Below are 115,343 nucleotides of genomic sequence, written 5' to 3'. Positions count from 1 at the left end.
CCCCCAGAATTGCTGCGACTTTACAAGAAGCAGCAGATGTTTGAACGGAAGATAGTCTACGGGGTTGAAGCATTTGACCCGGAGATGAGCGAAATGTCTAACGAGCAACTCGGAGTTATGCTCGATGCGTTGAAGATTTCGATCGACATTTGTCACCAAGGTCGGTTTTTACCCGTAGCGAAGACTGAAACTGAGCCGCCGGCGGTTTTAGTGGCAATGGTAGATCCCGACAACCTCAACGCCATAGAAGATTTGCGGCGGATTTTACAGCCTCACGGCTTGGCTTTGCAGCGGCGAGTGATTACGCCGGACGACTACCAGGACATTACTTCTGCTTATCAAGACGAACAAGTTAAGAGGGAAGCTAAAAAAGCTGAAATCGAAAAACAGAGAAAGATGGATTTGGGGGAGGGAGATTTTGGCGAGCTCTCGCTAGAAGAGGAGAGTAGCGACCAAGAAGACCTCGCTAACACCTTGGACGATGCAGAGGCGGCCCCGGTAATTAAGGCAGTCAATATCATTTTGGCTAAAGCTTTGTCGGAAAAGGTGTCTGACATCCACGTAGAACCTCAAGAAGAGTTCATGCGGATTCGGATGCGGAAAGACGGGGTGCTGCAAGAGTATTTCCGGTTTCCCAAGCAGGTAGTAGCATCGATTACCGCTCGTTTCAAGATTATTGCCAACCTGGATATTGCCGAACGCCGACAAGCTCAAGACGGCCGTATCCGCCGGGTATTTGAGGGACGCACGGTGGATTTCCGGGTGAACAGCTTGCCTTCGCGGTACGGCGAAAAAATCGTGCTGCGGATTTTGGACAGTTCCAGCACTCAGTTGGGTTTGGGTTTGTTAATCTCCGACGAGGAAACTCTGGCTTTAGTGCGAGAGAGTGCTAGCCGTCCGTTCGGACTGATTTTGGTGACGGGGCCGACGGGTTCGGGCAAGTCAACTACTCTGTATTCGATTCTGGCGGAACGGAACGATCCGGGGGTTAATATCAGTACGGCGGAAGACCCGATCGAATATGCTTTGCCAGGAATTACCCAATGTCAAGTAATTCGGGAAAAAGACTTGACTTTTTCCAACATTCTGCGGGCATTTTTGCGGCAAGACCCTGACGTGATGCTGGTGGGGGAAACGCGGGACAAGGAAACGGCCAAAACGGCTCTGGAAGCTGCTTTGACGGGACACTTGGTGCTGACGACGCTGCACACGAACGACGCGGCCGGGGCAGTCGCCCGTTTGGCCGAAATGGGCGTAGAACCGTTCATGGTTTCGGCCGCGTTGTTGGGCGTGTTGGCTCAGCGTCTGATGCGGCGCGTTTGCGACAAATGCTGCATTCCTTACCAGCCTACTGCAGCAGAACTCGGCAAGTACGGTCTGTCGGCTTCTCAAGAAATCGATCTAACTGTTTACAAAGCCAACACTATACCGGTGGAGGAAAGGAAGGAACTGGCAGAACGCGAGCAACTTTGTCGGAAGTGCGGCGGCCTAGGCTACAAAGGACGGGTAGGGGTTTACGAGTTCCTGAAAAATACTGAGCGGCTTCAAACCCTGATCACTCAAGGAGCTCCCACAGAGCAAATTAAGGAAGCAGCAGTAGAAGAAGGGATGAAAACGTTGTTGGCTTACAGCTTGCAGTTGGTGCGGGAAGGCGCGACTACCTTTGAAGAAGTCGAGCGGGTGACGTTTACAGACTCGGGGCTGGAGGCTGAACTGAAGGCCAAACGCAAGCAGGGACTTACCTGCAAAACTTGTCAGGCGGAATTGAAGCCGGAGATGCTGGATTGTCCGTACTGCTTGACGCCGCGCTTTTTGGATTGATTCAGCAGTTAACTGTTGACTGTTAACGGTTGACTGTTAACTGAGCTAGATTGGTCAATAACTATCAATTCGATCGAGGAGAGGTATCTATGGGTCTGATGATTGAAGACGTACTGGAGTCCCTGGTAGAGCAAGGGGGTTCGGACATACACATCCAAGCGGGCGCGCCTATATTCTTCCGAGTCAGCGGTAAACTAACTCCTCAGACTCAATACGGCGACATTCTGTCTGCTGAGGAAGTGCAGATCCTGATTTTCCAAATGCTCAACAATATGCAGCGCAAGCAGTTGGAAATGGAGTGGGAACTCGACTGCGCTTACGGCGTTCGGGGATTGGCTCGGTTTCGCGTCAATGTGTACCGGGAGCGGGGTGCTTGGGCTGCTTGTATGCGGGCTCTGGCTTCTAAGATTCCTAATGCAGATGCTTTAGGCGTGCCGCAGGTTTTGCGGGATATGACGGAAAGACCCAGGGGTATGCTGTTGGTGACGGGACAAACGGGTTCCGGGAAAACTACTACGATGGCGGCTTTGTTGGATCTGGTCAACCGGACGCGGGCGGAACACATTCTAACAGTTGAAGATCCGATCGAATACGTGTTTCCTAATATCAAGAGTTTGTTTCACCAGCGCCAAAAGGGCGAAGATACTAAGAGCTTTGCTAATGCCCTGAAAGCTGCTTTGCGCGAAGATCCTGATGTAATTCTCGTGGGGGAAATGCGCGACTTGGAAACGATCGGTCTGGCAATTTCGGCGGCAGAAACGGGTCACATGGTGATGGGAACGCTGCACACTAATTCGGCGGCTGCAACGATCGATCGGATTTTGGACGTGTTCCCGCCCATTCAACAACCCCAGGTTCGCGCCCAGGTATCTAACTCTTTGGTGGGAATTTGCAGCCAAAATTTGGTAGTGAAAGTTGGGGGCGGCCGCTGCTGCGCTATGGAAATCATGGTGAATACTCCAGCTATGGCTAACTTGATCCGGGAGGGCAAAACTCCCATGATTTACTCCCAAATTCAAATGGGGGCGAAATTGGGCATGAGGACGATGGAAATGGCCCTCGCTGAACTTTACAAGAGCGGTAAAGTCACTTGGGAAGCGGCAATGAGCAAGGCTTCTAAGGCTGACGAACTCGAACGCTTGATCGGCCCGGCACCTGTTGGTGGCGCCCCGGTAAAAGCTCATTAATTCCGTCAGCAGTCATTAGTCTGGAGTCCGTAGAAAGAACTGATGACTGATGACTGATGAGTCATAACTTTTAATAAATTTTCAGAGGTGAGCTGTGGCTACCAACGTTATCCGCGAAAAACCGAAAGGTGGCTTTGATTTCAGTAAGATTCAGGAGCAAATTGAATATAACCTTACCAGCCTTACTGTTAAGGATTTGGCTATTTTTGCTCGTCAGTTTGCGGCTATGTTTAATGCAGGGGTGGCGATCGTTAGATGCCTTTCCGTGCTGCACGAGCAGTGTTCTAATGCTAAGCTGAAACGAGCGCTCAGGAGCATGAATGCTGACGTGCAGGAGGGGATAAACTTGGCAGAGGCGATGGCTAAGTTTCCTGATGTTTTTGACCAACTGTTTATCAGTATGGTGGCGGCGGGAGAAGTCGGCGGGGTGCTAGATGAAACCCTAGACCGTCTGGCGGTGATGATGGAAAAAAATCACAAGACGGAGGCTGAAATTAATTCGGCGATGTCTTATCCGAAGACGGTGTTGTTTGTGGCGATCGTGATTTTTTTCGCAATGACCATATTCTTGCTGCCAACTTTCGCTAAGATATTTAAGGATATTGGTGCAGATTTGCCGACTTTTACGCTGATAATGTTGGGAATTAGTGCATTTTGTACGGCTTGGCCTCCGATCCAACAGGTGACAGTTATTGGGGTAATTATAGCGCTCAAAATTGCCTTTGATATGTACTATAAAACTCCAATGGGCCACCTACAAATTGATAGGATTGCCATGAAATTGCCTGTTTTTGGAGATTTGATCGAAAAATCGGCTGTGGCTCGGTTTTGCGTGATATTTGGGTCACTAACGCGATCGGGCGTGCCGATTCTCAATTCTTTGGAAATTGTGCGAGATGTGGCGGGGAATCAGGCGATATCTAATGCGATCGAATATGCGAGACAGGAAATTCAAAGCGGTGGCATGATCAGTATTGCTTTGCAAGAACAAGCTGTTTTTCCGTCTTTGGCCATTCAAATGATGGCAATTGGCGAGGAGACAGGGGAACTTGACAAGATGCTGATGAAAGTTGGCGCTTTCTACGAAACGGAAGTGGAAGAAGCAGTAAAAGGACTTACCAGTATGCTAGAACCTCTGATGATTGTGGTCGTCGGTGGTATCGTAGGTTCGATTTTGCTGTCGATGTATCTGCCGATGTTCGCAGTGTTCCAGAAGCTGGGCTAATTAGTTAAGCTGTCGCGCATTTAAATTGTATATTCTCCGCGGGCTCATAGGCCCACCCCACAAGACGGGGAATTGTTTTTTAACAGACAATTTAAATGTAGAACAGCTTATTAGTTATTAGTTAGTAGCAATTAACGCATGACCAATGACTATTCCAATCCTTCCCAGGCTCTGCCTGGGAAGGCCTTTGGAGGAGGCACAGCCTCTATTCAAAGGAGAAAAGGATTTGGAGGCTCTGCCTCCAAATCTTCATTACCAGGGTCTTCCCATTGGTGACAACTTACGAAAATGTCACAAAAGTCAAGTAGGAGAGGCAGACAGGTTTAACTGCTGCCTAATCCTGGCTTTACGCTCCAGGGTAAACGCCTCTTAATTTGAACCCACAATATGCTACAGTTAAATCCGAATAATTCAATGTAGTTATTGTAGTTTATGGGTGCTATCAATGGCAAAAAGTTTTACTCAAACTTTAAATCACCAACCAAAACAAACAGATTCATTGCCTGCGGTGAATATATTAAAGCCCAGTTTTTTAGAAAATTTTGCCAATTTGAACTACCCCATAATAGAAAGAATAAAAAAAGTTACTCAGAGATATTACAGGGTAATCGCATCTTAATTAACGTATAATGGTGAGGAAAATTTTTAAAACATTTGACAGCATCATTCAAGCGCATCTCGTAAACTAACGAATGAAAATTGAGTGTGATGCTGATAGCCAGCTAAGCACGCTCGCTGGGGTTCCACCTAGTTGATTTATTTCCATCACGTGCTCTGGCCTAGGGCGTGTTTTAAAACTATAACTACAACAGAATGCAGGCGATCGTAATCATGGCTGTATAATTGGCAGCCAGCTTCTCATATCCCATAGCGATCCGACTCCATTGCTTGAGTCGGTTGATAAGCTGTTCTACATTTAAATTGTCTGTTAAAAAACAATTCCCCGTCTTGTGGGGTGGGCCTATGAGCCTGCGGAGAATATAAAATTTAAATGCGCGACAGCTTAGCACGTTCAACAATGTTCCGTCGGCGGTAGATTTCACGGCAGCCTTTTTCCATCTGCCTGAGTGAGGGATACCTGCCGGAGGTCCATTCCCAGTTTAACTGCTTGTTGGTCGCCGATCCGGTCTCCACCGCACCCCTGCCTCTGGCGGGTGCATTTTCTGTCATTTGTCAAGTATAATTTATACCAAATTAGATGCGATTACCCTGCACTAATAACCAATAAATATGGTTCACTTTAACGTTGCCTTTCAACACTTTAACTCCTTTACCGACATTACCCTATCCCTGGCGAAAACTTTACACCAAATGGGAATTCCTATTTCGGTCGAACCTTCAACCATAGCCTCTCATCTCAGCCGCAATTCCACAGCAGAAGAAAACGACCTGCTAGAGAAGTGGATGAACACCACACCCTCAGATTTATTTCAGATAAAATGGTCTCATTACTGGAAACCTTATTTTTTAAAAGAACTTAACGGACATCTCAACTTAGAACTTTTTGCTATCAATTACGAATTCGCCAAAAATCATGATGATTATGATTACTGGATTTACGATGCTGTTAACACTTCATCTCACAAACTAGCCGTCAGCCAATATTCTAAAAACGTTTTAATAAAAGCTGGATGTCCGGCGACCAACGTATCAGTCATGCCTCTAGGTTTCAATCCTTTAATCTCGCAACTCTATTTTCCCCGATCCCCAAAAAAACCAAAAGATGTAAAACATATTCTGCACATGACCAATTCTTTTGATTTCTATAGATTTGGCACGGATCTGGCCATTCAAGCTTTTTGGGAAGAGTTTCAAGATGATTCTAACGTAGAGTTAATAATCAAAGATGGGGGCAAAAATCCAGATGTTATCGTGGAACATCTCGCCAATATTGAAAAGCAGCTCGGCAAATTAAAGGCAAAAATTCTGATTATCCCTAAATTTTATAATAAAGCAGAACTAGCTAATTTATACTTGTCAGCCGATGCTTTTTTAGCTCCCTTTCGCGGCGAGGGTTTTGCAATTAAAATTTTGGATGCCTTTGCGGCGGGTTTACCCGTCGCTATGACTATGTACGGCGGTCCGACTGAGTACGCCAAGAGTGATAACTGCTATCCCATTGCTTACGATCTAATGCCCGTAGGAAAGTGTTACGATACTCAGTCTCTAAAAATCCGAAATTCTCCTCATTGGGCCGAGCCAAATCTTCAGTCTGTTCGCGAACAGTTGCGAAAAATTGTTGAAGACCCGATGCGTTTTGAGGTAGCTCACAAAGCTAAAGAGACGGGGGATTTATTTAGTTGGGAAGCAGCCGCTCAAAAATTGCTAAGATTAATGCGAGAGTTGTTTTAGGAGCAGAAATTATGGGACTCGAACGCAAAATGTTTAGGGGAATGTTTTCACCTGGGGAAGTGGTACGATTGAAACAGCCTTGTTTTACTCCCGGGCGATTGTTTGAGCCAGGAAAATATAATGCTGATGAGTTGCCGGATATCGCTTTTGAGATGGGTTTGGTAGACCATTTGCCACCAGTCAAAGCCAAGAGTTCAGAAAATCTCAATGTTCAGAACCTGCCAGCTAAAAACCTTGAGGACTAAACTCCCGTTGGCAGTAAGGACTTCAGTCCTAAAAATCCCTGTTTGTAGTAAGGACTTTAGTGCTGACAATTAAAACAAATAATCAAAGACTCAAGTCCTGACTGCAAAAAAGATAAAGCCAATTCAACCATTTTGCTCTATCTTGGCAATTAACTCTTTCAAAACTTGACTGGCTTTATCGTTCTCAATCTGACAAGTTCCGGCATTCTGGTGTCCACCGCCGCCATATCTTAACATTAGCTCCCCAATATTAGTTTTAGAAGTTTTGTTAAAGATTGACTTGCCAACTGCGAAAACAGTATTTTGTTGTTTCAGTCCCCAAAGTACGTGAATCGATATATTGCACTGAGGGAACAAAGCATAAATTACAAAACGATTGCCCGCATAAATCACCTCTTCGTTACGCAAATCCAAAACAACTAAATTATTATAAACTTTGGCGCATCGCTGTATTTGCTCTTTAAATTTTTCTTCTTGCTCGAAGTAGAGGTCTACTCTTTCTTTTACATCAGGAAGCTGCAAAATTTCATCGATGGTATGATTTTTGCAGTAATCGATTAACTGCATCATTAACTGATAATTAGAAACCGTAAACTCTTTAAACCTTCCCAAGCCGGTGCGGGCGTCCATTATGAAGTTTAACAGCACCCATTCTTGCGGATGCAGAACCTCTTCTCGGGCAAATTGAGCGGAATCTGATTTGTCAACGGCCGCCATCATCGCCTCAGAAATATCAGGAAACTTTGCTTGGCCTCCATAATATTTGTACAGTACCCTAGCTGCTGAAGCTGCATAGGGATCGATGATGTGGTTAATTTTGATTTTCTCGTGTCTAAGAGTTTCGCTGAAATGGTGATCGAAAGCTAGATGAACTCCGTCAACATAGGGTAAATTGGTGCTAATATCGTTATTTGTTATTTCGATTTTTCCATCCTGCATATCTTTAGGATGCACGAATTTAATCTCGTCGATCATATCGAGTTCTTTGAGCAAAACGGCACAGACAAGACCGTCAAAATCGCTGCGGGTGACTAATCTGTATTTTTTAGTGAGTGGCATATGCTTCTGTGATAGGGAGGAACTGATCACCAGCTAATATAACGTATTACCCGATCGCTTTCCAATATGAACACAGACCCTTACGCTTGGATAGAGAAGGCCCTGGACACAGTTCGCCGTGCCGATTGGTATCGATCGCCACAATCGATCGAAACTTCCCCTGGGCCGGTGGTACAATTAGCAGGCCGTCGGCTGATTAACTTTGCCAGCAACGATTATCTGGGACTTGCTGGCCATGACAGGTTAATTCAAGCTGCTATGGCTGCAACTAAGGAATTTGGTACGGGTGCGACGGGTTCGAGGTTGGTCAGCGGACACCGCGATTTGCACCGACAGCTAGAACAAGCTATTGCTAATTTAAAACAAACTGAAGATGCTTTAGTATTCAGTTCGGGATATTTAGCGAATCTAGGGGCGATCGCATCCGTTGTCGGCAAGCGCGATTTGATATTATCTGACAAGTACAACCATTCGAGCCTGAAAAACGGAGCCACACTCAGCGGTGCAACTGCCCTAGAGTACAGTCACTGCAATCTTGAGGATTTAAAGGCCAAGCTAGAGCAAAATCGCGCCAGATACCGCAAGTGTTTAATTATTACCGATAGCGTCTTTAGCATGGATGGGGACTTGTGTCCGCTGCCGCAGTTGTTGGCTGTGGCCGAAACCTTTAACTGCATGTTATTAGTAGATGAAGCTCACGCTACAGGAGTTTTCGGTGCTAGCGGTGCCGGTTGTGCAGAACATTTCGGGTGTACGGGAACACCGCTGATTCAAGTGGGGACACTCAGCAAAGCTTTGGGAAGTTTGGGCGGTTACGTTGCGGGCTCTGCTGCTTTAATTGATTTTCTGCGTAATCGAGCTGCGAGTTGGATTTATACTACAGCATTGACGCCTGCTGACGCGGCGGCTGCTTTGGAAGCTGTCAGAATTGTCCAGCAAGAACCAGAACGCCGACTTCGGTTGCGACAAAATATCGAAACTTTCAAATATTGCGCGATTACCAATCACCAATTACCAATTAGCAATTCCCTATCCCCAATTTTCACTCTTCCGTTAAAAGATGCAGCGGCAGCTTTAATAGTAGGGAGCAAACTCAAGGAGATGGGTATTTTTGCTCCGGCGATTCGGCCTCCGACTGTCAGCGTGAGTCGGATTCGGATTTCGCTGATGGCAACTCACGAACTCGCACACCTTCAGCATTTGGTAGAGGCGCTGGAGGAAGTTTTGAGTTTTGACTAAATTTTGGGTGCGCCACAAGTACCTAGCCCTTTGAGTAAATGTTGGGAGATATAGTCATTTCAAATAAGTATGAGACACTCTTTCTGCACAATAAGCACGAATAACTTCATCAAGAGATGTGCCAGGAGACGCATACATTTTAGCTCTCTTTAATGCACTAAAATCATGCTCAATATCATTTAAGTCAGGAGAGTATTTTGGTAAAAAAAGTATCTGATGGCCTGCTTCCTCCACCAGGAGCCTAATTGCTGTCTTACGATGAATCGGTGCATTATCCATGATTAATATTGATGGTATTGTTAAAGATGGCAATAAATATAAAGCTAACCACCCTTCAAAACTTTCTGCATTCAAGCTCCCTGTAAAGACCATAGGTGCAATCAAGTCCTTGTTGCCTTTTCTTCTTCCTGCTACTAAATTTTCTCTTTTTCCGCGTTTTCCTTGTCTCTCCCCATATACTTTTCTCCCTTTTTTTGACCACGCATAAACACAAGCATGAAACTCTTCAAACCCTGACTCATCAATAAATACAAGGCTTTTACTCCCATGAACTTTAATTAAAGTTCTCAGTGTTTGGTAGTATTGTATTCTTTCTTCTCTATTCCTTTCTCTATAACGAAATTCTTTTTTTTTATCGTAATTTTCATTTTCTTTAAGGCATAGCATATGGCACTCGCTCTCACCCCGAATTTCCTTGCTCTTTCTATTAATCTTGCTTCGGGATTTTCTTCTACATCTTTTCTGAGCATTTCCCAGTCTATCTTTCGCTCACGGTGTTCTACCTTAGTGGCTCGAAGGTCTTCCCTCCCTAGCCATCTGTATATTGTTGCTCTTCCTACTTTAAACAGGGCGGCGGCTTTGGTTATACCCCCTCCATTTTCCACATAATCCACTACTCTTTTTCTTAAATCTAGACTGTATGCCATTTTTCGGCTCCGAGTTAACAATTTTTCTTGATTTTACATCATCTTGCATTTGTCTCACATTTATTTGAAATGACTATAAGGAGAATTTCTACTTCAGCCTTCTGCAGCTCTAGCGTTCTGCCTTTTTTTTATTGTCAAGATATCCCTATTGACTTATGGCCAATCTTATACAGTAGTGTGGTCGATCGGTCAACAACTGTAAATTTTTTGTAAATTTAGATACTTTTTGGAATTTAGCGCTATATTAGAGAAGTAGCAGGTACACCAAATTTAATATAAGGAACGTCCACCATGAACACAAATCGTCAAAACGTAAAAAAACTAGCAGAAACCCACCGCGCTAACATTCACAAGCAACTGATGCACCGCATAGAAGTAGCGAGATCCAGTGGCAATCAAGATTTGGTTCGGGTGCTTGAAGAGGAAATGAGACAGCTTTAAAGAAGTTGCAACTAGAATTTGCCCGTAGTTTGGTTTAGAGGGTTGTGCGAGAAATGTAGAATTCCGGCAACCGCTACCTGTGAAGTTTTGACTCCTCTCTTAGTTGGTAGGAAAAACCCCGGTTTCTTGAAGAAACCGGGGTTTTTTTATGGAGAAGGAAGAAGGAATAGGGAACACTCCTGCACGCATAAACTCTATCTGTAGAGTGCGCCTCGTCCCAAAAAGTCTGTACTAATAGCTGATTGAACCATTCATTTTTTGCGTAAGTTCTGAAGTCAGAACGAAGAAGGAAGAGGGAATAACAAGACTTACGCTGCATTCCTTCTATTTTGACACTATCTGTAGTAGTAAGGTGCGCCGAGGCCCACTGTACTAATTAACTACAGGATTTACGCAACAGGCACATGGTGAGGGGGCGATCGCCCCCTCACGCATCACTTTAAGCAGTCCGGGGCACTGACAAGCGGACAGTCGCGACTAACAACCAAACTCAATCCAGCACGAATAACGTACACTCATGTGTGTGCTATTCGTTGGAAAATTGAGCAATTTCGTAGGCAAATCAAGCAACTAACCGGCAGATAATATTGGCAGTGCAGTCAAGATAACCTTCAAATAAATCATATTGCTTGCGCTTAAATTGTGTGGGTGAGGCGCTCAAAAATCGATCGGATAAAACAGGTCAAATAATATATAAAATTAAACACAGGGGGTGCATCTCACTTTTGCGAATGTGTCAAAAAAGAGTTAAAATGAAAAAGCTAGTAAAATCGTCAAATAAAGATGAGGTAAATAAAATGACACCCTCAGACCAACAACAACTAAAAGCCCACTTAAAAGCGGTAGCAAAAATTCTTTACAGAAATACAGAGCCAACCGAGTTAAAAAGTTTTGAAAGTATAGAAAAATCAGTCCGTCAGAAAATGTTATCAGAAGTTGGTCCAGAAATAGGTAACTTTTTTTTTCAGCAGTATCAGGAATTCAAACAGGAAAACCCCGAAAAATAAAATCAATAATCGGCTCGCTCGACATTACAGATAATCAGGCAAAATATTTTGGCTTAAAAGCTTACAGTCAATTGAGTCCACTGATGGAAAATTGCTGTCTTTTAATCACTGCTAACGAATCTTATCAAAGCGCCGAAAAAGATTTGGAAAAATTTACGGGGATCAAAATTTCTCACAGTACATTACAAAGATTAGTCAAGCGACAAGAATTTGAATTGCCTACATCTAAACAAGGAGTCAAAGAAATTACATTGGATGGCGGGAAAGTTAGACTACGCAACGCAACCAAGGGCGAGAGCTGTTACTGGAAAGACTATAAAGCCGTGTGTTTAGATAATATTTATGCGGGAGCGTTTTTCAAAATAATCAAGATTTAATTGATTGGACTAATAGCCAAAATTACTACATCCTATGTATTGCCTCGGAGATGGCCATGCCGGAATTTGGAACATATTTAAAGAAATTGGAGACAATGAACAAAGACAAGAAATTTTAGATTGGTATCATCTCAAAGAAAATCTCTACAAGGTAGGGGGTTCAATAAAACGATTGAAATTAGCCGAAAATATGTTATGGCAAGGCAAAGTTGATGAAGTTAGAAATTTATTTAAAGACTTTAAAAGTCAAGCATTTAAAACGTTTTGCAATTATTTAGAGACCCATCGCTGCCGAATAGTGAATTACCAATACTACAAAGAAGAGTCCATAAGTTCGATTGGTTCGGGAACAGTTGAATCAACAATTAAACGCATTGGATTAAGGGTGAAAATATCGGGAGCGCAATGGAATATTGAGAACGTTTCCTCAATCCTGGCTCTTCGCTGTGCTTATCTCAACGGTCAACTTTCAATTTGATGTATGTGCCAAAGTGAGATGCACCCAACACAGGCTGCTATCAAATTATTTAATATAGCAACTAAAAATTCCCGATATTCTGATGTTTATTGTCTAATTTTAGGGTGTTGGTACAGGGAGTTGTGGCATTTGCGTAAGTCCTACCCAATTTCTATGTCATGCCTGAAATCCCTAAACACCCAACGACTTTGCCGAAGCCTCAGCGGCATGGCTAAAAGAACGCGAAATTAGCAAAAGTCAGAAGTCAGAAATAAAATGTAATATTGAAGATGGATAGAGATGGATTTTTATGGTTGACTGGGAAATGCAGCTTTGCCAAAATTTAAGACTAGCAAAAAGGCTTAACGGAAAAAAGTTAAAAGCTATAAAGCTGAACATCAGGGTGGCGACAGCAAAATCCCCAAAATAATAGATAAAAGTGATGGCGACAAACATCCGACACCAGCAGGAAAACGGCTACCACTCAGAACCAACTCAGCCTTCCCTAAGAGAAAATCTCCCGAGGCGATCGCTCATGCGCCTGCCCCGAAGCCTGAGTGCCGTGGAAACATCGGGCTTTGGTCTCACCGGTCACGCCAATTGGTTTACCATCGCCACAGCGATCCAAGCAGCGATTGGACCTAGCGCCATCTTCGTCTGGTTGCCCGGTATCCTGATGGGCATAATGCTCAATCTACAGGTAAAACGCATCGGTGAGTATTTCCCAGACATGGCTGGGGGAACGCCCAACTATACCGCCCGAATGCTGAAAAATTATCCGGGTCTGGGAAGTTATGCAGCGATCGGCTACTTTTTAAGCTGGGTAGCAACACTGCCAATTTCTGCGATCGTGCTGACGCAGCTCATCAAAGTCAACCTCAATAGTTTAGGTTTTAGCTGTCCTGAAACTTTACTAAATATTACCTTCACGCTCTTACCCTTCATTTTGACATTCAGCGGCACCCGCGCCTTAAGTATTCTCCACGCCTTTTTCGTGTTGCCGACAGTCGGCGTACTATCCGTTTTTTCCATCCAGGGTCTATTCTGGTTAGCTTTTTCGTCAAACAGTCCCGGCTTTTTCCCCACCATTTGGCCGGAATTCACCTTTATTGACTGGGCTAAATGGTTTTACTTTGCTACCTACATCTTCTACTGCTGTGACTCCGCCGCCAGTTTCGTAGCCGATAGCCGCAACCCTACTAAAACCTTGCAGTTTCTCAAAATTTCCGCACTGGGGATGCTGCCTGTGATTTTAGGAGGTTCCTGGGTACTGATGCGCTTGGCTACCGCTCCCGATCTGAAAGATGACGTATTCTTGAATGTATTAGCTGCCTGTCAGGTATTATGGGGGCCCTGGGTTCCCACCCTTGTCACTTTTCTAGTAGTCGCAAGCTGTCTTCTGAGTTGCGCGACAATTGTTTCCAACTGCCCCCGGATGCTGTACCAACTTGCCGTAGATGGGCATATTTCGCCAACATTCGCAGTTGTATCCCGACGGGGTGTATTTGGATTTGGGCTGGTCTTTGTTTTGGTTCTGAGTTTAATCTGCCTAGCTTGGGGAAATGTGCCTCGGCTTGTGGCGATTACTAATGTTGGCTTAGTTCTCTGCCTGATGATGTTCCATCTCTCACTGTGGCTGCGGCGGGATCGGCCAGAAGTTCGCTGGCCTTGGTGGTCGCTGGGCTTTTTCGCAGTAGATGCGGTGGTTCTAGTCGTAGGAGGCTTAGCTTGGGGTTGGCAAAACTTTATCATTGGGTTGTTTTTTCCCCTTGGCGTTTTAGCAGTGGATGCAGGGATAAGTCGCATTGCCTTTGCCCCTTTCCATCCCTCGTGGTGGATTCGGCTTTACCGCAACAGAAGCAAGAGCAAAATGCCAGATTTTGTGGCGTTTCAGGTTGTAATTTTGATCTTGCTGATTGTGAGCGCCGTCGCTGTAGGCTGGATGTTTGGCTTCAAATTATATGCTAACTCTACTGTTGGCTTGAATTTATTCGTAGTGCTACTGGTGACAGTTGCTTTTATTGGGGTGGCAGTTGCCTGTTGGACGAGCTTACCCCAAGTCGTCTCAATGGACGAGGCACGAGAGGGCGCAGAACAGCTATTTACTATTGCCCTGGATGCTATTGTAGTGCTGGATGAAAATGGTGTAATTCGTCAGACTAATCCCGCTGCTGAAAGCGTCTTCGGAATAGGGGCTCGTGGGCTAATTGGGTCTCACCTAAACAAATTACTACCCGGATTAGGGGTTCAGCCAGAGCAGTGGCTCAGTCGCAGCGAACAAACTTTCAATTTGTCCGATGGTAGGTCGCGCATTCTGGAAGTTGCCATCTCCGATCGATTCTCTCAAGACGCTTCCCTTTCCAATCAGGATCTTCAACAATATGTTGCGATCGTCCGCGATATCACCGATCGCAAGCAAGCCCAGGAAGCCCTGCAAAAAGCTAATGAAGAACTAGAAATCAAAGTCGAGGAGCGTACATCTGAGCTCACCCATAGTGTGGAGCAACTGCAGAATGAAATTGAAGAGCGCCAGCGGATCGAAGAAAATCTCAGAGCGATGCAAAATCAGATTATCGTCCAAGAAAAACTCGCTTCCCTGGGCAGTTTAACAGCAGGAATTGCCCACGAAATCAGAAATCCCTTAAACTTTGTCAACAATTTTTCCGAAGTTTCTGCTGAATTAACCGAAGAAATTTTGCAAGAAATTGAAAATCAAACAGAACGCTTAGCTCCCGATAGCAGGGAGTATATTACTGAGCTATTAACCGATCTAAAAGCCAATCTCCAAAAAATTAATCAACACGGTCAAAGAGCCGACAGAATCGTCGGCAATATGCTTTTGCATTCTCGCGGACAAAGGGGTCATTGGGAAGCCACAAATATCAATAGTTTATTGGAAGAATATGTCAATCTAGCCTATCACGGGATGCGAGCAAAGGAGGCTGCTTTCAACATGATTATAGCAAGCGATTACGATAATAATATTGGCCAAGTAGAAGTCGTGCCACAAGACATCTCCAGGGTTTTTCTGAACATTATTAACAATGCTTGCTATGCAGCCCATAAAAAGAAACAAGAAATCGGAGAAAAATTTTCACCCCAGCTTGATGTCAGAACTCGCAATCTGGAATCGGCGATTGAAATTCGCATTCGCGATAACGGCCAAGGTATAGAACCAGAGATTTTTGATAAGATTTTCAATCCTTTTTTTACTACAAAGCCTGCGGGGGAAGGTACTGGTCTAGGTCTATCTATGAGTCACGATATTATCATCCAGCAGCATCGCGGAGACATTAAAGTGGAAACAGAAGTAGGAAGTTACACAGAGTTTATTATCACGTTGCCGAAAAAAACAGCCTAATTTAAGGAGTAAAAAAAATGAAAGTAATGGTTGTAGACGATGAGGAAGATGTTCAGTCTTTGTTCAAGCAAAAATTTAGAAAAGAAATCAAAGCAGGGAAAATAGAATTTCATTTTGCACTGTCGGCAAAGGCTGCATTGGACTACTTAGAAAGCCATAAAAACCAGTCCATTGTCTTGATTTTATCGGATATTAATATGCCAGGGATGAATGGGTTAGAACTGCTCAGAATTACCAAAGAAAAATTTCCCGATCTAAAAATTTTTATGATTACCGCTTATGCAGATGAAACAAATTACCAAACCGCAATGGCTTATGGCTCGGATGACTATATTACCAAGCCCGTTAATTTTGACGAATTAAAAGAAAAAATATTCACAATCTGAAGGAGCCACAATTAGCTGAGTAATAAAAATTAAATAACTTGCACTCACCAACATAAGTAAGATAGAAATATGCCAATTAAAATCCTATTTGTGGATGACGAGCTTGATTTAGAATTCCTGATTTGCCAAAAATTTAAAAAAAATATCCGTACAGAAGGATGGCAGTTGTTTTTTGCCCATAATGGCGTAGAGGCGCTGGAACAATTGAAAGAACACCCGGATATAGATATGGTAGTGACCGACCTTAATATGCCTGAAATGGATGGCCTGACTTTACTATCTAGACTTAATCAAATAGACCTACCCCTGAAAACAATAGTTATATCAGCCTATGGCGACATGAAAAATATCAGAAATGCGATGAACTTAGGTGCCTTTGACTTTTTAACCAAGCCGATAGATTTTCAGGATTTAGAAATTACCATCAAAAAAACGCTGCGCGATGTGCAACAGCTAAAAGAAAACCAGTATTTGCGGCAATCAGAAGCTTGGGCTAGAGAACAAGCTCAGGATTTACAACAAATTCTGCAAGAGCTAAAAAAGACCCAAGCTCAACTAATTCAGACTGCAAAAATGTCTTCTTTGGGTCAACTGGTTGCGGGGATTGCCCATGAAATTAACAACCCCGCCAACTTTATCTACGGCAATATTAGCCACGTCAGGGATTATATCCAAAAGCTACTGAACCTGCTACATCTCTATCAGCAGCAGTACACTCCTCCCAGTGTTGAGATTCAAACTGAAATCGAAGCCATAGATTTAGACTTTATGATAGCAGATTTATCCCAAATTCTGGCTTCGATGAAATGTGGTGTTGACCGCATTCACAAGATTGTTTTGTCTTTACGCAACTTTTCTAGGCTGGATGAAGCTAACATAAAGTCTGTTGATATTCACGAAGGGATCAAAAGCAGCCTCCTGATGTTGGATAATCGACTTCAACCAACGAGAGCGCGTCCAGAAATTCAAGTGTTTGAGGAGTACAGCAATCTGCCTTTAGTGGAATGCTATGCTGGAGAACTCAACCAGGTGTTTATTAACATTTTTTATAATGCGATTGATGCTTTAAATGAGTACAATAAACAACAGTCACTAGATGACATCTTCGCTCCCCAACTAGCCATTACTATTCGCACTGTTCTGCTAGAGGAAAACTCCCGTGTCGTCATTCAAATTCGGGACAATGGGCGGGGAATGACCGCAGACGTGAAAGACCGCATTTATGAACCTTTTTTTACTACTAAGCCTGTAGGTCAGGGTACTGGTTTGGGTCTCTATATCAGCTACCAAATTATAGTGGAGAAGCATGGGGGCGCATTGAAGTGTGTTTCAGAGGTGGGGGAGGGAGCGGAGTTCTGGATTGAAATTCCAATCAGACAAACTAAGGCTTAACTTGAGTTGAGCTAATAAATCGGCCTCTACCCAACGAGAGAGCCTATTACAGCCGTCCGGTTTGCAATTGTATAAATCAGCCTTTTCATTACTCATGCCATAATCTATAATAAAACTTAAAGTATATAAATATTATTCTGGTAAGTTAATTAATCAAAGGAGAAAAAATGTCGGAAACAACCGAAAGGGTTCGCAATATACCAGCAAAAATACTTTTTGTAGATGACGAGCCAGATTTAGAATGTTTAATTTCCCAGAAATTTAGAAAAAAGATCCGCACAGGAGAATACCAAGTTTTTTTTGCACATAATGGCGTAGAAGCGCTTTCAAAGTTGCTAGAACAGCCGGATATAGATATTGTACTGACAGATATTAATATGCCAGTCATGGATGGCATGGCTTTGCTAGCGAAACTTAACGAGCTAGTTACTATGGTCAAAACAGTAGTTATATCTGCTTATGGCGACTTGGGAAATATTAGAAAGGCGATGAACGGTGGGGCCTTTGATTTTTTGACTAAGCCTATAGATTTTCAGGATTTAGAAATTACTATTAACAAAACATTGCAGCACGTGCAAGAACTAAAAGAAAACGAACGCTCGCGCCAAGAAAGAGAGGAGAAATTGCGACAATCAGAAGTGCGAGAGCGAGAAAAAGCTATCCAACTAGAACTCGCAATGCAAAATTTACAGCGCACCCAAGCTCAGCTTATTCAGACTGAGAAAATGTCTAGCTTAGGACAGTTAGTTGCTGGTGTTGCCCACGAAATTAATAATCCTGTTAATTTTATTTATGGCAATTTAACTTATGTCAATGAGTACAGTCAGAAGCTATTGGATTTAATCAACCTTTACGAACAGTACGATGCCAACAATCACCCGGAAATCGAAGCTTTAATTAAAAACATAGAGCTAGATTTTATCAGAGAAGATCTGCCTAAAATGCTATCTTCGATGAAAGTAGGGGCTGAACGTATCCGTCAGATTGTGCTGACGTTGCGGAACTTCTCGCGCCTTGACGAAGCTGAGATGAAACCCGTTAACATTCACGATGGCATCGACAGCAGTATAGTCATTTTGCAGAGTCGGCTCAAGCCTAAGCCGGAGTGTCCACCTATTCAAATTATTCAAGAATACGGAGATTTGCCAAAAATAGAATGTTATGCCGGTCAGTTGAATCAGGTATTTATGAATTTGCTGAGCAATGCAATTGATTCCTTGAATCAGTATGATAAAAAACGCAGCCCGGAGCAAATTAAAAACGACCCTAGTACGATTACGATTCGTACTTCTATGCTGAATCACGATTGGGTAAGAATCAGTGTGAAAGACAATGGGCTGGGGATAACAAGCGAGGTAAGAACCCATCTATTTAGTCCTTTCTTCACAACTAAACCTGTGGGTCAAGGCACTGGGTTGGGATTATCTATTAGCTATCAGATTGTGGTGGAGAAGCACGGCGGAGATTTGAAGTGTTTATCACAGCCAACAGAGCGGGGTGCAGAATTTGTGATTGAGATTCCCATTAGGCAGAATAATCGGGGAGAGATGAAGGAAAATTAAGGGGAATAAAATTGGCTCAAAGAACGCGAAATCCGTACAAGTCAAGCTTATTCGTTGTGCGAATTGATGTGCGGAAATTTACACCTTTGGTAACGGTAGCCTCCGGCATGGCACTCAGCGGGAGTGAAAGTAAATACCAGATTTTATGTCGGTTGTTAACTTGTCAGTAACCCGGACTGGTTAAGGTGAGGGCGTGAGCAGGCCTTCACCTTAACCAGTTGCGTAAGTCTTGAACTAATAATTAATGACTAAGGACTAATGATTATCTTCCTCCGACTACAACATTTTTAATCCGCAGATGGGGGCCGCCGACACTTACGGGCAAACCGCTCTGGCCGCCTTTACCGCAACCGCCGTAGGCATAAACCGAGTCGTTTCCTATAGACTCAATATCCTTTAACGTCTGAAATACATTGCCGCTTAAAGTGACATCGCTGACCGGTTCGGCCAATTTTCCGTCGCGGATCATGAACCCTTGAGCAGCCGCAAAGGTAAACATTTCACCGTTGGTTTGTCCTCCCAACATCCGCACTGCATAAACTCCTTCGTCAATGTCGGCAACCATTTCGTCAAAAGAATGTTCGCCAGACTCGATCGCAGTATTAGTCATCCGCACCAAAGGCATAAAAGTAGCGCTCAGAGCCCGGGCATTTCCCGTCGGACTTTCGCCCATTTTGCCCGCAGTCTCGCGATTGTGCATCCGAGTCGTTAAAACTCCATTTTTAATTAAATGCTTGCACTGAGCCGGCACGCCTTCGTCGTCGTATTTCAAAGTTCCCGGCAATCCCGGCACTGTTGCGTCGTCAATTACATTTAATTGTTCGATCGCCACAGGCTTGCCCAAAGTCAACAATTCCTGCATTTTCGGGTTTTCGTAAATGCCGTCTGCTTCCGACAAATGCCCGAAAGCTTCGTGAATAAAAACCCCCGACAAATAAGGGTCTAAAATCACCGGATACTGACCGCCTTTCACCGATTTTGCCTCTAGTTGTCCTACAGCTCGAACGGCCGCACTCTTAACACGATCTTCAATATTTGTCAAGACATCGTAATCCGATCGCGAGTGAATCGACTCAAACCCTTGGCGGACGACACCGCCCTCGCCGCGGGCGATCGCTCCGAAACGCCCGGTCACGTCCAAGCGCTCTTGAGCGATGCAAGTGCCTTGAGAATTCACAAAATAAGTAACCCCGAATCTGTCGCTGTAACCGGCCATTGTCGTCTGAATTCGCGGGTCGTAATCTAACAGCAACTGGTTGTAAGATTCGAGCAATTTCCGCTTTTGTGCTAGAGTAATAGAGCGCGGGTCGCGGCCCAATTCCACCGCTACATAATCTTGAATCGGGGTGACATCTGCTAGTAGAGTTTTTTCGCTGCCAACCAAACGAGACTGCACTACAGCTTCTTCAATGCGGTCTTTTAACTCAGCTAAACCGTTAAAAGTTACAAAACTCCAGCCGCCTTTGTGACAGGCGCGGATGCCGCCGGCGAGACTAAAACTGCGGTTGACAGCATCTAACTGAGGGCCGCGAAAACTAATCGCAGTTGACTCGCTTTGTTCGAGGCGAACTTCCAGATAATCCACGCGATCGCGGTAAGGTGCGATCGCTTCCATCAACTGTTCTTGCATCAAATTGCCCCTATGAATGATTAGCCGTAGCGCTGAAAAAAATTATTCCTAACCCTATTTTAGCTAATAACTCCCGTATTTCGGGTGGGCGTGCCGCACCGCTGCGGTGCGGCACGCCCACCCTACCCGATAAATGGCGAGTCAGTCGATTTTAGATTTTAGATTTTAGATTTTAGATCGATCCGTCCTAAGCCTGCTTTCGGAATGAATCCGGGGGCTTATAACCGCATTACTTTCGGTCAGTCGATTTGAGATTTAAAACTTTGTCCGCAGAATGGATGGTTAGAGGCAAGCCGATCGCCGACATTCGGCGCGCGTCCTAGAACACAACAAACTCGCGCCCGCTTGCAAAAAGCCCGGTATGCCGAAAATCTTGCATTTGCCTAGAGAAACCAAACTAAACTAAATCTATCTAAAGATCTAAAAAATATACCTTAACCGCCGACAGATGGAATACTTTAAGGTGAAAAAATTCCAAATTTCACCGTATTTAGCAGCAATTTCGGCATCAATAGCAATTTTGGTCGGAGTTAGCATTTTAGATCGATCGGAACAGCGGCGGTTTTTTGAGTACAACCGCGCTACCACCCTCGATCGGCTCAGCACAGTCCGTTCTAAGCTGGAAGGCTCTTTGAATGCCCGCCTGTATTTGATGCGGGGTTTGGGGGCTTACCTTTCCAACAACCCAAACATCACCGAAGCCGAGTTTGCAGCGACGGCGAGAATTCTGGTGGCACAGCAAGCCGGCATTCGCGCCATAACTTTAGTTAAAGGCACGACGGTGGCTTACATTTATCCGCGGGAGGGAAATGAAGGGGCGATCGGGGTTGACTTGACGGCGCTACCCGAACAGCGGCAAATGGTCAAAGAGGTCATCCAAACCAGAAAAACTTTACTTGCCGGGCCAGTGAAATTATTGGAGGGGGACGAGACGTTCATCAGCCGATCGCCGATTTTTCTCACACCCTCCGGCGCCGAGCCCGAAACAGGAGTTTATTGGGGCTTGACAGGCTTGATCCTCGACAAAAATTCCCTAATTGAGGAAGCAGGACTCAACGACTCCTCAGCGAAGCTGCAATACGCTTTGCGGGGCAAAGACGGGAAGGGAACATCCGGCTCTGTGTTTTTCGGTGACGGGTCAATTTTCGATCGCAATCCCGTGCTGCTGGAAGTGACTTTGCCCAACGGTTCCTGGCAGTTGGCAGCAATTCCGGCGGGAGGATGGGCTGCGAATTCCCCGTTTCGGGGGTGGCTGCTTTTTGGAGGCGACTTGCTGGCACTTTTGACTGGGGTCGCAGTTTTTAGCTGGGTGTACGGCCGTGCGAAACTGCGATCGAGCGAAGTTAAGTACCGGCAATTAGTTGAGAATGCTAACAGCATGATTGTGCAGTTAGACAGTGAAGGCAAGATTACTTTTTTTAACGAGTTTGCTGAAACTTTTTTCGGTTATGCAGAAGCAGAAATCATCGGCAAAAGTGCGATCGGCACAATTATACCGAAAACAGATTTCTCCGAAAGTGACCTCGCGGCAATAATTCGAGACTGTTTGGCACAGCCGGAAAAATACTTCCAACACGAAAAGGAAAACATCCGCAGCAATGGAGAAAGGGTGTGGATAGCGTGGACAAATAAACCTTTACTAGATGCGAATGGAAATTTGGCAGGACTGCTTTGTATCGGGACGGATATTAGCGATCGCAAACAAGCTGAAATCGCCCTCCAAGCTTCGGAATCGGAACTTCGAGCTTTGTTCGCTGCCATGAACGACGTAATTTTGGTGATTGATATTGAGGGACGCTACCTGAAAATTGCCCCGACAAATCCCGGACTTTTATACAAACCGTCGGCAGAACTTGTCGGCAAAAAAGTCAGCGAATTATTCGAGCCAGAAATTGCAGATTTTTGTCAGGAGCAAATTCGCACCGCCCTTGCTACAAATCAAACCTGTACTTTTGAATATAACCTGGAACTTGCCAGCCTACACAAGTGGTTTGCCGCGACCATTTCGCCAATGAAAGAAAACGCGGTTCTGTGGGTGGCCCGCGACATTACGGAGCGCAAGCAAGCTGAAAATTGGTTGACAGGTCAAAAACAAATTTTAGAAATGATTGCTAAGGGCGCAACTCTTGGCGCTACTTTAAATACTTTAGTTGAAATTATCGAACAGCAATCTAGAGATGTCATGGGTTCGATATTGCTTCTCGCTCCAGACGGCGAACATTTACTGCATGGAGCCGCGCCCAGTTTGCCCGAGAGTTACAATGCTGCTATTCATGGCAGAGCCATCGGCCCGGATGCAGGCTCCTGCGGGACTGCTGCCTTTACCCGCCAACAGGTGATCGTTACAGATATTGCCAGCGATCCTTTGTGGGAAAATTATCGCGATTTAGCATTGAGTTTTGGACTGAGATCTTGCTTGTCTACTCCTATTTTCTCATCTCAGGGTCAAGTTTTGGGAACTTTTGGAATGTATTATTCCCAACCGCGGTACCCCAAAAAAATCGACCTGCAATTGATAGAAGCCGCGATGAATTTAGCAGGAATTGCGATCGAACGCAAACAGGCAGAAGAAAGTCTCAAACAGCTCAATCAAGAACTAGAAAGTAGAGTCAAACAGAGAACTGCTCAATTGATGCAAACTGAAGAACGCTGGCAGTTAGCACTCAAAGGGAACAATGACGGAATTTGGGACTGGAACTTGCAAACAGGGGAACTATTTCTGTCCGATAGATTTAAGGAAATCACCGGATACGACGAACACAGCCCCGTTGTCGATTACTTTGACGAATTGAACAAGAGCACGCATCCCGACGATTTAGCCTTAGTAATGCAAGCTCTCCAAAACCATTTAAACAAGAAAACGCCGCATTACATCATCGAATACCGCTGCTGGTGCTATAACAGCGTCTACAAATGGATATTGAGCCGGGGACAAGCTTTGTGGGACGCATCTGGAAAAGCAGTCCGAATGGTTGGTTCAATTACTGACATTACGGAGCGCAAACAAGCAGAGGAAGCACTGCGGGAAAGCGAGGCAAAATTTCAAAAGCTGTCGGCTAATTTGCCGGGAATAATTTATCAATTTTTGTTGCGTTCAGATGGATATTCCAGTTTTCCTTATATCAGTGCTGCTTGCCGAGAACTATTTGAGTTAGAACCAGAAGATGTTCTGCAAAATGCGGCTCTGATCGGAAATTTGATTCATCCCGACGATCTCCAAAATCATGACGAATCTGTTGCTATTTCTGCCCAGGCTTTGCAACCTTGGCAGTGGGAAGGACGGTTCGTGCTACCTTCAGGCAAGATTCGCTGGTTTCAGATCAATTCGCGTCCTGAAGCTAAGGAAAACGGCGATATTCTTTGGGACGGCATCGCCGTTGATGTTACGGATCGCAAAGAATCTGAATTAGCTTTGCAAGAAAGCCAGCAGTTCATTAAAAAAGTAGCCGAGGCTACTCCCGGTATTTTGTATCTCTACGACTTGGAAGAACAGCGGAATATCTACACTAATAATTCACTGCTTATGATTTTGGGCTATACGTTTGACGACCTTACAGCGATGGATTCGCCACTCATGCCTCAGTTAGTACACCCGGACGATTTGCCGAAAATTCTCAAATATCACGCCAGCTTTGTAGGAATTGAAGATGGCGAAACTAGAGAAATTGAGTACCGGGTACGGGCAGCAGACGGTCAAATTTTATGGCTGCAAAGTCGGGATACTATTTTTAGTAGGAATGCGGACGGTCAGGCTAAGATAATAATTGGAGTTTCCCAGGATATTACGACTCGCAAGCAAGCAGAGGAAGCACTGCGGCAAAGCGAGGTACGAGAAAGAGAAAAAGCTCGAGATTTAGAGTCAGCGCTGCTGGAATTGCGCTCTACTCAAACTCAGCTCATTCAAACAGAAAAAATGTCTTCTTTGGGGCAATTAGTGGCTGGCATAGCTCACGAAATTAATAATCCAGTTAACTTCATTCACGCTAACATTGATTATCTCAACCAGTATACAAAACAGTTGCTGGATCTGGTGAGTCTTTACGAACATGAGTATCCCGAACCTAGTTCAAAAATTGTGGATCGCATTCAAGAGATAGATTTGGATTTCATGGCTGAGGATTTAAGAAAACTTGTGGGTTCAATGCAGGTAGGAACCGAGCGCATCCGGCAAATTGTGTTGTCCCTCAGAAATTTCTCGCGGCTGGACGAATCCGCAATGAAGCCGGTCGATATTCACGCGGGAATTGAAAGCACTTTGTTAATTTTGCAGCACCGCTTGAAGAGTCGGGACAGCCGCCCGGAAATTGCAATAATTAAGGAGTTTGGAAAACTGCCACTGGTGGAGTGCTATGCGAGCCAACTGAATCAGGTGTTTATGAATATTCTTGCTAATGCAATTGATGCTATTGAAGAACGATATCACAAGTTATCGCTTCCACAATCAGAGACAAATAGTGGACGGATTGCTATTTCCACGGGTGTAACCCTCCAGAACACTGTTAGGGTAGAAATTTCGGACAACGGTACGGGCATTTCCGAGGGGATAGTCGATCGAATTTTTAACCCGTTTTTTACTACAAAAGCTGTGGGGAAAGGTACGGGGTTGGGAATGTCTATCGCGCACTCGATTGTGGTGGAAAAGCACAAGGGGAAGATAGAGTGTATTTCTTCCATAGGATGCGGAACGACTTTTAAGATTGAGATTCCGATCGACAAAGTGTATAAATAGTAGGGGCGTCAGTCGATTTTAGATTTTAGATTTTAGATTTTAGATTGACTCCGCAGTGGTAGGGTGGGTCAGTCGATTTGAGATTTTAGATTTGAGATTTTAGATTGACTCCACAGTGGTAGGGTGCATCAGCATTTCTTGATTTTCAGGCGCAGCGCCGGGAGCCAGAGGCTGACTCACCCTACAAGTTAAGGACTAAAATAGACGGAAGCTGCGAATGAAGCGGTGCTGCATCAAACCTTTAATTGTATAAAAATTGACATGATGGGATTAATCCTGGAAGCGCTGCAAGCAATGGGACACAATGTCCGCTGGATGTCTTGGAATTTGTTTTTGGCTTTAGTACCGCTGGGGCTGAGTTTTTGGCTGTTCCGCAAACCTCGATCGCGCTGGCTGCTGTGGGGTACGGGCATTCTCCTGGGCGCTACTTTTTTGCCCAGTACGCGCCATTTTTTAGGCTATCTGAAGCATATTGTGCAAGATGTGGGCAAAACTTACGTTTTGGGGGCGATCGCGATTACACTGGCACTGATGGCTTTAGACATCTGGGTACTGCGGCAGCGCGGAGTTCGCTCTCTCCGCTGGTGGGGCGGTTTTTTCTGGTTGATCGCATTTTTACCCAATGCGCCCTACGTTTTAACTGATATCATTCACCTGATCGAACAGATTAAAGAGGGGAACTCGGTGTGGACTGTGACTTTAGCTTTGATCCCGCAGTATCTGGCGTTTATGCTGGTCGGCTTTGGGGCTTACGTGCTGTCGGTGATGAATTTGGGTTACTATTTGAAGCAACAGGGTTTGAGTAAATTTATCCTGGCAACGGAGATAACTATACACGCACTTTCGGCGCTTGGCATTTATTTAGGGCGATTTATCCGCTTCAACAGTTGGGACATTCTTACTAACCCCGATGCGCTGGTTAACACCGTAATGAACGATTTGATTGGCAAGCGTCCGGTTTTAGTAATGGCTGTAACTTTTGTAGTAATTGCTGTTTTGTATTGGGTAATGAAACAAGTAATTTTAGGAATTAGCCAGCGATTTTACAGCAGTAAATTGCAGTCGGAGTTGTCCGGCGAAAGCGCGACTTCTTCTGATGCCATCGATTTGAGATTTTAGATTTGAGATTCAAGAATTGACTCCACAGATGAATCTAAGAACTTGAAGTAACCTCCAAACTTTTTTTGTCTCCACCGCTTAAGTCGGAAAACACGTTTCCGTCTGTGGGTGAGATTAATTTTTTCGCGAAACTCCCAAATAAATTACTGCCGCATTTTGTCACAAGACTTGATATGTTAGAAGAGTCTAAGTAGTTTTGTAAACAGCAAAGATGAATCGATTTGACCGTCAGTTGTGGGAGAGGTTTATTGCGATCGCTCAACCTTACTTTTATCCTTTAGAGCCTGGGGGCGGCAGAATCTTTTTAGGATTAGTGGCGCTGTTGTTGATATTTCTGTTCGCTGCGATGTTTGTGTTCGTCAGCGCTGTATGTTTGGGTGCTCAAGTCTTTTTTCCAGAGGCTTTTAACGCGGTTGCGGCTGGCTTAGCTACTTTGATCAAAGGAATTATCTACTCACCGACAATTGCGATCGTTGGTTTAATGCTAATCCTCCCGATGGCTGCTTTTGTCTTTTTCAGAAGCAAGTTGATACCGCGCTGCAAGCAGTGGATAATGTTAGCTCTGCTGCTATTTTTGTCGCTGTCAGTTAGCGGGATTAACGTAGTAATTAGCTACATTGGTAACTTTTTCACGACGGCACTTGCTGAAAAAGATCAGACTACTTTTTGGCGGTTTATGTGGGTCTATGCTGGAGTTTTTATCATCGGTACTCCGATAGTGGTGATTTACCGCTATACCCAAGATAAACTGGGACTGTATTGGCGAGAGTGGATGACTGATAGTTTCCTGGATAGATATTTTGAAAACCGCGCTCATTACGAAATAAATTCTCAAAAGGAAATCGACAATCCCGACCAGCGAATTGCTGAAGATATCAAATCTTTCACTAGCACGAGTTTGGATTTTTTGCTGCTGATTTTGGGAGCGATTATTGATGTTATTTCTTTTACAGGTATTTTGTGGTCTATTTCTAAAGGTCTTTCGATAGGACTAATCTTTTATGCTGTCTTTGGGACGGCAGTAATGGTAATTATTGGCAAAAAATTGATAGTTTTGAACTTCAATCAGCTCCGCAAAGAAGCTGACTTTCGCTATGGCTTGGTTCACATTAGGGACAATTCAGAATCAATTGCTTTTTATCGGGGAGAAGCACAGGAATCTGTTCAAGTAAAAAACCGATTTTTAGCAGCAGTTCGGAACTTTAATTTGCTAATTGGCTGGCAGCGGAATCTGCAATATTTTACACTTAGCTATAAATATGCGACTTATATTATTCCATCTTTGTTTCTGGCTTCTATCTACTTTGGAGGTCAGATAAAATACGGCGATATTACTCAAGCTGAATTTGCTTTCCGTCAGGTTTTAGAAGCATTTTCTTTGGTCGTATATAATATTGAAAGCTTGAGTGCTTTTGCAGCGGGAATTAATCGTCTCGCCACGTTTAATGAGTCTTTAATAAATGAAAAAAATGCTGTTCAAATCGACGAATTCAGAACAATCGATACAGTTATAAATTCGCAGTTGACGCTGGAACACGTTACGTTAGATACTCCGAAGTATCAAAACACTTTGATTAGGGATTTGTCGGTAGCTGTGTCGCCAGGAGAAGGACTGTTAATTGTCGGGCAAAGCGGTACTGGGAAAAGTTCTTTGCTGCGGGCAATTGCGGGTTTGTGGGAATCGGGAACGGGGCGTTTGGCGCGGCCGAAATTGGAGGAAATGCTGTTTTTGCCGCAGCGTCCTTATATGATTTTGGGTAGTTTGCGATCGCAACTTTTGTATCCCAATACTAGCAGCGAGGTTGATGAGGAAAAATTGCGCCGCGTTTTGGCATCAGTAAATTTAGCAGATTTGCCGGACAGATTGGGCGGTTTTGATGCGGATTTAGATTGGGCTGAGATTTTGTCGCTGGGAGAACAGCAACGTTTAGCTTTTGCTAGATTGTTGTTGACGGAACCGAAATACGCTATTTTGGATGAGGCGACAAGTGCTTTGGATTTGAAGAACGAGCAACATTTATACGAGCAGTTGCAAGCCACTAAAACTACGTTTGTGAGTGTCGGCCACCGATTGAGTTTAGTAAAATATCACCAGCAGGTTTTGGAACTTTTGGGCGATGGGAGTTGGCGGCTGCTTTCTGCCCGAGAATACCGCGCTAGTGCGACAATTTTTGGCTGATACAGCGCTGCTTTCAAAAATTGTAAATTTAGCGGGTTTTTGGTTCGCGGTGGGTGGTGGTGCGGTTGGAGATTTAGGGTTTGGTGCTATAAATTAAGCGCCGCGCCTCCACTCTACAATAGGTTTTACGGGTAGGGAAATAGCAACAGTTAATGCCGCTCGACTCCCCGTTCCTCATACCATCTTAGATTAAAGAATTAAAGAATTGAAGAATTGAAGAATTGAAGAATTGAAGAATTGGAAATGGCTGATTGTGCATGAGTTTGGAGCTTGCCTACAGTTGCATTTTTTTTACTTGTATCGCAATCGATAATAGGGTATAAATATCTAAAAATGCCCAAACAACAACAAAAAGCAAGCTGAACGTTTTTAGCTTCGATTCAATTGCTCGCCTGCGAGAACTCACACAATATAATAGAAGATAGATTTTTAGTAGAGGCGAGATTCCTACCTTGACTACTCCGATTCCTCAAAACTTTGTGCAAACGATCGCCAAACAGCGCGGTGTCACAGATGCCGAGTTAGAAACTGTGTTTATGGCTCTCGACGGTCAATCTACAGCGACGATCGCCACAAAGCTTGGCATTAGCGACATCGCCGTTCGCAAAAGACTAGGCGAAGTTTACAAAAAGTTTCAGATCGGGGGGAACGGCCCTGGAAAGCTTTCGGAATTGAGGCATCAGTTGCTGTTTTCATACCACACCGATCGGGGAACGAGCGATTTTAGTCGAGGTAAAGGCTCTCTATTGAAGATGGGGATTGGACAGCGACAGGAAGATTGGGGCCAAGCACCGGATGTTTCGGTTTTTTACGGACGGACTGAAGAATTAACTACTTTAAAGCAGTGGATTGTATCAGATAATTGTCGCCTGGTAGCGCTGCTGGGTTTGGCTGGTAGCGGCAAAACAACTCTGTCGGTGCAGTTGGCAAAACAGGTACAGAATGAGTTTGATTTTGTGATTTGGCGATCGCTGCGATCGACACCCGCACCATCGGACTTCCTAGGAAGCTTAATTCAACTTTTTTCTAACCAACAAAAACCCGATGTGCCGTTAGGGGAACCCGCCCCTACGGGGGCTACGCCAACGAAGAGGATCGACCTCAACAGCAAAATTTCTCGCTTGGTCGAGTATCTGCGAAAACACCGCTGTCTGGTAATTTTAGACGATTTTGAAGCGGTTCTCAGACCTGCAGAATTAGCCGGACACTACCGGGAAGGCTATGAAGGATATCGAGATTTAATCGTGCGGCTGTGTGAGGTCAATCACAATAGCTGTTTACTGCTAGTTAGTTCGGAAGAGCCTACGGAACTGGCTTTGCTGGCGGGAGAAAAAGTGCGGTCTTTAAAACCTGCTATTTCCGAGGAAATAGCGCGGGAAATTTTCCAAGAAAAAGGTTTGTCGGCTCAAGAGCGAGAGTGGGAAATCTTGTTATCCCGGTACGGAGGCAATCTGTTAGCATTAAAGATTGTAGCGACAACAATTAACGAGTTTTTCGAGGGGAATGTTTTAAAGCTTTTGGAAGCAACGGCTTTATTTATTGAAGAACATATCAGCAATTTGCTCGCGCAGCAGTTCGAGCGAATGTCGAGTTCTGAACAAGAGATTGCCTACTGGATTGCTATTGCTCAAAGCCCGATTTCCCTGGCGACTTTACGAGAGGAGATGTTGGTCAATTCATCGCTTTCAGATTTGCTAAAAAATCTAGATTCTCTGGGTCGTCGCTCGCTGATTGACAAACTCAGTGAGGGCGGGGAAACTGTTTTTATGCTTCAGCCTTTGATCGTGCAATATGTGACGGACAGATTAGTCGATCGGATTCGAGCGGAGGTTTTGGAGACGGTTAAGACCCAAGGAATAGAAAGCATGGGGCTGTTGAAAACTCACAAATTGAGCATCAACATTGCTAAACGGAAAGGGGATAAAGGCGAACCAAGTAGCTCTATTTTAGCATTAGTAAAAAATCGGTTGCAAGTTTTGTTTGCGAAGACGACAGGCTTTGAAGAACCGCTAAATATCTTGAAGAAAGTGGCCTCTGAACTCGATGATAAATCGATTCTTGAGGTGGGATATGCTAGGGAGAATCTGGCGCAGATTATTTCAGAAATTCAGCGCTAAGAAAAAGGCGATCGCCCTTTGACAAAAGCGATCGCCCAATTTTCAACACAAACAGAGTTCGATAAAATTATTTGACAATGCCAAAAACCGATGCAGATTCAGACCCTGTAATTTTGTCCAAAGCCGGCGCTTTTTGAGCTTGGGCAATTTTGGGAACCAAAAGTTGATTCGCATAAATCCGAGGATTTTGTTGAGCAATTTGGATGTAAGATTGGCGGACTTCTGCGTTGACTGCGACAGTCTTGGCGTCGTAGACTTGCATCGCCATCTTGGGATAAAAACCAATGCCGACAATCGGTATCAAAAAGCAAAATGCGATCGCCACTTCCCGAGGTTTAGCATCAATAAACGGTGCATCACCAGGCAAAACGCAACTATTACCGAAACAAACCGCTTCATCCAGATTGTTTCTCTGATTCTGCAAATTGAGATCCTCAAGGTCGCAAGCAGCCAGTCTCCCACAGTTGTAAAATAACTGTCGCAGCATCGAGAGCAAATAAATCGGCGTCAAAATCAGTCCTACTGCCGCCAGGAACACTGTCACCGCCCGGAAAGAACCGCTGTACATATCGCTAGTTGCGACGCCCACAAACACGGACAATTCGCTAGCAAAACCGCTCATTCCGGGGAGTGCCAAAGAAGCCATCGCGCCTGCGGTAAACAAAGCAAACACTTTCGGCATGACTTTTCCAATCTCGCCCATCTCGTCCATGATCATTGTATGGGTGCGATCGTAAGTAACGCCAGCCAGGAAAAACAATACTGAGGCGATTAAACCGTGGGAAATCATTTGCAACAGCGCCCCGTTGATTCCCAAATCCGTGAAGGAAGCAATACCCAACAACACGAATCCCATGTGAGAAATCGACGAATTCGCTAGGCGGCGCTTCATGTTCGATTGGCCGAAGGAATTCAGCGCGCCGTAGATAATATTGACTACGCCGAGCACCGCCATAATCGGTGCAAAGTAAACGTGTGCTTGGGGAAGAAGTTCCAAATTCAGCCGAATCAGTCCGTATCCGCCCATTTTCAGCAATACGCCGGCCAGAATCATCGACACGGGAGAAGATGCTTCGCCGTGGGCATCAGGCAGCCAAGTGTGGAAGGGGAAAATCGCCAGTTTCACACCGAAGGCAATCAGCAATCCCGCATAAAGCAGTAATTCTAAACCCAGTGGGTAGTCCTTCAAGCCTAGTTCTACCATGTCGAAGGTGGGGGTGCCTCCGCCGTAGAATGCCATTGCTAAGGCAGCTATCAAAATAAAGATGGAAGCGCCTGCGGTGTAAATCAAGAATTTGGTAGCTGCGTAGCGGCGGTTTTGTCCGCCCCAAATCGAGATTAGCAGGTACACCGGAATTAGTTCTAGTTCCCAGACAATGAACAGCAGCATGATGTCTTGGGCGACGAAAACTCCTATTTGTGCGGAGTACATCACCAGCATCAGGAAGTAGAAGAGTCGTGGCTTGCGATCGACTTCCCAGGCTGCAAAGATTGATAGCGTCGTCACCAATCCCGCCAACAGTACCAGCGGAACTGACAGTCCGTCAACGGAAACAGACCAGTTGAAGCCTAAAGAAGGTATCCAGGAATATTGTTCTACGATTTGGAAACTAGAGATACTCGGATCGTAATGAGTCCAAAACACCCAGCACATTAATACAAAATCTGCAATACCTACGCCTAGGGCATACCAGCGGACGGTTTTGCCGTCTGTATCCGGCAGAAAAGGGATGGCGAGGGAAGCTAGGAGGGGTAGGATGACAATTGCGGTCAGCCAAGGAAATTGATCCGCTATCATAGTGAGAATAAATACTTAGTTGGAAGTTACCAAAATTATAATACTAAATTTAATTAAAACTTAAGATTTATTCATAAATATTTTTTATATCGAGATAAAGGCGTAAAAGCATATCACGAATTGTTACACACGTCAATTAATTTTCGATTTTTGATTTTTGATTGTCGATTCAGGACTTACGAACAACTAAATATAGAGTTTTGTAGGCGCAATCTACCTGTGGTTGCGCCTGTTCTGGTAGATGGTTGGGTAAGTCCTGTGTCTTAATGGCGATCGTAAATTAGCTTTCAATCAGCGTTCAATCTGGCTCAACTCCCAATTCGCGCAACTTAGCCGCCAATCGTTGTGCCCTTTGGCTTTCCTGGTCAGCCCTTTGCCTTTCCTGGTCAGCCCTTTGCCTTTCTTGCTCAGCCCTTTGCCTTTCTTGCTCAGCCCTTTGCCTTTCCTGGTCAGCTTGTTCTGAACTCCACAGCAACAAATTACCTAAATTATCCCACCAGCGCAGCCAGTTCATGGTTTGTCCCAACCTTTCCCCCGACCAAATCCCCAGATATAGTTCCAGTTGTGGAATCAACACCCGCCCCTGCTCATTGGCTGAATGTAAAACATACCGCCCATCTTGCAAATAGCGCACTTCTAAAATACCTTCGTAGGGGTCATAAGTGACATAAGTAGGTACTTGAATAATCTGTTCGTAAAAGTGGAGTTTGCCATAGGGCGGAGTTGCTCTGACCGATAGTTCTCCTCCCTCTGCTTCCGAGAGAAACTCCATCACGATCGCCACATTAGCACCATCAGTATGAGGAGTATAACTACGGCGGATTACCCCCTCTGCTAGAGGATGCACTTGCGGCACATAAAACCAGTCTGGAGCTTTGACAACAATCTTTTTATTGACTGTGGCGACTAACCCCAAATTAGAGGCAATCAGCATTTCTGGCTGGATACATCCTGCGGCTCCCAGTGCATCGGTGAGAGCAGCGGCGAGAGAAGGTTGTTGAATATTTTCCACCGGATCGTCGGGTAATACGAAGTTAGCTGGTAGGGGTTCCCAGGTGACGGTTAGTTTGGGTTTGATAGACGGGGCTTCGAGTACCATTGTATTAACCCTCAACCAGAAATGCGTGTGTAAATTGATCTATGTTAACTCAAGTTGCTAGTTATTGTAAAAACAAAGAAGGTTAAAAACTGATACAAGTATTCAGAGCGTTCTAGATAAAGTCAAGAGCCGATCGCCAAAAGATGCAATTAAAGAGCGATCGACTAATTGCGAGATCCATTTTTCCGGTATACCAGATTCTCCGTAAAAAGCCCCCGCCAACTGTCCGTAAACCGCACCAGTCGTATCCGCGTCGTCGCCCAAATTCACAGCCAACAAACAGCCTTCAGCAAAAGAAGAACTGTTGTAAAACGCCCAAAGTACCGCCTCCAAAGACTTGACAACATAACCCGTACCCTTAATTTCAGGAGGTTGTCGCAATTTAAAAGAACCCGCCGCAATCTCATCAATCTCTGCCACCAGCGGATTTGCTCCCCAATAGCCAGAAATCGGACAATATCTTTCCGAAAGCAACACATCTTTAGCAACCCCATTCACAGCCCCCGCAATTAAAGCACCAAAATAGCGGCAAGCATCCACACAAGTAGCAGCACCGTGAGTAGTTCGAGAACTTTCTGCTGATTTTTCTATGACTTCCAAAGGATTATTCGCATAAAACAAAGGCACGGGAGCCAAGCGCATAATCGAACCATTTCCAGCAGCCCAAGCATCCGTAGAACCGCAGTAAGGTTTTCTTGTATCTTCAAACTGCCAAAGTGCTTGTTGAACCGTATTGCCAATATCAAAACATTCACCCGTACTGCTCAAATGTCCGTCTGTACTCCACCGCAGATATGTTTCTAATTGATGGACTGGATCGAAACCCTGTTTCTCAATCAAACTTTGGGCCAAACAAAGCGCCATCGAAGTATCATCAGTCCACTCGCCCGGTTGCAGTCGAAACGGGCCGCCGCCAACCATATCGTTAATAGGCGCAAAACTTCCGGGGCGACAGAACTCTAAAGTTGTTCCCAAAGCATCGCCAACTGCTAAACCGAGAAGACTGCCGCGATAACGTTCTATTTGCTGCATAACCTAATTGAAAATTAATAATTAGTAAGCACGTTGTTATTGAATAATCATAGCTTGTCAAAACTATTTCTTTCTTCTGCTCTCTATTCTCTTTCTCTGTGTCCTCTGCGCCCTCTGCGGTTAATAAAAAAAATCTTGTTCACAAACGAAGCTGAGCCAAAAGACCGATCGAGCTAATATTGAGGTTAACCTGTCCCTACCAGAGATCAAACTGTCCCATGACACCCGATGCCTCCGCCGCAGCCGCTGCTGCCGCCCCTCAATCAACACCCGAAGTCAGCTTAGAGTTGCAAGTCCGACTCAAGACAGAAGATGGACAGCTACTGTTGCTACTCCCCCCAGAAACCAACAGCGAACCCGCAACAGCCTCCGCCTCGACTTGGACTGAACTTTGGCAGCAGCTAAAAGTCAGGCTGAATGCAGGAGAACGCTTTTGGCAACCAAACGCAGAAGTACAATTGATGGGGAACGATCGACTTTTAGATATCCGCCAACTGCAAGAGATTGCCGAGGCCCTCTCCGAAGTGGAACTGCAACTCAAACGAGTCCACACCAGCCGCCGCCAAACCGCCGTTGCCGCAGCTACAGCAGGCTATTGTGTAGAACAGCAGCCTCCGGTTTCTTCCCTGAATAAAGCCGCCGCCGAAAAACCGCAATCGCTGGCGGAACCTTTATATTTGCAGATGACAGTGCGATCGGGCGTAGAAATTCGCCATCCCGGCACCGTCGTACTTTTGGGAGACGTAAATCCCGGCGGCTCAGTCATCGCCGGAGGCGATATCCTAGTTTGGGGCCGTTTGCGGGGAGTCGTGCACGCCGGTGCCGGTGGCAACACCAAAAGCGTGATTATGACCTTGCAGATGGAACCGATGGTGATTAGGATTGCTAAGTATGTTGCCAGAGGCCCAGAAACCTCACCCGCTCAGTTTTTCCCGGAAGTCGCCTATGTGACGCCTCAAGGGATTCGGATCGGTAGAGCCTCTGATTTTGACAAATCGCAGTTAGTCGGGGGTAATGAGTAATCGGTAATTGGGAATTGGTGATTGGGAATTGGTAATGGGTAATTTGTAATACGATTTCTCTTGAAGCCTGCACTTGATAATTTTTCCCTTGGCTAAATCAGCCACTAAAGGACGATTTAAAAATTAAGTGCAAATTCATAGATAATTAGTATTACAATGAGAGATTTGAGTGTTGAGTTAATTCACTGAATAACAGATTGCTGCAAAATCACCAAAGAATAATTGCTAATTATCAACCAACAATAAAACCAATTACTAATTACCCATTACCCATTACCAATTCCCCATCACCAATCACCAATTCCCAATAAATCTAAAATCGCTTATGGCTCGCATTATTGTTGTTACATCAGGGAAAGGCGGGGTAGGAAAAACCACCTCCACAGCCAATCTCGGCATGGCTTTAGCTAAGCGGGGACGCACCGTTGCTGTAATTGATGCCGATTTCGGTCTCAGAAATTTAGACTTGCTGCTGGGCTTAGAAAATCGCATTGTTTACACGGCATTAGAAGTTCTCGCTGGAGAGTGCCGGTTAGAGCAAGCTTTGGTGAAAGACAAGCGGCAGCCGCGCTTGGTGCTGTTGCCGGCTGCCCAAACTCGGATGAAAGATGCCATCAGCGCCGAGCAAATGAAGCAGCTTGTGGGTATGTTGACAGCAAAATACGACTATATTTTGATCGACTCTCCTGCTGGAATTGAACAAGGCTTTCAAAATGCGATCGCCCCGGCTCAAGAAGGTATCATTGTCACCACTCCAGAAATCGCTGCTGTCCGCGATGCCGATCGAGTCATCGGGCTGCTGGAAGCCAACAACGTCAAGAAAATCAACCTGATCGTCAACCGGATCAGACCCGCAATGGTGCTGGCAAATGATATGATGTCGGTGCAAGACGTGCGGGAAATCCTCGCCATTGCGCTGTTAGGCGTCGTTCCCGACGACGAGCGCGTCATCGTTTCCACCAACCGAGGCGAACCATTAGTATTGTCGGAAACTGCCTCTTTAGCTGGAACTGCCTTTGACAATATTGCCCGCCGCTTAGAAGGCGAAAAAGTTGAATTTCTCGATCTAAATCCCCGTCCCGAAAACTTCTTTACTCGCCTCCGCAAGTTCTTAAATACTAAAATTATGTGATGTGCTGATTGGCGATCGATCTTTAACAGCAGCGACCGCATCACAAAAACTAGCCCAAATTTTCCCCCAGTTACACCAGTTGCCAAAAAGAATGAAACTGTAGACCAACTCCAAACCTGACGGGAATCACTGATTCCCCAATCGAAAATCGAAAATCGAAAATCGAAAATGGTATGACCTTTTCTATGCCTAACCCTTGACAAACCCGCTAGACCCATGATATACACACTTCTCGAACGACTTTTCCCGCGCACCCCTGACAACAGCCGCGACGAGGTAAAACGTCGCCTCAAACTGGTTCTAGCCCACGACCGCTCAGAACTCAGCCCAGAAATGGTTGAGTCAATGCGCCGAGAAATTCTAGAGGTGGTATCTCGCTACGTGGAAATCGATACCACCGGGTCTGAGTTCTCGCTCGAGAGCGACCAGCGGGCCACAGCACTGATTGCAAATCTTCCGATCCGGCGAGTCAGGCTAGAACATCCACCGGAGAATTTGCCCAAGAATTTGCCCGCGAATCGGCCCGAGAATCGACCAGAATATGTACCGGAGTATGTAGTCGAAACTCTGCCCGACACGAGAGATTAACCGGGGAACATCTGCAGCTTTGTAAAAATATTTTTTTTGTTTGAATGCGAGCCTTTATATGGTTTCCGATAGCATCGGAATTATGTAGTGCTGTCCCCGCTGGCGAAGTCGATTGCGAGCGGGGACAGCACTATCGATGATAATATATAATTCCGATGGTACCGGATTTGATATTACTCGCGATCGCGCGACAGCGCTACAAAAACAAAACTCAGATGCTCCCTCAAAAACTATTCTCGTTTCTATCAAAAATGTTTCAATATCAAAACAAATCACCGGATTAACGATCGCTCTACGATTCATACCGTGTCCGATCAATTAAACGCACGCACTGCAAACCGTTTTTGTTATAGTAATCGACCGGATACGAGATCGCTTGTGGTTCATTTTCCTGCTTCAAAACGCTCTCACCAAAATCACATTGCAGTTGCTTTGGCGAGAAATCGCGGCTGGAATATTTCCCTGTTTCATCTGTTGCAACAATCCCTCTCGACTCGCACCCAAAACAATCACATCGCTTCGATCGTGTTTGGCATAACTCAACACTGCCGCCGACACAGAATCAGCACATACAGAAGTCGTCAAGATAGAGGCATTCACTTGAGGCTTGAGAAACTGAGCGGCAAGTTTCAAGACTTCCTCAGTTGGTTCAAAATCAGCACGGTCGTCGGCTTGGCGCTCCTGAGAACCATCGTACACATGAAATAATCTGACTTGTGCGGTTTTGCTCAGAGAAATCAATCCAGGTAGCAACCGAACTGCTTGCTGGGCATTGGGTCCGCCTGCCATTGGTACCAACCACCGCTCAAATATTGCTCGATCAGTTAACTTCACCAACACCACTTCACAAACAGCTTGTCGAATCATAGTATCGACAACTCGACTAAAAACCCGCCCCGGTGTTTTAGTGCTGCCTTTCCACCCCATGAAGACGAGATCGATATGTCGCTCTTCGATCGTTTCGAGAATGGCACTTGACAAATCATGCGCCACTAGAATCTGGGTATGGATCGGAACTCGCCACGCTTGACATAGACGGATTGCCTGCTTTAGTAGCTTTTGACTCTCAGCCGTTGTTACTGGAGTTTCTGCAAGCACATGATGTCTTGGCACAACAATCACCTGCAAACATTCAATTTCATAGTTGCGATCGCGGGCAATTGCCACTGCCATTTCTAACAGCGTCAGGGATGTTTTTGGATTGCTCAACGGCACGAGGATGCGCCCTTGTCCCGTTTCTGGCGATTTGGTTTGGTGAATTATCCGAGCTCGTTCTACCTTGGGTTGAGCGAGACTTTCGTTGTTGAGATAAGCTGCTTCAACGCGAATGATATCGCTGCGGGTAATAATACCGACCAATCGCCGTCCTTCTACGACTGGTAAGCTATTGAGATTGTGTCTGTCGAGCAAATGCAGCACATAGGCAAGCGTATCTTCTGGATCGATGCGAACGGGATCTGGTGTCATCAGATCGCTGACAAGATTCTCACCATTCAATCCTCGTGCAGAAAAGTTGGCAATATCCTTTTGAGTTAAAATGCCGACAAGCTTGCCGCTTTCGACCACCGGAAACGTGCGGTGGGAAGACTGAGAAAACGCCTGTAACGCTTCTTCGAGCCGAATTCGACTAGAAAGCGTTTCTACTTTAGGCTGCATCACATCCAATGCAGTTAGATCTGTCCAAGGATCTTGAGCGCTCGTTTCTTTCGTCAGGTGAATGCCTTTAAAGGCGAGTAAGCGATCGTAAAGCGAACCCTCATCGAGCAATTCTGCAATCAGGTAAGAAGTCACAGATACGATCATCAGCGGCAACACTAAATTAAAGTCAGTCGTCATCTCAAACACCAGGATTACCGCAGTAATCGGAGTGCGAGCAACCGCACAGAAAAATGCCGCCATCCCAACCCGTGCATAAGTGGTTGCCAGACTTAAACCCAAAACTTGGTGTTCTGCGACTCCTACGAGGTATCCTAACGCTGCACCGAGTACCATGCTGGGAATCAGCAACCCGCCCGGTGCGCCAGAACCGTAGGTGACGACAATCAGAAAAAACTGGATGCAAAAGACGATCGCCACGAGTTGCCAGTCTGCATTTCCGGTTAAGAGCAGTTCTTTGAGTCCGGCATTGTCTCGAAATATATCTGGTAAGGCAGCGAGTGCAATTCCCGCAATCAGCCCAGCAAATCCGATTCGCCAGGGTAAGCCGACATGGAGAAAGCGGCGGTACAACGTCAAACTTGTAAGGATTGAGCGATTAAACAGCACACCAAGTCCGCCTGCTAGAATTCCCAGCAGCAGGTAAAAGGGAATCTCACCCGCAGAAAAGCTGGTATTAAAGACAACAAGATGCAGATCTAAATCGAGATTGTGCGAACCACTGATCCGAGCGACAACCGACCCGATGAACGAAGCCAGGATCGCTGTTCCCAAGGTGATTCCAGAAACGTCTTGCAACAGTTCTTCGACCACAAATAAAACACCTGCGATCGGCGCATTAAACGCGGCTGCAAGTCCCGCTCCGGCACCTGCTGCGAGGATCTGACGGCGATGATCGGGTGAAGTTGGGAACCATCGACTCAGTTGACTCGCTAACGCTGCCCCAATCTGTACCGTGGGTCCTTCTCGTCCGAGGGGCATTCCTGCAGCGAGTACGAGGGTGGCGCTGACCAACTTCACGAGGGCAATTCGCAAATTCAAAGGCATCGGAACGTTTGCGAGTACCGCCTTCACTTCGCTCATGCCGCTCCCGCTGGCGGCGGGAGCCATGCGATCGACTATCAATCCAGACAAGAATCCGCCTAGGACTCCGATCGACGGCAGCGCAATATATGCCGGGATTAAATGCGTTGCCTGCTGCCGCCAGCCGCCGAGCCAACCAACTCCTTGTGCCAACAACAGCGCAGCCAGTCCTGACACTAGCCCAATCAGGCAGGCTTCAAAAATTGCCAATCGCTTGGGACGCAACAGCAGATGCGAAAAGCGACTCCAGAGAAGTTTTCCGATGCGTATCATTTTGCCTTTGGTGAAAGTGCAGACGTTGAAGATCCGGTTAAAGCAGCGGTTTGGGGGATGCTGGATTGAGACCTGCAGGCTGCTCGGTGGGCGATCGCCAAAGCTGTTGTGGGTGATGCCTAAACCAGTAGTCTATCGCAATGCCACCGGCGAACAACAGCAGCAATAAATATAGTTCTGTTCGCCCAAAAAGAGGGTTTGAGCGATCGGCGGGAGCGAATTTTCTCTCTTTGTCATCAAATTCGTCTTTCATATTTTTATATCATTTCCGGTTACACCGGAATGATGTTGACAGTTGACAGTTGACTGTTGACGCCGTGAACTGTCAACTGTCAACAGTCAACTGTCAAGTCGAATTTACTATTCCGATACTAACGGATGTGATATTATACACTAAATGATAAAAATTCTCCCATTCTGACTGAAGCGGCTCCGCTCTTCATTCTTAACGAGCCTAGCCTCTACAAGTTTATGAAATGCTTTCTTGTAACTGAAGTTCTAACGGTCGGTCAGAGCGAATTTTCAAACCAGGTAAATCGTATTTTACTAAAGTTTTTTCGCCGGTTTCAGCAGTTGCTAACGGCCAGAGTACCCAACGACTACCCGGGCAAAGAGTGCTTAAAGTTGCAGAGTTTTGAGTCAGCCAAATTATCGGCAGTTTCGGCCGATTATCGATCGCATCTTCCCCAGCATTAACCGCCGCTAAAGTTTCCAAAACTACCCGGTTCCCCGATACGAGTCCAGTCCCGGCAGTCCAAAGTTTGACGTTTAACAGGCGCTTGCTAGCATAGAAGTAAAGAGACGCAGCTACTGTCACGGCTCGTTCAAATTCTTCTGGCTGCCAGCCCTGGGCGCTGTCGAGAGCAATAATAATTTCTTGACCGCCGGCTGCAACTTCTAACTCTCTCACCCGCAATTCTCCGTAGCGGGCGCTGGTGCGCCAGTGAATCAGGCGGGTGGGGTCTCCGTGGCGGTAAGGTCTCAGGTTGCGGGTGAGACCTTCGGTGGCAGTTTGCGATCGACTGCGATTGTAAAATTGCGGGCTGTCTTCTTGACCGATGCGATCGATCAAAGGACAAGTGCTCAACGGCAAAACTTGTGGATACACAACCGCCACTGCTTTGACTGGGCGGCTGCGCCGGCACCAAAACAACCCTAAAGGTGCCGCCGTCCTCAAGTTTACCTCTTGCCACCGATAGACGCCGCGCTGCCGGACTTCTAGATAGTATGTATCCCTGTATATACTGTTAGGCTCTATGACTTCGATCGGGCGGACAACCGGTTCTCCCAATACAAACGGCAAGATGTCTACCACTTGCAACAGAGTCTTAGGTTGGCGGGCGCGATTTTCGATTTCTAGTTCGACGGTGATTCGATCGCCCGCACTCACCGGTTCGATGGGGCGGCGGCGGACTTCCAGGGAACGGAGCGATTTTGCTGGCAAAACCGCCGCTACTCCCAACAGCGCCAAACCCCCACCGCTGAGTACGTACAGCCACCCAGACATTGTATTAGTCGCCGACCCAAAAAAGAAAACCGTCATCCCCGACAGCAGCCAACCCGCGTAGGCAGGGGTAACAGCGCGATTTTCGAGCCAGTCGGCGATTTTGTGACCGATGTTCATAGAAGTTTAAATTGTTAATTACTCGATCGCCCCATCAAGCCTAATTGTAAAATATTCTCAGCATTTAACACCGAATTAGCTGCGAGCGATTAGATTAGAAATCGGGCATTTTTTCGCAATAAATCTACATTGACCCCGCCCAAAAACGGATACCCTGCCACGTACACTCAGTCAGGGTCGATCGCCAAATTTTAGACTCTAGTTCCTGCTCCCAGATTAATCTGTGGAGTAAATCTAAAATCTAAAATCTAAAATCTAAAATAGACTGACTGGAGACCAAAAAATGAACCCATTAAACAATCCTACACCCCTTCAACCAGAGGCTCAAGCCCGCCGGCGAACACCGCCGCCGCCGCCGCCCTTGGCTGCAACACCCGCGCCTCCTGCACCCGCGCCTGCTGCGCCCCCAGCCCAGCAGCAGCGGCCAGTCGAGACACCCGTCAGCACGATCGAACAAATGGTCAGAGATGCCCATAGCGCCTCGGCTTCCGACATTCACATTCGAGTCGGCCAAGTACCTCGATTTCGGATTCGGGGCGTGATGCAAGTAGCAACTAACCACCCCAAAGTAACGCCAGAAATTTTTGAACATTACCTAGCCGAAATTCTCACCCCCGAACAGCGAAAACAGTTTGCAACTACCAAGGAATTAGACTCAGCAATTTTTTACCCTGGCTTCGTGCGGTGTCGGCTAAACTGTTTTGAGTCCCTCACCGGCGGTGCCATAGTATTGCGGTTGATCAGTTTGGAAATACCTACTATCGATTCCTTGAGGTTGCCAGAAGTTTTCAAAAATATCATTTTGCGATCGCAGGGATTAATATTGGTTACTGGGCCTACCGGTTCGGGGAAATCGACAACCGTAGCTGCGATGATCGACCACCTCAATCAGATGGAGCAAAAGCACGTAGTTACAATTGAAGACCCGATCGAATTCATTCACCCTTCTAAAAAATGCTTGGTCAGCCAGCGGGAAGTCGGCTTGCATACCCACGAGTTTCAGCAGGCTTTGCGGGCTGTTTTGCGGGAAGATCCAGATGTAATTCTCATCGGGGAAATGCGCGATCGCGTTACCATCAATACAGCATTGCAAGCAGCTCAAACCGGTCACTTAGTATTGGGAACTCTCCACACTCGCAGCGCCATTAACGCTATTAATCGGTTGTTGAACCTGTACCCGCCCGAGGAACAACAGGCGATGCGGATTCAAATTTGCGATTCTTTAGTAGCGGTAATTGCCCAACTTTTGCTGCCTACAGTTGACAACCGCCGGGTAGCAGTTCACGATATTTTGGTGAATACACCTGCCATGCACGATTACTTGATGAAAGGTGCTGATGATGAAGCTTTCCGATTAATGGAACACGATACTTACGAAGGAATGCAGATTATCAACCAGGGTCTTTACAAACTGGTGCTTGAAGGCAGAGTGACGATCGAAGAAGCAGCAAAAATTTCTCCCGAGGCCAGCGATTTAGACCGTCGCTTGCGGACAGGAGGCTACGATGTTGCCGACGCTCGTGGCTTTGAAGGCAGCAAAAAAGAACGCACCGTTCGCGCCTAGTCGCAGCACACATACAGGGGTAGGCACAGCAGGACTACCCCACCCATCAAGTAACAATATTTTCAGCAGACGGAAATATTCGATCGATGCTTTTGTGCGTATTTTTACTTAAATTTTAACTATGTTTAGTAACAAAAAATACATTTTACTTAAAAAGTAAAATGCTATAATCAATGTTGAGTCTATTGTTAAGTTTTTTTAAACGCAGACCCTACTTTACATAAACTTTAAAATTGCGTGAAAACTCGTAGGTTATTGCAAAGAAATAGTAAAGATATGTTCGGAGTATTGGCAGCACTCAGCAATTTAAGTATATAGTTGTAGTGACAAATTTTCGACAGAGAACATTCTGACTTTGCCGATATTTGCCGATCGTAAAAGCAAGCAGGTTACAAAAGCGCTTAATAAAACTACAAGCAGAGCCGATCGCGTGTCTTTCCAATTAAGTAGCTTGCCGTCCAAAAAATCCTACAACCAAGCAGACTTTTAAAGATTCTGTCCCTCGAAAATTTGTTTAACAACGCGCTTATCAGCAACGGTATTTCTAGAATTTAAAGGAGCCAAAAAAGTGAAGAGTGCATTTAACCAAAGAGAAGTGTTTGAAGGTGCCAGCAAAGCGGAAATAATCGAGCGCATCCAGCAGCTAGTTCCCCCCGGTTCCCCGGAACCCCAAGATCCACAAATCCTCGCGGCATTACAAACTCTCACCGCACAGCTAATCGCAGCCTATCAAGCGGACGGACAATTAGAAAGCGAACCTTTTAGCGACGTGCGGGGTCGCACCATTCATCTATACGCATCCGCAGTCAGTAGCAAAATCAAAGGAAAAAGCATCCTCATTACCGGTGGAGAAGGATGTGTCGGTCGTTTCTTAATCGAAAAACTCCTTGAATTAGGCGCAACGAAAATCATTTCCGCAGACAACGCCCGATGTCAAAACCCCGAAGAAAATCTCCCGCTTTTTACCAGACAAGGTGGAGTAACTTTCTATGCCGCCGACATTCGCAACTTCGAGGCGCTGAAACACATATTTGAGGTAGAAAAACCAGAAATTGTTTTTCACCTAGCAGCCCAACGCCAACCCGGACTAGCTGAAATCAAAATTCGAGAAACAGTTACAACCAGTCTATTAGGATGTAAACACGTCATCCAACTCTGCGAAGAATACGGCGTAGAACACTGCATCTTCTCTTCTACAGGCAAAACATCTCGATATTTTACAACCGAAGTTTACGCCGCCTCGAAGAAGTTTGCCGAATGGCAATTTGCCAAAGCAGCTCAAGAAGGAGATGTCACTTACGGGATGGTTCGCTTTACTCATATGTTGGAAAATAGCTTGTTCTGCGAGCAAATGTCCAAAAAAGTAGAGCAAGGTAAAACAGTCAACGTTCACGCTCCCCACCGCTACGTAACTGCTCAAAATCTTTTTGAAGCCGTACATTTATTGCTGAATTCTCTGATTGTGTCCGTTCCCGGAAAACTGAAATTTGTTGCTGTAAGTAATCTCGGTTGGCCGACAGAAACCTTGGAAGTAGCTCTTTATAAAATTCTTGAATCCGGCAAAAATCTGCCGATTTATTTTCAAGGACTTTTGCCGGGATACGAAGAACCTTTTTTCCTGGGACAGTTTGACTGGAAAAAACCTACAGACATTCACCTCCTAATCAATGTGTTGGAAGATCCTTTTAGAAGTGTTAACGATGCTGGCGACATGGTGAGTGTAGAATTAGCTCCTTTTTCTTTGCGCGTGTTAGATAAACAAGTGTCGAAGCTGGAAAGCCTAATCATCGATCCAGATTTCCCCGAAGTGCAAATCAAGCACGCTCTTGTGGCAGCGGAAAAAGAAGTGATTGCTTCCTCTTTTGCGTGGAGTGCCCCTGAAGACTTGTTGAAGATTTTGCAGTGGGGAATCAATCCCAAGAAATTGCAAGGTTACGGAACGGAAATCGCTGACTATAGCGAGATTATCGAACTCCTCCTGCAAGGAATCTGCGGGCGGCTTAACCAAGAAGTCTTGCACAGTGCTGGAGTTAGGGCAGATGAGTTTGATGACTTAGTTGAGAGTCTTTCTACCCTGGATTCTATTCAAGCAGAAGTGGGGTATTTGCGATCGGTGTCGAGATATCTCAGAGAATTTGCACCCCCCGCACAGTTCACAACCAAAAAATCTGAACCTGTTGCTATCCCCGATGCAGCGTAGCTTGAACATAGTTTTGAGTTGGGAGATTGCTTCCTGAGTGCCCACCCACAGGGGATGAATGAGTTATATCAATTCCGGTTGCACGAGCGAAATGATTGTTGACTGTTTACTGTTGACTGGGGGTCGAAAAACTCAATGGTTGAGTGTTAACTGTTGACTCGATTTTATTATTCCGATGCAACCGGATTTGACGTTAAACATCGACTAAGTGTTTAGTTGATTCAAAATAGAACACCTAGAAACCCGGTTTCTTTTAGAAACCGGGTTTCTCCAGTCTGAGCTTGTTTGAGGTTTAATTAAATTGAGTGACTTAACATTGTCAGAATTGACATGATATGATATTATTTTTAACCGCACAACCGCAATCAAATTAATTGGTAGTGAGGACGCTAGTCCTAGTAGTTTTAGGAGAACTTAAGTCCTCACAACAAATGTGAGAATGGTGATTTTTTGCGGGGATGATATAATGATAGTTTAGAGAGCGTGGCACAGTGAGTTAACAAAGGTGCAATAAGATTAAATAAACTCAATGAACGCAAAAAATAAAATTAAATTAAGGTACTAGAATTGTGGAAATTAATCAGCTACTCTTCCTATTGATTGATGTTGTGCTATTGGCGATCGCCCTGATCCTTCTAATTCCCGTTTCAGTTCTATTTCTAGAATGCAGTGCAGCTTTATTCTCCGGCCAGGGCGACACAGCGGAAACTAAAGCGCCCCGCCCCAAAGTAGCCGTTTTAATTCCTGCCTACAACGAAGCAGCAGGAATTGCCGCCACCATCTCCACCATATTGCCGCAGCTAACACCTCAAGACCGCCTGTTAGTGATTGCTGACAACTGCACGGATCAGACGGCAGAAATCGCCCGCAACTGCGGTGCAAGTGCGATCGAGCGCCAAGACACACAACGCAAGGGCAAAGGATACGCACTGGATTTCGGCTTGCAGTCGATCGAATCAGACCCCCCCGAAGTAGTCATCATGGTTGACGCAGACTGCATCTGTCAGCCAGACTCTATAGAAAAATTAGCCCGGGTTGCAGTTGCCGAACAAAGACCAGTGCAAGCAACTTATCTCATGGAACAGCCACCAAATCCTACTCCTAAAGATTCCATTTCTGCTTTAGCATTTCTTGTGAAAAACTTAGTCCGTCCCAGCGGATTAAAAAAGTTAGGATTCCCATCATTACTAACAGGTACTGGCATGGCTTTTCCCTGGTCGATAATTCGATCGGTTTCCCTAGCAAGCAGCAATATTGTTGAAGATATGCAGATGAGTTTGGATTTGGCGATCGCCGGACATCCAACAGTATTCTGCCCCGAAGCCAACGTCACCGGGTGTTTGCCGCAGCAGCAGCAAGCAGCTAAAAGTCAAAGAACCAGATGGGAACACGGTCACATACAGACATTGTTAACTCAAACTCCCCGGCTGACAGCAGCTTCTGTCGAGCAAAAACGTTTTGACTTATTGGCGATCGCCCTCGACTTATCCGTCCCTCCCCTATCGCTTTTAGTCGCTATCTGGCTAGCCGCTTTTGCAGCATCCATACTAGCAGCAATTTTGGGAACATCCCCAATTCCAGCCGTCTTGTTAGCAGTACAAGGATTGCTGATTTTAGTTTCCATTGTCAGCGCTTGGGCAAAATTCGGGCGTGCCGATATTTCTGGCTCAACTCTCTTATCTGTACCTTTTTACATCCTTTGGAAAATCCCTTTGTATCTAGGTTTTCTCCTGAAGCGGCAAACCAAATGGGTGCGAACAGAACGCGATGTTTAGTATTCGGTAGGGTGCATCATCCAGATACTTGATCTCAGTCAAAATCTCGTTTCTGACGCACCTTACGATGAATAAACTTATAGGCAAAAAACTATATATTTAGTATTTGTATGGTGCCTAAGCCAAATACTTGAAGCCATTAAAATCTCTCGTTCATGACGCACCTGACCCTAAATAAACGGCTGCGGAAAAAACTCGATTCACGAAAGAAGATTCCGGTGAGTAGTAAGAATGGGTTGACATATATGAGCGATCGGGAGCATCTCAGTTTTGGTTTTATAGTGCGAGCCTCCCCGCTCGCTTCGTTCTGCAACCTTCGCTGTGCGGGGACGCTCCGACGAATAAAAAAAATGCTTTTTGCAAAACTGAGATGCTCTCAATAGACCTCCTGCGAAAGTATCAAGCGATTGCCTGTTGTGATGATAAATACAGCTCATAATTGTAAATTCCTGCAATTAAATTAATCCTTAACCCAAATCTCCGTCTTCGATTTCTATATCTCGACGAGAGAAGCCTGAATATCTTTAATCTTCTATGAAGATGCTCAACAACAATTCTTTCTTTTGCTAAGATCTTATTGAATTGCTTTTGCTCTTTACTTAAAGGCTTTTTCTTAGTCTTTTTGATGGGAGTTCGGCTGTGAGGATGAATCTTGTCAATCCCCTGATATCCCTTATCTGCTAATAGTTCTGTCTTTTTTCCGAGGTCTATCTGACTTTCTTTCCAGATTCTAAAATCGTGTACCTTCCCTTGACTGACTGCGATACAGATAATTTCTTTCGTTTTTTGATTTACCAATACTTGTGATTTCACTGTATGGCACTTTTGCTTGCCACTGTAATATCTCTTCTGTTTTTTTTTTGGTCTTTCTACCTCATGTTCTGCAACATCCACCGCTAGTAATTCTGTCTCTGAATCTATCTCTTTTGCTTTTTTCTTACCGCCCACATTAAATAATCCTGACTTAATTAATATATTTTCAACCTTTCTGATATTTCTGAGCACATTTGTTTCATCCAATCCCCAGCTTACTCCTATATGAAAATGAGTGCGATACTCCCGCCAGTACTCTAAGGTCATTAACACTTGATCCTCAATGCTTAATTTACTAGGTCTGCCGCTCTTTTTTGCTAAAACTTTTTCCGCCGCCACTACTTTTACCATTTGCTCAAATGTTGCTGGAGTGACACCACATAAACGTTTGAACTCTGTAGGCTCTAGATTCTTAACTTGTTTGTAACTCATTTTAGATTAGTTGAATTTCTATCTATTTTACAACTCTCTCAGACTTTCGCAGGAGGTCTAATTAGGGCTTGCTGAATAAGTCCAAAAAACTCAAAAAAGTTCCATCGCGCTATTGCTAGCCTACGCTCAACTTAAGTTTTTCTTTTAGTTGTAATACCAGGATATAACTTTTGATAATCGTTGCCTTCTTTCCAGTTGTTATTAATAAAAATTGACACACAAAAAGCCACAATAACCGCAATAACCCAGCCACAAGGTTCATAACTAAAAAAGCAATTGCAATCGTTGTTTGGGATGTATTATCGAGTTTAGCCATCACTCGATCGAGATTAAATCTTCTTTTTGCTTGACCAAATTTTCCTTCTATAGCTTGACGAGCTTTCTCATCTTCTTGAGCTTGCTTTTTTGTTGCTTTACTCACATGGGCTGGTCGTCTTCCCAAGGGCGGACCACTCATCCTAATTCCTCTTTCTTTACACCATGCTCTATTCGATAGAGTGCGATAAATTTGGTCAACGTGAACTGATTCTGGGTAATGTCCTGTGAATTCTTTAAATGCTTCTACTTGGGCTATTAAGTCTCCTGATTCATTGAAGTTATCCCAACTAATTCGATCTAAAAATATATACCCGTCACAACTGCTCGCTGAGATTTTGGCTCCAAACTCTGTGGCTTTTCCTGCTTTTCCTCTAACTATGGGACGAACATGGGGTTGGGTTAAACTTACTATTCTATCGTCAATTCTATTTGTTTTGTGTTGGTACATCCAGGATTGTTGGCGGTAAACTTCCTGACAGACTAGCAGCAGTTTATATTGTCGCTTACTCAAGTTCTCCAAAAGAGAGCCTAACTCGATTAATTTCTCAATATGAGCTAGGTTTCTTTTGATATATTGCAGTTGCTTTTTAATGGCTGTTCTTTTTTGCTCTGCGTCGGTCGGCGCTGCTTGGCAATCGCTAGGTAATCTTTACGAGCTTTTTTGCGGTAGGTTCTGGGTTTTTTCAGGCATTGGTCTTTGATTGACTCGTAGAGGATATCTACGATTTTTTCGGTTTGCATTCTTGTTCGATTGAGAATTCCTATGTCAGTTGGATAGGTGATATCTGCGCTAGCACAACTTGCATCTAATAATAATTTTCCCTGATTTTCACTCTCATTTAGTTCTGCTGGTTTTTTTTTGCTTGATTCAGGTTGAGGTGTCGGGGATTCTCGGAGATTCTTCACCATCTTTTGGTTCACTTTATTGACGAGATTGACGCTGATTCTTTGTCGAAAATGAACCAATAGGGAGGCATCAAATGGAATCTCATTGCTATAGAATGAGAGACCGATAAAGTATTGTAGATAAGGGTTTTCTCGAATTTGTTCTACAGTTTCGCGATCGCTAGTTCCCAATTTCTCTTTGATGATTAATGCCCCCAATGCTATCCTAAATGATTTAGCGGGTGCCCCTATAGATGAGGCAAAATTTTCAGCATATTCTGCTTCAAATTCTGACCACGGTATCAATTGGGCCATCATTACCCAACGGTTGTCTGAGGCTAATTTTCCTCCATGAGGAAATTCAAAGCTTTCTGGTGGGGTGCCGTCTGGGTCAACTTTTCGGTACACAACTGTTAACGGTGGTGCAAGGGTTCTGTACTATTTTACCTGTATTTGTTGCACTCACCACCCACGCTCGGGCGATCGCAGCCCTCATGTGGTGAACCTTTCAGCACTTATTCAGCAAGCCCTAATTAATATTGAAAAGCAAGTTGATGTTATTAAAGTAGGGTTATTGCAAGTTAGACGACATATTATTGAAGTTTCTGGTATAGAGTTTGAGCAGGATGAGGAAGAGGAAGAGTATGAGAAGCTGAGTGATGAGGAAATCGAATATTTGCTAGATATTTTAAAAGATCCAGATATTCATGAAGAAGATGCTGAACTGGTTTTAATTCTACTCCGAGATCATGGAAGTGATGTTCTAGAGCGAATGAGAAGTTTTCTAGAACGTTTCCCAAGCCTTAGCAAAACTGTTTATACTTACTGCCGATATTTAAATGATAAAACAGAGCTATCTAACCTGGTTCAAGAATTTCTTACTACCTCTAGAAATACCACAGAAAATCAATTATTTTGGCTGGCTAAAATGACAGAAGATTATCTTATGAACTCTCATAATTATGGTGACATAATTGACTTGTTATATAATCATCCTCACGCCACAAGCTTGACACAAGCAAAAGTACTTGAGATCCCAGACCATCGGTTTGGATTACCTGAACTCAGGTCTGAACATCTTCGTGTTGGAAAGTCAGATTGGTTATCTTGGTCAGCAGCAGTAGGCTGTCGTAAACAGACTAAAATCAGTAGGAATCATATTTTGGGGTATTTCTCCAATGCTAGCCCAATGAACAAGCTGATATATGATTGCATTTCTGCACTCTAAATAATCCTGTATAACAATTCTCGTGCAACAGACTCACGAACGTCGCTGGTTATGAGTTCCAGGTTATTAGTAGCCGCTGAATCGGAATGTTATTTCGCCAGCGCAACAAACACAAAAAGTCTGAAGCTGGAAAATTCCAACTTCAGACTTTTACTAACTCCCCGGGTAGGATTTGAACCTACGACCAATCGGTTACACTTATCCCAACGTTTCCGAAGGGGGCGGACTATTTCATCATCCCTACAAATCATTTGTGCGATCTGTCGTCGGATGTCGGGCGCTGTGAGATTTATTGGTTAGGCTCCTCATCTCTAGTCTCTGCACCTTTCCGGCTACTTGCGATCGCAACCGCTGCCTTTCGCCAGACTTGGCTCAAGATTGTCGCCACCCGAAGTGCTGCGGTTTCCTTGAATTCACCCGATTTTTCAGTACCCGTTACCGGATAGAGCTGCTATGTCACTAGGGCTTTTGGTTGATGCCAAAGGCTTGCATTCATTACAGCCGACCGCTCTGCCACTGAGCTACCGAGGATTGGGGGTTTTTGTTACCCACAATTACTAACAATATCTGAACTTACTCGATTTGGCAAGGCCTTTGATAAACTTTTTTTTTTGTCAGACAGCGAGCGGGTTTCAGCAGCTAATGCAGCCCCATTCTCAACTTGGCGAGGCGCTGCTGAGATTCCGGATCGAGGGAACTGGCGAGAAAGCGACTGGAATTTTGTTTGCGGGATTTGTGCCGGCGCTCGCTGCGGCGGGCGGTGGATTCTACGTCAGCCGCTAGTTGTTCGGCGGACATCCATTCGGCACCGTAGCCAACTACGGTCAATTGCTGCGCTCGGTCTGAGGTGGCGACAATCATGCGGCCTTTGCCTTTGACCGATCGCAACTCGTAGCGCAAACTAGCACAAGATTTTTCAATATAAGTATCTGCTGTCTGACCGAAGTCAGTGTAGTGCACCGATAAATTTTTAGTAATAATTTCTTTAACGCCGGGAGTATCTCGATAGTGCGCGTCAAACACCAGTCGAGCCTCAAAATCTTGAACGGCGCTGTAGTTAACTAAAACCTCAATCAACTCGCGGCGAGCTGTTTCGAGTTCGTCGCGATCGCGCTTCTCTCGGAGTCGAGGCCAAAGTCCAATTATGTTATAGCCGTCTACAAGTAAAACTGCTTGTGATACATAGAGTGACATGGTTCAAGGCTGAAGATCTCCAGCACGTATAGGACATTATTTGCATTGTTCATCAAAGCTTTTGTTCAATAATATTACCTATTGATGTGTAATTGCTAGGTTACATAGCAATAATTAAACCCCCCAGAGCCAGCTTTACCTGAGTTTTGGGGGGTTCGATTAACCTATAAATTTTCCGGCTTATTCGGCAGATTCGAGCGATACGGGCGATGGCTTACGCCCCGCTTCGCTACGTACAACTGTCGGCAGGGATATTTTCTCAACAGCAGGAGTACAACCGAGCCACTGCACCGACAACTGGGCAAACTGCTGCGGGGGGCCGCTCACGCAAAAACGAGTCGGTAGCGCAGTACCAGCATTCCGCAGCCCCAAAAGCTCCAATTCTCTGGCAGCAGCAGCCACCACCCGTACCGCAGGATCGATCGAAGTCACCCCAGCAGGCAAAAGCGATCGAAGCACAGGAGCCAACAGGGGATAATGAGTGCAGCCGTAAATCAGCGTATCGATGCGCTGCTGAATCAAAGGAGCCAAATATTCCCGAGCCACCTCACAAGTATAAGGGTCGTGAATCCGGTTTTGCTCCACCAGCGGCACAAAAGCCGGACAGCTAACCTGCCACACCAGGCAAGAATCGTCCATCTCCAAAATCGCATTTCGATAAGCATTGCTAGCAGCCGTAGCAGGAGTTGCGATGACCCCGATCCGCTTGCCTTGCTGCACCGCAGCCTGCGCCCCCGGCAGAATTACTCCCAGCACCGGGATATCAAATTCAGCCTGCACCATCTCCATCGCCAAAGCAGAACTGGTGTTGCAGGCCATAATCACCATTTTCACATCCTGTTCCACCAACCAAGCCATAATTTCGCGGACAAACTCCACAATTTCTGACGGCGTGCGAGTGCCGTAAGGCAGCCTCGCCGTATCTCCAAAATAAAGTATCGATTCGTTGGGCAATTGTCGGTACAACTGGGTCAAAACAGTCAAACCGCCCACGCCGCTGTCAAAAATACCGATTCTTTGTTGTCCAGGGTCTGTTGTCATTTGTTAATAGTTAGTTATCTGTTGGCAGTTGGCAGTTGGCAGTTGGCAGTTGGCAGTTGGCAGTTGGCAGTTGTCATTTGTCATTTGTTAATCGTTTGCTGTGGCTAATAACAGATAACCAATAACATTAATCAACAGTCAACAGTCAACTGCCCACTGCCCATTATCTTTGTTGAAGATAAAGTAAAATGCCGCGAGCGATCGAAGCCGCCATTTGACTGCGGTAAGCTGGGTCAGAAAGCTTAGCAGCATCTTCAGCACCCGTGACAAAACCCACCTCCACCAAAACAGAAGGCATAGAAGTCTTCCTCAAAACGTAAAATCTCGCCTGCCGCACTCGGCGGTCAGTCGCCCCCGTCCCCTGCAAAATACTGCCGTGAATCACCCTGGCCAAATCTTCCCCGTTATTGAAATAATAAGTCTCAATCCCACTGATATCCGGCCGACTCATATTAATCGCATTAGCGTGAATGCTGACAAACAAAGTAGCATTCACCCGTTCCGCCAAAGAAACTCTGGGTTCCAGGTCGATTTCGCTGTCATCAGTCCGAGTCATCACCGCCTGCACCCCCTGCTGTTCCAGCAGCCTCGCCACCTGAAAAGAGATATCCAAAACAATCTCCTTCTCCTGAATGCCTTGAATCCCGACTGCCCCCGGATCGCGGCCACCGTGGCCAGGATCGATCGCTACTACGGCGCGGCGGTTAGAAGCTTGGGGCAAATCCTCGGTTCCGAAAGTCCTTCTCGGCAAAGGCTGCACATTGGGAGTGCGAGTCAAAGGCTGCTGCGCGCTAGCATTCGATCGTAACTGCAAAGACAGCAACTGCGGGTTCGGTCTCGTCACCCTGCCTACCTCTACCCCCGACCGCGGCTGCACCCAAATCACCACAGTCTCCGCATCTTCTTGGCTGGCAGTAAACGATACAGGACTGTTGGCATCGAGCTGAGGAATTTCGCCTGTCAGGACACTAGAGGCGATCCTGATCCAGTAAGCTCTCGACCCCTGATCCCACCCGCTGGTGTAGGAGACTTGGCGGTCAGTTCTGACCACGAGTTGCGTGCCGTTACTGGCTAAATCAATGGACTGAACTCTCGCTAAATTTCCTTGAGCTTGTCTGGCCGGAGGAGCTACAGTCAGGCTGCGGGCAACCGAGGGCTGTCTTACACTTCCAGGCAATAGCACAACCCCGCCCAAATTGCTCACAGACGCCCGCCACTGAGTATTAGAATTCTTCATCCGCAAAGTCACGCGGGTAACGGGCGGGTCTGTTGGCAGTTGCCGGACTTCAATCTTGTCAACCCCGTGCTTGCCGTTCGTTTGAGGCTGTTGGCTGCTTAGGCCCGGAGCTAAGCTAGCTCCTTCAATATCGAGGGTGGCGATGTCCCCGGCCCGACTTTGTTCAAAATTAATTTGGGGGCGACCGCCCGCAGTGCGGACTAAAAAACCGTCCGCCGTCACCTGAACGTTCTGAACTACAGTCGCCTCGGCCGACTGGGCTTGGGATGCTGAAGGTTCAATCGATAACCTTTCTCCCCCTGGCTCTGAAATCGGATTTTGAGTTTCTCCCCGCACCGGCGTTGGCAAATCCACTGTCCACTCGCTCGGAGAAATACCCCGGAATTTTACTTGCTGAGGGTCTATAGTAAACCCGTCTTTGATCTCGACCACAATTCTGGTGGTATCGTCGTCAAACTGCCCTACCCGCACCGATTCGATCGCCCCTGAGAGCGGTTTGCTGACCGAGGGACGACCCAGACTCGTCCCCGGCAAGTCGATTACCAACCGCATCGGGTTGAAAATCAGTTGAGCCTTGGGTTGTACTCCCCCCTCTGTTGTAATGTAAAGCCGGTTCTCTGAAGCATCAAACCGCCAAGATTGCAGTCTAGCTGCTTCGGCGGCTCCGGCGAGCAAAAATACACTTAAGAAACTCGGTAGTAGCCAGTGGAATTTCACGACAGTTTTTTCCTCGTTTGCGTTACTGCCAAAAGCTGGAAGGGCGCTGCTTGCCCGATCGGCTTTCAGCAGTTAGCCGCCAGCAGACCGGGGGCACCGGGGCCGTCAGTTGTTGGCTAAATTGACTTTTTTATGCGTTAACAGGCTCCACAATGCCAGATCCCGGCATTTTTGAACTTTCCCGTATACTTGGGGGCGATCGGTTATAAGCTGACTGAAAGATTGTTGGCACAAGGTAAGGTATTTATTTTTAGGAGCAAGAAACAAGGTGTTTCTTGAAGCTAGAAGGTACAAGTTAGAATCTAGAATTTTACCGTTTTTCAAGAGAGGGGTTTCATAGATCTTTAATATTCGCGAAGCTTGTTACGGCAACGGTTATAATCCGCTTTACATTTGCGTTTTGTTCTAACTTTTCCTAAACTACCTCGAACACTTAACAACTTACCTCGGGAACAATCCGGAGTTCCAAGATTTAGGTAACTTTTCAAGGCTACCAAATGTTAGTCCCAGACCAACTGACATATTCTTTGAGAAAAGCTTTTTTGCTACTTTTTTCCTAACAGATTGACAGTTGAATACAACTACATATCGCCCCTGCTCTCTTTTTTTCGGGATTTTTTAGTCAGGGATTTTCAGTGCTGCTTGAAACTTAGTAGGGCGATCGCGAGCGCGCCCGCCAATTTGACACTATGATAGTTAGTCCATGTTTTCAGCAGTCACCCGAGAGTTTTGTGTGTTACTTGGGCCGGCAATGCTTTGTCCTTGAGACTCTTTTTGAGTGGACTATAGAGACCCAGAGCATTGGTTGGTTGACCTGAGAAAAAGTTTTGACCGTAGATATAGTTATCGCAGTTGTAAAGTTTGTTGGACAGCAAAGACAATCGATCGGCTTCTGGGTAAAACCTGTGATTTGGTTTAATGACTTGCCTTTCGACTAACTGCATAACTTGGATGTGTACTACCAGTTAGAGAAGATACACTATCTTGGTGATTGTGTCAATCTCTGACATTCTAAAAAAAGGGGCAATCAATAACAGTAGATACATGACATCACAGAAAGACGAAGACTTACTTTCGAGCAGGAGTCGTCCACAGCCAACAAGTGCTTTAGGTTGGTTCAAGCCTCTAGATAGCGGCTGGGGAGTCAATCTCGAACCTCAAATCGACTGACTCTCAAGATAGGGAAGTTTTGTAAGATCGCAACCGCCCTGACGGTGAGGACGTTCTTAATTTTTGAAACCTAAGCGCTCGATTGCGCCTTCTTGCAGGACTTCTTTTTACCCGCTCCGCTTCGCCCCTATAGCCTTCAACATCTGCTATACCATACCACCGATGCGATCGAGTTCTAGCAAATTTATTTTTGAGCGGGATCGATACCTGCAAGTTATTTTTTTCCATTAGCAACGCACCGCCCTGTGTCTAATCAACAGCGCTGCAATTTGCTCTTGCCCGCAGGTACAAAATTCTGCTTCATCCAGTTCAAAATTGCTTGATTTACTTGTTCGGGACATTCATCCTGGGGACAGTGGCCGGCATTATCTAATTCAACTAGCTCTACACAATTGGGATTGCATTCGACAAATTGGTGGGGTCGGGCGAACCGAGGGGGAACCATCCGGTCTTGTTTGCCCCAAATTAACAGCATCGGGATTGTTAAATTTCGCATTACTGTCTTGACACTGGGGCCAAACTGTGAACTTCCTACAGCTTTAAATAAAGCGCAGAAGGCGCGGGCCGCTCCCCGATCGCCCGCAGGCCCTGCTAGAATTTCCACTAATTCGTCGGTAACAGCTTCGGGGTTGGAGTAGGCAAAGGAAACCCAGCGACGGACAAAGGAAGGCTTGCGGGCCAAATAAAACAAAGGCCTGAGTACGATCGGAGAAACAAACAAACTTTCAACCGCTTCGATCGCCGGAAGCAGCCATCCGGGCACCGCCTCGGCTCGCACAGAGGGGTCTGGGAGGCCGATCATCACCGTGCCGGCCACCATGTCCGGGTGAGCAGCGGCTACGGCCAGACAAATTAGCGAGCCGATCGAGTTTCCTGCCAAGACGACCGGCTCTCGGATAAAAGTCACCCAAAAATCATAAACTTGATCGACCCACAAAGACACAGAGTAATTGACCGGAGCTTTTTGGGAAGCGCCAAAACCCAACAAATCCAAGGCGTAAACGGTTTGGTTTTCGGCGAGTTGGGCGAGATTTTGTCGCCAGTGACCGATCGAAGCTCCAAACCCGTGCAGTAAAATAATCGGCGTTCCCGATGCGCGCGCGGCCATTGGTTCGGGCGCAGAATCTTGAAATTCCAGCGCGTCTTGATTTCGTACCCCATCGGGCCGCAAATAAGTGTAGCGAGTTTGCCAACCCCGCCACATCCAGTCTCGTTGAGTTCCCACCCGTTGGTGCCACAGCAGAGAATTTGTCAATTTTGCCTCAGCTCGCAACATAAATTTACACTTGCTTATACCTATTCTACAAGGCAAATCAGGCGACTTGGGGGACTTGCCAGACCGGGCGAGATGGGCTGTGGAAAGCGGTTTTACCTCATCCTTAAGCTTTTACCCTGAATTTTTGACGGTTTTGTCATCAATCGGGCAAGGGGGCGGGCGATCGTGTGTGAAGTTAAAATAAAACTAGGCAGAAACTCAGCCAGACTGAGTAGAATAGCAAGTATTGTAAGAATTCATTTACGATCGTCCAAATATTCCCCAAGGCTTTAGCGGAGGGGAGACAGGGCCCGGTAGTACGTCCGGTAAGGGTAACACCTTATAAAACAGTTCGATCGTCAATCGTGAAATATTGACAGATCGAACCTGTAACTATCAAGAACCTTCGCTATTAAACTACTGCTTGTAAAACCATTCATGCCTGTGATTGAAAGAAGACAAAATCGCAACCTACCCCAGATCAACGAAAATATTCGATACCCCAAAATCCGGGTAATCGATACCGACGGCGCGCAACTAGGGATATTGACGCCTGCAGAAGCGCTGCGCCTCGCAGAAGAAAAAGAACTCGATCTCGTACTTGTCAGCGACAAAGCTGACCCGCCCGTATGCCGGGTAATGGACTATGGGAAGTACAAATTCGAGCAGGAAAAGAAAGCGCGAGAAGCAAAGCGGAAGCAGCACACTGCCGATGTTAAAGAAGTGAAGATGCGCTACAAAATTGAAGAACACGACTACCAAGTGCGTCTTAAACTAGCAGACCGCTTTATCAAATCAGGGGACAAAGTAAAAGCCACGATCATGTTCAGAGGTCGGGAAATCCAACACAGCAACCTAGCAGAGGACTTGCTTAAGCGCATGGCCACAGATTTGCAGGAAATCGCAGAAGTGCAGCAAGCCCCCAAAAAAGAAGGACGCAGTATGATGATGCTGCTGTCGCCGAAAAAAGTATAAATAGATAGTCATTAGTGAGCAGTCATCAGTCATAAACTGGTGACTGATAGCTGATGACTTCCGAAGTTAGTCAGGAATAAGCTACCACACAGGGAAATCAACGCTGCATGGAAAATTTTCAAATCAGCGGTTCGGCGGGAGTAAGACAAGGGGTGCTGCGATCGCTCAACCTGCGATCGGAAGAAGTAGAGCGAACCGTACTGATGTTCCTCGTCTACACTCTAACCTCCGTCGGGCTGATCTGGCTGGAACTCAGCACAGTAGGTCTTTTTCTAGATGAATTTGGTGCAGACAAAATGCCCTGGATTTACATAGCCAGCGCGTTTATCGGTTCTAGCTTGGGATTTGTCTACTCGTGGCTGCAAAAAATCCTGCCGCTAAGGCGCACCGTAGTGGTTGTTCTGGGAATGATGTCGATACCGCTATTTTTGTTTCGATTCGGCATCGGCTACGAAAATATTAAGATAGCTGGCATCAGCATCGCTTTTATTACTATTTTTTTGATGTGGCTGTGGGTAGAAGCTTGCTATGTCCTCAACGACCTTAATACTTCTATCACTTCCAACCAACTGTTTAATATTAGAGAAATCAAGCGCACCTATCCGCTAGTCAGTAGCGGCTATCTAGTAGCTGGAGTAGTCAGCGGATTTTCTCTGCCTGTTTTGCTGTACGTAGTCGGACTCAAAAACGTTACCCTCATATCGGGGTTGATGGTGGCGACAGGCTCGGTGTTGCTCTACTACCTCACGGAAAAATACAGCCAAGCATTCCCGGAAACGGCTCACTGGACGGATGACGACGAAGACGACGACCAAGAAGAATTTACCGCCCGCAAAGTTACAGGCCCGCTGCAAAAATACGCCGTACCTCTAGTCAGTTTCTTCATCCTCGCAGAAGTCGTCTACGTGCTGGTAGATTTCCAATTCTACAGCCAGCTAGAATACCAAAACCCGGGGGACGGAGCTAGCTGGATCGCTAGCTTCCTGGGCATTTATGAAGGGATACAAGGCCTGTTTCAAGTGGCGACTCAGTGGTTCGCTTCGAGCCGGTTGGTGGAAAGAATCGGTGTATTCGTGACGGCGATGATTTTGCCGGCGGGCATCGCTATACTCGGGGTGCTGACGGTAGGAGCATCTCTGGGCCAGCTAGTATCTGTGTTTATCGGGCTGATACTGCTGAGATTTTTAGACGAACTTCTGCACTACACGCTTTTGGAAACCGTTAGCCCGGTTTTATTTCAACCGATTCCCGACAATATTCGATCGGGAATTCAAACTTTGGTCAACGGTGTGGGGGAACCTTTGTCCTGCGGAGCAACAGGAGTAGGCATCCTGATTATGCTGTGGGTGACAGGCAAGATACTCCCCCAGCAAGACGAAAATGTATTTCACGACCAGCAAAGCTTGATATTTATTGGCGCGATCGTCATATTGGCACTGTTGTGGGTGTTTGTCGTATGGCTGATCCGCTCTCAATACGTGGGTTTGTTGGTTAAAAGTGCGGAGCGGGGGCGCTTGGGCGTCACAGACGTTGACCTCAAAGCTCTCAAGCGCGCAGTGGTGGAAACTCTACAAAAGCCGGGGGGCGAAGATGAAAAGCGCTCTTGCATAGAACTCCTGACGCAAATTGACCCCAAAAATGTCGGAGAAGTTTTGGCTCCCCTCCTCGATTCGCTGTCCCCGGGTTTGCAGCGCCAGAGCTTGGAAACGATGCTGCAACACCCGAACCCCGCATATTTAGAAGCTGTCCGCGCACTCTCTCAGCAATCCTTGCCGCCGGAGGTTCTGGCCTTGGCTTTGCGCTACATCTGGCTGACGGAAGCTGAACCGAATATTGAGAGCTTGCGGCCTTACTTGCAGCCGACGGTCGATCCGGTGGTGCGGGGTACGGCGGCTGCTTTAATTATGAGAAGGGGCGATCGCCAGCAAAAGGCAGAGGCTACTAATACGCTGCGGCAAATGCTGACACACAAGCAAGAGCGGGAACGTGTTATGGGGACGCGGGCTCTGGGAGAAGCTGATTATTTGCAAGGACTGCGGCTGCATATCCCCAATCTGTTGCAAGATGAATCTCTGCGAGTGCGCTGCGCTCTGTTAGACGTGATTTCGTCTACTCATTCGGAAGAATATTATCCTTCGCTGCTGCGCGGACTTGGTTACAAATCGACTAGGGAAGCGGCTTTGCAGGCTATAGTCAAACTTCACAACGACGCCATTCCCTTGCTCGTGTATTTGGCGGAGGACATCCACAAGCCGGATTTGGTCAGGTTGCAAGCTTGGACGGCTCTGGGTCAAATTGGGACAAATGAGGCGATCGACATTTTGGTGAGCAATTTGATGACGGCTTGGGGAACCACGAGGCGCAATATCCTCCGCATCCTGTTGAAAATGCCTTCGGAAGCGGGGATAGAAGGGGTTCTAGACCGCATCGGCCGTACCGGCTTGGAAACTCTTATCGAGCAAGAGTTAATGTTTATCGGTCAAATTTATGCAGGTCTGGTAGATTTGTCTGGGGTAACAAGCTACGGCAATTTCTCGGATCGGGAAGCCAACAGCGCCCGGGAACCGGGGAACGATACGGCTCAATTGTTGCAGCGGGCTCTGGCGGGGTTGGAAGCTGATGCTAGGGAGCGGTGTTTTTTGCTGATGAAGTTTCTTTATCCGCTGGACACGGTACAAGCCGCTGCTTTCAACATCGCTTCTGGCCAACCTTCTTTGGTTGCTAGGGGATTGGAAATTCTGGATAATACTGTGGATATAGCTAGGAAGCGATCGCTCATCAATTTGTTAGATCAGCACTCGGAAAGAGAAAAATTGAGCAATCTCTCCGAATTGATGGTTTACAAACCTCTAGCCCCTAGCGATCGTTTGCGCCGCTTGCTAGAATTGCGCCACTTCCTTTCGGATTGGGCTTTGGCATGCTGCTTTCACTTGGCGAGGGAAGCGCGCTGGAGTCTTACGGCTCAACAAACTCTCGTCTGTCTGCAGCACCCGACGGGTTTTGTCCGCGAAGCAGTGTTAGCCTATTTGAAAATAGCCTCGCCGCGGGCTTTGGTCGAATTGTTGCCCAGGCTGCAAAATGACCCCGATAATTTGGTATCCGCTCAAGTTGAAGAGATGATGGCAGAGTTGGGTGCTGGGGGAAAAAGGTAAAGAAGGAAGAAGGAAGAAGGAAGAGGGAAGAGGGAACAAAAAGAAACTATGCCCAATGCCCAATGCCCAATGCCCAATGCCCAATGCCCAATTCCTCTCCCTTTGTTTAAGTTTAAATTAATCATTGCATCTCATTATGTTAACAAGCGTCGAACGCCTATTGTTTGTGAGGGAGGTTCCGATTTTTAAGGAACTGCGGGATGATTTTCTCGTGCGTCTAGCATCGGTAATGGATGAACTTTCGTTTCCTTCCAAGCACAGGATTTTTACGGAAGGACAAGAAGGGCGGTCTCTTTATATTTTGGTATCGGGAACGGTGCGCGTGCATATAGGCGATCGGGATTTGGCACAGTTGAAAGCGGGGGCTTGTTTCGGGGAAATGTCGCTGTTTGATGCAGAACCTCGATCGGCTTCTATTTCTACTCTCGAACAATCCGAGTGTTTGATGCTGACTCAAATGCAGCTATACGATGCGATTGATGAAACGCCGGGAATTGCAGTGAATATTATTCGCTTGCTGTCGCGCCGGATTCGGGAGTTGAATCAAAAGTTGAATGCTAAAGAGGCAATTATGCCTCCTACAGAGACTGTGAGAGTTCCTGAAATGCGATGAAATTGGGAAATAGAGAATTGTGTTTTTAGTCGATCGGTAATTCTGCACAATTTATCTTCTGTAAGGTGCCAATAGCGCACAACTTTTCTGGCTAGTGTGCGCTATTGGCACCTTACGAATAGCGACTACAAACAGGCACAATTTCTCTGGTACAGTACACCCTGCCAGCCCAGGGTAAGAGCATCTCAATCAGTCTTGACACAAGGATTTGAGAAGAAGCATCATGTACTCATCATTCATCGCAGCCCGTTTCCTTTTCTGTCGCCAGCTACGCTTGAGAGTGGTTTCTTGATTGATAGCATTAAGGGACATCCGTCCGATCGCAGCCAAGTTCCGAGGGCTATTCAATGACCGAATGCGACATCTATCTTCATTAAAAGTGACATCTAAAATCCAATGTTCTTGATTTTCAATACTCCAACGTTGGCGAATAGCGCGACTATTAAACTGGACCCCCACGGGTAAGGATCTGAGGTAAAACTGTTTTCGCGATAGGACTAACGAAGTAGTACGGCTGGGGGAGAATTTCTGTTTGGAACAAGTTCGATATATATGGCTACGGTTATCCCTGGTTATCCATCCAAATAATTTTTATAAAATCTTAAATTACACGGGTACAAACGAGTGAGGCTAAAAGCTGAGATTCGCGCGCTGCGTTCGTGTTTCAGAATTTTTAACTTCCCCCCACGGGAGGAAGTTCAGCTTAATGATACTATCTTCACAAAAAAATGTAACTGTAGACAAGCCCCAAACCCGAATCTTCATCAGTCGTAGCCAATCTAAAATCTCAAGTCTCAAATCTAAAATGGCATGACTATCGCCAATAAGGCCGGCCCTTCCAAAAAACTCCCACGGTAACTCCGATTAGTGCAGCTTCCGATAAACTTGCTAATAAAGCAGGTATAGGTAGGAATGACTTTAACACCAAACCCAAGAGCACGCACAAAACTAAAACCCACAAACTAATTCGGTTGAGCAAAAATTGTTGTTGCCAATACTCTAAAAAGTACACTGCTAAAGCTCCCATTCCCACTGCCGCAGCGAAAGGTATCAATATCCCGAGGGAGGAGCCGTAAAGAAGCGTCACTCCGTTGCGGATTGGCCGCGATTGCGTGAAACCCCAGGCTAAAAATAGCTCCAGTCCAATCACGATTGAGTTGACGAGGGCGGCAATTTGCAGCATTTCTCGCCAAGGTAAAAGTTTTAAGCGCCGCAGAAAATTACTCACGATCGGCAGATTAGGTAGGTTGCTTTGATTTTATAACAGTTTTGCTCTGGCGATCGACCTTTGATGACAATTTGTGAAGTAAAATAAAGATATAGAGCAGTCTCTTGACAAATTCACCAAGAGTACGTGCCTATTAGTTGTTGGAACCGTGAAAGGAAAAAAGTTATGGTGGAGAACACTGTCGATTGTGCTGTAGCTTGCGTCAATGGCTGCGTTCTGGGCGACAAGTGCCCGAAGCGGGAATACGCAGAAGCAACGTCCAACTTTATTGAAAATACTTCTCTGGATAAAATGCTAGAAATAGCAGAGGAAGCGGTGAGAAGAAAACGGATGCAACCCCCCAAATGGGTAATTCCTGATTTTCCCGAATAGAATTAGCCTCCCCATTAAAAAGCGATCGCCCTTTTCAAACGGGCGATCGCTTTTTGTATTCCCAATGAAATAGCCGATCGAAATCCATATATTTCCTGGGATAGAAGCTAAAAGTTTAAATAGCAATTATTATACTACTTAATTATAGCCATCTGCCATTACTAAAAACAATTCAGCTACAGCCAAATTCGGACATTTTTTATTTAATTTAATTGAGTTCAAAAACAAACAGGAGCAAGTATCGTGGCACAGCAAAAAAAAGGCAACGCAAAAACAACAACAGAACGCGATAATTTGGACGAATTGCCTCAAGAGATTACCGAATCTTACGGTACCGGCGTCATCGATCAACGGGGATTGAGCCAAGACGACATAACAACCCTGCAGGACAGCAGTTCGGAATACTCTGCCACCAGTTCCCAAATCGGCGGCGAGGATGGCGATCCGGCTGCGGAACAAGAAAGTGCCACTGGCGAGCAATCGGTGGGCGGAACTGCGCCTACTCCCGACATGGATATGGTTGACGAACTCGGAGCCGCTGCGGGCATAGAGATGGCTGATGGCGCTATTTTGCACACAACAAATATGCTTGAACGTCGAGATGAAAGTCGGTGGGAATTAGAGCCTAGTTCGGCGGAAGATTATCAGGAACGATCGGATTTATAGGTCTATTTTTTACAAAAAAAGAGGTAGTATAATAGGAGCTGGTTCAACAGTATCCATACTTAATCTGCCAAGTATTTGTAAATCGGCCCCTCCTCACTTTTGCTCTCGCAACACGTATCCAACTCCCCGAACCGTATGCAGCAGGCGTTTTGAGTTACTTGCTTCTAACTTAATTCGTAATGCACGAATATACACTTCAATAATGTTTGACTCTCCCATAAAATCGTAACCCCAAACTTTTTCAAAAATTCGCTCGCGGGTAATGACTTGACGGGAATTTTGCAGCATAAATTCTAACAAATCAAACTCTTTTGCAGTGAGTTCAATTAGTTGACTGCCTCGATAAACTTCACGGGTTAAACCGTTCAATATTAGGTCTTCAAATTGTAAATTATCCGGGTCATTGGCTTGAGTGCGGCGCAGACGGGCTTTGACTCTCGCGAGGAGTTCTTCCATACTGAAAGGCTTAGTAACATAATCATCGGCTCCAGCATTTAATCCCGTCACGCGATCGGGTACTTCATCTTTTGCTGTCAACATAATTATTGGTACTTGAATACCAGTCGATCGCAACCTTAAACAGATGTCTAATCCAGAGATGCCGGGAAGCATCCAATCTAAAATTAATAAATCCGGTTGAGCATCACGAGCGATCGTTAATCCATCCAATCCATTTGGGGCGACAGTAACGTGATATCCTTCAAGACTAAGTTCCGATTCGATGAACTTTGCCAGTTTAGGGTCATCTTCAACAAGGAGAATGCGATCGCTCATAGCTGCGGATTCCAGACAGGTAAGGTGATAGTAAAAATACTACCTTCTCCCGGTTTAGATCGGAGCGTAATACGTCCTTCCATGCCTTCGATGAGGCTTTTGGCGATCGCCAATCCCAGCCCTGTACCGTCTCTAGAGCGCGTCATTGACTCATCCACCCGGTAAAATCGCTCAAAAATCCGGTTTTGATGGGGGAGAGAAATACCAATTCCGCGATCGCCCACATGAATCATCACCTGCTGTTCCCTCTTTTCCAATACTAACTCAACTGGTTGTTCGGGAGCCGAATACTTGATGGCATTATCGACTAAGTTAATTAACACTTGTTGTAAGCGATCCTGATCCGCACAGGCTACAACATCTTCATCAGTTGACACCAAAATAATTTTCCGATTGCTAACTTTTTGACTCATCTGGGCCACCTCAGCCACCAGAGTATTCAATATCACCGGATTCAAACGAAAGTGCAAGTTGCCACTATCTGCCCGTGCCAAATCGAGCAAATCTTCTAACATCCGAATCGTGCGTTCAGTTTCCCCAACGGCTGTTTCCAGTGCTTGTTGCTGATAGTCACTTAAGTTAGTGCTGCGTCGCAGCAAACTTTGCAAATAACCAACTACAACCGTCAGAGGAGTGCGTAATTCGTGGGAAACATTACCGACAAATTGGCGTTGCTGCTCCCAAGAACCAGATAAGCGAAACAACATCTCATTAAAGGTTTGCGCTAGTCCTAAAATCTCATCAGGAGCCTGATGCAGTTGGAGTTTGGCCGCCTGCAAATTATCAGCAGACAAAGTGCTAGCTACCTGACTCATATGTTCCAAAGGATGGAGAGCATGACGAATGCGACTGGCGATCGCCAACATTAACACTAAGATTACCACAATACTGACAACAATTAGACTGCGAATCCCATCATTTAATTGACGTTGCTCATCAGTGATATCTTGAGAAAAATATACCGTACCCAGTAATTCATTTTTAATCCTCAGAGTTCTGCTACAGATCACCAAGTAGCGATCGCCCACCTGAACAAAAGTCGGCTCAGCAGGTACTTCCGTCAACGAGATCATCTTCGTAATCTTAGAAGATTGCAGATCCATATCAGGTGAATTCACCAAAAGCATCCCATCATTTCGCTTCACCCACACCATGATTCCTCCTGTGGAAGCTTTATGCACACTTCGGGTTAAGCCAATTTCTAGTGAACCCATTTCACTATAAAGCTCAACCTGTTCGGGAAAGCGTATTCCAATATATTCCAGGGTTTGTTTGTGGGCACCGACTAGATTTTGCGACCTTTGCCAGCCGGCCCAAAATGCCACACTGCTCAGTGCTAAAATCGAGAGAACCAGCAATTCCAGCGTCAGGCGAAACTGAAGCGAAGAGGTGGAAATTCGCTTGCCCGTGAGATGGTTGATAGCGGATCTAACTTGGCAAATTAGCTTCATTATATCGTCAGGTTGTGAGGAGAATTAAGCATTAAAATGCGTCAACTATTAACTAGATAAAATTAGTATTGCGTCGAACCGACGAAAGTTGGTGCAGCCGCGATCGTCGCCCGCTATATTTGAGATTTGTTGATATTTCCTGTCATCAGGCTGCTATCTTAAAAGTTTTCCGCAGTGCCTTTAATCTGGTTAAACTCAAATCGTCGATCGTAATCTGTTACACCATAAAGATTAAAACTAATGGTTGGTTTATCTCCCAGTGCTTCCACATGATGAATCGCATCTGGCATTAAGCACAAAACGTCACCAGGAGCAAGCAAAATATCTCCCACTGTGGTAATTTTATCGGGAAACTTGCGAGTTGGCGATCGCTGCCAAAAAGTATTTTTCTCCTCTCCATCAAGTAGGGCCACCAATCCCCAACTGGCATGATTGTGAATCGGAGAAACTGCACCCGGAGCCCAAGCCACCAACTGCACCGTCAGAGGAAAAAATGGTTCATCATACAGTGTTTGTACTGCCCACCCTGTCTCAGAGTCAGGCTCAAGTAGAGCAATTTGAAACCAGGAGGAACTATCTAACAACCTGCGGACAAGGGGACAAATTGCCTGGAGTCGTAAATAATCATCACTAATTTGCTCTAATACATCTTCCAAGTCAGTTAAAAAACGGTAAAGTCGGTAGGGATGAGTCAAATCTTCAATTTGACTTGTAGCCTCAAAAATATTGCACTGTCCATCGTTAGTCACTAACCAGTCTTTTCCTGTCATAATTTCTCAACTCGCGGTTAAATTACTGCACTACTAAAAGATAATCAGGGTTAATCTCCACTCTATAAGACATTCCTGGCAACTAGATGATGCGTTCCTAATTCCCAGATGAATTTTTGCTGAAGAAAGGGACGTATAAAGTATTCAGAGTTTTATCTCCCATCCATCTCTTCCTCATCTAGCACTCATCTTATTGAGTGTTAATGTAAACAACCTCAAGTCTTGAGGACCACAAAAAGCCAGAATAATTGCCAGAGATCAAGAAGTCTCAAGCAAATATCTGGCATGGAACTATTAACAATTTATCTGGGAATTAGACACATGAAAGTAAAATACATTACCACGATCGCCATTGCCACCATTCTCGGTTTGGCAACAGCTAATGTTAGCTACGCCAAATTCAAGGCTGCCACAAGCTTAAACTCTACAACCGTTTCATTCAAGATTGCAGAATCCAATCCTTGCGCGGGTAAAGCCAATCCTTGTGCTGGTAAAGCCAATCCTTGCGCGGGTAAAGCCAATCCTTGCGCGGGTAAAGCCAATCCTTGTGCTGGTAAAGCCAATCCTTGTGCTGGTAAAGCCAATCCTTGTGCTGGTAAAGCCAATCCTTGCGCTGGTAAAGCCAATCCTTGTGCTGGTAAAGCCAATCCTTGCGCTGGTAAAGCCAATCCTTGTGCTGGTAAAACCAATCCTTGCGCTGGTAGAAGCAGCACAACAACCCTTCATCCTCAGTTCTACACCGAAAAAGGTGTGGCTCTTGATGGTCAGGATGTCGTAGCCTATTTTACCCAAAGCAAATTAGTTATGGGAGTTAGCCAATTTAAACATAATTGGGGTGGAACAACTTGGATGTTTGCTAGTGCAGCAAACCGTGATATGTTTGCTAAAAATCCTGAAAAGTATGCTCCTCAATACGGTGGATATTGTGCCCAGGGAACCAGTGAAGGGAATCTTGTTGTCACCCAGCCAGACGCCTGGAAAATCGTTAATGGGAAGCTTTATCTCAACTACGACAAAAAAGTACAAGCACAGTGGATGGCGGATATCCCCGGCCACATTGCTTCAGCAAACAAAAATTGGCCCGCTATTCTGAACAACAAAGAACTGTTCCGCTAAGCTGAAAGTGATGCAGCCAATTAATCCTTAACCGCCACGGAGGTTACATCCAGCATTTTTAATCTCTATGGGTACAAAAAGGTAATTGTAATTGCGTAATTGCGTAATTGCGTAATTTAAGAAGCTGTACCTCACACAATTGACAACTGCTACATTTTTTTATTGAGCAACATATTCCGTGGCTTACCTTCATAAAGCGTGTTTGTAGTCAGGACTTCAGTTTTCTCTATGCCTGTGAACAATTACTATTAGTCCAGACTACAAACTTACTGTGGTTAGAGCACCGGATATGATATTATGTATCGCAAAAACCGGGTTCATGAAGCCAACCCTCCTCAACAAAAAGGTGCTGTATGGAATTTAAAGATTTTCTGGGTTTGCTGCATCCTATTTTAGCTGTAGCGATTGTTTTTCCTATGCTTGGTGTTGTTCTCAATATGGCGTGGCAAACTATGCAGCGTCGGAAGCAAATTGCGATCGACACCAAGAGCAAAATTCCACCTGTAGTCGGTCCAGAACACGTCAAAGCAGGTCGAATTCTGTCAGGTTCTGTGGTAGGAGTGACGTTGTTGGGTCTAGCCTACCCGATTTTTGAGCATATTTTGAGCAAGGATGTTTGGAGCAAAAACTCGTTTCAGGTCATTTTCATTGTGCTGATGTTTGTTGCAACTATCGGCTCTTTGGTCATGCTATATCGAGCTACACCCGCTTTATGGCGCGGCATATTTGCGACCCTAACAGGTACTGGTTTGGTGATTCTTGGCACTCAAGATGGCGTTTATCGGCGAACCAATGAATGGTATTGGTCTCACTACTACATTGGCATCACCGCTGCGCTAATTATGGTTTTTTCCCTTGCCATCGTTCAAGACATTTACAAAGACCGCTCAAACCGCTGGCGCACTACCCATGTGATATTGAACTCGATCGCTGTGCTGCTGTTTCTCGGACAGGGAATGACCGGAACCAGGGATTTATTAGAAATTCCTCTGAACTGGCAAAAACCTTATATTTATACCTGTGATTTCACTAATAAGACCTGCCCCAAACCGTGAGCGATCGCATTAATTTGAGATTCAAGTCTCAACTGAGTAGAAATTAGACGAATAAACCCGGTTTCTGAATGTAATGAAGTCCTGGTATCAACAGGAGTGAGAACGAGAAACCGAGTTTATGAAGCCCCGATTGCGTCAGTCCTAATCAGTAATACATCTTAATCATTGCGAGCCAAGCCCTGAAGGCTAACTTGCAAAATCGACAAACCCAAAATTAGCAAAAACAAAACCAGCCCGATCGTACAAGCATAGCCAATTTCCAAATCATTAAAAGCCCGTTCGTAAAGATAATAAACAACAGTCTTAGAACTATTGCGAGGCCCGCCCTGAGTCATAATATAAACTTCTTCAAAAACCTTAGTAGCAGAAATCGCCGAAATAACCGCTACCAAAACTAGATACGGCTTCATCAGCGGCACAGTAATATCCCAGTGCTTTCCCAAACCATCAGAACCATCAATAGCAGCCGCCTCATAAAGTTCTGCCGGAATAGCTTGCAGCCCAGCCAAATAAATCACCATGTAATAGCCCAATCCTTTCCAGATAGTAACCGCCATGACGCTAAAGATTGCTAACTTCGGATTAGCCAGCCAAGAAACAGGAGGTAAACCCAACAATTCCCCCAACTGATTTAGCAGTCCAGTCTCAGCAAACAGCCACTTCCAAGCAATCCCGGCGACAACCATTGAAATCACCGCTGGCGTGTAGTATGCGGCTCGAAACCAGTTCATCCCCTTAAGTTTTTGGTTGCACAAAATCGCCATTCCCAAGGGTAGAACAACCAATACAGGCACAACGCAGGTGAGATACAGCAGCGTATTCGTCAAAGTTTGCCAAAATACTCGATCGCCCCACAACCTGTAAAAATTCTTCAACCCCACCCACTGCGGCATTTGAGTTAAATCATATTCGTAGTTGGTAAAACTCAAATAAAAAGCTTGCACCGCAGGCCACAAAACAGTCAAACTCAAAATAAATAAAGCCGGCAGCAAAAACAAATAAGGCGTCAAGTATCGTCGGGAAAAAGTCACAGACATAAATTAGTTATTAGTGATTAGTTATTGGTTTTTAGTTATTAGTTATTGGTTATTACTCGTTCCCAGGTCAAGCCTGGGAACCAGTTATCTCGCTTGTCTGCGGAGGCAGACTTCGTTTGACAAGACGAGGTTTAAACCGCCGACTAATAAGGGGAAGAAACTAATCAGCCCCTACAAACAATTGTTATTTAACTCCCGAAAACAAAGCCTGCCAGTCTTCGGGAGAACTGGCATTTTCCCCCTCTTTCACCTCAAAAGTAACGTTGCAAGCTTGAGGCTGTTCCAAGGCTTGCACGCACAATTCTGCAATATCTTCCCGACTGACTTTGCCCCTAATATTGTCTCCTTGCTCAAATATTAAAGCTTTGCCTCCCGGTTCTTCAGTCAAAGCGCAGGGTCTGACAACAGTATAAGGTATGCCGCTCGATCGCACGCAATCTTCCCCTTTCAACTTCCAAGTCAAAATTCCCCCCAACATATCATTCATCCTGACAGCAGGCGGTTCTTCTTCCAAGTTAATTCCCGGGCGGCCCGGGCGGGTAACTCCTGCCGAACTCACCATCACAACTCGCGGCAAAGTCTGTCCCCCATCAGCTTTAATAGATTCTAACTCCAGTTGAAAAATACCCGGTGTAAATTTCGGGTTGAGCGCGCCATCATATTCAAACTTGCTCAACATTAACTGAAAAGAAAAAATACTGCTGGCATCAAATTTCGAGCCATCTTTGACAGTTTTGGCGCGGAATACTGGAATTAACTCATCAAAGGGAACGGTGACAGTAATCCAGATATTATAAACAGTATCAAACGAATAGCAATAGCCAATTCCATCCCATTTAGCTTCGCTGCGAACAATCAATTTGTAGCGCTTGCCGTCGCCCTTAACGCGCAGTTGGAGGCCGCTAAATCCTGCGAGATTGAGCGGAGGATCGAAGTTGCGGGTACGCACCGAAGCAAAGCCGCCCGAGTTGGCAGTAGAAACATTGCCTGTGAATATAGCCCTATTGTCTGTAAGTACGATCGAACTTTCGCTGGTGCCGCCCATCACTATGTCGTCGAGAGCTCCCCAAGTTTCTTTTAAATCTTGGCTGGGTTTTGTGAAGTCAAAAATTGTTTTTTCGCCTGCTTGAAGTAGCTGGCGGCGAACAGCTTGCACTAAATTATTGATGCCTTTGTATTCGACTATTTCGGGAACATCCACAACTTCAGGCATATAAAATTTGATGCCTTGATAGTATTTTTCCCGATTTGGGGTGTCTCCTTCTACTGGTTGAACTTTAGTACCGGTACAGCAGATAACCGCTTCTACGCCCTCGGTTACTAGCGGTGTTAGGGTTTCTGCGAGAGTGATATCTCCCTCAACTAACTCGACATTTTTGCCGAGAATTTCTGTTGCTCTTTTAGCATCTCTGACGAGGCAGCGTACTCTGTATCCCCGCTGTTGCAGCCGCTTCACAACTCGCTTCCCGACGCCGCCGGTGGCACCGGCTACCAGTATCAGTTTGGGTTGGTCTTTTTTAGTTTTGCTGCTGCTTCCAAAGAGTTGTTGCAGCCAGCTAATGCTGCCAATGAAGGGAATGACGCCGAAATAAGCCAAGGTTTTGAGAAACCGGCCGGCATCCCATTGGGCGGTTTTTTTTTCAGTCATACTAGCTTCCTCTGAATTGGCTCAAATCTACTTAGCTGCTTTTGTATTTTAATCGAATTTTCGATTTTTGAATTGGGGCGATTTCCTAGCCTTTGGGATAGATTCGCTAGCGCGGACTTTTTTTCACTTGACTGTGGGTTGGGGATGAGTTTGGTTCAAGGGAATCTCAATAATCAACTCGGTTCCCTCTCCGGGGGCAGAAATGCAAGTCAATTTGCCGCCGTGTTGTTCTACCACAATTTCGTGGCTAATCGCCAAACCTATCCCCGCACCTTTGCCCACCGGTTTTGTGGTAAAAAACGGCTCAAATATTTTCTGGCGAACTGTTTGGGTCATGCCCCAACCGTTGTCCTCGATCCGAACTGCTACGGCTTTTTTTCTGGGACAAAGTTCAGTCACAATCCGAATTTGTCCGTACTTAACTGGCTGTTCTTTGTCTCCGCTGTGCGACGATAAATTATTGTTGACAAAGGCATCTTCGAGAGCATCAATTGCATTTGCCAGTACATTCATAAATACTTGGTTGATTTGAACTGCGTAACACTCAACTAAAGGCAGAGAGCCATATTCTTTGATGAGATGAATTGCTGGGCGATCGGGCTTCGGTTTGAGTCGGTTGCTCAAAATCAGCAAAGCGCTGTCCAATCCGTCGTGAATGTCAATTGGTTTAATCTCTGCTTCGTCAATTCTAGAAAAGTTTCGCAGCGACTGAACTATCTCGCGGATGCGGTTAGCTCCTACTTTCATTGAACCCAGCAACTTCGGTAAGTCTTCAACTATAAACTCTAATTCTGCTATTTCTATTTGTGCTTGAATTTCTGGCGAAGGCGACGGATAGTGCTGGTCGTAAAGCTGCAATAAATCGATCATTTTTTGACTGTATTCGTTGGCATAGCTAAGATTGCCGTAGATGAAGTTAATCGGGTTAGTGACTTCATAAGCTACGGCCGACACCAACTGTCCCAAACTAGACATTCTTTCGCTTTGCACCAATTGAGTTTGCGCCCGCTTAAGCTCGGACATCGCTGTTTTTAAATGAGCAGTTTTTTCGCGTTCTCTGGCGACTGATGCTTCTAGTGCTCTATTTAAATTTTCGAGTTTGGCTACTTGGCGCAGCACTATATTAATCATTGCTTTTTTCAGTTCCAATGCAGCGTCTATCTCGCATTGTTTCCAAGGCAAAGATTTGTACCTTACATTTTCTTTCCACAGCTCGAAGGATTTCCGAGGAGACAGTCGAGGGCTGCCATCTTCCTCTATTTGAACTGGTTTGTTGGGGTTTCCCGCCCAATTTACTGTCTTAATTACTTCCGGGCGAAACCACAAAATGTATATTTTCTGAGTCGGCGATATTGCTACGGCCAAACACCCGCTGGCGGTGTCTTTAAATTCCTCAGCTTCTGGATAGCATTTGGTCAGCGAGTCTGTATAAAATATTTCTTTCTTTAAATGCTCTTGCACCCACTTAGTTAAGTATTTGAGCGATTCTTCTTGAGGTGTTTTCCCGACTGGATAGCAATTGTCTCCAAATATTATTGCAGCTCCCTGGGCGTTGACTGCTTCCAGCAAATTATGCTGACATTTAAATAATACTTCGGACAAGTTTTCGGAGGTGGATATGTCTTCAAAAATCTTGGTTTGAATAGATTTTAAGTGTAATTTGTAGTCGTAGTCTTCGTTGCCTTCTTTTGATTGCAGTTCTAAGGACATTACTTGCCCGATAAATTCGCAGGCGGCGCGCAATTCATAGTTGAGGTATTTTGGTGTATAGTTGTGGCAAGCAATCAATCCCCACAATTTTTTATCTTTGATTAACGAGATTGACATCGAAGCTGCAACGCCCATATTTTGCAGGTATTCTATGTGAATGGGTGAAACACTTCTCAACACGCTGAAACTGAGGTTTCGGGGCTGGGTAGTGACAGCATTATTTCCTGACACAAGGGGGACGGGTTGATAATTAATATCTGGGATTAACCTCAGCCAATTTAACGAATACAGTTGTCTGGCTTGTTTGGGAATATCTGAGCTGGGGTAGTTTAATCCTAAGAAAGGACTCAGATTTTCTGCTTTGTTTTCAGCTATTACAGCGCCGTTGCCTTCACGATCAAATTGATAGACCATGACTCTATCAAACCCGGATATTTTTCTGACTTCTTCGACAGTCAGTTGACATAGATTGTTGAGATTTTTGGCGCTTTGAATTTTGCTGACGGTGGCTCTTACTGAATGATAAAAGCTAAAAACCGAAATATTTTCTGGGTGAGTGGCTAATTCCAACTCGACCATCAATACTTCTTCTACTCGGTGGAGGATGCAGTCAAATTCTAAATATTTACCTTTGTTTATGACAGAAAGTTTAATGGGATTGACGGTTTTTAAGTTTTCATTACACAAACAAAGCTTGAGTTTTTTTAGTTGAACTCGATTGAAGAATAAGCTCAAATTTCGACCGATCGCACTTTCCGGATCTACTCCTAATAAATCTTCCGTATTTTCGCTGACTTCCAGTATTTCTAGTTCAGGTTCTCGTACAACAAGTAGCACCCCGTGTGGCTGAATGTGCCCCGATAGGTGAATGGGTTCTCTGTCGCAGTTTGTCAAGTCAACTTCTTCGAGTGCGGGAATTGTGATTTGTCGATCCATTTGCTTTGTCTTCCGCTGTAAAATTTCGATAGAGTTCTAATGATTTGAGATTTGAGAGCAAATTTGCTTTTCCATAATAATCTCATATTGTTCGAGCGCATAACGGCTCTATCCCTGGAGGGATACTGAAAATCAATCATCCGATAATCAGCGCATCAAATATGATTTATTAGAAAATCAGCCTGCCGTATGTGTTGCTGTTTTAGCAGCCTCAGCCTTCTATAAATTTTACCGACTTGGCTCTTCTATACTATCGCTCCCCGATGCTAATTATCATAGCAATTTTTGGGATTCTTCAAGGATGTTTAATAATTTTCCAAAACTTTAATAGTTGTGGTAAAATTTTGCCCGCTGGAACAGGGTGAGAGAAATGCGTCTCCAGAGCGGCCTACTTACTGAAATATTAAGTTAAGGTAAGGGTGACAAGATCTGAAAGTCAAGTCACGCTAAGCTTTTTAAGTATACCCAACAGGCCCGACAATTAGACTGATGATCGACTTCAATACAGTTACTGAATTTTCTCATACCTACTGCATAGCTATCTGTGCTTTTTTAGTTCCAGCAAACTTGCTGACTACTTTGCAGACAGCGATTTTGACAGGACTAAACCGACCTCGAATGCAAATTTGGGCGTCTGTGGTTGTCGCCAGCCTTTGGGCTACAGCAATGATATTTCACGTTTTTACTTGGTTCGCGATCGGGGTAGTAATGCCTCCGACATACATCTTGCTAGTTATGGCAATGACTTGTCTGACAATAAATGTCTGGGCGATCGCTCATCCTGCAAGCATGATGCAATTAATTAGAGTTGCGGTATCAGTAGTTAGGGGAGGTTTCAGAAGGAAGAAGGATTTAGTTGTCTAAGAGAGAAAGATAGAGCGATCTAGCAACTCAAAAAGAATTGGGCAGGGGGTAATGTGAAAAGTGTCAGGGAAAATATTGGTTTCAGAATAGTTTTTCGGGAGCCAAATCGTGCTTCCGAGGGCTGAATTTTCAGCGGTTATTCCGGTTCGCGATCGCGACAATCTTCTGTTTCCGGGCCGCGGGGATGGATCGTGCAGTTGAGCAGGTAGCCGCCATCGCTTCTGCCGTAATAGTAGCGGCATCCGATACAAATTGCGGGAGGTTCGATCGCACTTTGGTAAACCGAATAATTCGCAGTCGCCAGCAGCGAAAAGTCGCGCTGCGTCTGAACATTCCCGATAATAGCGCCGGAGAGTTCGACAGCTTGGCGGATGTTTTCGATCCTGGTGTAAGGAGGCAGGTAAATGTCAATACAAAGGCGTATCCCCTGGCTATCCCGATCGTGGCGGGTAATAGTGCCTCCGAGCAAACCGACGCGCGAAGCGATAGCCGAGGAAAATTCGCTCAGGGAGGTGCAGTAACCGGAGAAAACGTGAATGTGTTCGTCCGTAGTAGCTCTCACAGTCACGCGAGTGGGAATTCGCAATCTCAGGTAAGCGTCGAGTTCGTCAAAAACCGGTTCGGCGAGGGAGAGCATTTGGTTTGCGTCTTCGTTGTTGAGCCCAAAACCCTTAGAAACCTTTGAAACGAGGGCTGCTAAAATATCAAAAACTTCGGTTAAGAGCGATTGCAGCCTGCTATCAATGGCGATCGGACATTCTCTGAGCAGCTTTAAATAATCCTCCAACCGATGAGCAATGCGCTGAATGCTGCTAAATCCGAGCATAGCTGCTCCCCCTTTAATCGAGTGCGAGGCTCGGATGAGCTGGTGTATTCTTTGGGGAGCTGGCACGGTGTTTTGCAGATCTTGCAAGCCTTGTTCGATAATTTGGATCTGTTCTGTGGCTTCTTCGATAAAGTAGCCGATGATCCGCTGTAGTTGTTCTGGCAGCATAATTTTATTCTCCTAAAAGCACCCCAGTATTATTAATCATTAGTCATTAGTCATTAGTCATTAGTCATTAGTCATTAGTCAGACATTTGATAGTTTGGAACTGATATTTAACTGACGAGTTATTTTTGTTTTTAAGCCCTAATCTGTTTTATTCTGACTCACGGCAACCGTAGTGGCAATGTTTAAAAATGTTAAGTCTTAACTGTTGACAGTGATTTTTTTGGCTCCGACGGTAGCGGTTGCCACCCCCAAAAGCAGCACCGCAGCACCTGCGAGTACCGCCGGCGCCGGCACTTCCCCAAACACCAAATAACCCAACCAACTCGCCGCCACCGGTTCAAACAAGATGGCAAGAGTTACCAGAGTTGGGGAAATCTGCACTACGGCCCAGTTCAAAATGGTGTGGCCGACTAACTGAGGCAAAGCGGCCGTTAACAAAATATAAAAATATACAATGTTGGGGTAATTAGTATAAGTAGTGCCGAAGGCGAAGGGGAGAGGCAGCAGGACGATCGCAGCAACAGTATAGGCGATCGCGATATAGCCACCAATTCCCAGTCCCCGCCGCTGAGCTTCCCTGCCCAACAGCAAATACAAGCTGACAGCCCAGGAACCAGCCAGAGCCAGGAAATCGCCAAGCAGTTGGCTGCTGCCAGCATTAGCTGCACCCGCGCTTCCAAGGGCGATCGCCATTCCCCCAGTCAGGGCTATAGCAATGCCAGCGATCGACATTTTGCTGAGTTTTTCGCCGAACCAGAAGCGCGACAACAGCGCTACCCAGACAGGATTAGTGGTGACGAGGGCAGTCGAGGCGGCGATCGAAGTATAAGAAAGTGAGGTAATCCAGAGGGCAAAATGCAGGGCGAGACACAAACCCGCAGCAGCAGCATAGCGCCGAGTTCCCGGTTGCAGGGCGTTCCACTGAATTTGCCGCCAAGCCGGAAGCAGAATTAAAGCAGATAAAGTCAGGCGAGAGGCCGCGAGCACCAGACTGAAACCCAAACCGCCCGCCCCTGCTGAAAAGTTAGCCAGCCGAATTAAGATTGATGAAGTTGAGACTGCTAAAACGCCGATAATTAACACTAGGGCGATCGACCAATTAGGTGCTTGTTTCGGAAGATTCATTTTTTAGGCAATGGGCAATGGGCAATGGGCATTGGGCATTGCCCAAACAGGGCATTGGGCATTGGGAAAATTTACAAAGCAATTTTCGCACAAATTATGAATAATTTCTATGCTCTTCTTCTCCTCTTTTCTTCTCTCTTCCTTCGCGTCCTTCGCGCCTTCGCGGTTCGTTAAAAAAAAGCCAGTTCCCGAAGCACAAAAAATTCCTATACTCAATAATTATTAATATAGATCGCGCCTAAAATTACCTGACAATCAAGCATCCAGGATACAAGCCCCCGGATTCATTCCTTCGCAGACTCAGGACCCAGAAATAAAAAACCTGTATCCGATGAAACTTGCCCCCCGACTCGATCCGTGGGGTGAATCCTAAAATCTAAAATCTCAAATCTCAAATCTAAAATCGATTGACCTCTGTTATAGTTTCAATATCGCAAAAAACCAATTACCAAGTTACAATTTCTAACTATCTATGGCTCCTACAGTTTTGATTACAGGGGCTTCTCAAGGAAGCGGCAAAGCAACAGCAATTTTATTTGCAAGTAAAGGTTACGATGTAGTTATGGTAGCTCGCCAGCCAGAGAGATTGGCAGCAGCAGCGGCTCAAGTCCAGCGAGAAGGCACTTCTGCTGTAGCTATTCCGGGGGATGTCGGCGACATTCAACAAGTGCGGGCGATCGTCCAAAAAGCCCTAGATGCCTGCGGCAACATCGATGTTTTAGTTAACAATGCTGGCATTTGTCTCGCGGGGGCGATCGAGCAAACAACCTCCGAAGACTGGCAGCAATTAATGAATACCAATTTTTGGGGCTGCGTTAACACAATTCAAGAAATGTTGCCACATTTTTTGGAACGAAAAACCGGGACAATAGTCAATGTTGGTTCCATTGGCGGCAAAATGCCTTTGCCTCAAATGACTGCTTATTGTGCCAGCAAATATGCAGTAACCGGTTTAACAGAAACTTTGCGATTGGAATTAGCGCCTCAAGGCATTCACGTTTGCGCCGTGCATCCGGGCCTGATTAACAGCGATTTTTTAGAAAGAGCTCAATTTCGCGATCGAGACGAACCCGCAGTCGAATTGCGCCGCCAACAAATGACCAAAATGGTGAAATCTGAGTGGGCAACTAAACCAGAAGATATTGCTAAAGCTATCTGGGATGCTGTGAAAAATCAGCGTGCAGAAGTTACCGTCGGCCCTGCTTTTTTGGCATCGGAAGCTTATCGGTTGTTCCCCGGTTTGATGCAGTGGGCAATGGCAAAGGGCAACTGAAAAACAGGCAAGATGCCTGTTTCACAAAAAAAAACTCAGTTTTTGTGGAACAAGCCCCAGAGCCAGTTCTTGATAGATAATTAATCAATTAGCTGCTTCAAAGCAAAGAACTAGCATTAATAAAACGACCGTTTAAATCGGCTGGGGTCACATTCAAAACAGTACCCAACAAAGCATTAGTAAAACCGAATCTAATATTAGTAGCTTCTACGCGACCGTTGCCATCCGGATCGAGACTTTGCCGCGAGATGCCACCCTTGGCTAACAAACTCGTGCCCCCCGTTATAGTTGCAGGATCGATCAGCAGCAGTCTCGGGTCGTTCAAGCTATAACTTACCTCTTCCAAGGAGATATTGCTGCTGGTAAATGCCACACTAATTCCAATCGAATCGCTAGACTTATCAAAATCCACAATTACCGCGTCAGGAACTTCTATTCCAGCTACTCGGATTCCCGCTTGATCGACTCGTAAAACAAATACATCGCTCCCTGCACCGCCTTGGTAAATATCTACCTCTCTGTCGCCAATTAAAGTATCATTACCGTCACCGCCCACTAATAAATCAACACCTTGTCCACCGCGCAACAAATCATTTCCCGCACCCCCATCAATGAAATCGCTATTTCTATCTCCTGTCAAGAAATCGTCGCCAATTTCTCCCAAAACATCGTCATCATCTTTGCCGGCGTAAATAGAATCACTGCCGACACCGCCTAACAGACTGTCTTTACCATCGTTGCCGAAAATCCGTTCTGCATCTGACGAACCCCTGACAGTATCATTGCCGCCCAGCATCCAAAGTCCCCCAGGAAAACTAGCAAGTTGTCCTGGTGCAAGTGTAATATTTTCAGGAGAATTGTCTCCTACCAAACGAGAGATGCCTGAATTATCTGGTGTGAGTACCATATTTGTAAACTTGATGCGATGTGAGCATGGATATTGTGCAAGATTATACAGTTGAGCAGGGTGCGCCAGAACACAGTTACTTCCTCACTCGCGATCGAGCAATCGCTGGCGCACCCTACTAGACAGCTCGATCGCTCCATCTTGGCACAAGCCTGATGGAAATACCCTAGATTAAAATAAAAGTTAAAATTTGAGCCGATGCCAATTATCTTAGTTGAAGACTTGAGCAAAGTTTATCCGGTAGCGATTAAAGAACCGGGGCTTAAAGGAACTGTGCGACACTTTTTTAGTCGCACTTACCGCAATATCAAAGCAGTTGATGGCGTTTCTTTCAGTATTGAACCGGGGGAATTCGTGGGGTTTCTAGGCGCTAACGGTGCGGGCAAAACTACTACGCTCAAAATGCTGACGGGTTTGATTTATCCGTCTGCGGGTACGGTGAGAGTGTGCGATCGTACTCCTTTTCGCCGCGAAGCAGATTTTCTGCAAAAAATCACCTTAGTAATGGGGCAGAAACAGCAGTTAATTTGGGATTTACCCGTGCTTGACTCTCTGCGAATCAATGCCGCTGTCTACGGGATTCCCGATACAGATTATCGGCGGCGAGTCGGAGAATTGACAGAGATGCTGTCACTAGAAGGCAAGTTAAATCAGCCGGTACGAAAGCTTTCTTTAGGCGAACGCATGAAAGCTGAATTGATGGCGGCCCTGCTGCACCAGCCGGAGGTATTATTTTTAGATGAACCGACTTTAGGTTTGGATATAAACGCACAGTTTAGCGTCAGGCAATTTCTGCGAGAATATAACGAGCGCTATCAAGCAACGGTGCTGTTGACGAGCCACTACATGGCTGACATTACTGCTTTGTGCAAGCGCGTTTTGTTAATCCATGAAGGGCAATTAGTTTATGATGGCAGTTTGGACGGATTGCTCGACAGGTTTGCACCTTATCGGGAAGTTCAGGTAAAATTAGCTAAGCCGCTGGCAAAAGATAGTGCTTTTGCTTACGGGGAGGTAGAATCTATTGAGGGACAATCGGTGAGTTTTTTAGTAAAAAGGGAAGAGCTGACGGTGAGCGTGGCGAAGATTTTGGCGGAGTTAGAAGTGATAGATTTGACTGTTACCGATCCGCCAATTGAAGAGGTAATTGGTCGAGTTTTTCGCACGGGAAAAGTGTAAGGTTTTTGGGATAAGCTCATTCTCTATAACAGGCAAGATGCCTGTTCCACTATAGTTATAAAGTAGAACAGGCAAGATGCCTGTTCCACGAGAGATTCAATGTTTTTGTGGAACGGGCTTCTAGCCCGTTGCTAACCCCAAAAAACAGTCATCTTGCCTGTTCCACGAGAGATTCAATGTTTTTGTGGAACGGGCTTCTAGCCCGTTGCTAACCCCAAAAAACAGTCATCTTGCCTGTTCCACGAGAGATGCAATGTTTTTGTGGAACGGGCTTCTAGCCCGTTGCTAACCCCAAAAAATTAACTGTAAAATTGATATGAACAGAATTGTTAAAATTGCTAAAACTTTCCTAGTTACCTATTACGCTTATATGCTCGAATACCGGGCGGAATTGTTTTTGTGGGCGCTGTCGGGGGCTTTGCCGTTTATCTTGATGGGAGTCTGGACGCAGGCGGCCGAAACTGGTCAATTTGGGCTGAATTCGATCGACTTTGCCCGTTATTTTTTAGCGGCTTTCATTGTCAGACAAACAAATGTAGTTTGGGTGATTTGGGAGTTTGAAAAGGAAGTTGTGCAAGGCAGGCTATCTAATAGATTGTTGCAGCCTCTCGATCCCGTATGGCACCACTTCGTATCTCACATTTCCGAAAGGTTTGCGAGGCTGCCGTTTGTATTGGGATTAGTGCTGCTGTTTTTTGCACTTTACCCGCAGGCTTTTTGGCTGCCGAGTCTTGGGAGGTTTTTGCTGTTTTTGTTGGTTGTCGTCTTGGCTTTTTGCTTGCGGTTCCTGATACAGTATACCTTTGCGCTGTTTGCTTTTTGGCTGGAAAGGGCAAGTGCGATCGAGCAATTCTGGTTTCTAATTTACCTGTTTTTATCGGGACTTATCGCACCGCTAGAAGTTTTTCCCGCACCCGTGCGCGAAGTAGTTTTGTGGACGCCGTTTCCTTATTTGATTCATTTTCCCGCTTCTATCTTGATAGGATTGCCCGTAGATTTAGGCCGCGGTTTGTTGGTAATGTTGGGTTGGAGTGCGGTGTTTTTTGTGTGGAATCGCTGGCTTTGGCGGCAGGGTTTGAAGCAGTATTCCGGCATGGGAGCTTAAATAATAATTAAGAATCAGAAAACTGTAAGGTGCGTCACAGTAAAAATATTAATCGTTTTGTCAAAAAGACTTACTTGACGCACCCTACTTAACTCTGGAGTAAATCTCAAATCTCAAATCTCAAATCTACAATCGACTGACGCACCCTACTTAACTCTGGAGTAAATCTAAAATCTAAAATCTAAAATCTAAAATCTAAAATCTAAAATCGGTCGATCGCAGACATCATGCAAAAATGCAATCGGGAGTATTCGACAATTGCATAAATCTCCATTTTTTGTATCTATAAGTACAAAAATTTACAAAAAAGTCTTATATTAATTAACCCAACGACTGGTAAACGGGATAAAAGAGATTCTAATGACAGCCAAAAAAAACCTGATTGTAATTGGCAATGGCATGGTAGGTCACAAGTTCCTAGAGTTAATGGTCAGCTCGGATGCTGCCAAAAACTGGAATTTAATTACTTTTTGTGAAGAACCGCGCGTTGCTTACGATCGCGTAAACCTCAGCGGATTTTTCTCTGGCAAAACAGCGGGAGATTTATCTTTAGTTGCACCGGGATTTTATCACGAAAACGGCATCCAAATTCATATAGGCGACAAAGCAGTCGCCATTAATCGGGAACACAAAATAGTCTCTTCAGCCAACGGTTTAGAAGTTCCCTACGACAAAATAGTTCTGGCCACTGGTTCCTATCCATTTGTGCCATCAATTAAAGGCAAAGACGCTACAGGAACTTTTGTTTACCGAACAATTGACGACCTGGAAGCAATGTCAGATTACGCTAAAAATTGCAAAATTGGTGTAGTAATTGGCGGCGGTTTGTTAGGTCTAGAATGTGCCAATGCTCTGCAAAATATGGGTCTAAAAACTCACGTTGTTGAGTTTGCATCGCGGCTGATGCCCGTGCAAGTTGACGAGATTGGCGGGGCAATTCTCCGCAGCAAAATAGAAGATTTGGGCGTTTCGGTTCATACCAGCAAATCTACCACAGAAATTGTCAGCGAAGATGGCAAAGTTACTAAAATGCTGTTTGCTGACGGTTCGGAATTGGCAACAGATATGATAGTGTTTTCTGCTGGCATTCGCCCCCGCGACGAAATTGCCAGAAGTTGCGGTATAGAAGTAGGAGAACGCGGTGGCATTGTGATTAATGATAGCTGCCAAACCTCCGATCCTGACATTTATGCGATCGGAGAATGCGCGCTGTATCAAAATCGCATCTACGGCTTAGTTGCACCTGGATATACAATGGCAAGCGTAGCTGCAGATATTTTGAGCAGTGCAGCGGATGACGGGCAAGATGCCCGTCCCACAAGCACTTTTACAGGTGCGGATATGTCCACTAAACTTAAATTATTGGGGGTGGATGTCGCTAGTTTTGGAGATCCTTTTCCCAAGTCAGCCGATGCTAAAGAAATTGTTGTCACTGACACCTTCCAAGGCATTTACAAAAAATTAGTTTTAAATCAAGACGGCAGCCGAATTTTAGGTGGAATTCTCGTAGGAGATGCTTCGGCTTACGGCACTTTGCTACAATTCATGCAAAATGAAATTGCTCTGCCGCCGCATCCCGAAGATTTGTTAATGCCACCGCGAGAAGGGGGAGTAGCGGCGGGTTTTGGAGTAGACAGTTTGCCGGATTCGGCTCAAATTTGTTCTTGCAATAATGTTACCAAAGGGCAGATTTGTGAAGCGATTCGCGATTATAATTTAACCGATGTTGCCAGCGTCAAGAAATGCACTCAAGCTGGGACGGGCTGCGGCGGGTGCGTGCCTTTAGTGACGGATATCTTCAAGTCGGAGATGAAGAAAGCTGGGTTCGCAGTCAAAAATAATCTCTGCGAACATTTTGAATATTCTCGTCAAGAATTGTACCATTTAGTGCGCTCTCAAGAGATTAAAACCTTTGAGGAGTTGATTGAAAGACATGGCAAAGGTAAGGGTTGCGAAATTTGCAAGCCTGCTGTTGGTTCGATGTTGGCTTCTACTTGGAATGACCATATTTTAGAGAAGTCTCACGTCGGTTTGCAAGATACGAACGATTACTTTTTGGCAAACATTCAGCGGGATGGTACTTATTCGGTGGTGCCGCGAATCCCGGGGGGAGAAATTACTCCCGATAAGTTGATTGTTTTGGGTGAAGTTGCCAGGTATTTTGGGCTTTATACTAAGATTACTGGCGGGCAACGGATTGATTTGTTTGGAGCTCGCGTGGATCAATTGCCGCATATTTGGCGTCGGTTGATTGATGCGGGATTTGAGTCGGGACACGCTTACGGTAAGGCTCTGCGTACTGTAAAATCTTGTGTTGGTAGCACTTGGTGCCGCTTTGGGGTGCAGGATTCAACGAGTTTGGCGATCGAGGTTGAATTGCGGTATCGCGGTTTGCGATCGCCCCACAAGCTCAAATCTGCTGTCTCTGGCTGCACTCGCGAATGCGCGGAAGCTCAAAGCAAGGATTTTGGGATAATTGCGACAGAGAATGGTTGGAATTTGTACGTGTGCGGCAACGGGGGAATTAAGCCGCAGCACGCGGTTTTGCTGGCGACGGATATCGATAAGGAAACGCTGATTAAGTATATCGATCGATTCTTGGTTTTCTACATCCGCACGGCCGACAGATTGGAACGCACTGCTACTTGGTTGAACAAACTTGAGGGCGGGATTGAATACTTGAAACAGGTAATAATTGAGGATTCTCTGGGCATTTGTGCTGAATTAGAAGCGCAGATGGAACATTTAGTGAATACTTATCAATGTGAGTGGAAAACGACGATTGAAGACCCACAAAAGGTGCAGCGGTTCCAGCATTTTGTGAATTCCGATTTGCCAGATCCGAGTATTGTTCGTGTTGCGGAACGGGGACAAACGCGGCCGGCTAACGAACATGAAAAGGCTCTGGCTGGAGTTGCGGAATAACCCCTCCCCAGCCCTCCCCTTGAATCAGGGGAGGGAGCAAGAATCTCGTTCCCAGGCTCTGCCTGGGAATGAATTCCGGGAGGCTCTGCCTCCTTCCGCGAGGCATCCTAGAACCGTGAGGCACAGCCTCAAAACCTAGGTTCTCAGGCAGAGCCAATAAACTAGATTGAAGTAAACTAACAGGAAAAGAAAATGGTTCAATCATTATCGGTTTCCGATACAGTAACAACTTGGGTAGATGTGTGTTCTCTCGATGCGATCGCCCCTTATACTGGAGTTTGCGCTTTAGTTAAAGGCGAACAAGTGGCGATTTTCCGAGTGGGCAACGGGGATGAAGTTTATGCGCTTAGCAATTACGACCCGTTTAGCAAAGCTTTTGTTTTGTCGCGGGGAATTGTGGGCGATCGCAACGGCACTCTCAAAGTTGCTTCTCCCATTTACAAGCAAAACTTTAGTCTCACTACCGGGCAATGTCTGGATGATGAAACGGTAAAGATTCCTACTTTTGCGGTTCGGGTTGCAGCCGATCGCGTCCAAGTAGCTGTTAGCTAGATTCAGCGGCTTTATTGTTCGATCGCCATCCGCCACCACCTAACATTTCTATGGGTGGTGGCGGATTTTGCATTGGGACGCGACCCCGTAGTTGTGGTATAAAATGGAGTTAATCGGCGACCTGCTCCAGGAAGGCTCAAAAAACTCTAAACTAATACTGGATATGGTTTCAGATTTTTAATGCAAACAAAATCGAGGGGCAGGATATCGGTATGCTGTTAAAAAAACTTGTTTCCGAAAATAATCCCCAGACTGTAGCAGAGTTAATCCACGCACAACTCAAAATCGGTCAACTGACTTGGGGCGAACTCAACACACAACTTTTCGGCCAGCACTGGCGGGACGAATCTTTGCACGAAGTCCTCAGAGAAATTGCAGCGAGGCTCGACAAAGAAACAGCGAGCCAAATTATAGAATATCTCACAGATCAAAACGGTCAACAAGAAAAATTTATTAATTTGTTTTTAGCAGCGCAATGCCTGTTAAAAGTTAAAAATGATGTTAATCAAAAAACCGCCCAAAAACTGTTAAACGCTTTAAAAGCGTTATCGCAATACGGTACGGGTTTCCTGATTCTTTATCAAAGCGCTCAAGAATTGCAGGAAACTTATCAAATTCGCAATCGATCGATCGCCGCGATCGCCCAAACTTGGAAAAACGACCCGCAAACCCTGCCCTGGCTGAAAATACTCGCTCACTCCAGTGACTGCGGCGAAGTCCGAGCCACAGCAGTCGAAGCCATAGCCCGCGGTTGGCCAGACCAGCCAGAAATTTACCTGATGCTCAAAAACCTCGCCAAATCCGATGGAAGCTGGGCAGTGCGATCGACCTGCGTGCGAGAAATTGCTTGTGGTTGGCCAGACACGAGCGATACCTTGCCGCTGCTGACTGCCTTGGCTCAGTTCGATCGAAGTCCCGCAGTCCGCACCGCAGCACTCGAACAGTTAGCCTCTAATTGGCCCGATCGCACAGATACCTTGCTGCTGCTGAGAACCGCCGCCGAATCTGACGAAAATTTGGGAGTGCGAGTCTGTGCGTGGCAAAAAATAGCCAAAGGTTGGCACAGCCTTTTAGGCACGGTTTCCCTGCTCAAAAATCTTGCCCAGACAGGAAGTTCTATCCTGCGAACCGTAGCGGTGCGGGAGTTGGCAGCGGGCTGGCCCGCCGCAGCCGACGTTTGCCTGCTGCTGAAAACCCTAGCCGAATCCGACAGCAGCAAAGAAGTGCGGACAGCAGCCTTAGAAGAATTGGCCTCGCACTGGCCCGGCGAACCAGACATTTACCCGCTGCTGAAGACTAAAGCCGAGTCCGACGCGAGTTCGAGCGTCCGGCGGGCAGCAGTGCAAGCAATTGCCTCTGGCTGGCCCGGGAACGCCGAAACTCTGACTTTTTTGAAAAATATAGCATTGGGCGATCGCGACGCCGACCTGCGCGAAATAGCCCTACAACAGATAGCCGCAGGTTGGCCCGACCACCCAGAAACCCTGCCCCTGCTGCAAAAAATAGCTGATTCCGAGGATTACTGGACTGTGCGGCAAGTAGTAGTGGAGGCTGTCGCCACACAGGCGTCAGGCAGTCTCGAAGTCTTTGGCTGGTTGCAAAATCTCGCCGAGTCAGACAGACACCTGAACGTCCGAGAAACTGCGGTGGAAGAGATAGCAAAACGCTGGTCTCACCGGGGCGAGACGCTGCCTTTCCTCAAAAGCCTGGTCGAGTCGGAGCAAGATTCTCACCTGCAGAGCGTGTTGGTGCGATCGATCGTGCGGGGGTGGCCAGACGACCCGGAAACCTTGCCTTGGCTGAAAATTCAGCTCGATTCTGGGGAAGCGCTGGTGCGGCAAGCAGCGGTGCTTGAACTAGCTTACAACTGGCCGGACAATCCTGAAACTTGGATGCTGCTGGAGGCTAAAGCAGAGGGCGATGAGAGTCCGGCTGTCAGGCAAATGGCTTTGCAAAAGTTAGCCCGGGCGCGGACAAATCAGTCTCAAACTTTCGAGTGGCTCAAAAGTAGATCTCAAAACGATGAAGATTCGCAGGTGCGGGCGATCGCCCTGGTAGAGTTAATGCGGGGATGGAAAGACGAGCCGGGAATGTTTGAGTTTTTGCGCGATCGAGCTTTGAGCGATGTTGACAGTCAAAACGGTTCTTTTCCTTACAATCCCAGATTTACAGCACTCGAAGCGATTATCGAACATTATCCAGAAAATCCGGGAGTTGTGCCCTTGTTGCGATCGCTTGCAGTTTCCGACGCAGAAGAGCAAGTGCGGGCCTTAGCGGGTCGCCGGCTACGCAGCCAAGACTGGTAAGTAGAAACAATCCTTTAGACACCTCGGACAATTAATCATGCCTGCTGCTTTATAGAACCCATTTGAGATCTTTCTAACTTACAGCTAATCGTATAGTTCTGGAAATCTCCCCCCCTGACAGCGCCCTCGTCGCTACCGAAAACGCGAACGCAGCCCTTTCAATTGCTTGTTCTTTCTTTGAAAAGCTGCCAAACCCCCTAAAGCCATAAAACTACCAAAAACAGTAACAGGTTCGGGAACTGTTTCTGCGTCTGTGTAACCATCCATAGCGCCATATTCATACCACTCTAAGCGATAGCTAAATTTACCGTCACTGTCACCAATAAGCTGTAACGGGACTAAAAGTGACAAGGCATTTCCTGAAAGGGTGTAGGGAACAGAACCGCGGGTTGACCCCCAACCTCCCCAACCTACTGACTTATCTGGGTCAGGCGGCCAAGCATTGCGGATGCGAACGTCTCCCCCTAAATGAATCTCATCGCCCCGGATTATAGATTCTAAATTGCTGTAGTAACTGTCTGTACCCCTAAAGATAGGAAATCCCCCATCAGCATCAACGTAGTATTGAAAAGAGTCAGCTTGTCTGCCATATTCATCAGTTTTAAAGAAATCGGGTGCTCGATTGAATTCTATTTGAAAGTGCACCGAGTTACTGTTTAAATTGACTTCGGCTGATTGCGAAAGTACCAGGAGTGCAGCCTCTGCTGGAACCCCATAGCTCAGGCCGACAAGCACGCTGGCTATTACTGCCATTTTGACGCTGGATATATTAGACCTCTTGCAAAAAAAATCTATGCTATAATAGAAAGTTTTCAATTTAATCCCCCTAGAGCTAACTCATAATTATAAATTGCTGATAACAAATTACAACGCAGACCATAACGGCGGCGACGATTCCGATAACGACTCGACAAGATTTTAAAAATTTTCAGACTCCGGTTAACGTGTTCAATAACAATTCTTTCTTGTGCTAGAGCTCGATTGTAGTCTTTTTCTAAGAGAGAAAGTTTCCCATTTTTAGGTTTCTTTCTAGGAATATAACTATTGGAATGATAATCTTTTATGCCTTGATACCCACTATCTTGTAAGCTATCTGTTTCGGGATGAAAATGGATTTTACTTTTTTTAAATAAGCTAAAATCGTGGCAATGTCCTTGCCCAAAAGCAGTGCAAATAATTGCTCCTGTCTCTTGATTAATGACCAATTGAGTTTTGAGGGTATGACATTTCTTCTTGCCTGAATAATATTTTTTCTGTTTTTTTTTTGGTCGTTCAATAGCTGTTTCTGTGACATCGATCGCCACGACTGCTGGATAATCAGAGTTTTTGAGTAATGCTTTTTTCCCAGGAAGACGGAATTTTCCAGTTTTCATTAAAGTTGATTCGATGTCAATTACAATCCGGCTGCTGGGTTGATTCAGATACTCCCCAATTTGTCGCAATATGAAAATATGTTCGATATTCTCGCCAATATTCCAATGCAACTAAGACCTGTTCTTCAAGAGTTAGGATGGTCCCACGCCCTCTTCTGTCTTTATGATTTTCTGACCTGAATTCTTCCAAGGCTTGAACCATTACTTTTAAAGTTTCAATTTTGACACCAAATCTACGTTTAAATTGATGAGATGTCAAATTTAGATAAGATTGATTTTTCATGATTTACTGATTGTGCAACAACCAATATAAGTTTCTAGTATCTTATCCTGTTTCTAGCAAGGCAAGAGTAAAAATAAGTTAAGAGTTGGGATTCAATCCAGTAAAGCAAAAATTTCCATTATAGCATAAAATTATTTTGCAAGAGGTCTAATTAATCGACGTAACCGGCGCAATTATTACGATGGATGCAATGGGAAATCAAACGGAGATTATTAAACAGATTGTTCAGAAAAAAGCTAATTATGTAGTTTGCTTAAAAAGTAATCACCCGACTCTTTACAATCGAATTAAATCTGGGTTTGAAGTCCAATCAAGTCGCCAATTTGCTGGGGTTAACATGACGGATTACCGTCAAGTAGAAAAAGGGGATAACCGGATTGAGAAAAGAAGAGTTTGGGCGATTCCCGTTTCAGAATTTGGAGGTCTTTATAATCAAGATAAATGGGCGGGACTTCAGACGGTTGTTATAGTGGAACGGTTTCGGCAACAGTGGAATGGAACCTCTCACGAAGTCCAGATTTATCTAAGTTCTTTAACCGTAGATGCTCAAAAACATAGTTCTATTATCCGGGAACATTGGAGCATTGAAAATAAAGAACATTGGGTTTTAGATGTGACTTTTAAAGAAGATAAATCTCGGATACGAGCGTTTAATAGCCCTCGAAATTTGGCGGTACTCAGACGGATGGCCCTTAATGCCCTCAATCTGTGAAACCACCCTATCGCGTAGCTTGAGACAAAAAAGAAACCGGGCCGCGATGAGTGAGGAGTACATGATGCTTATTCTCAAATCCTTGTGTCAAGCCTGATTGAGATGCTCTTACCCTGTGTTTTCAAACTTTATATTAGACTTATTAATAATAAGCTTAAAAAGTATTGAAACTTAGTCTGATTGACACTCTCCTGGCTAAAGCCGAGGAGATTCTTGATTCGCAGAATCGACTTGCCGATGCAGAATTACTTCAACATCGGTAGCGGTCAATTCTCCACAAGCGTTCGGATCTAAGATCCAAGTTCCGACGTGCCCCGCCGTACTCAATCCCCGACTCAGGATATTTTTAGCTGCGTTCCAGTCACGATCTAATACGCATCCACACCGACAAGCGTGGGTTCGCGTTGAGAGACTTTTCTTAACAATTGTTCCGCAACTAGAGCATTCTTGACTTGTTCCGTTAGCTGGTACGGCAATCGTAATTCTTCCGAATACTTTGCCAAAATATTCCAGCCAAATTCGGAACATATACCAAGAAGCGTCGTTAATCGATTTTGCCAGACAGTGATTCTTCACCATATTTTTAATCCTCAAATCTTCGTAGACTACACAGTCGTTAGACTGGATGACGCATCTTGCCAACTTCACGGCAAAATCTTTACGCTGTCTGCTGATTTTGAGGTGGCGCTTCCCTAGAATCGCTCTAGCTTTTTTTCTGTTTTGCGAACCCTTGACTCGTTTTGAAACTCGTTTTTGGGCTTTCTTCAACCTGCGTTCTCCCTTGCGGAGGAAACGCGGGTTATCAACTGCAATACCATTTGAGTTAGTGTAAAACTCTTTAAGTCCTACATCTAACCCGATGGCGTTACCCGTGATTTCAATCTTTTCAGAACGGTCAACTTGAATGCAAAACTGGACATAATATCCGTCTGCTCGCCTTACCAAGCGTACTTGTTTGATTTGACTGCGCTGGTAGAAATGCAAGTCGCGGGTTCCTTTTAATTTAAGTTTGCCGATTCCTTTTTTATCGGTAAAAGTGATTGATTTCCGGTCGTCTGCCAGACGCCAGCCCGTAGTTTTGTACTCTACCGAGCGGTTGTCTTTCTGGAATTGCGGAAACCCTTTTTTTCCTGGGACTTTCTTTTTGCAGTTGTCGTAAAATCGTGAAATCGCCGACCACGCTCTTTCTGAACTCGATTGTCTGGCCATGCTGTTTAAGTCGTCGCCAAACGGGAATTCCTTCGCTAGAATGGCGCTGTATTTATTCAAGTCGTATTTGTTGACTTTTTCGTTTTCCATCCAAAAGCGCAATGCTTTGTTGCGGATGAACTGCACCGTTCTAATTGCTTCGTCTACAGCTTCAAATTGCTGCTTTTTACCGTATGCTTTCAACTCGAAAACTAGCATGACTTCGACCCTCATCACGATAGGTTTATGCTAGCAGCGTTGGCTTAACCCGGTTCTCATTGTTCACAAAGATTTACATAGTTGTAATTTACAGTACATACAATTCAGAAATCTCATGAAAAATACTGGGAGGCTAAAGCCTCCTTACCCCTTTCATCCCCGGACTGAAGTCGCGGGGTTTTCAGGGTGTTCTTTATAAGATTTTTAGCGAGCTTTAGTTAAAATCATAAAAAGCTTATCTGTGTAAGGGCTTCAGCGATTTTAAAATCAGTAGCAAAAAAGCTGAGATTAACTCGGTGAGTAAAGGTTTCAGACTTTTTAATTTCCCCCCACGGGGGGAAGTTTAGTTTAAATTGTGTGAAATTTACCTTTAACCCGCCGTCGTCTGGTTTTGTTTGTGCAGGCGCGGTTTCTAACCGCCCGGACTTCTCACCGCCTCGACTTTTTTAAGTCGTATACTCCGCATTAATCTTCACGTAGTCGTAACTCAAATCGCATCCCCAAGCTTTCGCAAAACCGCTGCCATTCCCGACACTAACTTGAATTACAACCGTATCAGCCTTCAAATATTCTCCCTCCGCAGCCGCTTTCATATAATTACTTGCAGCAGCGCGATCGAACTCTTTAGGTTGTCCGTTTTCCATCATTAAAAAATCCCCTAATTGAATCCGCAAATTCTCTTGATCGAAAGGTACGCCAGCGCGCCCAGCCGCCGCCGCAATTCTGCCCCAATTCGGATCGCGTCCGAAAATAGCAGCTTTCACCAAAGAAGAACCGACAATTGTTTTGGCAATTTTACTCGCAGAAACTTCATCCAGCGCGCCGCTAACTTGCACTTCTACCAAACAAGTTGCACCTTCGCCGTCACGGGCGATCGCCTTTGCTAAATGCACGCAAACTTCTGTCAGCATCGCCTCTAATTTTTCAGCATCTGCCCCCATTTCCGTAATTGCCGGCGTGCGGGATTGACCGTTTGCTAAAGCAATTAGCGAGTCGTTGGTACTGGTATCTCCGTCAACAGTAATTTGATTGAAACTTCTGTTAGCCGCCCGAGTCAGCATTTCTTGCCACAAATGCGACGACACTGCTGCATCGCAAGTTACAAATGCCAGCATTGTTGCCATATTTGGGTGAATCATTCCCGAACCTTTGCAAATGCCGCCGATGCGGACGGGTCGATCGCCAAACATTGTTTCTAGGGCGATCGTTTTCGGCACTAAATCCGTCGTACAAATAGCCTTAGCCGCCGCATCGGAACCAGTTTCCGATGCCTCAGCAACTAATCGGGGAATTCCCGCCCTCAGCGGCTCCATTTTAATCCGCTGTCCGATGACGCCAGTGGAGGCCAAAAGAATCGATTCTGGAGGAATATTCAGCGCTTCTCCCAACAATTTGGCACTTTCGAGGGCATCTGCCAAACCTTGTTCGCCAGTAGCAGCATTAGCTTGTCCCGCATTGCACAAAATTGCTTTCGCGCTGGGTTTAGCTTGCAAACGCTGGCGGCAGTAGTCCACGCAAGCGGCCCGGACAGTCGATGTGGTGAAGACTCCGGCGGCGATCGCGTCTACCTCTGACAAAATTAAACTTAAATCCGGCAAGCCTGAAGGCTTCAAACCCGCTGTAATTCCCGATGCTCGATACCCTCTGGCTGCTGTAACTCCGCCGTCAATTTCTTTCCAGTCCGACATGATGACCTCCCTAGTAGCCTTCAATCTGCTGAGAGGGGATTATACCATTTTAGATTTTAGATTTTAGATTTTAGATTTTAGACTTCGGGGTGAGCGCTAGAGGAGAACGATTTTAGATTTTAGATTCCCCATTCCCATAAAACTAATCGCGGCTTCCAATCTAGAGTTAGAACTCAAGAAGAAGTCGCGACGGTTTTGTAATTGACATTATTAATTTTTAGCTGGCAAACAACAAACTCGATTCAACTATCTCGCCGTTGAAAAAAGGGGTTATTTGCGATCGATACTCGCTGGAGAACCAGCATCTAAACCAACTTCAGCAGCTACACGGCTCAGCATGGATTCCTGACGGTTTTTAACGACGTGTTGGTGGCGCATCATCAGGTTGCGGGCTTGTTCTTGAGTTGACATAACTGATTTCTCCAAATTATAGGTAATAACTTCGTAGACAATTGTCGAAATTGAGCTTGCCCTAGCTCATAGTGGCGTGGCTGCGATCGTAACTGGCTTGAAAGCTGGGCTGCGGTTTGCCTTGAATGTGACCCCAGTAGTGCGTATCTTCCATCCCTACTTCGGTGGCGGTGCGGTTGAGCATGGATTGCTGCCGGTTCTTCACCAGTTGGTGGTGGCGCATCATCAGAGAGCGAGCTTGATTTTCGGTAGACATATGCGGTTCCTCCGTTTTCTTTAGATTAATGTTGGGCTGGTTTTTTCTTCTCTTGTATCACTATAACAGACAATTCTGTATCTAAAGCTACCAAATTGAAATTGTCACAAAACTTTACAATTGGGCTAAGGGGCGAGAATCTCGATCGAGGTTGCAGGGAGTGCGATCGAGCTTTGGCTAGTTGATTCAGCCCCAACCTCAAGCAGCAGTTGGCAAAATTTGACAACATTCATCTTCTAAGAGCCACATTTTAGCGGCTACCTAATTGCTAGTGGCCAAAATAACTTTATAGTTTGGTTCAGAGTTATAGAGGCAGAATTTTGTCTCTCAAGGGAGTCGAATTTGCCTTAGTTAACAGTAAATTTCATAAGTAGCGAATCACAATTAGATTTACACCGACTAAGCAGCTATGCTCAAGCATAAGCTGTCGCGCATTTAAATTGTAGATTCTCCGCGGGCTCATAGGCCCACCCCACAAGACGGGGAATTGTTTTTTAACAGACAATTTAAATGTAGAACAGCTTAGTCAAGTTGTTTGCAGTCAACTAGATAATAGATTTAAGCCAAAGTGAATCCCCCTCGCCATCCTGAAAAAGCGAGCTTTCTTTGTTGATAAAAATAGATTAAGTCCCAGCAGCCTCCCCACAAAAAAGAGCGATCGTCCTCCCCTAGAAAAACAATCGCCCATTCACCTATAATTTCAATTAACATCAAGTCCCGCCCTGAAAAAACTATGCTGTACCCACAATTCCAGAGCTCCCCCTAGCGTCTTTTTCAGGAGGCTGCCAGGGGGAGATCAAGGCTCTGACGTTAGTTTTTCAAGTTGTGCGTACAGGGTAGCTCTTAATAAAGGCGTGCCGGGGAATAAGCGGCCCTAATCGTCAAACAGTAGACTGGTACTACATAAGACGTTAAGTTGACACGATCGCTACTCGGCGACTTCCGCTTCCGCTTCCGCTTCAGGTGCATCTGGCACATCCTGCTTGATAGTCAAATAGCGAATCACTTCTTCGCTCAGACGCATCGCGCGCTCCAGGGTAAAAATTGCAGCGCCCGGAGCTGTATAGTTCATTTGAACGTATACTCCGTCCCGGTGCTTGCCGATTTCGTAAGCCAAACGGCGCTTGCCGCGGTGCTGAGTTTCGATGTTTTCAGCACCTTGATCGCGCAAAATAGTTTGATATTTAGCGATCGCCTGGTCTGTCATTTCCTCACCCAAATCAGGGCGCAGAATGTACATAGTTTCGTAAATAAACGGTTTCATGGCAATAATCCCCTTATGGACAACAAGGCTTCTCACGAAGCAAGGACTTATCATCATATCCCAACAATGAACAATCTCAAAACTAAAAAATCAAATTCCCCAAACCGCACTCCCTCGCGGTGGAGCACCCTGTGGACGTACAGCATCATGAGCGCGATCGCGCTTTTAATGCTGTTTCCCTTGCTGTGGCTGCTCAGTACCTCCCTCAAATCCCCCAACGAAAACATCTTTCAATTTCCCCCGCAACTGTGGCCGCAACAGCCAACCCTCGAAAACTTCATCAAAGTTTGGCAAACCAACCCCTTCGGCCGCTACCTTTTCAACAGCACCCTAATTGCCGGCCTCACAGTTAGCATCAACGTCCTCTTTTGTTCCCTCGCCGCTTACCCGTTAGCCAGACTCAAATTTCGCGGCCGCGAAGCCATCTTAATCACGATCGTTTCCACAATCATGATTCCCTTCCAAATAGTCATGATTCCCCTGTACGTATTGACAGTACAACTAGGACTAAAAAATAGTTACCTAGGCGTAATCTTTCCCGGACTAGCCTCAGCCTTCGGCATATTTTTATTACGACAAGCCTTCCTAGCAGTTCCCAAAGAACTCGAAGAAGCCGCCCGCATCGACGGTTGCAGCGAATTAGGTATTTGGTGGCACGTCATGATTCCGGCAATTAAGCCAGCTTTAGTCACCCTAGGAATTTTTGTATTTATCGGTTCTTGGAGCGACTTTCTGTGGCCGCTGCTAGTTTTAGACAGGCCGGAATATTACACGTTACCTTTAGGGGTAGCCAATTTAGCCGGGACATTTTCTTTAGATTGGCGTTTAGTTGCGGCGGGTTCTATTATTTCTATTGTTCCCGTTTTGGGACTCTTTTTGCTCTTGCAAAAATACATTGTGCCTACAGAAACTGCTGCGGGAGTCAAAGGATAGAATGAGGGCATGGGGCTCCGTGGGCCTGGGGATTGGAAGTCCAAAATTAGTATTTATTCCTTCTGCGATACAACTCACAAAATTTATTTGTTATGTACGAACTACCGGATATCCGCTGGATTGGTGACCGCGCTGGGGTTCTAGATACTATCATCGCTTTTGCAAAGGCGATCGATACCCCCGACTGGCAAAAATTGCGATCGCACCTAGCTGGCGAAAGAGATATCGACTCTTCGGAATTTTGAGGAATCAAACAAACTGTGGTAATTGTCAGCGACAATCCTGAACTCCATGGCGCTTTGCGGGGCAAATCGCAATGAAATCTCATTCACAACTCAAATGCGAACTGATTTTTCCTAACTAAAAATTTCCGCCTACCTGGGAGTAAAAACTGCACTAGGGTAAGCAATCCGCTTGTGATTGAACTGTTCCCAAACTCGCACAAAAATCTCCGCAATTAGAGACATATCCTCCCGCGTTAAATCCGAATCAATCAACTGATTATCCTGCCAGCGAGCCCTCAAAATCTTATTAACCATATTCAAAGCCTCTTCATGAGTAGCATCCTTGAGCGATCGCAAAGCAGCCTCACAAGAATCCGCCAGCATCAAAATCCCGGTTTCCCGCGACTGCGGAATCGGCCCATCGTAGCGAAAATCCTCCTCCCTCACTTGGCGACTTGCGATTGTTAACTTGGAATTATCCGCATCTGGCAAAGCAATCTTTAAATCTTCTATTTCTTTTGCAGCAATTTGCTGCGCTTGGTGGTAGAAGTAAGCAATTAACATTGTACCTTGGTGCTCGGGAATAAACGCCTGAATTGCCTTCGGCAATCGATGCTTCCGCGCCATCACCAAGCCCTCGGTAACGTGCTTTTTAATCATCTCCGCGCTCGCCCAAGGGTCATTAATTTCATCATGTTTGTTGACCCCGCCCATTTGATTTTCACAAAATCCGAGCGGGTCGTGCATTTTTCCAATATCGTGGTATAATGTGCCAGTTCTGACCAGCTCAACGTTGCAGCCGAGTTCCCGGGCCGCAGCCTCCGCCAAACTCGCCACAAACAGCGTGTGCTGAAAAGTCCCCGGAGCCTCGGCAGCCAACTTCTTCAACAGCGGGCGGTTGGGATTGGCAAGTTCCGCCAGCCGGATCGGCGTAATCAAGTCAAAAACGTGTTCCAAATAAGGGCTGATGCCGATCGCCACAACGCTCCAAGCCAAACCGGCCAAACTTTGCGCGCCCACCGTACCGAGCACGACGTACCAAATCGCACCGGCAGCCGCGCTGGCAATCAAAGTCCCCACCAGATAAACCGTGCCCTGAGTCAAGCCGACAGCCACGCCCAAAAGAGCCAATTCCTCGCGCGATCGCAGCCGCCCGGCCATAAAAGCGCCCAACAATCCGCCCGCCCCGCTAGCCACCAAATGAATCACGTCCACATTTAAGCCAACGGGCAGCAGCGCCGACAGCAGCCCCACCACCGTCACTCCCACTGCCGAACCGTAGAAGCCGCCCGCTAAAATCCCGATCGCCGGCAAACTCGTCCAAGGCAGCCCCAAACTCACCAGCACCGGCGCGCTCAAAGTCAGCAGCAGCAATAACAAATGATCTCTCCGGCGCAAGCGGTAGTGCCTTTCCACCAGCAGTACGATCGCAATTGCCCCCGCGACTAAACAAACAAAACCCGTCAGCCCCAGCCAATTCACCCCCCGTCGGCTTAAGCCAAAATAGTCCAGCAACACGAAATCTTCCTGCGAGATCTCTTCTCCTTGTGCAACAATTATCTCGCCCTGCTCTACTGCGATCATTACCGGTTTCACCTTTTGCGCCGCTAATTCAGCTAGCTGTTTGGTTTCCTCGCGATCTCTCACCAGATTTGGCTGCAAAATCGCTGTTAAACCCTCCACCGCCAAAGCTTGGGACTCTAACGGCACTTCATCAGCCACTTGCAGCTTCACGGCTTCTTTCAAAATCTCTTTTGGCAACCCCTGCGGGATACCTTGAGCCACCATCCTTTTTGCCGCCCGACTCATACCGGTTTGGGTTTTTTGCCAAGCTGCATCCGACAAATCAAACAGCGAAGTATCGTAAATCTGTGGGAGCCCCACAACCGACGGTTTTCCCAGCGCCTCCACAGCATTGAGATAGCGCCGGCGAGCAGAGGAAATACTGTCTGTCAGGCTTTGAAAGTCTGCTGCCCTGACCGATCGGCTGTAAGCTTGCAGTTGAGCGATAGCATCTTGCTGAGACTTGTTATCTGTTGCCGCAGCAATTGTAGGGGAATCCAAACTCAACCGCTCGGAAGTTGCACTTTTGTCACCCGCTTGCGCCACAATAGATCGCCACTCCCACTCCGGACAGCCCCGCAAGTAAATCTGAGCCGCATTTGAGAGCACCGAGGGACTCGCAAACGGAAACGGGCCTACCGCCTCCCGGAGCTCGCTTCCCTGCTGCAAAAATTCTTGCAATTCTCGATAAATTTGTCGATCGACCGCAGAATCCAGCATTAATATCGCTACAGCTCCCATCCGCGCTGCTTTCCGCTGTTCTTCAGTAGTTTTGTAATCGGGGATGCTAGCAGTAGCAGGAGCCTTAATCGTCTGAGGAGCTTTTGTCCCCACATCCAGTTTCGGCTGGTTGTAAAAGCGGTGGCCCAGAGTGCTGCTTAGGGAAACTACCGCGACCAGCGCCAAAATAGGGGAACGAGCTTGATTTTTGAGGCTGGATTTGGAGGTTTTACTTGTAAATTTAGTAGTAAAAGTCTCGGGAAGAAGCCATTTCTGGCGCGGCAAAGGGCTCAGGAGAGGCCCGCCAGCGCGTGAGGTATCTGCTTTGCTGCTGCCATTTTGCACTTTAGCAATGTGTTGGCGCAGTGAGCGCGCAGCCCCTAGCTGCTCAATCTGCCGCATCAATGAGGAGAGCGTATTCATTTGTGTCGAAGATATATCACTGTTATCCAGCAGCTTTGTCAGTATTTCTGACTGTGCATCTTGATTGATTTTATCCGAACTACCCTGGCTGAATATTCAACCCTCCAGGCTACTTTGGCTAACTATCGCCAGCAGTTGGCTTTCCTGACGGTAGCCAACAACGCAAGCAGCTTCTTGGCTTCCCTTGTCTATCTTGAAAAGAACTCGCGCCTGAGGGCTAAAAACCTTGTTTCTCCGTAGATTCTTCGTTTTCCAACCCCATATTCTCGTTTCAACCCGGCTTGTTGGGGCAGGGGCGTCCGATTTAATTTTCACATTTAATTTTTCACTTTTTAATCTTTAATTCTCGCTCTCCTTCCACTTTAGCTTGTGACTTGTTAATGGCTAATTGCTAATTTCTGGTTTCCCCTTACCGTTAAAAGCTCGAAACTTTATATTTTACGAGGTCTAATGACATAAGGTGCCGCCACCGATCGGGCTAGCGCTGCCGAATCCAGTCCGGCATCGGGGCTGTAAACTCCTGCCCAAACAGCAAACAGGTTATTTGCTAACTCTACAATTTTTGCATCGCTGCCCGTTCCCCAGAGCGAGGGTTCTCGGCCGTGGGCTAGCTGCTGCGATTTAACCTCAGCCGAAGATACCTGTCGCCATTCTACAGGAATCCCAGCAACGCCGTTATAGGCTCCAGACAAAGCTCCCGTCAAAGCGCAGGTTATTTGTCCGGCTATACCACAGCGGGCAGCCCGCACCACTGACAAGCGCAAGTCTTCTGGGGTGTTCAAGAAGCAGTAGAAAGCTAAGGCAATGGGAATGAAATTTCCAGGGTTGACAATTGACTCGGTTTGTAATTTTTTCTTGCCTTCGCCCTGTCTTTCTCGCAAAGCTGTGGCGCTTTTGCACAGGTGAGTTGCGGCTGTTTCTAAATCGGCTCCCTTTTCTAGTAGTATTTGCACTTGCAGCAGCAGCTCTGTGAAGGCATTATCTGTTTTGACGTAGGCAATTGTTTGCTCGATCGCTGTCGCCGGGTCAAGTCTTTCTTTGAGAGCTCTGGCGATCGTAAATGCTACTGCTAAAATAGCTGTTTCCCATTCTGGCTGGTTTTCGTTGTGCCAGACCTCTATCGCCAGCATGATTTTTTCTCGCAGCTTGGCTTTATTTTCGTGAAAAAACATCGCCGATGGCAGCGCAGCAACGGCAGCTTCACCAGGGTTAAGCAGGGTTTGAAACTCACTGTTGGGGGGATGGTAGATTTCCGACTTGGCAAATGCTTCCCAAGTATCGCGCCAATCTTTTAAATCTAAACCCCTACACCGAATTAAACTTTCAGAACACGCTACCGCAAGTCTCCCGGATTTGGATGAGTCTTTGCCACTTGGGATTTTACTGTTGACAGAATTCAACGCTAATGTTTCCCCTCTTAGGGTCAATTGTTGGTGTTTCGTCAGTTGTAAAATCGGCTGCAAGTCTTCTGTTTGGGGGGGAATACCCACGAGTTGCGTCTGGTATTGCAGGCCTAGAGAGTCTCCTAAAACTGCCCCCAGGATGGTTCCTTGAAACTTGCTCAACAGGGAATGCCGCATTTGAATTTAACTCAAGTTGTTAGTAATTGGTAATTTGTAATTTGTAATTTAAAATTTTTCCTGGTTTGCTTCTTTGCCTAACTGTTGTGATTAATTTTCATTCAACCCAAACATATAAGGGCTGGTTTTCCATCTAAAACCTGCCCTCATCCGATCGCTACAATCGGTAAATTTTTAATTTTTAATCAGGTAACTAACTAGAGCTTGCAGCCCCAGCCGATAACTTTCTGAGCCAAAACCGCTGATTTGGCCGATCGCCACCGCTGCGATAAACGAGTGGTGCCGAAAAGCTTCCCGCCGGTAAATATTGCTCAGATGAACTTCTACCGCAGGGATATTCACCGCGGCGATCGCGTCTCTAATTGCCACACTCGTATGAGTATAAGCTCCAGCATTAATCAATAAGCCTTGGTGCTGGCCTAACATCGAGTGAATTGCATCCACCAACACCCCTTCATGATTCGACTGCTGAATTGAGACTTGCACCTGGAGGGCTTGCGCTTCTCGTTCTAGCAACTTGTTGATATCATTTAAAGTCGCAGAACCATAAACTCCAGGTTCTCGCTGACCCAATAGATTTAGATTAGGGCCGTGAAGTACCAGGATATTTAACAATTTTAAAATTTCCAGCGCCACAAAAATTATGAGTGTTTTGACATGGGATTTAGAACCAGTCTGCCACCTCAAACGTCAAACCTTAAACCTCAAACTTTTAATTCAGTCCCGACTACCTGCGATTCCTCGGTTGGTTGACAGGAATACGAATCGGTTCGAGTTCCGGTTCTGGTTCTGGACTCAGCAGTCCTTCTATCAGCTTGCGAACCCATTCTTTAATTTCTTCCAGCACCTTTTCAATGTTTTCCATTGAACGGATAGCTCCTTTTTTATAGTCTAGATTGCTAAACCGACGGCTAAATATCTGAAAATAAGCAAGCACGACTTTGAAACCAAAGGTCAAACTTGCTTTCTCGCTTGCTGGTTGTTTTGAGCAATGCAGAGAGTCAGTATATTGGCCAATCAGTCCTATCTTATTATCATAACGAATCTTTACAGATAATCAAGAGGGAAAAGGAAAATTGCCGAATTATATCGGAGTATAGATTGTTAAATAAAGCTTAAGCTTACCTCTGACTGTTGACAATTGACAAATCGTGGGATTTTTTCTACACTTTTGCCAACAATAATTTACGCCGGAGGCGATCGAGGGCCGTACAGCTACTCAGATTCCGAATCCAATCGCGGCCTCGGGCATCGCCAAAGCGGTATTCAAAACTTTCTGCGTCGCCGTGGGGTCCCGCTAAACCGACATAAACCAGTCCGACAGGTTTAGCGTCTGTGCCGCCTCCAGGCCCGGCGATGCCTGTAATGCTCAATCCCCAATTTGTATTGAGGCTGGCGCGAACTCCCGCAGCCATTTGTTTTGCCACTTGGTGGCTGACTGCACCAAATTCGGCTAAATCTTGGGGATTAACACCTAATAATCCTTCCTTAACCCGATTGTCGTAAGAAATAATCCCGCCCAAAAAGTACCTCGAACTGCCTGGAACACCGGTCAGCATCGCTCCCAACCCGCCTCCCGTGCAGGATTCAGCCACGCTAAGAGTTTGCCCCGCATCCAGCAACAATTGGCCCACAGTCGAGGCGAGGGTATCGGTATCGGCACCGTAACAGTCTAAGCCGGCAATTTGCCGCAATTGTTGTTCGATCGGCTCAATCAAGTTTTTCGCCGCCGCGGACGACTCCGCGCGGGCCGAAATCCGCAGTTTGACTTCGCCGTGATTGGCGTAGGGAGCCACAGTAGGATTAGTTAAATTCAGAAAACTATCTACTTTTTCCGCCAAGGCCGACTCAGCAATCCCCCAAAATTTTAATGTGCGGCTGTAAATTGTTTCGCTGCACCAGCCGCCGTTTTTCAGGTAAGGAACGGCAGTTTCTCGCCACATCAAGTGCATTTCCGCCGGTATGCCGGGAAATGTCATTACTGTCACGTTGTGAACCGGCAGCCAAATAATGCCCGGTGCCGAACCGGTGCGGTTCGGCAGAATGTCCGCAGTTTCTGGAATTAAAGCTTGTTTGCGATTGCTGGGACTCATGGTGCGTCCCCGCTGGGCGAATTTGTATTCGATATCTGCGATAATTTCCGGCTTTTCTATTAAGGGAACCCCAAAAAAATCGGCGATCGTTTCGACTGTGAGGTCGTCTGGTGTGGGGCCCAGGCCTCCGGTGAACAGCAAAAGCTGCGATCGGCCCACGGCAATTTCTAACACTTGTTTGATACGTTCTGGATTGTCCCCCACCACTGTTTGATAGTAGTGAGGGATTCCCAGACTCGCTAATTCTTTGGCTAAAAACTGGGCATTGCTATTAAGAATATCGCCTAACAGCAATTCAGTGCCAACACAAATAATTTCAGCAACCATTATTCGATTTTAGATTTTGGATTTTAGATTGGGGATTGGGGAATTGGGGATTGGGCATGGGGCATTGGTCATTAGTGATTGGTGATTCTTACTAACAACTGACAACTGTCAACTGTCAACTGTCAACTAACTATCGAGCGTGTCTCCAAACTTTCCAGCTAGCATATCCCAGCAAACTTGTCGCACCCATCGCATAAATTACGCCGCTCGGAAGCGAAAAAGCTAGGGCTAAACTTCCCACCCACAGTGTCAGCGAGTAAATAAATAAAACCGCAAATCGATGGGATAGTCCGGCTTGTAGAAGTCGGTGGTGGAGGTGGCGCTTGTCAGCAATAAACGGTGACTTGCCGTTGCGAAGTCGATCGAGAATCACCGCCGACATATCTAAAATCGGTACAGCTAAAATTAAATATGGCAGCAACACAGAAGTAACAGCCGTAGTTTTAACCAACCCAATTACTCCGACTCCAGCGAGAGTAAACCCGATAAAATAAGCCCCGCCATCTCCCATAAAGATTTGGGCCGGATTGAAGTTGTAGCGCAGAAATCCCAAGGCCCCGCCAGCTAAAGCCGCTGCTATCAGGGCCGCCGCCGGTTGGTGCATCGACAGACTGACAATCAGCATTACAACTGCTGCAATCCCTGAAACTCCCGCAGCTAAACCGTCCAAACCGTCAATCCAGTTGATGGCGTTGGCCATGCCGACGAGCCAAATCACGGTAATTGGCAAGCTCAGCCAGCCGATATCTGTCAGTCCCAGGGAGGGAACTGTGAGAAACTCAATTTTTACCCCTGCCATCCAAGCGATGCTGGATACGCCAATTTGCATGAGCAAGCGTTTTAAGGCCGACAGGGAAAATAGGTCGTCTGCTAAACCGATGAGGAAGAATCCGATGCCGCCGAGGGTGACTCCCCAAATTTCGTATTCGTCTTTGGGATTGAGAACTTGTCCGCTAGCATCGATGAAGCCTCCTGAAAGCCAGACAAATAAGAGGGCACTGACAGTGCCGAGAAAGATGGAAACTCCTCCCAAGCGCACCATCGGGCGCTGGTGGACTTTTCGCTCGCCTGGTCGATCGACTCGCCCGCTTTTGAGACCAATTTTTTTGACTATTGGCGTACTCCAGAGGACGACGATCGCAGAAATCAGGAAAGCGAGTATGTGGTACAGATACTGGTACGGCATCTGAAATCAATTTTAAATAGTGCGGGGCAATTAGTCTGTCAGGCAGAGTCTACTACATTTCAGATGGCTTATAACAAGGAAACATCTTGAAGAGCGACTGGGGGTTTGGAAGGCGGAGATTTGCCGCAATGGCAGTTGCCCTGGGGCAAATTGTCAGGTTTTTCATTCATAACTCTCGAATTAACGATTTGAAATATTGACTCTTTCGCGAGCAAAAAAGTCGATATTTGGCGAGCGGGCCCAGTTGAACGGTATCTTTCGCAACCTACAAATACCGTTAGTCAAACCAGTCCCGCCCGACAAATATCTTTACTAAAAACCGTATTGGCGATCGAGATTTTTGGTGAAAACCGCTTGTCAATATCGCTACCGGCAACTCTCAATCTTTTCCTGCTCTTTTACCCTTTTACCCGTACACTTCCAACTACCAATTCTCCATTGCCGATCAGGAAAATTAAGCTAATGCCGGCACTTTCAAGTACAAGTGCGGATATAACGGGAAGCGATCGCACAGTGCTGCTACTCGACGCAGGCAGTCGGCGGCGACGCTTTCATCATCTGGATTTAGCAGGCGATCGGCAATAATATTGCCAATCTCGGTAAATTCTGCTGTTCCCATTCCCCTGGTGGTCATCGCCGGCGAACCGAGTCTCAAACCGCTGGTGACAAAGGGCGATGCCGGATCGAAAGGCACGGTATTTTTATTAGCAGTAATATTCACACCGCTGACTAATTGGTCTGCTAGCTTGCCTGTCATGTTTACCGATCGCAAATCTACTAGCATTAAGTGATTGTCCGTGCCGCCGGAAACGAGTTTTAAACCCCGCTGCTGCAACCGTTCCGCTAAAGCGCGCGCATTTTCAATTACTTGACCGGAATAAGTTTTAAATTCAGGCTTTAATGCTTCGCCGAAAGCTACTGCTTTGCCCGCAATGACGTGTTCTAATGGCCCACCTTGAGTGCCGGGGAAAACTGCTTTGTCAAATTTTTTACCTAATTCCGGGTCATTGGTCATAATCAAGCCACCACGGGGGCCCCGCAGGGTTTTGTGAGTGGTGGTGGTGACTGCGTGACAGTGGGGGAGGGGGTTGGGGTGGTGCCCTGTGGCGACTAACCCGGCGATGTGGGCGATGTCGGCGAGCAGGTAGGCTCCGATTTCGTCGGCGATCGCTCTAAACTTCTCAAAGTCGATAATTCGCGAATATGCTGAATAGCCGCAGATTAGCAATTTCGGTCGGTTTTCTTTGGCACTGGCCAAAATTGCGTCGTAGTCGAGCTGTTCTGTTTCTTGGCTGACGCCGTAGTGAAAAGCTTTGAACCATTTGCCGGATACGTTGACCGGCGAACCGTGGGTCAAGTGTCCGCCGTGGGACAAATCCATGCCCATAATTCCGTCTCCGGGTTCCAGCAAGCTCAAAAACACTGCAAAGTTGGCTTGAGCGCCGGAGTGGGGCTGGACGTTGGCGTGAGCGGCTCCAAATAGCTGTTTGGCGCGGTCGATCGCAATTTGCTCGATGCCGTCAATAAATTCGCAGCCGCCGTAGTACCGTTTCGCTGGCAGTCCTTCGGCGTATTTATTTGTCAGCACTGAGCCTTGAGCTGCCATTACCGCTGCGGAGGTAAAGTTTTCGCTGGCGATGAGTTCTAGGTGGTCTCGCTGCCGCTGGAGCTCTTGCCCGATTAAATCGGCAATGAGCGGATCGGTTTTGGAAAGGAATTCTAAGTTACTGTCCGTCACAATAATCAACCTCTTGACAAATTTGGGACTGGGAATTGGGGATCTTATACCGTACTACGGATTTCGCACCATTGACATAAATATTACGTTGTGTTCAGGTTAAGCGGTTTGTCCCCAACTCCTGACATACAATGAAATTACTGGTGTGAAACCTGCCGGAGGTATCAAATGTTAGTCATTTTAATGGAAAATCAGATGCTTGCCCCTCAGTGTGTTTGCCAAAGTTGTTTGCTGGCCGATCGCACTGGTCAACCGCGCTGGAGCGGTGGAGAGCTTCGCTGCGGACATCCAGTTGCTAAACCTACGGAAAATTTGCCCGATCGGTACGAGTGTCAAATGGGCTTCGTCATTGCCAATATTAAATAATCATCGGCCAAATAGGCCCGCGCAGGGCATGGTGACTATTAACCCGACTCGATCTAAGTTCTCCTGCATCTGGTACTTGAGGCTGCTATCCGCCCACAAATGAGCAAATTCCGGGCGAGTCGGAACTGAGCCTGCTGCGTTATGCTGACTTTAATAGGAATTCATAGTTAATCGATCGACTCAGGAGAGTTCATTATGACTTGGCGCGGATCTACAACTGTTCCAGACCGGATTTTTGCTTCTTTGCCTTATTTGCTCCCGTTGGTTGACGGGCTTGCCTTTGGCAGGTTTCTGTTTACACAGTTTCCTGTCCTGCAACTGTTGTTGATTCCGCTAGCTCCATTGATGCAAATTTATAGTTTGCCCTTTGCTAGCTTGATTATCTTCTTTGCCCTGTATTTAGGAGTAGTTAGAAACGAAAACATCAGTCACTTCATTCGTTTTAATGCGATGCAGGCGATTCTTTTAGACATTGTTTTGATGCTGTGCGGTCTGGTTTTGCCGATTTTTTCTAAAGGCTTACAAGTCGCATTTATTGCGGAAACTCTGTATAACATGGTGTTTCTGGGCGCTTTTGCTGCATTTGTCTATGCCGTCGTTCAGTCGCTTTTGGGACGCTATGCAGAGATTCCTCCGCTTTCGGATGCTGTTTATATGCAGGTACGTTAGTCAATGGGCAGTTGACAGTTGGCAGTTGGCAGTTGGCAGTTGTTGGTGATAATTACCAATTACCCATTACTAATAACTACTGTATTTTCAAGACTGCCGATGCCTTCAATTTCGATGCGGACTCGATCGCCTATTTGTAGCGGTCCTACTCCTTGCGGCGTTCCAGTCAGTATCACATCGCCGGGAATTAGGGTCATTACTTGACTGATGTAGGAGACGAGAAAGTCTGGCGAAAATACCATGCGATCGATCTGGGATGACTGTACCGGTCGCTCGCTCTCATTGACAAAAGTCTGCAATTGTGCAGCCGGACTCAATTCGCGGACAATCCAAGGCCCCAAGGGACAAAAAGTATCGAACCCTTTGGCCCTCGCCCACTGGTTGTCCCGCTTTTGCAAATCTCTGGCTGTTACGTCATTGGCGATCGTATAGCCCCAAATTTTGCTGTGTGCTAGTTCGGGAGTGCAGTTGCTACAATGTTCGCCAATCACCAGGGCCAATTCTCCCTCGTAATCTACCCTTTCCGACTGCTGCGGATAGCGAATCGCGGCACCTGCAGGGATGACAGCACTCGGAGGCTTGAAAAACAGCAGGGGTTCTTCCGGTACTGGGGTTCCCATCTCGGCGGCGTGATCGACATAATTTTTGCCTACGGCTACAATTTTTGAGGGAGAGCACGGGGCGAGAATTTGGTAAGTATCTGGTGAAAGTTCCAAATCGGTTGGTTGTCCTTGTAACCAGGGCGGTGCATCAAATACTTGAACGCTGTGGCCCAGTTGCAGTAAACCGTAATGGATGTGTCCTTGTGTTGTTTTAACTCGAACGTAGCGCTGGGCCATAGTATTTGAGATTTTAGATTTTAGATTTTAGATTCTAGATTCTAGATTAAGAGGATATAGGCATAATTGCGGAAAATTAATTTGTTTATGCCCGTTTAAGATTTTCGCTGTGCAATTTTGCAAGCGCTTTCCGTGCAAATGCCGTGCAGCGGTTTGTCCCAGGAGTCAACTGGTAGCTGGGGGATCGAGGCAAATTCAAAGATAATGCCGATCGTAACTTTTGATTCCCACTCAGCTAAACTGAGCATTCGATCGTAATAGCCGCCGCCGTAGCCCAAGCGATAGCCGCGAACATCGCAGCCTACTGCGGGTACGAGCATTAAATCTACTTCTGAGTGGTCTATTTTCGGAGCATCCGGCAGGGGTTCGAGTATGCCATAAGCTCCAGTATGTAAAGCATCTCCGGGCTGCCAGATGTGCCAGGATAGCTCTTTGCCGACACAGCGGGGAAATCCCCATTTGCGGGTAGTTACAAATAGGGGACTTAAATCTGGTTCTTGGCGACAACTGAAGTAGGCGAGGATTGTTTTTGCTTGGGTGAATAGGGGCGAGTTTTGCAGGTGATTGCAGAGGCGATCGCTCTTTTGTCTCCATTCATGTGCTGATAGGGATTTGCGGGTGTTGAGGAGGGATTTTCTTAATTCGGTTTTAGTTAATGAAGGTTCAGCAGTATTCATATTTGCGATCGAATCTCTCGTTTGAATTGCAGTCCGACAGGGTTAAAAACCCCTGTCTCACAGCGAAAGTCCTCGCTTCAGAGGACTACAATTAATTGCATTTTCATCACACTCAGCAGTCGGTTTTAACCGACTTTAGCTTTGAGGCAGGGGTTTCAACCCCTGCCGGACTGTCGGACTGTCGGACTGCCGGACTGCCGGACTGCCGGACTGTCGGACTGTCGGAAAGTATCAACAAACTGGATGTGATATTACATATTGTCTCACCACAGGACAAACGCTGAATAGCGTTTCATTCTCCTGTTCTTCTATTTCAACTAACGATCGCCTCCCCAAAGATTGCAGCCCGTCGAATAAGTCGGAGGGCGGTAAATTGGCATCTTGTCGCAATTGCTCTATTGAAACTGAACTTGCTTCGCGGCTGAGGCGGCAGATTAGTTTTTTTTCTAATTCTGACAAACGATTTATCTGCGGGTGCAATGTTGCTGCCAATTCTTCACCTAAGAATATCCTATCATATTTTAAAAATTCTGCAACCCTACCTCGGAATATTTCTTGAATAGTGGTGGCGACTATTTTTAACCACAATGGATTGCCGCGGTAGGCATTAATTAGGTTTTCCCATGTTTCGGGATTCAGTAAACTTTTTTGTCGGAAAATTTCGGCTGCTGCTGCACCTATGCCTTTGAGTTTCAAGCTGCGAACTGGTGAATTGTCACCTTTTAAGGCGGTAATTTCTCTGGGTGGTTCCCAACTGTTGAGGATTAAACAACTGTTGTGGGTTGTTTCTCCGATTTGTCTGAATAGGATGCTGTAATTTTCGCATTCGGGGCGGTAATTTCCTGCTAGTTGTCCGCTGCTGAGAATGGTTTGCACGTCGTCGAGGATAATGAGACAGCGGTTTTTTCGCAGAAATTCCCTTAACAGGGAAAGTCGATCTGGAATGCTGGTAGGGAGTTCGATTTCTGGTTTATTTAAGAGAAATTCTAGGAGATTTTTGAGGGTAGTTTCTAAGGGTGGGGAGTGGCGGAGACTTCGCCAGATGACGCATTCAAAGTTATGCTGAATTTTTTGGATGAGGTGGAGGGAAAGTGCGGTTTTGCCGATGCCGCTGAGTCCTGATATTGCTGCGAGGTTGCACTTTTCTTGGACGATCCATTTTTCCAGGGTGGCGAGTTCGGATGTGCGATCGGACAATGATGAAATATGAGGTGCGTCTGCTAAGTCTAGCCGGGTTTGGGGTTGGGTGGTTTCTGAGGTGGGGGTTGAGGGCGATCGGGTTTTTTGAATTTCTGAAGCTTGGGTATCTGTACAAACATTGACGTTACCAATGTGTAGAAAATCATTGCCAAAATTTGATGATACGATGAATAATTGTCGTCTCTCAAGTGCCGAGCGTAAATTCGATGGAGTAACTTCTTCACCTAAGACATTTGATAAACGCTTCCATAATTTTGAAGCTACATTCCTGACGTGACCTTCGCTACAATGCGATGCTTCTGCGATTTGAGAGTATTTTTGACCTTCCCATACACCCCCCAGGATAGCTTCTTGCAAATCCTCCAAATGTTCTCCCGTCTTAGCGAAAACCAGGTCATCGGCAAATCTCAAGACTTCTTTAACGTCCATCGGTCGGGTAGTTGTGACGGTTTTGGTTATTTTAGCATATATTTTCTGACATTTTCTGACATATCTGACCAATTCTGACATTTTCTGACAGATACCTCGTCTCAATTGCTGATAAAATTTGACATTTTATTACTCCGATAAATTCATAATTAGAAGATAATTATAAAAAACAAATAACTTCCTGTGGGTTAAACTAGCGGGTAGGAGAATGCTATGAACATTAATTTTAGACGCTATCGCGAACCGAAAGGTATAAGTCAAGAAGCAGTTGCCAGTCGGCTCGGAATCTCCGCCGATCAGGTTAGACATTATGAGCAGTTCCCTGCAAAAGTTCCGATGGGAATGGCAGTAAAATGGCTTCAAATATTAGGTGTTGACATTGCAACTGCCATGTCAGAGGAAATACATCCACTCCCAGGAATTGAACCACGCAGTCCCTACGCTGAACTTTATCGCCGGCTAAATTTACTTAATCAGTATATCGATGAAAATTCTTTTTTTTCTGGGCTGGAATTGCCAACCGATCTACGTAGACCTAACGATCTGCAAGGACAAATTAACCAGTATTACCAAAAACCAAATGTTGTCTTGACAGGAGCATTTGACTCTGGCAAATCCTATCTTGCTAATACTCTTTTAGGCAAAAAAATATTGCCAATAGGCTATCAGCCTGCAACAAGAGTCATTACCATTGTTTGTCATGTGGAAAGTCGCCCCGAATGGTTTGATGGAAACGTGGGAATTATTGATGAAAAATTTTGGCAAGATGAAAACGGAAAGCTAAATTTTAACTTCCTATATTTAGAGGATCGGGAGCGTTGTCAGAAGCATTTTTTGCAATTCGGTTCCTTTGACGTGCTAGAAAAATATGGCGTACATCAATATGATGACTCTGACGACAGCAATGACGGCGGACATACAGCTATAGTTTATGTAGATGCTCCTTTGTTAAAAGCGTGTAATCTGATTGACCTTCCCGGTTACTCTGATAAACAAGATGAAGTATCAAAGGATGTTGAGAAAGCTAATAGTGCCACCAAGATTGCTAATGTCTTGCTTTATGCTTCTCCTGCCAAGGGTCACATCAATGGTCAAGATATGGTGCGACTTCGGAATTTGCTGCGTTTGCTGCCGGCCCCAGAGAATGAATGCAAGGACTTTCCGACGCTAGGCAATTTCTTTATTGTGGCGACACACGCAGATCCGAGTATCCGTGACGATGAGCTTCCCACAATTCTCAATAAAGCTTCAGCAAGGCTGTATAAAGAACTTGATGAAACTGCTATAGAGTTTCGTCGAAAGCTAACAAAGCAGGATATTACCAAGGAAGATGTGCAAAAGCGTTTCTTCACTTTCTGGTCAGAAAGGCCGGATCGCTGTCAGCGTCTCTTTGATGATTTAACCCAACTCCTTCGCGAGACTCTTCCTAAAACAGTCATCTGTCGTGTCGATCGCGAAATTAATGCGGTCAAATATGACAATACACAAGAATACGCTAACTCGATTGAGCAATATCAAACAACAATTGCCAAAATAGACGAGTATCGAAAAGAGCTTGAGAAAGCGGAGAAGAATGAACCTGAACGTCAGCGACAAATGTGGCAAAAACGCAGTGAAGTGAGCAAACGCATTAATGATTTAGAAAAAGATACTCGCAAATCATTTCAGACCTATGCGGAAAAACAGATTGATGTAGATTCCATAGAAAAAATGATTCGCCAGAGATACGACAAAAAGAAAGAGGCTCAAGAATACGCTCCCGGTTATTTAGTCGATCTGCTGCAAACTCATGTAGAAAATCAAATTAGTGTCAATTCTGAAAAACTCAAGGCTGAGATTGACGCTTTTCTGGAAAAATACCCAGTGCCTAAACTTCCCAACAAAGATGGAATAGTAGTATCTATTCCCTTCGATACAAAAGGAGCTTTTCTTGGTGGGATAGCAGGTTTAGGTGCTTATGGTGCTTTAGCCGCTTGGGCAGCCAGTCTTGGCAACCTTGGTGGCTATATCTTAGTAGGGAAATTAGTCAGTCTTTTGTCAGCACTTTTTGGTGCTACTACCGGTGGCACGGCAGCAGTAATTTCTTTCGTAAGTGCGATTGGTGGCCCAATAGTTCTAGGGCTCGGTTTAGCTGCTGGATTTGCTTCTTTGGTGTGGAATTTAGTTGGGGAAGCTTGGCAGAAGCGGTTAGCAAAAGAAATTCACAAACTCTTAACAAAACAGGGTGTTGTTAATAAATTCCTAGCAGGAATCGACCAGTATTGGGAAGAGACAGCCACAGCCTTTGATCAAGGTGCCGACGCAGTTGAAGCAAAATGCAAACAGTATCTCAAGCATCTGCACGAAATTACTTCAACTGATACCCAGTCAAAAGAACGAATTGAACAGATTATCATAAATCTGGAGAAACTCAGGGTTTTTTTCGCCAACATTCCTTGGGATACCCAGGGAGAATGTTTGTAAAAAAAACCAGCGGTTCTCGTGGCAAACCACCCAAACCCAATAACACGACGTATTGAACGGCTGGCGGGGTTGTCACCCCGCCAGCTTTTTTTGTCAGATTGTAAAACTTCAGCACTGTTAAGCTGTTGCGCGTTTAAATTGCATATTCGGGACGGGCTCGCGTGCCCATCCCACAATAATTTGAGTGATTTTTGACACACAATTTAAATGGAGAACAGCTTACGACATTAAAAACTTCCCACGCTAATTCCCAAGAAATCAATCTTGAACACTAAACCTATTGCAAAAGTAATTTGAACCGGAGAACGTGCCCCTGATATCGACGATCGATTGGTATGATTTCTTAGTTGCCCTCTGGGACGACAACAGGCAAGTGTAATAGCGGTTTCAACTGCCGACTATTGTCAGTGAATTATCACCCAAATTTGTATAATTTCTTAGTGCCAGAAGGGGGACTGGTTTGTGTAGGATAGGTGGCCACCGCCGACTCTTATAAATGAGGTTTCTCACCCGCATTTAGTATTATATCATGTACGATCGAGCGATTAAAAGGGCGGGTTTTTGAGATTGTCAATTATTGGCAGATATTTTTCGTGAACCCGCCCCTACCGTATTAGGGGTAATCGACCGGAAATAATATTATTCCTAAAAAAACCCGGTTTCTTCAAAAAACCGGGTTTTTCACACTTACGCGGCGTGTTTTCGATACCAGTCGATCGTATTTTTCAACCCTTCCTTAAACTTCACCTCCGCAACAAAACCAAACTTTTCCTTAGCCCTTTGGGTATCCAAACAGCGGCGCGGCTGACCGTTCGGTTTGTCTGTTTCCCAGACAATTTCTCCCTCAAATCCCATCAACTCGCAAATTGTTTCCACCAAATCGCGAATTTTAACTTCGCTATTTGTTCCCAAATTAACCGGGTCAGATTCACTGTAATCTTGCGTCGCCATCACAATTCCCCGCGCGGCATCTGTGGAATACAAAAACTCGCGGCTGGGGCTGCCATCGCCCCAAACTGGCAGTGTTTTGTCTCCCCTTACTTGCGCTTCGTGGACTTTGCGAATTAATGCGGGGATGACGTGGGAACTTTTCGGGTCAAAGTTATCTTCCGGGCCGTATAAATTGACTGGTAGCAAGTAGATACCGTTGAATTCGTACTGCTGGCGGTAGGATTGCAGTTGCACTAATAAGGCTTTTTTGGCAATTCCGTAAGGTGCATTAGTTTCTTCGGGATAGCCGTTCCAGAGATCGTCTTCTTTAAATGGAACAGGGGTGAATTTGGGATAAGCGCAAATTGTGCCGACGCAGACAAATTTTTCGACTCCTGCTTCGTAGGCGGCGTGGATTAGTTGCGCGCCCATCATCAAATTGTCGTAAAATAATTCAGCGGGTTTGAGTTGGTTTAAACCGATGCCGCCGACGTGGGCGGCGAGGTGTATGATTATATTTTGTTGGTCGGCGGCGCGCTTGCAGTTTTCCATGACGCGGAGGTCGCAGTCGCGCGATCGAGTCACCGAAATTTTATCAGTATCGGCCCCTGCTTTCACTAGCTGGTCGATTACCTGACGGCCCAAGAAACCGGCGCCGCCCGTGACTAGAATGCGTTTGCTGCTTAAATCCAAGCTTGTCATAATTTTAGCCTCGGGATTTTGAATAAAGGTCGATCGACAATTTCAATTCTAAAATTTTTGCTTTAGCAAAAAAAGCTTTCAGCTACAGGACGAGGTTGCCCACAAATCTGTTGTAGCTGCTGCTGATAGGAACTTCTCCGTGCACGCCCGAAAGTTAGATTTATGAGTAGCGAGTCCTCAACTATCATTTTAATGTTTTTTTTAGCC

General features: G+C 45.9%; 90 protein-coding genes and 2 pseudogenes (2 of these 92 only partly in view). 44 read left to right on the top strand and 48 right to left on the bottom strand.

Annotation, left to right across the window (positions count from 1 at the left end; all coding sequences use genetic code 11):
* From OSC7112_RS12205 to OSC7112_RS12195, 3 genes are all read left to right on the top strand, one after another.
* Positions 1-1,821 carry the 3' portion of a GspE/PulE family protein gene (locus OSC7112_RS12205; RefSeq protein ID WP_015176186.1) on the top strand. 186 nt of this gene lie to the left of the window's left edge, so 1,821 of the gene's 2,007 nt are visible here — the last part of the coding sequence; the start codon falls outside the window, past its left edge; it ends in the stop codon at positions 1,819-1,821.
* Between the two features lie 89 nt (positions 1,822-1,910).
* Positions 1,911-3,008 carry a type IV pilus twitching motility protein PilT gene (locus OSC7112_RS12200; RefSeq protein ID WP_015176185.1) on the top strand — a complete coding sequence of 366 codons (1,098 nt, stop codon included), beginning with the start codon at positions 1,911-1,913 and terminating at the stop codon, positions 3,006-3,008.
* Positions 3,009-3,102: 94 nt separating this feature from the next.
* The gene (locus tag OSC7112_RS12195) at positions 3,103-4,233 is read left to right on the top strand and encodes a type II secretion system F family protein (protein ID WP_015176184.1); all 1,131 of its coding nucleotides are present in this window, start codon (positions 3,103-3,105) and stop codon (positions 4,231-4,233) included.
* 803 nt (positions 4,234-5,036) lie between these two features.
* Here OSC7112_RS12195 and OSC7112_RS42360 read toward each other — a convergent pair.
* A complete protein-coding gene (locus OSC7112_RS42360) occupies positions 5,037-5,276 on the bottom strand; it encodes a hypothetical protein (RefSeq protein ID WP_397319317.1) in 240 nt (79 codons plus the stop codon).
* A gap of 187 nt (positions 5,277-5,463) precedes the next feature.
* On the opposite strand from OSC7112_RS42360, the gene OSC7112_RS12190 reads away from it, so the two are divergent.
* Positions 5,464-6,585: a glycosyltransferase family 4 protein gene (locus tag OSC7112_RS12190; RefSeq protein ID WP_015176181.1), complete on the top strand. Its 1,122-nt coding sequence runs from the start codon at positions 5,464-5,466 to the stop codon at positions 6,583-6,585.
* 11 nt (positions 6,586-6,596) lie between these two features.
* Positions 6,597-6,830 (top strand): hypothetical protein, encoded by a 234-nt coding sequence (locus tag OSC7112_RS12185; protein WP_015176180.1) that lies wholly within the window; start codon positions 6,597-6,599, stop codon positions 6,828-6,830.
* 123 nt (positions 6,831-6,953) lie between these two features.
* On the opposite strand, the gene OSC7112_RS12180 is transcribed toward OSC7112_RS12185, so the two are convergent.
* Positions 6,954-7,889, bottom strand: a complete 936-nt coding sequence (locus OSC7112_RS12180) for a DHH family phosphoesterase (protein WP_015176179.1) — start codon at positions 7,887-7,889, stop codon at positions 6,954-6,956.
* A gap of 66 nt (positions 7,890-7,955) precedes the next feature.
* Here OSC7112_RS12180 and bioF point away from each other — a divergent pair, with 66 nt between their 5' ends.
* Complete coding sequence (gene bioF, locus OSC7112_RS12175) at positions 7,956-9,128, top strand: 8-amino-7-oxononanoate synthase (protein ID WP_015176178.1); 1,173 nt, start codon at positions 7,956-7,958, stop codon at positions 9,126-9,128.
* 54 nt (positions 9,129-9,182) lie between these two features.
* On the opposite strand, the gene OSC7112_RS37005 is transcribed toward bioF, so the two are convergent.
* Both OSC7112_RS37005 and OSC7112_RS40950 read right to left on the bottom strand, forming a co-directional pair.
* Positions 9,183-9,794 (bottom strand): transposase, encoded by a 612-nt coding sequence (locus OSC7112_RS37005; RefSeq protein ID WP_223300650.1) that lies wholly within the window; start codon positions 9,792-9,794, stop codon positions 9,183-9,185.
* Complete coding sequence (locus tag OSC7112_RS40950) at positions 9,695-10,054, bottom strand: IS630 transposase-related protein (RefSeq protein ID WP_041622479.1); 360 nt, start codon at positions 10,052-10,054, stop codon at positions 9,695-9,697. Before OSC7112_RS40950 ends, OSC7112_RS37005 begins: the two co-directional genes overlap by 100 nt.
* A 291-nt stretch (positions 10,055-10,345) precedes the next feature.
* On the opposite strand from OSC7112_RS40950, the gene pirA reads away from it, so the two are divergent.
* The 6 genes and pseudogenes from pirA to OSC7112_RS12135 all read left to right on the top strand — a co-directional run bounded on the left by pirA (position 10,346) and on the right by OSC7112_RS12135 (position 19,037).
* On the top strand, positions 10,346-10,495 hold the full coding sequence (gene pirA, locus OSC7112_RS39650) for an arginine synthesis PII-interacting regulator PirA (protein ID WP_015176177.1): 150 nt from the start codon (positions 10,346-10,348) through the stop codon (positions 10,493-10,495).
* 797 nt (positions 10,496-11,292) lie between these two features.
* Positions 11,293-12,357 (top strand): annotated as a pseudogene (locus tag OSC7112_RS12155) (ISKra4-like element ISOni1 family transposase).
* A 421-nt stretch (positions 12,358-12,778) separates the two neighbouring features.
* Positions 12,779-15,697 carry an ATP-binding protein gene (locus OSC7112_RS12150; RefSeq protein WP_041622498.1) on the top strand — a complete coding sequence of 973 codons (2,919 nt, stop codon included), beginning with the start codon at positions 12,779-12,781 and terminating at the stop codon, positions 15,695-15,697.
* A gap of 17 nt (positions 15,698-15,714) precedes the next feature.
* Positions 15,715-16,083 (top strand): response regulator, encoded by a 369-nt coding sequence (locus OSC7112_RS12145; RefSeq protein ID WP_015176175.1) that lies wholly within the window; start codon positions 15,715-15,717, stop codon positions 16,081-16,083.
* Positions 16,084-16,152: 69 nt separating this feature from the next.
* Positions 16,153-17,475 carry a hybrid sensor histidine kinase/response regulator gene (locus OSC7112_RS12140; RefSeq protein ID WP_015176174.1) on the top strand — a complete coding sequence of 441 codons (1,323 nt, stop codon included), beginning with the start codon at positions 16,153-16,155 and terminating at the stop codon, positions 17,473-17,475.
* Positions 17,476-17,642: 167 nt separating this feature from the next.
* Complete coding sequence (locus tag OSC7112_RS12135) at positions 17,643-19,037, top strand: hybrid sensor histidine kinase/response regulator (RefSeq protein WP_015176172.1); 1,395 nt, start codon at positions 17,643-17,645, stop codon at positions 19,035-19,037.
* A gap of 262 nt (positions 19,038-19,299) precedes the next feature.
* Here OSC7112_RS12135 and OSC7112_RS12130 read toward each other — a convergent pair whose 3' ends face one another.
* Complete coding sequence (locus OSC7112_RS12130) at positions 19,300-20,667, bottom strand: TldD/PmbA family protein (RefSeq protein WP_015176171.1); 1,368 nt, start codon at positions 20,665-20,667, stop codon at positions 19,300-19,302.
* Between the two features lie 448 nt (positions 20,668-21,115).
* Here OSC7112_RS12130 and OSC7112_RS12125 point away from each other — a divergent pair, with 448 nt between their 5' ends.
* From OSC7112_RS12125 to OSC7112_RS12110, 4 genes are all read left to right on the top strand, one after another.
* Positions 21,116-25,396 (top strand): PAS domain S-box protein, encoded by a 4,281-nt coding sequence (locus OSC7112_RS12125; protein ID WP_015176170.1) that lies wholly within the window; start codon positions 21,116-21,118, stop codon positions 25,394-25,396.
* A gap of 261 nt (positions 25,397-25,657) precedes the next feature.
* Positions 25,658-26,515 carry a DUF1361 domain-containing protein gene (locus OSC7112_RS12120; protein WP_015176169.1) on the top strand — a complete coding sequence of 286 codons (858 nt, stop codon included), beginning with the start codon at positions 25,658-25,660 and terminating at the stop codon, positions 26,513-26,515.
* A 211-nt stretch (positions 26,516-26,726) separates the two neighbouring features.
* Entirely contained in the window at positions 26,727-28,694 is a 1,968-nt protein-coding gene (locus tag OSC7112_RS12115; RefSeq protein ID WP_015176168.1) for an ABC transporter ATP-binding protein/permease, read from the top strand.
* 452 nt (positions 28,695-29,146) lie between these two features.
* Positions 29,147-30,811, top strand: a complete 1,665-nt coding sequence (locus tag OSC7112_RS12110) for an NB-ARC domain-containing protein (protein WP_015176166.1) — start codon at positions 29,147-29,149, stop codon at positions 30,809-30,811.
* 67 nt (positions 30,812-30,878) lie between these two features.
* Here the strand turns inward: OSC7112_RS12110 and OSC7112_RS12105 are convergent, their stop codons facing one another.
* The 3 genes from OSC7112_RS12105 to OSC7112_RS12095 form a co-directional block, all read right to left on the bottom strand.
* The gene (locus OSC7112_RS12105; protein ID WP_015176165.1) at positions 30,879-32,609 is read right to left on the bottom strand and encodes an NAD(P)H-quinone oxidoreductase subunit 4; all 1,731 of its coding nucleotides are present in this window, start codon (positions 32,607-32,609) and stop codon (positions 30,879-30,881) included.
* Positions 32,610-32,907: 298 nt separating this feature from the next.
* The gene (locus tag OSC7112_RS12100; RefSeq protein WP_015176164.1) at positions 32,908-33,708 is read right to left on the bottom strand and encodes a Uma2 family endonuclease; all 801 of its coding nucleotides are present in this window, start codon (positions 33,706-33,708) and stop codon (positions 32,908-32,910) included.
* A gap of 102 nt (positions 33,709-33,810) precedes the next feature.
* Positions 33,811-34,740: an ADP-ribosylglycohydrolase family protein gene (locus tag OSC7112_RS12095; protein ID WP_015176163.1), complete on the bottom strand. Its 930-nt coding sequence runs from the start codon at positions 34,738-34,740 to the stop codon at positions 33,811-33,813.
* Between the two features lie 218 nt (positions 34,741-34,958).
* Here OSC7112_RS12095 and minC point away from each other — a divergent pair, with 218 nt between their 5' ends.
* From minC to minE, 3 genes are all read left to right on the top strand, one after another.
* Complete coding sequence (minC, locus tag OSC7112_RS12090; protein WP_015176162.1) at positions 34,959-35,762, top strand: septum site-determining protein MinC; 804 nt, start codon at positions 34,959-34,961, stop codon at positions 35,760-35,762.
* Positions 35,763-36,087: 325 nt separating this feature from the next.
* A complete protein-coding gene (gene minD / locus OSC7112_RS12085) occupies positions 36,088-36,894 on the top strand; it encodes a septum site-determining protein MinD (protein WP_015176161.1) in 807 nt (268 codons plus the stop codon).
* A gap of 216 nt (positions 36,895-37,110) precedes the next feature.
* Positions 37,111-37,482, top strand: a complete 372-nt coding sequence (gene minE / locus OSC7112_RS12080) for a cell division topological specificity factor MinE (protein WP_015176160.1) — start codon at positions 37,111-37,113, stop codon at positions 37,480-37,482.
* Between the two features lie 396 nt (positions 37,483-37,878).
* On the opposite strand, the gene OSC7112_RS12070 is transcribed toward minE, so the two are convergent.
* The 3 genes from OSC7112_RS12070 to OSC7112_RS12060 form a co-directional block, all read right to left on the bottom strand.
* On the bottom strand, positions 37,879-40,494 hold the full coding sequence (locus tag OSC7112_RS12070; RefSeq protein WP_015176158.1) for a chloride channel protein: 2,616 nt from the start codon (positions 40,492-40,494) through the stop codon (positions 37,879-37,881).
* A gap of 37 nt (positions 40,495-40,531) precedes the next feature.
* Positions 40,532-40,747 (bottom strand): hypothetical protein, encoded by a 216-nt coding sequence (locus OSC7112_RS12065; RefSeq protein WP_041622497.1) that lies wholly within the window; start codon positions 40,745-40,747, stop codon positions 40,532-40,534.
* Between the two features lie 216 nt (positions 40,748-40,963).
* On the bottom strand, positions 40,964-42,118 hold the full coding sequence (locus OSC7112_RS12060; RefSeq protein ID WP_015176157.1) for a DUF58 domain-containing protein: 1,155 nt from the start codon (positions 42,116-42,118) through the stop codon (positions 40,964-40,966).
* 283 nt (positions 42,119-42,401) lie between these two features.
* Between OSC7112_RS12060 and OSC7112_RS12055 the strand changes: the two genes are divergently transcribed.
* The 3 genes from OSC7112_RS12055 (at position 42,402) to OSC7112_RS12045 (ending at position 47,657) form a co-directional block, all read left to right on the top strand.
* The gene (locus OSC7112_RS12055) at positions 42,402-43,682 is read left to right on the top strand and encodes a type IV pilus twitching motility protein PilT (RefSeq protein ID WP_015176156.1); all 1,281 of its coding nucleotides are present in this window, start codon (positions 42,402-42,404) and stop codon (positions 43,680-43,682) included.
* 568 nt (positions 43,683-44,250) lie between these two features.
* On the top strand, positions 44,251-45,882 hold the full coding sequence (locus OSC7112_RS12050) for a polysaccharide biosynthesis protein (protein WP_015176155.1): 1,632 nt from the start codon (positions 44,251-44,253) through the stop codon (positions 45,880-45,882).
* Between the two features lie 569 nt (positions 45,883-46,451).
* Positions 46,452-47,657 carry a glycosyltransferase family 2 protein gene (locus tag OSC7112_RS12045; protein ID WP_015176154.1) on the top strand — a complete coding sequence of 402 codons (1,206 nt, stop codon included), beginning with the start codon at positions 46,452-46,454 and terminating at the stop codon, positions 47,655-47,657.
* Positions 47,658-48,056: 399 nt separating this feature from the next.
* On the opposite strand, the gene OSC7112_RS12040 is transcribed toward OSC7112_RS12045, so the two are convergent.
* Positions 48,057-48,902 carry an IS5 family transposase gene (locus OSC7112_RS12040; RefSeq protein WP_015176152.1) on the bottom strand — a complete coding sequence of 282 codons (846 nt, stop codon included), beginning with the start codon at positions 48,900-48,902 and terminating at the stop codon, positions 48,057-48,059.
* A gap of 115 nt (positions 48,903-49,017) precedes the next feature.
* Positions 49,018-50,513, bottom strand: a protein-coding gene (locus OSC7112_RS12035) for an IS5 family transposase (RefSeq protein WP_150111533.1) whose coding sequence is annotated in 2 segments (ribosomal slippage) — positions 49,018-49,826 and positions 49,826-50,513 — 1,497 coding nt in all. Because the reading frame shifts where the segments join, the coding sequence is not laid out codon by codon here.
* A gap of 91 nt (positions 50,514-50,604) precedes the next feature.
* Between OSC7112_RS12035 and OSC7112_RS12030 the strand changes: the two genes are divergently transcribed.
* Entirely contained in the window at positions 50,605-51,333 is a 729-nt protein-coding gene (locus tag OSC7112_RS12030) for a hypothetical protein (RefSeq protein WP_190274383.1), read from the top strand.
* 639 nt (positions 51,334-51,972) lie between these two features.
* On the opposite strand, the gene OSC7112_RS12025 is transcribed toward OSC7112_RS12030, so the two are convergent.
* The 4 genes from OSC7112_RS12025 to OSC7112_RS39645 all read right to left on the bottom strand — a co-directional run bounded on the left by OSC7112_RS12025 (position 51,973) and on the right by OSC7112_RS39645 (position 56,466).
* A complete protein-coding gene (locus OSC7112_RS12025) occupies positions 51,973-52,527 on the bottom strand; it encodes an NYN domain-containing protein (RefSeq protein ID WP_015176151.1) in 555 nt (184 codons plus the stop codon).
* A gap of 180 nt (positions 52,528-52,707) precedes the next feature.
* Positions 52,708-53,568 carry a glutamate racemase gene (gene murI, locus OSC7112_RS12020; protein WP_015176150.1) on the bottom strand — a complete coding sequence of 287 codons (861 nt, stop codon included), beginning with the start codon at positions 53,566-53,568 and terminating at the stop codon, positions 52,708-52,710.
* Positions 53,569-53,731: 163 nt separating this feature from the next.
* Positions 53,732-55,522: an N-acetylmuramoyl-L-alanine amidase gene (locus OSC7112_RS12015; RefSeq protein WP_015176149.1), complete on the bottom strand. Its 1,791-nt coding sequence runs from the start codon at positions 55,520-55,522 to the stop codon at positions 53,732-53,734.
* A 716-nt stretch (positions 55,523-56,238) separates the two neighbouring features.
* Positions 56,239-56,466, bottom strand: a complete 228-nt coding sequence (locus OSC7112_RS39645; RefSeq protein WP_051041509.1) for a hypothetical protein — start codon at positions 56,464-56,466, stop codon at positions 56,239-56,241.
* A gap of 100 nt (positions 56,467-56,566) precedes the next feature.
* Here OSC7112_RS39645 and OSC7112_RS41745 point away from each other — a divergent pair, with 100 nt between their 5' ends.
* Positions 56,567-56,692: a hypothetical protein gene (locus OSC7112_RS41745; protein ID WP_263053604.1), complete on the top strand. Its 126-nt coding sequence runs from the start codon at positions 56,567-56,569 to the stop codon at positions 56,690-56,692.
* Positions 56,693-56,945: 253 nt separating this feature from the next.
* Here the strand turns inward: OSC7112_RS41745 and OSC7112_RS12005 are convergent, their stop codons facing one another.
* Entirely contained in the window at positions 56,946-57,968 is a 1,023-nt protein-coding gene (locus OSC7112_RS12005) for an alpha/beta fold hydrolase (RefSeq protein WP_015176148.1), read from the bottom strand.
* A 417-nt stretch (positions 57,969-58,385) separates the two neighbouring features.
* Here OSC7112_RS12005 and infC point away from each other — a divergent pair, with 417 nt between their 5' ends.
* The 3 genes from infC to OSC7112_RS11990 all read left to right on the top strand — a co-directional run bounded on the left by infC (position 58,386) and on the right by OSC7112_RS11990 (position 62,687).
* The gene (gene infC, locus OSC7112_RS12000) at positions 58,386-58,922 is read left to right on the top strand and encodes a translation initiation factor IF-3 (RefSeq protein WP_006635262.1); all 537 of its coding nucleotides are present in this window, start codon (positions 58,386-58,388) and stop codon (positions 58,920-58,922) included.
* 107 nt (positions 58,923-59,029) lie between these two features.
* On the top strand, positions 59,030-62,074 hold the full coding sequence (locus tag OSC7112_RS11995; RefSeq protein WP_015176147.1) for a HEAT repeat domain-containing protein: 3,045 nt from the start codon (positions 59,030-59,032) through the stop codon (positions 62,072-62,074).
* Between the two features lie 136 nt (positions 62,075-62,210).
* A complete protein-coding gene (locus tag OSC7112_RS11990; protein ID WP_015176146.1) occupies positions 62,211-62,687 on the top strand; it encodes a Crp/Fnr family transcriptional regulator in 477 nt (158 codons plus the stop codon).
* Positions 62,688-62,876: 189 nt separating this feature from the next.
* On the opposite strand, the gene OSC7112_RS11985 is transcribed toward OSC7112_RS11990, so the two are convergent.
* Both OSC7112_RS11985 and OSC7112_RS11980 read right to left on the bottom strand, forming a co-directional pair.
* On the bottom strand, positions 62,877-63,239 hold the full coding sequence (locus OSC7112_RS11985) for an ISAs1 family transposase (RefSeq protein ID WP_397319563.1): 363 nt from the start codon (positions 63,237-63,239) through the stop codon (positions 62,877-62,879).
* Positions 63,240-63,501: 262 nt separating this feature from the next.
* The gene (locus OSC7112_RS11980; RefSeq protein ID WP_015176145.1) at positions 63,502-63,915 is read right to left on the bottom strand and encodes a hypothetical protein; all 414 of its coding nucleotides are present in this window, start codon (positions 63,913-63,915) and stop codon (positions 63,502-63,504) included.
* Positions 63,916-64,080: 165 nt separating this feature from the next.
* On the opposite strand from OSC7112_RS11980, the gene OSC7112_RS11975 reads away from it, so the two are divergent.
* Positions 64,081-64,287, top strand: coding sequence for a hypothetical protein (locus tag OSC7112_RS11975; protein WP_015176144.1), 207 nt, complete (start codon positions 64,081-64,083; stop codon positions 64,285-64,287).
* A 243-nt stretch (positions 64,288-64,530) separates the two neighbouring features.
* The gene (locus OSC7112_RS11970; RefSeq protein WP_015176143.1) at positions 64,531-64,953 is read left to right on the top strand and encodes a DUF6335 family protein; all 423 of its coding nucleotides are present in this window, start codon (positions 64,531-64,533) and stop codon (positions 64,951-64,953) included.
* 93 nt (positions 64,954-65,046) lie between these two features.
* Here the strand turns inward: OSC7112_RS11970 and OSC7112_RS11965 are convergent, their stop codons facing one another.
* From OSC7112_RS11965 to OSC7112_RS11955, 3 genes are all read right to left on the bottom strand, one after another.
* The gene (locus tag OSC7112_RS11965) at positions 65,047-65,727 is read right to left on the bottom strand and encodes a response regulator transcription factor (protein WP_015176142.1); all 681 of its coding nucleotides are present in this window, start codon (positions 65,725-65,727) and stop codon (positions 65,047-65,049) included.
* On the bottom strand, positions 65,724-67,178 hold the full coding sequence (locus OSC7112_RS11960) for a sensor histidine kinase (RefSeq protein WP_015176141.1): 1,455 nt from the start codon (positions 67,176-67,178) through the stop codon (positions 65,724-65,726). The genes OSC7112_RS11965 and OSC7112_RS11960 overlap by 4 nt, the downstream gene beginning before the upstream one ends.
* 158 nt (positions 67,179-67,336) lie before the next feature.
* Positions 67,337-67,948, bottom strand: a complete 612-nt coding sequence (locus OSC7112_RS11955) for a cysteine dioxygenase family protein (RefSeq protein ID WP_015176140.1) — start codon at positions 67,946-67,948, stop codon at positions 67,337-67,339.
* A gap of 285 nt (positions 67,949-68,233) precedes the next feature.
* On the opposite strand from OSC7112_RS11955, the gene OSC7112_RS37000 reads away from it, so the two are divergent.
* Complete coding sequence (locus OSC7112_RS37000) at positions 68,234-69,064, top strand: YHS domain-containing (seleno)protein (protein ID WP_015176139.1); 831 nt, start codon at positions 68,234-68,236, stop codon at positions 69,062-69,064.
* A gap of 353 nt (positions 69,065-69,417) precedes the next feature.
* Positions 69,418-70,119 (top strand): DUF4079 domain-containing protein, encoded by a 702-nt coding sequence (locus OSC7112_RS11945; protein WP_015176138.1) that lies wholly within the window; start codon positions 69,418-69,420, stop codon positions 70,117-70,119.
* Positions 70,120-70,277: 158 nt separating this feature from the next.
* Here OSC7112_RS11945 and OSC7112_RS11940 read toward each other — a convergent pair whose 3' ends face one another.
* The 3 genes from OSC7112_RS11940 to OSC7112_RS11930 all read right to left on the bottom strand — a co-directional run bounded on the left by OSC7112_RS11940 (position 70,278) and on the right by OSC7112_RS11930 (position 75,450).
* Positions 70,278-71,156: a carbohydrate ABC transporter permease gene (locus tag OSC7112_RS11940; RefSeq protein ID WP_015176137.1), complete on the bottom strand. Its 879-nt coding sequence runs from the start codon at positions 71,154-71,156 to the stop codon at positions 70,278-70,280.
* A gap of 184 nt (positions 71,157-71,340) precedes the next feature.
* Complete coding sequence (locus OSC7112_RS11935; protein WP_015176136.1) at positions 71,341-72,804, bottom strand: CIA30 family protein; 1,464 nt, start codon at positions 72,802-72,804, stop codon at positions 71,341-71,343.
* Between the two features lie 123 nt (positions 72,805-72,927).
* Positions 72,928-75,450, bottom strand: coding sequence for an ATP-binding protein (locus OSC7112_RS11930; protein WP_015176135.1), 2,523 nt, complete (start codon positions 75,448-75,450; stop codon positions 72,928-72,930).
* A gap of 489 nt (positions 75,451-75,939) precedes the next feature.
* On the opposite strand from OSC7112_RS11930, the gene OSC7112_RS11925 reads away from it, so the two are divergent.
* Entirely contained in the window at positions 75,940-76,314 is a 375-nt protein-coding gene (locus tag OSC7112_RS11925; RefSeq protein ID WP_015176134.1) for a hypothetical protein, read from the top strand.
* A gap of 136 nt (positions 76,315-76,450) precedes the next feature.
* Here the strand turns inward: OSC7112_RS11925 and OSC7112_RS11920 are convergent, their stop codons facing one another.
* On the bottom strand, positions 76,451-77,308 hold the full coding sequence (locus OSC7112_RS11920) for an Hpt domain-containing protein (protein ID WP_015176133.1): 858 nt from the start codon (positions 77,306-77,308) through the stop codon (positions 76,451-76,453).
* Positions 77,309-77,506: 198 nt separating this feature from the next.
* Positions 77,507-78,433, bottom strand: a complete 927-nt coding sequence (locus OSC7112_RS11915; protein WP_015176132.1) for a DMT family transporter — start codon at positions 78,431-78,433, stop codon at positions 77,507-77,509.
* A 472-nt stretch (positions 78,434-78,905) separates the two neighbouring features.
* Here OSC7112_RS11915 and OSC7112_RS11910 point away from each other — a divergent pair, with 472 nt between their 5' ends.
* Positions 78,906-79,706, top strand: a complete 801-nt coding sequence (locus OSC7112_RS11910) for an SDR family NAD(P)-dependent oxidoreductase (protein WP_015176131.1) — start codon at positions 78,906-78,908, stop codon at positions 79,704-79,706.
* Positions 79,707-79,803: 97 nt separating this feature from the next.
* Here the strand turns inward: OSC7112_RS11910 and OSC7112_RS11905 are convergent, their stop codons facing one another.
* Entirely contained in the window at positions 79,804-80,613 is an 810-nt protein-coding gene (locus tag OSC7112_RS11905) for a calcium-binding protein (protein ID WP_015176130.1), read from the bottom strand.
* Between the two features lie 198 nt (positions 80,614-80,811).
* Here OSC7112_RS11905 and OSC7112_RS11900 point away from each other — a divergent pair, with 198 nt between their 5' ends.
* The 5 genes from OSC7112_RS11900 to OSC7112_RS11880 all read left to right on the top strand — a co-directional run bounded on the left by OSC7112_RS11900 (position 80,812) and on the right by OSC7112_RS11880 (position 88,680).
* The gene (locus OSC7112_RS11900) at positions 80,812-81,792 is read left to right on the top strand and encodes an ABC transporter ATP-binding protein (RefSeq protein ID WP_015176129.1); all 981 of its coding nucleotides are present in this window, start codon (positions 80,812-80,814) and stop codon (positions 81,790-81,792) included.
* Positions 81,793-82,108: 316 nt separating this feature from the next.
* Complete coding sequence (locus OSC7112_RS11895) at positions 82,109-82,897, top strand: ABC transporter permease (RefSeq protein WP_015176128.1); 789 nt, start codon at positions 82,109-82,111, stop codon at positions 82,895-82,897.
* A 360-nt stretch (positions 82,898-83,257) separates the two neighbouring features.
* Positions 83,258-85,822 (top strand): nitrite reductase large subunit NirB, encoded by a 2,565-nt coding sequence (gene nirB, locus OSC7112_RS11890; RefSeq protein ID WP_015176127.1) that lies wholly within the window; start codon positions 83,258-83,260, stop codon positions 85,820-85,822.
* Positions 85,823-86,014: 192 nt separating this feature from the next.
* A complete protein-coding gene (gene nirD, locus OSC7112_RS11885; RefSeq protein ID WP_015176126.1) occupies positions 86,015-86,374 on the top strand; it encodes a nitrite reductase small subunit NirD in 360 nt (119 codons plus the stop codon).
* Positions 86,375-86,586: 212 nt separating this feature from the next.
* Positions 86,587-88,680 carry a HEAT repeat domain-containing protein gene (locus OSC7112_RS11880; protein WP_015176125.1) on the top strand — a complete coding sequence of 698 codons (2,094 nt, stop codon included), beginning with the start codon at positions 86,587-86,589 and terminating at the stop codon, positions 88,678-88,680.
* A 132-nt stretch (positions 88,681-88,812) separates the two neighbouring features.
* On the opposite strand, the gene OSC7112_RS11875 is transcribed toward OSC7112_RS11880, so the two are convergent.
* Together OSC7112_RS11875 and OSC7112_RS11870 are read right to left on the bottom strand one after the other, a co-directional pair.
* Complete coding sequence (locus OSC7112_RS11875) at positions 88,813-89,433, bottom strand: PEP-CTERM sorting domain-containing protein (RefSeq protein WP_015176124.1); 621 nt, start codon at positions 89,431-89,433, stop codon at positions 88,813-88,815.
* A 59-nt stretch (positions 89,434-89,492) separates the two neighbouring features.
* A protein-coding gene (locus tag OSC7112_RS11870) for an IS5 family transposase (protein WP_223300818.1) occupies positions 89,493-90,336 on the bottom strand; the annotation gives its coding sequence in 2 pieces (ribosomal slippage) (positions 89,493-90,089 and positions 90,091-90,336; 843 coding nt in all).
* A gap of 151 nt (positions 90,337-90,487) precedes the next feature.
* Between OSC7112_RS11870 and OSC7112_RS11860 the strand changes: the two are divergent.
* Positions 90,488-91,048: pseudogene (locus OSC7112_RS11860) on the top strand (ISAs1 family transposase); the annotation flags it as partial.
* 195 nt (positions 91,049-91,243) lie between these two features.
* Here the strand turns inward: OSC7112_RS11860 and OSC7112_RS11855 are convergent.
* The 5 genes from OSC7112_RS11855 to rpsF all read right to left on the bottom strand — a co-directional run bounded on the left by OSC7112_RS11855 (position 91,244) and on the right by rpsF (position 96,074).
* A complete protein-coding gene (locus OSC7112_RS11855) occupies positions 91,244-92,455 on the bottom strand; it encodes an RNA-guided endonuclease InsQ/TnpB family protein (RefSeq protein WP_015176123.1) in 1,212 nt (403 codons plus the stop codon).
* Positions 92,456-92,901: 446 nt separating this feature from the next.
* Entirely contained in the window at positions 92,902-94,143 is a 1,242-nt protein-coding gene (argJ, locus tag OSC7112_RS11850) for a bifunctional ornithine acetyltransferase/N-acetylglutamate synthase (protein ID WP_015176122.1), read from the bottom strand.
* Positions 94,144-94,413: 270 nt separating this feature from the next.
* Positions 94,414-94,554, bottom strand: coding sequence for a hypothetical protein (locus tag OSC7112_RS39640; protein ID WP_015176121.1), 141 nt, complete (start codon positions 94,552-94,554; stop codon positions 94,414-94,416).
* Positions 94,555-94,615: 61 nt separating this feature from the next.
* Entirely contained in the window at positions 94,616-94,810 is a 195-nt protein-coding gene (gene gifA / locus OSC7112_RS11840) for a glutamine synthetase inactivation factor IF7A (RefSeq protein ID WP_015176120.1), read from the bottom strand.
* A gap of 928 nt (positions 94,811-95,738) precedes the next feature.
* A complete protein-coding gene (gene rpsF, locus OSC7112_RS11830; protein ID WP_015176119.1) occupies positions 95,739-96,074 on the bottom strand; it encodes a 30S ribosomal protein S6 in 336 nt (111 codons plus the stop codon).
* A 15-nt stretch (positions 96,075-96,089) separates the two neighbouring features.
* Between rpsF and OSC7112_RS11825 the strand changes: the two genes are divergently transcribed.
* Both OSC7112_RS11825 and OSC7112_RS39635 read left to right on the top strand, forming a co-directional pair.
* Positions 96,090-97,007 (top strand): carbohydrate ABC transporter permease, encoded by a 918-nt coding sequence (locus OSC7112_RS11825; RefSeq protein WP_015176118.1) that lies wholly within the window; start codon positions 96,090-96,092, stop codon positions 97,005-97,007.
* Positions 97,008-97,099: 92 nt separating this feature from the next.
* Complete coding sequence (locus OSC7112_RS39635; RefSeq protein ID WP_015176117.1) at positions 97,100-97,252, top strand: hypothetical protein; 153 nt, start codon at positions 97,100-97,102, stop codon at positions 97,250-97,252.
* A 129-nt stretch (positions 97,253-97,381) separates the two neighbouring features.
* On the opposite strand, the gene OSC7112_RS11820 is transcribed toward OSC7112_RS39635, so the two are convergent.
* From OSC7112_RS11820 to glyA, 7 genes are all read right to left on the bottom strand, one after another.
* On the bottom strand, positions 97,382-99,937 hold the full coding sequence (locus OSC7112_RS11820) for an HD family phosphohydrolase (RefSeq protein WP_223300817.1): 2,556 nt from the start codon (positions 99,935-99,937) through the stop codon (positions 97,382-97,384).
* A 431-nt stretch (positions 99,938-100,368) separates the two neighbouring features.
* Positions 100,369-101,517 (bottom strand): ADP-ribosylglycohydrolase family protein, encoded by a 1,149-nt coding sequence (locus OSC7112_RS11810; RefSeq protein ID WP_015176115.1) that lies wholly within the window; start codon positions 101,515-101,517, stop codon positions 100,369-100,371.
* Positions 101,518-101,691: 174 nt separating this feature from the next.
* A complete protein-coding gene (gene aroQ / locus OSC7112_RS11805; RefSeq protein ID WP_138920973.1) occupies positions 101,692-102,132 on the bottom strand; it encodes a type II 3-dehydroquinate dehydratase in 441 nt (146 codons plus the stop codon).
* 112 nt (positions 102,133-102,244) lie between these two features.
* The gene (locus tag OSC7112_RS39630) at positions 102,245-102,382 is read right to left on the bottom strand and encodes a hypothetical protein (RefSeq protein ID WP_015176113.1); all 138 of its coding nucleotides are present in this window, start codon (positions 102,380-102,382) and stop codon (positions 102,245-102,247) included.
* A 298-nt stretch (positions 102,383-102,680) separates the two neighbouring features.
* Positions 102,681-103,937 (bottom strand): competence/damage-inducible protein A, encoded by a 1,257-nt coding sequence (locus OSC7112_RS11800; protein WP_015176112.1) that lies wholly within the window; start codon positions 103,935-103,937, stop codon positions 102,681-102,683.
* 130 nt (positions 103,938-104,067) lie between these two features.
* Positions 104,068-105,123, bottom strand: a complete 1,056-nt coding sequence (locus OSC7112_RS11795; protein ID WP_015176111.1) for a glycosyltransferase family 4 protein — start codon at positions 105,121-105,123, stop codon at positions 104,068-104,070.
* Positions 105,124-105,577: 454 nt separating this feature from the next.
* Positions 105,578-106,861: a serine hydroxymethyltransferase gene (glyA, locus tag OSC7112_RS11790; RefSeq protein ID WP_015176110.1), complete on the bottom strand. Its 1,284-nt coding sequence runs from the start codon at positions 106,859-106,861 to the stop codon at positions 105,578-105,580.
* Between the two features lie 168 nt (positions 106,862-107,029).
* On the opposite strand from glyA, the gene OSC7112_RS11785 reads away from it, so the two are divergent.
* Both OSC7112_RS11785 and OSC7112_RS11780 read left to right on the top strand, forming a co-directional pair.
* Positions 107,030-107,227 carry a hypothetical protein gene (locus OSC7112_RS11785; RefSeq protein WP_006631916.1) on the top strand — a complete coding sequence of 66 codons (198 nt, stop codon included), beginning with the start codon at positions 107,030-107,032 and terminating at the stop codon, positions 107,225-107,227.
* A gap of 195 nt (positions 107,228-107,422) precedes the next feature.
* Positions 107,423-107,896, top strand: coding sequence for a Tic20 family protein (locus tag OSC7112_RS11780; protein ID WP_015176109.1), 474 nt, complete (start codon positions 107,423-107,425; stop codon positions 107,894-107,896).
* 59 nt (positions 107,897-107,955) lie between these two features.
* Here the strand turns inward: OSC7112_RS11780 and OSC7112_RS11775 are convergent, their stop codons facing one another.
* The 3 genes from OSC7112_RS11775 to OSC7112_RS11765 all read right to left on the bottom strand — a co-directional run bounded on the left by OSC7112_RS11775 (position 107,956) and on the right by OSC7112_RS11765 (position 111,122).
* A complete protein-coding gene (locus OSC7112_RS11775) occupies positions 107,956-108,735 on the bottom strand; it encodes a fumarylacetoacetate hydrolase family protein (RefSeq protein ID WP_015176108.1) in 780 nt (259 codons plus the stop codon).
* A 95-nt stretch (positions 108,736-108,830) separates the two neighbouring features.
* Entirely contained in the window at positions 108,831-109,412 is a 582-nt protein-coding gene (locus OSC7112_RS11770; RefSeq protein WP_015176107.1) for a 5-formyltetrahydrofolate cyclo-ligase, read from the bottom strand.
* Between the two features lie 231 nt (positions 109,413-109,643).
* A complete protein-coding gene (locus OSC7112_RS11765) occupies positions 109,644-111,122 on the bottom strand; it encodes a helix-turn-helix domain-containing protein (protein ID WP_015176106.1) in 1,479 nt (492 codons plus the stop codon).
* 132 nt (positions 111,123-111,254) lie between these two features.
* Here OSC7112_RS11765 and OSC7112_RS11760 point away from each other — a divergent pair, with 132 nt between their 5' ends.
* Entirely contained in the window at positions 111,255-113,504 is a 2,250-nt protein-coding gene (locus OSC7112_RS11760) for a dynamin family protein (RefSeq protein WP_015176105.1), read from the top strand.
* A gap of 687 nt (positions 113,505-114,191) precedes the next feature.
* Here the strand turns inward: OSC7112_RS11760 and OSC7112_RS11755 are convergent.
* Positions 114,192-115,136 (bottom strand): GDP-L-fucose synthase family protein, encoded by a 945-nt coding sequence (locus OSC7112_RS11755; protein ID WP_015176104.1) that lies wholly within the window; start codon positions 115,134-115,136, stop codon positions 114,192-114,194.
* Between the two features lie 201 nt (positions 115,137-115,337).
* On the bottom strand, positions 115,338-115,343 hold the 3' portion of the coding sequence (locus OSC7112_RS39625; RefSeq protein WP_190274382.1) for a hypothetical protein. 144 nt of this gene lie beyond the right edge of the window; only the last 6 of its 150 coding nucleotides appear in the window; the start codon falls outside the window, past its right edge; the stop codon is at positions 115,338-115,340.

The sequence above is a fragment of the Oscillatoria nigro-viridis PCC 7112 genome (genome assembly GCF_000317475.1).
GTDB classification, from domain to species: Bacteria; Cyanobacteriota; Cyanobacteriia; order Cyanobacteriales; family Microcoleaceae; genus Microcoleus; species Microcoleus nigroviridis.
The sequence above is the reverse complement of the archived record's forward strand: the minus strand, read 5'-3'. Positions and strand labels throughout refer to the sequence as shown.

What these genes read in the sequence shown, in the direction of transcription:
- OSC7112_RS12200 (WP_015176185.1), top strand. Translation starts at nt 1,911, where the DNA reads ATGGGTCTGATGATTGAAGACGTACTGGAGTCCCTGGTAGAGCAAGGG.
- OSC7112_RS12190 (WP_015176181.1), top strand. Translation starts at nt 5,464, where the DNA reads ATGGTTCACTTTAACGTTGCCTTTCAACACTTTAACTCCTTTACCGAC.
- OSC7112_RS12185 (WP_015176180.1), top strand. Translation starts at nt 6,597, where the DNA reads ATGGGACTCGAACGCAAAATGTTTAGGGGAATGTTTTCACCTGGGGAA.
- OSC7112_RS12180 (WP_015176179.1), bottom strand. Translation starts at nt 7,889, where the DNA reads ATGCCACTCACTAAAAAATACAGATTAGTCACCCGCAGCGATTTTGAC.
- bioF (WP_015176178.1), top strand. Translation starts at nt 7,956, where the DNA reads ATGAACACAGACCCTTACGCTTGGATAGAGAAGGCCCTGGACACAGTT.
- OSC7112_RS37005 (WP_223300650.1), bottom strand. Translation starts at nt 9,794, where the DNA reads ATGCTATGCCTTAAAGAAAATGAAAATTACGATAAAAAAAAAGAATTT.
- OSC7112_RS40950 (WP_041622479.1), bottom strand. Translation starts at nt 10,054, where the DNA reads ATGGCATACAGTCTAGATTTAAGAAAAAGAGTAGTGGATTATGTGGAA.
- pirA (WP_015176177.1), top strand. Translation starts at nt 10,346, where the DNA reads ATGAACACAAATCGTCAAAACGTAAAAAAACTAGCAGAAACCCACCGC.
- OSC7112_RS12150 (WP_041622498.1), top strand. Translation starts at nt 12,779, where the DNA reads ATGGCGACAAACATCCGACACCAGCAGGAAAACGGCTACCACTCAGAA.
- OSC7112_RS12145 (WP_015176175.1), top strand. Translation starts at nt 15,715, where the DNA reads ATGAAAGTAATGGTTGTAGACGATGAGGAAGATGTTCAGTCTTTGTTC.
- OSC7112_RS12140 (WP_015176174.1), top strand. Translation starts at nt 16,153, where the DNA reads ATGCCAATTAAAATCCTATTTGTGGATGACGAGCTTGATTTAGAATTC.
- OSC7112_RS12135 (WP_015176172.1), top strand. Translation starts at nt 17,643, where the DNA reads ATGTCGGAAACAACCGAAAGGGTTCGCAATATACCAGCAAAAATACTT.
- OSC7112_RS12130 (WP_015176171.1), bottom strand. Translation starts at nt 20,667, where the DNA reads ATGCAAGAACAGTTGATGGAAGCGATCGCACCTTACCGCGATCGCGTG.
- OSC7112_RS12125 (WP_015176170.1), top strand. Translation starts at nt 21,116, where the DNA reads ATGGAATACTTTAAGGTGAAAAAATTCCAAATTTCACCGTATTTAGCA.
- OSC7112_RS12120 (WP_015176169.1), top strand. Translation starts at nt 25,658, where the DNA reads ATGATGGGATTAATCCTGGAAGCGCTGCAAGCAATGGGACACAATGTC.
- OSC7112_RS12115 (WP_015176168.1), top strand. Translation starts at nt 26,727, where the DNA reads ATGAATCGATTTGACCGTCAGTTGTGGGAGAGGTTTATTGCGATCGCT.
- OSC7112_RS12105 (WP_015176165.1), bottom strand. Translation starts at nt 32,609, where the DNA reads ATGATAGCGGATCAATTTCCTTGGCTGACCGCAATTGTCATCCTACCC.
- OSC7112_RS12100 (WP_015176164.1), bottom strand. Translation starts at nt 33,708, where the DNA reads ATGGTACTCGAAGCCCCGTCTATCAAACCCAAACTAACCGTCACCTGG.
- OSC7112_RS12095 (WP_015176163.1), bottom strand. Translation starts at nt 34,740, where the DNA reads ATGCAGCAAATAGAACGTTATCGCGGCAGTCTTCTCGGTTTAGCAGTT.
- minC (WP_015176162.1), top strand. Translation starts at nt 34,959, where the DNA reads ATGACACCCGATGCCTCCGCCGCAGCCGCTGCTGCCGCCCCTCAATCA.
- minD (WP_015176161.1), top strand. Translation starts at nt 36,088, where the DNA reads ATGGCTCGCATTATTGTTGTTACATCAGGGAAAGGCGGGGTAGGAAAA.
- minE (WP_015176160.1), top strand. Translation starts at nt 37,111, where the DNA reads ATGATATACACACTTCTCGAACGACTTTTCCCGCGCACCCCTGACAAC.
- OSC7112_RS12070 (WP_015176158.1), bottom strand. Translation starts at nt 40,494, where the DNA reads ATGATACGCATCGGAAAACTTCTCTGGAGTCGCTTTTCGCATCTGCTG.
- OSC7112_RS12065 (WP_041622497.1), bottom strand. Translation starts at nt 40,747, where the DNA reads ATGAAAGACGAATTTGATGACAAAGAGAGAAAATTCGCTCCCGCCGAT.
- OSC7112_RS12060 (WP_015176157.1), bottom strand. Translation starts at nt 42,118, where the DNA reads ATGAACATCGGTCACAAAATCGCCGACTGGCTCGAAAATCGCGCTGTT.
- OSC7112_RS12055 (WP_015176156.1), top strand. Translation starts at nt 42,402, where the DNA reads ATGAACCCATTAAACAATCCTACACCCCTTCAACCAGAGGCTCAAGCC.
- OSC7112_RS12040 (WP_015176152.1), bottom strand. Translation starts at nt 48,902, where the DNA reads ATGAGTTACAAACAAGTTAAGAATCTAGAGCCTACAGAGTTCAAACGT.
- OSC7112_RS12025 (WP_015176151.1), bottom strand. Translation starts at nt 52,527, where the DNA reads ATGTCACTCTATGTATCACAAGCAGTTTTACTTGTAGACGGCTATAAC.
- murI (WP_015176150.1), bottom strand. Translation starts at nt 53,568, where the DNA reads ATGACAACAGACCCTGGACAACAAAGAATCGGTATTTTTGACAGCGGC.
- OSC7112_RS39645 (WP_051041509.1), bottom strand. Translation starts at nt 56,466, where the DNA reads ATGCAGTTAGTCGAAAGGCAAGTCATTAAACCAAATCACAGGTTTTAC.
- OSC7112_RS41745 (WP_263053604.1), top strand. Translation starts at nt 56,567, where the DNA reads ATGACATCACAGAAAGACGAAGACTTACTTTCGAGCAGGAGTCGTCCA.
- OSC7112_RS12005 (WP_015176148.1), bottom strand. Translation starts at nt 57,968, where the DNA reads ATGTTGCGAGCTGAGGCAAAATTGACAAATTCTCTGCTGTGGCACCAA.
- infC (WP_006635262.1), top strand. Translation starts at nt 58,386, where the DNA reads ATGCCTGTGATTGAAAGAAGACAAAATCGCAACCTACCCCAGATCAAC.
- OSC7112_RS11995 (WP_015176147.1), top strand. Translation starts at nt 59,030, where the DNA reads ATGGAAAATTTTCAAATCAGCGGTTCGGCGGGAGTAAGACAAGGGGTG.
- OSC7112_RS11990 (WP_015176146.1), top strand. Translation starts at nt 62,211, where the DNA reads ATGTTAACAAGCGTCGAACGCCTATTGTTTGTGAGGGAGGTTCCGATT.
- OSC7112_RS11975 (WP_015176144.1), top strand. Translation starts at nt 64,081, where the DNA reads ATGGTGGAGAACACTGTCGATTGTGCTGTAGCTTGCGTCAATGGCTGC.
- OSC7112_RS11965 (WP_015176142.1), bottom strand. Translation starts at nt 65,727, where the DNA reads ATGAGCGATCGCATTCTCCTTGTTGAAGATGACCCTAAACTGGCAAAG.
- OSC7112_RS11960 (WP_015176141.1), bottom strand. Translation starts at nt 67,178, where the DNA reads ATGAAGCTAATTTGCCAAGTTAGATCCGCTATCAACCATCTCACGGGC.
- OSC7112_RS11955 (WP_015176140.1), bottom strand. Translation starts at nt 67,948, where the DNA reads ATGACAGGAAAAGACTGGTTAGTGACTAACGATGGACAGTGCAATATT.
- OSC7112_RS37000 (WP_015176139.1), top strand. Translation starts at nt 68,234, where the DNA reads ATGGAACTATTAACAATTTATCTGGGAATTAGACACATGAAAGTAAAA.
- OSC7112_RS11945 (WP_015176138.1), top strand. Translation starts at nt 69,418, where the DNA reads ATGGAATTTAAAGATTTTCTGGGTTTGCTGCATCCTATTTTAGCTGTA.
- OSC7112_RS11940 (WP_015176137.1), bottom strand. Translation starts at nt 71,156, where the DNA reads ATGTCTGTGACTTTTTCCCGACGATACTTGACGCCTTATTTGTTTTTG.
- OSC7112_RS11935 (WP_015176136.1), bottom strand. Translation starts at nt 72,804, where the DNA reads ATGACTGAAAAAAAAACCGCCCAATGGGATGCCGGCCGGTTTCTCAAA.
- OSC7112_RS11930 (WP_015176135.1), bottom strand. Translation starts at nt 75,450, where the DNA reads ATGGATCGACAAATCACAATTCCCGCACTCGAAGAAGTTGACTTGACA.
- OSC7112_RS11925 (WP_015176134.1), top strand. Translation starts at nt 75,940, where the DNA reads ATGATCGACTTCAATACAGTTACTGAATTTTCTCATACCTACTGCATA.
- OSC7112_RS11920 (WP_015176133.1), bottom strand. Translation starts at nt 77,308, where the DNA reads ATGCTGCCAGAACAACTACAGCGGATCATCGGCTACTTTATCGAAGAA.
- OSC7112_RS11915 (WP_015176132.1), bottom strand. Translation starts at nt 78,433, where the DNA reads ATGAATCTTCCGAAACAAGCACCTAATTGGTCGATCGCCCTAGTGTTA.
- OSC7112_RS11910 (WP_015176131.1), top strand. Translation starts at nt 78,906, where the DNA reads ATGGCTCCTACAGTTTTGATTACAGGGGCTTCTCAAGGAAGCGGCAAA.
- OSC7112_RS11905 (WP_015176130.1), bottom strand. Translation starts at nt 80,613, where the DNA reads ATGGTACTCACACCAGATAATTCAGGCATCTCTCGTTTGGTAGGAGAC.
- OSC7112_RS11900 (WP_015176129.1), top strand. Translation starts at nt 80,812, where the DNA reads ATGCCAATTATCTTAGTTGAAGACTTGAGCAAAGTTTATCCGGTAGCG.
- OSC7112_RS11895 (WP_015176128.1), top strand. Translation starts at nt 82,109, where the DNA reads ATGAACAGAATTGTTAAAATTGCTAAAACTTTCCTAGTTACCTATTAC.
- nirB (WP_015176127.1), top strand. Translation starts at nt 83,258, where the DNA reads ATGACAGCCAAAAAAAACCTGATTGTAATTGGCAATGGCATGGTAGGT.
- nirD (WP_015176126.1), top strand. Translation starts at nt 86,015, where the DNA reads ATGGTTCAATCATTATCGGTTTCCGATACAGTAACAACTTGGGTAGAT.
- OSC7112_RS11880 (WP_015176125.1), top strand. Translation starts at nt 86,587, where the DNA reads ATGCTGTTAAAAAAACTTGTTTCCGAAAATAATCCCCAGACTGTAGCA.
- OSC7112_RS11875 (WP_015176124.1), bottom strand. Translation starts at nt 89,433, where the DNA reads ATGGCAGTAATAGCCAGCGTGCTTGTCGGCCTGAGCTATGGGGTTCCA.
- OSC7112_RS11855 (WP_015176123.1), bottom strand. Translation starts at nt 92,455, where the DNA reads ATGCTAGTTTTCGAGTTGAAAGCATACGGTAAAAAGCAGCAATTTGAA.
- argJ (WP_015176122.1), bottom strand. Translation starts at nt 94,143, where the DNA reads ATGTCGGACTGGAAAGAAATTGACGGCGGAGTTACAGCAGCCAGAGGG.
- OSC7112_RS39640 (WP_015176121.1), bottom strand. Translation starts at nt 94,554, where the DNA reads ATGTCAACTCAAGAACAAGCCCGCAACCTGATGATGCGCCACCAACAC.
- gifA (WP_015176120.1), bottom strand. Translation starts at nt 94,810, where the DNA reads ATGTCTACCGAAAATCAAGCTCGCTCTCTGATGATGCGCCACCACCAA.
- rpsF (WP_015176119.1), bottom strand. Translation starts at nt 96,074, where the DNA reads ATGAAACCGTTTATTTACGAAACTATGTACATTCTGCGCCCTGATTTG.
- OSC7112_RS11825 (WP_015176118.1), top strand. Translation starts at nt 96,090, where the DNA reads ATGGACAACAAGGCTTCTCACGAAGCAAGGACTTATCATCATATCCCA.
- OSC7112_RS39635 (WP_015176117.1), top strand. Translation starts at nt 97,100, where the DNA reads ATGTACGAACTACCGGATATCCGCTGGATTGGTGACCGCGCTGGGGTT.
- OSC7112_RS11820 (WP_223300817.1), bottom strand. Translation starts at nt 99,937, where the DNA reads ATGAATACGCTCTCCTCATTGATGCGGCAGATTGAGCAGCTAGGGGCT.
- OSC7112_RS11810 (WP_015176115.1), bottom strand. Translation starts at nt 101,517, where the DNA reads ATGCGGCATTCCCTGTTGAGCAAGTTTCAAGGAACCATCCTGGGGGCA.
- OSC7112_RS39630 (WP_015176113.1), bottom strand. Translation starts at nt 102,382, where the DNA reads ATGGAAAACATTGAAAAGGTGCTGGAAGAAATTAAAGAATGGGTTCGC.
- OSC7112_RS11800 (WP_015176112.1), bottom strand. Translation starts at nt 103,937, where the DNA reads ATGGTTGCTGAAATTATTTGTGTTGGCACTGAATTGCTGTTAGGCGAT.
- OSC7112_RS11795 (WP_015176111.1), bottom strand. Translation starts at nt 105,123, where the DNA reads ATGCCGTACCAGTATCTGTACCACATACTCGCTTTCCTGATTTCTGCG.
- OSC7112_RS11785 (WP_006631916.1), top strand. Translation starts at nt 107,030, where the DNA reads ATGTTAGTCATTTTAATGGAAAATCAGATGCTTGCCCCTCAGTGTGTT.
- OSC7112_RS11780 (WP_015176109.1), top strand. Translation starts at nt 107,423, where the DNA reads ATGACTTGGCGCGGATCTACAACTGTTCCAGACCGGATTTTTGCTTCT.
- OSC7112_RS11775 (WP_015176108.1), bottom strand. Translation starts at nt 108,735, where the DNA reads ATGGCCCAGCGCTACGTTCGAGTTAAAACAACACAAGGACACATCCAT.
- OSC7112_RS11770 (WP_015176107.1), bottom strand. Translation starts at nt 109,412, where the DNA reads ATGAATACTGCTGAACCTTCATTAACTAAAACCGAATTAAGAAAATCC.
- OSC7112_RS11765 (WP_015176106.1), bottom strand. Translation starts at nt 111,122, where the DNA reads ATGTCAGAATTGGTCAGATATGTCAGAAAATGTCAGAAAATATATGCT.
- OSC7112_RS11760 (WP_015176105.1), top strand. Translation starts at nt 111,255, where the DNA reads ATGAACATTAATTTTAGACGCTATCGCGAACCGAAAGGTATAAGTCAA.
- OSC7112_RS11755 (WP_015176104.1), bottom strand. Translation starts at nt 115,136, where the DNA reads ATGACAAGCTTGGATTTAAGCAGCAAACGCATTCTAGTCACGGGCGGC.